Origin of the sequence: Bacillus sp. KS1 (genome assembly GCF_020075515.1) — a bacterium.
Classification (GTDB): Bacteria; Bacillota; Bacilli; order Bacillales; family Bacillaceae; genus Bacillus; species Bacillus velezensis.
This window is the reverse complement of the sequence record NZ_JACAWW010000004.1, coordinates 805,504-920,846: the sequence shown is the minus strand read 5'-3', so window position 1 is coordinate 920,846 and position 115,343 is coordinate 805,504. Positions and strand designations below refer to the sequence as shown.

At 46.4% G+C, this 115,343-nt stretch carries 109 protein-coding genes, 4 tRNA genes and 1 riboswitch (2 of these 114 only partly in view); of the genes, 83 read left to right on the top strand and 30 right to left on the bottom strand.

The genetic code is table 11. From position 1 onward, the window contains the following. Positions 1-57 carry the 5' portion of an ArnT family glycosyltransferase gene (locus HWY38_RS05005; protein WP_224181391.1) on the bottom strand. 1,986 nt of this gene lie to the left of the window's left edge, so 57 of the gene's 2,043 nt are visible here — the first part of the coding sequence; it begins with the start codon at positions 55-57; its stop codon lies beyond the left edge, outside the window. Positions 58-220: 163 nt separating this feature from the next. Further along, a complete protein-coding gene (locus HWY38_RS05000; RefSeq protein ID WP_014306172.1) occupies positions 221-364 on the bottom strand; it encodes a YycC family protein in 144 nt (47 codons plus the stop codon). Positions 365-482: 118 nt separating this feature from the next. On the opposite strand from HWY38_RS05000, the gene HWY38_RS04995 reads away from it, so the two are divergent. After that, on the top strand, positions 483-692 hold the full coding sequence (locus tag HWY38_RS04995) for a hypothetical protein (RefSeq protein WP_015418617.1): 210 nt from the start codon (positions 483-485) through the stop codon (positions 690-692). A 30-nt stretch (positions 693-722) separates the two neighbouring features. Here HWY38_RS04995 and HWY38_RS04990 read toward each other — a convergent pair whose 3' ends face one another. Then, entirely contained in the window at positions 723-920 is a 198-nt protein-coding gene (locus tag HWY38_RS04990; RefSeq protein WP_007407900.1) for a DUF2188 domain-containing protein, read from the bottom strand. A 170-nt stretch (positions 921-1,090) separates the two neighbouring features. Here HWY38_RS04990 and dnaB point away from each other — a divergent pair, with 170 nt between their 5' ends. The 13 genes from dnaB to HWY38_RS04925 all read left to right on the top strand — a co-directional run bounded on the left by dnaB (position 1,091) and on the right by HWY38_RS04925 (position 12,297). Further along, the gene (dnaB, locus tag HWY38_RS04985; RefSeq protein ID WP_004393100.1) at positions 1,091-2,455 is read left to right on the top strand and encodes a replicative DNA helicase; all 1,365 of its coding nucleotides are present in this window, start codon (positions 1,091-1,093) and stop codon (positions 2,453-2,455) included. Between the two features lie 117 nt (positions 2,456-2,572). Then, entirely contained in the window at positions 2,573-2,986 is a 414-nt protein-coding gene (locus tag HWY38_RS04980; protein ID WP_224181390.1) for a VOC family protein, read from the top strand. A gap of 238 nt (positions 2,987-3,224) precedes the next feature. Beyond that, the gene (gene purA / locus HWY38_RS04975) at positions 3,225-4,517 is read left to right on the top strand and encodes an adenylosuccinate synthase (protein ID WP_012118894.1); all 1,293 of its coding nucleotides are present in this window, start codon (positions 3,225-3,227) and stop codon (positions 4,515-4,517) included. A gap of 202 nt (positions 4,518-4,719) precedes the next feature. After that, positions 4,720-4,795, top strand: a tRNA-Lys gene (locus tag HWY38_RS04970). A gap of 8 nt (positions 4,796-4,803) precedes the next feature. Then, positions 4,804-4,875 (top strand) — tRNA-Glu (locus tag HWY38_RS04965). Positions 4,876-4,959: 84 nt separating this feature from the next. Then, positions 4,960-5,036, top strand: a tRNA-Asp gene (locus tag HWY38_RS04960). 36 nt (positions 5,037-5,072) lie between these two features. After that, a tRNA-Phe gene (locus tag HWY38_RS04955) sits at positions 5,073-5,145 on the top strand. A 336-nt stretch (positions 5,146-5,481) separates the two neighbouring features. After that, on the top strand, positions 5,482-6,189 hold the full coding sequence (gene walR / locus HWY38_RS04950) for a cell wall metabolism DNA-binding response regulator WalR (protein WP_004393104.1): 708 nt from the start codon (positions 5,482-5,484) through the stop codon (positions 6,187-6,189). Between the two features lie 6 nt (positions 6,190-6,195). Further along, complete coding sequence (walK, locus tag HWY38_RS04945) at positions 6,196-8,031, top strand: cell wall metabolism sensor histidine kinase WalK (RefSeq protein ID WP_004393106.1); 1,836 nt, start codon at positions 6,196-6,198, stop codon at positions 8,029-8,031. Further along, entirely contained in the window at positions 8,021-9,379 is a 1,359-nt protein-coding gene (gene yycH / locus HWY38_RS04940; RefSeq protein ID WP_015418614.1) for a two-component system activity regulator YycH, read from the top strand. The genes walK and yycH overlap by 11 nt, the downstream gene beginning before the upstream one ends. Beyond that, positions 9,366-10,205: a two-component system regulatory protein YycI gene (locus HWY38_RS04935; protein ID WP_224181389.1), complete on the top strand. Its 840-nt coding sequence runs from the start codon at positions 9,366-9,368 to the stop codon at positions 10,203-10,205. Before yycH ends, HWY38_RS04935 begins: the two co-directional genes overlap by 14 nt. A 14-nt stretch (positions 10,206-10,219) precedes the next feature. Continuing rightward, positions 10,220-11,014: an MBL fold metallo-hydrolase gene (locus HWY38_RS04930; protein WP_007614969.1), complete on the top strand. Its 795-nt coding sequence runs from the start codon at positions 10,220-10,222 to the stop codon at positions 11,012-11,014. Between the two features lie 86 nt (positions 11,015-11,100). Further along, on the top strand, positions 11,101-12,297 hold the full coding sequence (locus HWY38_RS04925) for a S1C family serine protease (protein WP_007407894.1): 1,197 nt from the start codon (positions 11,101-11,103) through the stop codon (positions 12,295-12,297). 386 nt (positions 12,298-12,683) lie between these two features. Here HWY38_RS04925 and HWY38_RS04920 read toward each other — a convergent pair whose 3' ends face one another. Beyond that, positions 12,684-13,595 (bottom strand): PepSY domain-containing protein, encoded by a 912-nt coding sequence (locus HWY38_RS04920; protein WP_224181388.1) that lies wholly within the window; start codon positions 13,593-13,595, stop codon positions 12,684-12,686. A 213-nt stretch (positions 13,596-13,808) separates the two neighbouring features. On the opposite strand from HWY38_RS04920, the gene HWY38_RS04915 reads away from it, so the two are divergent. The 7 genes from HWY38_RS04915 (at position 13,809) to HWY38_RS04885 (ending at position 22,060) form a co-directional block, all read left to right on the top strand. Further along, a complete protein-coding gene (locus HWY38_RS04915; protein WP_224181387.1) occupies positions 13,809-14,492 on the top strand; it encodes a response regulator transcription factor in 684 nt (227 codons plus the stop codon). Next, complete coding sequence (locus tag HWY38_RS04910) at positions 14,489-15,907, top strand: sensor histidine kinase (protein WP_224181386.1); 1,419 nt, start codon at positions 14,489-14,491, stop codon at positions 15,905-15,907. Before HWY38_RS04915 ends, HWY38_RS04910 begins: the two co-directional genes overlap by 4 nt. Before the next feature lie 231 nt (positions 15,908-16,138). Continuing rightward, positions 16,139-17,146 (top strand): ThiF family adenylyltransferase, encoded by a 1,008-nt coding sequence (locus tag HWY38_RS04905; RefSeq protein WP_224181385.1) that lies wholly within the window; start codon positions 16,139-16,141, stop codon positions 17,144-17,146. Continuing rightward, positions 17,143-18,465: an ABC transporter substrate-binding protein gene (locus HWY38_RS04900; protein ID WP_224181384.1), complete on the top strand. Its 1,323-nt coding sequence runs from the start codon at positions 17,143-17,145 to the stop codon at positions 18,463-18,465. Before HWY38_RS04905 ends, HWY38_RS04900 begins: the two co-directional genes overlap by 4 nt. An 18-nt stretch (positions 18,466-18,483) precedes the next feature. Further along, on the top strand, positions 18,484-19,674 hold the full coding sequence (locus HWY38_RS04895; RefSeq protein WP_012118887.1) for an MFS transporter: 1,191 nt from the start codon (positions 18,484-18,486) through the stop codon (positions 19,672-19,674). A 27-nt stretch (positions 19,675-19,701) separates the two neighbouring features. Continuing rightward, the gene (locus tag HWY38_RS04890; RefSeq protein WP_224181383.1) at positions 19,702-21,327 is read left to right on the top strand and encodes an ABC-F family ATP-binding cassette domain-containing protein; all 1,626 of its coding nucleotides are present in this window, start codon (positions 19,702-19,704) and stop codon (positions 21,325-21,327) included. A gap of 13 nt (positions 21,328-21,340) precedes the next feature. Then, positions 21,341-22,060 (top strand): cupin-like domain-containing protein, encoded by a 720-nt coding sequence (locus HWY38_RS04885; RefSeq protein ID WP_007407887.1) that lies wholly within the window; start codon positions 21,341-21,343, stop codon positions 22,058-22,060. Between the two features lie 40 nt (positions 22,061-22,100). On the opposite strand, the gene HWY38_RS04880 is transcribed toward HWY38_RS04885, so the two are convergent. After that, positions 22,101-23,516 carry a sigma-54 interaction domain-containing protein gene (locus tag HWY38_RS04880; RefSeq protein WP_411908463.1) on the bottom strand — a complete coding sequence of 472 codons (1,416 nt, stop codon included), beginning with the start codon at positions 23,514-23,516 and terminating at the stop codon, positions 22,101-22,103. A 174-nt stretch (positions 23,517-23,690) separates the two neighbouring features. Here HWY38_RS04880 and HWY38_RS04875 point away from each other — a divergent pair, with 174 nt between their 5' ends. From HWY38_RS04875 to HWY38_RS04845, 8 genes are all read left to right on the top strand, one after another. Beyond that, positions 23,691-23,978, top strand: a complete 288-nt coding sequence (locus HWY38_RS04875) for an autorepressor SdpR family transcription factor (protein WP_032875437.1) — start codon at positions 23,691-23,693, stop codon at positions 23,976-23,978. Continuing rightward, the gene (locus tag HWY38_RS04870; RefSeq protein WP_224181382.1) at positions 23,975-24,610 is read left to right on the top strand and encodes an SdpI family protein; all 636 of its coding nucleotides are present in this window, start codon (positions 23,975-23,977) and stop codon (positions 24,608-24,610) included. Before HWY38_RS04875 ends, HWY38_RS04870 begins: the two co-directional genes overlap by 4 nt. Positions 24,611-24,839: 229 nt before the next feature. After that, on the top strand, positions 24,840-26,045 hold the full coding sequence (locus HWY38_RS04865; RefSeq protein ID WP_004393130.1) for an ornithine--oxo-acid transaminase: 1,206 nt from the start codon (positions 24,840-24,842) through the stop codon (positions 26,043-26,045). 223 nt (positions 26,046-26,268) lie between these two features. After that, positions 26,269-27,669 (top strand): amino acid permease, encoded by a 1,401-nt coding sequence (locus HWY38_RS04860; protein WP_029325776.1) that lies wholly within the window; start codon positions 26,269-26,271, stop codon positions 27,667-27,669. Positions 27,670-27,742: 73 nt separating this feature from the next. After that, entirely contained in the window at positions 27,743-28,633 is an 891-nt protein-coding gene (gene rocF, locus HWY38_RS04855; protein ID WP_007407883.1) for an arginase, read from the top strand. A 130-nt stretch (positions 28,634-28,763) separates the two neighbouring features. Then, a complete protein-coding gene (locus HWY38_RS04850; protein WP_088461925.1) occupies positions 28,764-29,879 on the top strand; it encodes an aspartate phosphatase in 1,116 nt (371 codons plus the stop codon). Continuing rightward, positions 29,866-30,000, top strand: a complete 135-nt coding sequence (locus HWY38_RS19120; protein ID WP_007407881.1) for a hypothetical protein — start codon at positions 29,866-29,868, stop codon at positions 29,998-30,000. The genes HWY38_RS04850 and HWY38_RS19120 overlap by 14 nt, the downstream gene beginning before the upstream one ends. A gap of 47 nt (positions 30,001-30,047) precedes the next feature. Then, positions 30,048-30,521 carry a GNAT family N-acetyltransferase gene (locus HWY38_RS04845; protein WP_224181381.1) on the top strand — a complete coding sequence of 158 codons (474 nt, stop codon included), beginning with the start codon at positions 30,048-30,050 and terminating at the stop codon, positions 30,519-30,521. 29 nt (positions 30,522-30,550) lie between these two features. Here the strand turns inward: HWY38_RS04845 and HWY38_RS04840 are convergent, their stop codons facing one another. Further along, positions 30,551-31,531, bottom strand: a complete 981-nt coding sequence (locus tag HWY38_RS04840; RefSeq protein ID WP_224181380.1) for an aldo/keto reductase — start codon at positions 31,529-31,531, stop codon at positions 30,551-30,553. A 181-nt stretch (positions 31,532-31,712) separates the two neighbouring features. Between HWY38_RS04840 and HWY38_RS04835 the strand changes: the two genes are divergently transcribed. The 8 genes from HWY38_RS04835 (at position 31,713) to HWY38_RS04805 (ending at position 39,546) form a co-directional block, all read left to right on the top strand. Further along, the gene (locus tag HWY38_RS04835) at positions 31,713-32,462 is read left to right on the top strand and encodes a YiiX/YebB-like N1pC/P60 family cysteine hydrolase (RefSeq protein WP_224181379.1); all 750 of its coding nucleotides are present in this window, start codon (positions 31,713-31,715) and stop codon (positions 32,460-32,462) included. 10 nt (positions 32,463-32,472) lie between these two features. After that, positions 32,473-33,636: a hypothetical protein gene (locus tag HWY38_RS04830; RefSeq protein WP_224181378.1), complete on the top strand. Its 1,164-nt coding sequence runs from the start codon at positions 32,473-32,475 to the stop codon at positions 33,634-33,636. A 289-nt stretch (positions 33,637-33,925) separates the two neighbouring features. Further along, positions 33,926-34,054, top strand: coding sequence for a hypothetical protein (locus HWY38_RS19115; RefSeq protein WP_255247544.1), 129 nt, complete (start codon positions 33,926-33,928; stop codon positions 34,052-34,054). A gap of 153 nt (positions 34,055-34,207) precedes the next feature. After that, positions 34,208-34,378, top strand: a complete 171-nt coding sequence (locus tag HWY38_RS04825) for a CxxH/CxxC protein (RefSeq protein WP_004393147.1) — start codon at positions 34,208-34,210, stop codon at positions 34,376-34,378. 80 nt (positions 34,379-34,458) lie between these two features. Continuing rightward, a complete protein-coding gene (gene rlmH / locus HWY38_RS04820; protein WP_224181377.1) occupies positions 34,459-34,938 on the top strand; it encodes a 23S rRNA (pseudouridine(1915)-N(3))-methyltransferase RlmH in 480 nt (159 codons plus the stop codon). A gap of 150 nt (positions 34,939-35,088) precedes the next feature. After that, positions 35,089-37,032, top strand: a complete 1,944-nt coding sequence (locus HWY38_RS04815) for a hypothetical protein (protein ID WP_224181376.1) — start codon at positions 35,089-35,091, stop codon at positions 37,030-37,032. A 658-nt stretch (positions 37,033-37,690) separates the two neighbouring features. Continuing rightward, positions 37,691-38,683, top strand: a complete 993-nt coding sequence (locus HWY38_RS04810) for a ParA family protein (RefSeq protein WP_020958089.1) — start codon at positions 37,691-37,693, stop codon at positions 38,681-38,683. Next, the gene (locus HWY38_RS04805; RefSeq protein ID WP_061861697.1) at positions 38,680-39,546 is read left to right on the top strand and encodes an SIR2 family protein; all 867 of its coding nucleotides are present in this window, start codon (positions 38,680-38,682) and stop codon (positions 39,544-39,546) included. The genes HWY38_RS04810 and HWY38_RS04805 overlap by 4 nt, the downstream gene beginning before the upstream one ends. Positions 39,547-39,715: 169 nt before the next feature. Here HWY38_RS04805 and HWY38_RS04800 read toward each other — a convergent pair whose 3' ends face one another. Both HWY38_RS04800 and HWY38_RS04795 read right to left on the bottom strand, forming a co-directional pair. Next, the gene (locus tag HWY38_RS04800; RefSeq protein ID WP_004393168.1) at positions 39,716-39,877 is read right to left on the bottom strand and encodes a hypothetical protein; all 162 of its coding nucleotides are present in this window, start codon (positions 39,875-39,877) and stop codon (positions 39,716-39,718) included. A 58-nt stretch (positions 39,878-39,935) separates the two neighbouring features. After that, positions 39,936-40,490 carry a Pathogenicity island protein gene (locus tag HWY38_RS04795; RefSeq protein ID WP_224181375.1) on the bottom strand — a complete coding sequence of 185 codons (555 nt, stop codon included), beginning with the start codon at positions 40,488-40,490 and terminating at the stop codon, positions 39,936-39,938. Between the two features lie 310 nt (positions 40,491-40,800). On the opposite strand from HWY38_RS04795, the gene HWY38_RS04790 reads away from it, so the two are divergent. From HWY38_RS04790 to HWY38_RS04765, 6 genes are all read left to right on the top strand, one after another. Further along, positions 40,801-41,817: an FUSC family protein gene (locus HWY38_RS04790; protein WP_224181374.1), complete on the top strand. Its 1,017-nt coding sequence runs from the start codon at positions 40,801-40,803 to the stop codon at positions 41,815-41,817. A 69-nt stretch (positions 41,818-41,886) separates the two neighbouring features. Next, a complete protein-coding gene (locus HWY38_RS04785) occupies positions 41,887-42,903 on the top strand; it encodes an XdhC family protein (protein ID WP_224181373.1) in 1,017 nt (338 codons plus the stop codon). Continuing rightward, a complete protein-coding gene (locus HWY38_RS04780) occupies positions 42,900-43,520 on the top strand; it encodes an NTP transferase domain-containing protein (protein ID WP_224181372.1) in 621 nt (206 codons plus the stop codon). The genes HWY38_RS04785 and HWY38_RS04780 overlap by 4 nt, the downstream gene beginning before the upstream one ends. 5 nt (positions 43,521-43,525) lie before the next feature. Further along, entirely contained in the window at positions 43,526-45,856 is a 2,331-nt protein-coding gene (locus HWY38_RS04775) for a xanthine dehydrogenase family protein molybdopterin-binding subunit (protein WP_224181371.1), read from the top strand. Next, positions 45,843-46,685: an FAD binding domain-containing protein gene (locus tag HWY38_RS04770; protein WP_224181370.1), complete on the top strand. Its 843-nt coding sequence runs from the start codon at positions 45,843-45,845 to the stop codon at positions 46,683-46,685. Before HWY38_RS04775 ends, HWY38_RS04770 begins: the two co-directional genes overlap by 14 nt. Then, the gene (locus HWY38_RS04765) at positions 46,678-47,142 is read left to right on the top strand and encodes a (2Fe-2S)-binding protein (RefSeq protein WP_014419315.1); all 465 of its coding nucleotides are present in this window, start codon (positions 46,678-46,680) and stop codon (positions 47,140-47,142) included. The genes HWY38_RS04770 and HWY38_RS04765 overlap by 8 nt, the downstream gene beginning before the upstream one ends. A gap of 52 nt (positions 47,143-47,194) precedes the next feature. Here HWY38_RS04765 and fbp read toward each other — a convergent pair whose 3' ends face one another. After that, positions 47,195-49,120 carry a fructose-1,6-bisphosphatase gene (gene fbp, locus HWY38_RS04760; protein ID WP_007614905.1) on the bottom strand — a complete coding sequence of 642 codons (1,926 nt, stop codon included), beginning with the start codon at positions 49,118-49,120 and terminating at the stop codon, positions 47,195-47,197. 298 nt (positions 49,121-49,418) lie between these two features. After that, positions 49,419-49,499, top strand: a riboswitch (glycine riboswitch). A gap of 145 nt (positions 49,500-49,644) precedes the next feature. On the opposite strand from fbp, the gene HWY38_RS04755 reads away from it, so the two are divergent. Together HWY38_RS04755 and HWY38_RS04750 are read left to right on the top strand one after the other, a co-directional pair. Continuing rightward, on the top strand, positions 49,645-50,991 hold the full coding sequence (locus HWY38_RS04755; RefSeq protein WP_224181369.1) for an amino acid permease: 1,347 nt from the start codon (positions 49,645-49,647) through the stop codon (positions 50,989-50,991). A gap of 140 nt (positions 50,992-51,131) precedes the next feature. Beyond that, positions 51,132-52,364, top strand: a complete 1,233-nt coding sequence (locus tag HWY38_RS04750; RefSeq protein ID WP_032875482.1) for a Fic family protein — start codon at positions 51,132-51,134, stop codon at positions 52,362-52,364. A 45-nt stretch (positions 52,365-52,409) separates the two neighbouring features. On the opposite strand, the gene ahpF is transcribed toward HWY38_RS04750, so the two are convergent. Further along, positions 52,410-53,939 (bottom strand): alkyl hydroperoxide reductase subunit F, encoded by a 1,530-nt coding sequence (gene ahpF / locus HWY38_RS04745; protein WP_007614902.1) that lies wholly within the window; start codon positions 53,937-53,939, stop codon positions 52,410-52,412. A 13-nt stretch (positions 53,940-53,952) separates the two neighbouring features. Beyond that, positions 53,953-54,516 carry an alkyl hydroperoxide reductase subunit C gene (gene ahpC / locus HWY38_RS04740; protein ID WP_004393188.1) on the bottom strand — a complete coding sequence of 188 codons (564 nt, stop codon included), beginning with the start codon at positions 54,514-54,516 and terminating at the stop codon, positions 53,953-53,955. Between the two features lie 297 nt (positions 54,517-54,813). Here ahpC and HWY38_RS04735 point away from each other — a divergent pair, with 297 nt between their 5' ends. Continuing rightward, positions 54,814-55,500, top strand: a complete 687-nt coding sequence (locus HWY38_RS04735) for a VOC family protein (RefSeq protein WP_224181368.1) — start codon at positions 54,814-54,816, stop codon at positions 55,498-55,500. 36 nt (positions 55,501-55,536) lie between these two features. Here the strand turns inward: HWY38_RS04735 and HWY38_RS04730 are convergent, their stop codons facing one another. The 3 genes from HWY38_RS04730 to HWY38_RS04720 form a co-directional block, all read right to left on the bottom strand. Beyond that, positions 55,537-55,992: an RDD family protein gene (locus tag HWY38_RS04730; RefSeq protein WP_004393190.1), complete on the bottom strand. Its 456-nt coding sequence runs from the start codon at positions 55,990-55,992 to the stop codon at positions 55,537-55,539. Between the two features lie 69 nt (positions 55,993-56,061). Then, positions 56,062-57,228 carry an MFS transporter gene (locus HWY38_RS04725; protein ID WP_224181367.1) on the bottom strand — a complete coding sequence of 389 codons (1,167 nt, stop codon included), beginning with the start codon at positions 57,226-57,228 and terminating at the stop codon, positions 56,062-56,064. 78 nt (positions 57,229-57,306) lie between these two features. Continuing rightward, a complete protein-coding gene (locus HWY38_RS04720; protein ID WP_007407855.1) occupies positions 57,307-57,618 on the bottom strand; it encodes an ArsR/SmtB family transcription factor in 312 nt (103 codons plus the stop codon). Between the two features lie 142 nt (positions 57,619-57,760). On the opposite strand from HWY38_RS04720, the gene HWY38_RS04715 reads away from it, so the two are divergent. Both HWY38_RS04715 and HWY38_RS04710 read left to right on the top strand, forming a co-directional pair. Continuing rightward, positions 57,761-58,180, top strand: a complete 420-nt coding sequence (locus HWY38_RS04715; RefSeq protein WP_224181366.1) for a DUF5391 family protein — start codon at positions 57,761-57,763, stop codon at positions 58,178-58,180. Positions 58,181-58,283: 103 nt separating this feature from the next. After that, positions 58,284-59,528: a PQQ-binding-like beta-propeller repeat protein gene (locus HWY38_RS04710; RefSeq protein WP_224181365.1), complete on the top strand. Its 1,245-nt coding sequence runs from the start codon at positions 58,284-58,286 to the stop codon at positions 59,526-59,528. Between the two features lie 39 nt (positions 59,529-59,567). Here HWY38_RS04710 and HWY38_RS04705 read toward each other — a convergent pair whose 3' ends face one another. After that, positions 59,568-60,905, bottom strand: coding sequence for an aldehyde dehydrogenase family protein (locus HWY38_RS04705; RefSeq protein WP_224181364.1), 1,338 nt, complete (start codon positions 60,903-60,905; stop codon positions 59,568-59,570). A gap of 141 nt (positions 60,906-61,046) precedes the next feature. Between HWY38_RS04705 and HWY38_RS04700 the strand changes: the two genes are divergently transcribed. From HWY38_RS04700 to HWY38_RS04685, 4 genes are all read left to right on the top strand, one after another. Next, positions 61,047-62,204 (top strand): TetR/AcrR family transcriptional regulator, encoded by a 1,158-nt coding sequence (locus HWY38_RS04700; RefSeq protein WP_224181363.1) that lies wholly within the window; start codon positions 61,047-61,049, stop codon positions 62,202-62,204. Between the two features lie 245 nt (positions 62,205-62,449). Further along, complete coding sequence (locus HWY38_RS04695) at positions 62,450-63,499, top strand: fatty acid desaturase (RefSeq protein ID WP_224181422.1); 1,050 nt, start codon at positions 62,450-62,452, stop codon at positions 63,497-63,499. A 118-nt stretch (positions 63,500-63,617) separates the two neighbouring features. Beyond that, a complete protein-coding gene (locus HWY38_RS04690) occupies positions 63,618-64,754 on the top strand; it encodes a sensor histidine kinase (RefSeq protein ID WP_038460478.1) in 1,137 nt (378 codons plus the stop codon). Further along, a complete protein-coding gene (locus tag HWY38_RS04685; protein ID WP_032875505.1) occupies positions 64,751-65,350 on the top strand; it encodes a response regulator transcription factor in 600 nt (199 codons plus the stop codon). Before HWY38_RS04690 ends, HWY38_RS04685 begins: the two co-directional genes overlap by 4 nt. A gap of 56 nt (positions 65,351-65,406) precedes the next feature. Here the strand turns inward: HWY38_RS04685 and HWY38_RS04680 are convergent, their stop codons facing one another. Beyond that, the gene (locus HWY38_RS04680) at positions 65,407-66,228 is read right to left on the bottom strand and encodes an SDR family oxidoreductase (protein WP_032875507.1); all 822 of its coding nucleotides are present in this window, start codon (positions 66,226-66,228) and stop codon (positions 65,407-65,409) included. Positions 66,229-66,355: 127 nt separating this feature from the next. On the opposite strand from HWY38_RS04680, the gene HWY38_RS04675 reads away from it, so the two are divergent. Beyond that, positions 66,356-66,604, top strand: coding sequence for a hypothetical protein (locus HWY38_RS04675; RefSeq protein WP_021494665.1), 249 nt, complete (start codon positions 66,356-66,358; stop codon positions 66,602-66,604). A gap of 171 nt (positions 66,605-66,775) precedes the next feature. Next, the gene (gene htpG / locus HWY38_RS04670; protein WP_224181362.1) at positions 66,776-68,656 is read left to right on the top strand and encodes a molecular chaperone HtpG; all 1,881 of its coding nucleotides are present in this window, start codon (positions 66,776-66,778) and stop codon (positions 68,654-68,656) included. Positions 68,657-68,698: 42 nt separating this feature from the next. On the opposite strand, the gene HWY38_RS04665 is transcribed toward htpG, so the two are convergent. From HWY38_RS04665 to HWY38_RS04655, 3 genes are all read right to left on the bottom strand, one after another. Further along, the gene (locus HWY38_RS04665) at positions 68,699-70,087 is read right to left on the bottom strand and encodes a sugar porter family MFS transporter (protein ID WP_032869301.1); all 1,389 of its coding nucleotides are present in this window, start codon (positions 70,085-70,087) and stop codon (positions 68,699-68,701) included. 123 nt (positions 70,088-70,210) lie between these two features. Next, positions 70,211-71,143 (bottom strand): aldo/keto reductase, encoded by a 933-nt coding sequence (locus tag HWY38_RS04660; protein WP_044802350.1) that lies wholly within the window; start codon positions 71,141-71,143, stop codon positions 70,211-70,213. A gap of 77 nt (positions 71,144-71,220) precedes the next feature. Continuing rightward, on the bottom strand, positions 71,221-71,976 hold the full coding sequence (locus HWY38_RS04655; RefSeq protein ID WP_038464473.1) for a DeoR/GlpR family DNA-binding transcription regulator: 756 nt from the start codon (positions 71,974-71,976) through the stop codon (positions 71,221-71,223). 445 nt (positions 71,977-72,421) lie between these two features. Between HWY38_RS04655 and iolA the strand changes: the two genes are divergently transcribed. The 15 genes from iolA to HWY38_RS04580 all read left to right on the top strand — a co-directional run bounded on the left by iolA (position 72,422) and on the right by HWY38_RS04580 (position 88,591). After that, positions 72,422-73,885: a methylmalonate-semialdehyde dehydrogenase gene (gene iolA / locus HWY38_RS04650; protein ID WP_045209395.1), complete on the top strand. Its 1,464-nt coding sequence runs from the start codon at positions 72,422-72,424 to the stop codon at positions 73,883-73,885. A 73-nt stretch (positions 73,886-73,958) separates the two neighbouring features. Continuing rightward, positions 73,959-74,774, top strand: coding sequence for a 5-deoxy-glucuronate isomerase (gene iolB, locus HWY38_RS04645; RefSeq protein ID WP_224181361.1), 816 nt, complete (start codon positions 73,959-73,961; stop codon positions 74,772-74,774). A gap of 23 nt (positions 74,775-74,797) precedes the next feature. Beyond that, a complete protein-coding gene (iolC, locus tag HWY38_RS04640) occupies positions 74,798-75,790 on the top strand; it encodes a 5-dehydro-2-deoxygluconokinase (protein WP_132106545.1) in 993 nt (330 codons plus the stop codon). Between the two features lie 24 nt (positions 75,791-75,814). Then, positions 75,815-77,728: a 3D-(3,5/4)-trihydroxycyclohexane-1,2-dione acylhydrolase (decyclizing) gene (gene iolD, locus HWY38_RS04635; RefSeq protein ID WP_224181360.1), complete on the top strand. Its 1,914-nt coding sequence runs from the start codon at positions 75,815-75,817 to the stop codon at positions 77,726-77,728. A 15-nt stretch (positions 77,729-77,743) separates the two neighbouring features. Next, positions 77,744-78,640, top strand: coding sequence for a myo-inosose-2 dehydratase (iolE, locus tag HWY38_RS04630; protein WP_032875530.1), 897 nt, complete (start codon positions 77,744-77,746; stop codon positions 78,638-78,640). Between the two features lie 12 nt (positions 78,641-78,652). After that, positions 78,653-79,948, top strand: coding sequence for an MFS transporter (locus HWY38_RS04625; protein ID WP_224181359.1), 1,296 nt, complete (start codon positions 78,653-78,655; stop codon positions 79,946-79,948). Positions 79,949-79,970: 22 nt separating this feature from the next. After that, positions 79,971-81,005 carry a Gfo/Idh/MocA family protein gene (locus HWY38_RS04620; RefSeq protein ID WP_224181358.1) on the top strand — a complete coding sequence of 345 codons (1,035 nt, stop codon included), beginning with the start codon at positions 79,971-79,973 and terminating at the stop codon, positions 81,003-81,005. Positions 81,006-81,024: 19 nt separating this feature from the next. Continuing rightward, positions 81,025-81,894: a sugar phosphate isomerase/epimerase family protein gene (locus HWY38_RS04615; protein WP_224181357.1), complete on the top strand. Its 870-nt coding sequence runs from the start codon at positions 81,025-81,027 to the stop codon at positions 81,892-81,894. Positions 81,895-81,981: 87 nt separating this feature from the next. Beyond that, on the top strand, positions 81,982-82,824 hold the full coding sequence (gene iolI / locus HWY38_RS04610) for a 2-keto-myo-inositol isomerase (RefSeq protein WP_224181356.1): 843 nt from the start codon (positions 81,982-81,984) through the stop codon (positions 82,822-82,824). A gap of 2 nt (positions 82,825-82,826) precedes the next feature. Then, the gene (gene iolJ, locus HWY38_RS04605; protein ID WP_224181355.1) at positions 82,827-83,699 is read left to right on the top strand and encodes a 6-phospho-5-dehydro-2-deoxy-D-gluconate aldolase; all 873 of its coding nucleotides are present in this window, start codon (positions 82,827-82,829) and stop codon (positions 83,697-83,699) included. A gap of 107 nt (positions 83,700-83,806) precedes the next feature. After that, positions 83,807-84,496 carry a two-component system response regulator YxdJ gene (yxdJ, locus tag HWY38_RS04600; protein ID WP_224181354.1) on the top strand — a complete coding sequence of 230 codons (690 nt, stop codon included), beginning with the start codon at positions 83,807-83,809 and terminating at the stop codon, positions 84,494-84,496. Beyond that, positions 84,493-85,470 (top strand): two-component system sensor histidine kinase YxdK, encoded by a 978-nt coding sequence (gene yxdK, locus HWY38_RS04595; protein WP_044802358.1) that lies wholly within the window; start codon positions 84,493-84,495, stop codon positions 85,468-85,470. Before yxdJ ends, yxdK begins: the two co-directional genes overlap by 4 nt. A gap of 143 nt (positions 85,471-85,613) precedes the next feature. Continuing rightward, positions 85,614-86,387, top strand: coding sequence for an ABC transporter ATP-binding protein YxdL (yxdL, locus tag HWY38_RS04590; protein ID WP_007614823.1), 774 nt, complete (start codon positions 85,614-85,616; stop codon positions 86,385-86,387). Next, complete coding sequence (gene yxdM / locus HWY38_RS04585; RefSeq protein WP_224181353.1) at positions 86,362-88,230, top strand: ABC transporter permease YxdM; 1,869 nt, start codon at positions 86,362-86,364, stop codon at positions 88,228-88,230. The genes yxdL and yxdM overlap by 26 nt, the downstream gene beginning before the upstream one ends. 13 nt (positions 88,231-88,243) lie before the next feature. Further along, positions 88,244-88,591 carry a YxeA family protein gene (locus HWY38_RS04580; protein WP_004393256.1) on the top strand — a complete coding sequence of 116 codons (348 nt, stop codon included), beginning with the start codon at positions 88,244-88,246 and terminating at the stop codon, positions 88,589-88,591. Positions 88,592-88,631: 40 nt separating this feature from the next. Here HWY38_RS04580 and HWY38_RS04575 read toward each other — a convergent pair whose 3' ends face one another. Beyond that, positions 88,632-89,594 (bottom strand): iron-hydroxamate ABC transporter substrate-binding protein, encoded by a 963-nt coding sequence (locus tag HWY38_RS04575; RefSeq protein WP_007407825.1) that lies wholly within the window; start codon positions 89,592-89,594, stop codon positions 88,632-88,634. Between the two features lie 126 nt (positions 89,595-89,720). Here HWY38_RS04575 and HWY38_RS04570 point away from each other — a divergent pair, with 126 nt between their 5' ends. Continuing rightward, complete coding sequence (locus HWY38_RS04570) at positions 89,721-90,113, top strand: hypothetical protein (protein ID WP_038464451.1); 393 nt, start codon at positions 89,721-89,723, stop codon at positions 90,111-90,113. Positions 90,114-90,163: 50 nt separating this feature from the next. Here HWY38_RS04570 and HWY38_RS04565 read toward each other — a convergent pair whose 3' ends face one another. Further along, positions 90,164-90,535 carry a hypothetical protein gene (locus HWY38_RS04565; protein ID WP_224181352.1) on the bottom strand — a complete coding sequence of 124 codons (372 nt, stop codon included), beginning with the start codon at positions 90,533-90,535 and terminating at the stop codon, positions 90,164-90,166. Positions 90,536-90,692: 157 nt separating this feature from the next. Continuing rightward, the gene (locus tag HWY38_RS04560) at positions 90,693-91,079 is read right to left on the bottom strand and encodes a hypothetical protein (RefSeq protein WP_004393267.1); all 387 of its coding nucleotides are present in this window, start codon (positions 91,077-91,079) and stop codon (positions 90,693-90,695) included. A gap of 111 nt (positions 91,080-91,190) precedes the next feature. On the opposite strand from HWY38_RS04560, the gene HWY38_RS04555 reads away from it, so the two are divergent. The 7 genes from HWY38_RS04555 (at position 91,191) to HWY38_RS04525 (ending at position 97,377) form a co-directional block, all read left to right on the top strand. Continuing rightward, positions 91,191-91,601 carry a DUF3255 family protein gene (locus HWY38_RS04555; protein WP_224181351.1) on the top strand — a complete coding sequence of 137 codons (411 nt, stop codon included), beginning with the start codon at positions 91,191-91,193 and terminating at the stop codon, positions 91,599-91,601. After that, positions 91,598-92,122 (top strand): hypothetical protein, encoded by a 525-nt coding sequence (locus tag HWY38_RS04550; RefSeq protein ID WP_038460439.1) that lies wholly within the window; start codon positions 91,598-91,600, stop codon positions 92,120-92,122. Before HWY38_RS04555 ends, HWY38_RS04550 begins: the two co-directional genes overlap by 4 nt. Before the next feature lie 68 nt (positions 92,123-92,190). Beyond that, complete coding sequence (yidA, locus tag HWY38_RS04545) at positions 92,191-93,003, top strand: sugar-phosphatase (protein WP_224181350.1); 813 nt, start codon at positions 92,191-92,193, stop codon at positions 93,001-93,003. Between the two features lie 70 nt (positions 93,004-93,073). Further along, positions 93,074-94,015, top strand: coding sequence for a sugar-binding transcriptional regulator (locus tag HWY38_RS04540; RefSeq protein ID WP_224181349.1), 942 nt, complete (start codon positions 93,074-93,076; stop codon positions 94,013-94,015). Between the two features lie 90 nt (positions 94,016-94,105). Next, entirely contained in the window at positions 94,106-94,774 is a 669-nt protein-coding gene (gene deoC, locus HWY38_RS04535; RefSeq protein WP_038460434.1) for a deoxyribose-phosphate aldolase, read from the top strand. Positions 94,775-94,866: 92 nt separating this feature from the next. After that, positions 94,867-96,048 (top strand): NupC/NupG family nucleoside CNT transporter, encoded by a 1,182-nt coding sequence (locus HWY38_RS04530; RefSeq protein ID WP_004393280.1) that lies wholly within the window; start codon positions 94,867-94,869, stop codon positions 96,046-96,048. Positions 96,049-96,075: 27 nt separating this feature from the next. After that, entirely contained in the window at positions 96,076-97,377 is a 1,302-nt protein-coding gene (locus HWY38_RS04525) for a pyrimidine-nucleoside phosphorylase (RefSeq protein WP_007614811.1), read from the top strand. 39 nt (positions 97,378-97,416) lie between these two features. On the opposite strand, the gene HWY38_RS04520 is transcribed toward HWY38_RS04525, so the two are convergent. The 6 genes from HWY38_RS04520 to hutP all read right to left on the bottom strand — a co-directional run bounded on the left by HWY38_RS04520 (position 97,417) and on the right by hutP (position 104,874). Further along, the gene (locus HWY38_RS04520) at positions 97,417-98,835 is read right to left on the bottom strand and encodes an amino acid permease (protein ID WP_038464440.1); all 1,419 of its coding nucleotides are present in this window, start codon (positions 98,833-98,835) and stop codon (positions 97,417-97,419) included. 70 nt (positions 98,836-98,905) lie between these two features. Further along, entirely contained in the window at positions 98,906-99,856 is a 951-nt protein-coding gene (hutG, locus tag HWY38_RS04515; protein WP_224181348.1) for a formimidoylglutamase, read from the bottom strand. Beyond that, positions 99,849-101,114: an imidazolonepropionase gene (gene hutI, locus HWY38_RS04510; protein ID WP_224181347.1), complete on the bottom strand. Its 1,266-nt coding sequence runs from the start codon at positions 101,112-101,114 to the stop codon at positions 99,849-99,851. Before hutI ends, hutG begins: the two co-directional genes overlap by 8 nt. A gap of 1 nt (position 101,115) precedes the next feature. Beyond that, positions 101,116-102,780, bottom strand: coding sequence for a urocanate hydratase (hutU, locus tag HWY38_RS04505; protein WP_224181346.1), 1,665 nt, complete (start codon positions 102,778-102,780; stop codon positions 101,116-101,118). Next, a complete protein-coding gene (hutH, locus tag HWY38_RS04500; protein ID WP_224181421.1) occupies positions 102,777-104,315 on the bottom strand; it encodes a histidine ammonia-lyase in 1,539 nt (512 codons plus the stop codon). Before hutH ends, hutU begins: the two co-directional genes overlap by 4 nt. A 112-nt stretch (positions 104,316-104,427) precedes the next feature. Further along, entirely contained in the window at positions 104,428-104,874 is a 447-nt protein-coding gene (gene hutP, locus HWY38_RS04495; RefSeq protein ID WP_004393292.1) for a hut operon transcriptional regulator HutP, read from the bottom strand. A 241-nt stretch (positions 104,875-105,115) separates the two neighbouring features. On the opposite strand from hutP, the gene HWY38_RS04490 reads away from it, so the two are divergent. Together HWY38_RS04490 and HWY38_RS04485 are read left to right on the top strand one after the other, a co-directional pair. After that, entirely contained in the window at positions 105,116-106,522 is a 1,407-nt protein-coding gene (locus HWY38_RS04490) for a glycoside hydrolase family 43 protein (protein ID WP_224181345.1), read from the top strand. A gap of 184 nt (positions 106,523-106,706) precedes the next feature. Then, on the top strand, positions 106,707-107,096 hold the full coding sequence (locus HWY38_RS04485) for a (deoxy)nucleoside triphosphate pyrophosphohydrolase (protein WP_224181344.1): 390 nt from the start codon (positions 106,707-106,709) through the stop codon (positions 107,094-107,096). Here HWY38_RS04485 and HWY38_RS04480 read toward each other — a convergent pair. Next, entirely contained in the window at positions 107,085-110,216 is a 3,132-nt protein-coding gene (locus tag HWY38_RS04480; RefSeq protein ID WP_224181420.1) for a DUF3427 domain-containing protein, read from the bottom strand. The two genes, HWY38_RS04485 and HWY38_RS04480, sit on opposite strands and share 12 nt — an antisense overlap. Before the next feature lie 251 nt (positions 110,217-110,467). On the opposite strand from HWY38_RS04480, the gene HWY38_RS04475 reads away from it, so the two are divergent. The 4 genes from HWY38_RS04475 (at position 110,468) to HWY38_RS04460 (ending at position 114,865) form a co-directional block, all read left to right on the top strand. Beyond that, entirely contained in the window at positions 110,468-110,914 is a 447-nt protein-coding gene (locus HWY38_RS04475; RefSeq protein ID WP_007614788.1) for a universal stress protein, read from the top strand. Between the two features lie 147 nt (positions 110,915-111,061). Further along, positions 111,062-111,973 carry a DMT family transporter gene (locus tag HWY38_RS04470; protein WP_224181343.1) on the top strand — a complete coding sequence of 304 codons (912 nt, stop codon included), beginning with the start codon at positions 111,062-111,064 and terminating at the stop codon, positions 111,971-111,973. A gap of 142 nt (positions 111,974-112,115) precedes the next feature. Continuing rightward, a complete protein-coding gene (locus HWY38_RS04465) occupies positions 112,116-113,180 on the top strand; it encodes a polysaccharide lyase family 1 protein (protein WP_224181342.1) in 1,065 nt (354 codons plus the stop codon). A 245-nt stretch (positions 113,181-113,425) separates the two neighbouring features. Next, complete coding sequence (locus HWY38_RS04460) at positions 113,426-114,865, top strand: DEAD/DEAH box helicase (RefSeq protein WP_224181341.1); 1,440 nt, start codon at positions 113,426-113,428, stop codon at positions 114,863-114,865. A 30-nt stretch (positions 114,866-114,895) separates the two neighbouring features. Here HWY38_RS04460 and HWY38_RS04455 read toward each other — a convergent pair whose 3' ends face one another. Next, positions 114,896-115,343, bottom strand: the 3' portion of a protein-coding gene (locus HWY38_RS04455; protein WP_224181340.1) for an MFS transporter. The gene runs 803 nt beyond the window's last position; only the last 448 of its 1,251 coding nucleotides appear in the window; its start codon lies beyond the right edge, outside the window; it ends in the stop codon at positions 114,896-114,898.

Here is a 115,343-nt window from a genome sequence, read left to right as displayed (position 1 = left end):
AGCCGCCGCTGCTGATAAAATACCGATAAGAACGATGTCCAGTCGTTTTGTTTTCAATGGTTTCACCTCTTTTGTGACCCCATTGTAAAAAATAAATATGAAAAAGTTATGAATAAATGATAACGATTCAAAGAATGTTTTACCAAAATTTTCTTCACGAAAAAAAGAGGCGGAAAGCCATCGCTTCCGCCTCCCGCACATATATATGAGAGAGCAGCCTTTATTTGTGATCGTTCTCTTTTTGGATTTCAGCTAATTTGGCAAGCAGAATGTGCTGAGGCATGTGCATGATTCTCTCAAGCGGCATATTCAGTGATTCTGCGAGCTTTTGCGCCGTTTCGGCGGAAATTTGCAGCGGTTTCATGTGATCACTCCTTCCGTTTCTTTATTGTACTAAAATCAGAAATCTATCGTAAGAGGATATGACAAAGGAATGGAGGTTTGAAAAGCGGGGCTTTATAACAGAATGGGGGAGGTTTTTTATGCAATCGCCATTGATGTTATTACAGCTGAAGCTGGCTGATTATCAGAAAAAAGCCGCAGAACTGCGGACAATTGACGAATTTATCATACTGAAACAGACATTGCAGGACATGATGAAAGTATTCGCCGCCTGTGAAGAATGGGAGCTGTATCAAAAAACGGCCGATCTCATGGCGCAGACGGTGCTGCACATCCGTTTCATCGAATAAGAAAAGCCCTCGCTCGGGCGAAGGCTTTTCTTAAAAGGACCGTTCTTCTTCAATGTTTTTATGCTGATCATAAATGACAAGCTTAGACGGGCTGTTCTCTTTAGCCGTCTGCTCCGCTTTCTCGATCGCCGCGTCCTTTGATGTATAAAGAGCCGTCGGCGCCACATTTTCCACCTTCACAAACCATCCGTCCGCATCAACACTGGGTGTTACTGCATATGTTTTCATCCCTCTTACCTCCTGGTTTCGATTTATTTATTTGTTTCCCAGCATTCGGAATGGCGAAACACGCAGCCGCTGTTTGACAAATACAGGGAAAGTGATATTTTTCTATTCTTTTTCATGAGAAATGGTAAAATGGAGTTTGGATATTTTTTAAGGAGAGGACGGTGCTTAGCATGACAGACCTTCTGAATGATCGGCTGCCGCCGCAAAACATAGAAGCTGAGCAGGCCGTGTTAGGTGCTGTTTTTTTACAGCCGTCTGCGTTGACACTGGCTTCTGAAGTGTTGATTCCGGATGATTTCTACAGAATGTCACATCAAAAAATTTACAATGCCATGCTTGTGCTCGGAGACCGCGGTGAACCGGTTGATTTGGTCACGGTAACGTCAGAGCTTGCGAATACCGATTTGTTAGAAGAGGTGGGAGGCGTCTCTTACCTGACGGACATCGCGAATTCCGTTCCGACAGCGGCTAATATAGAATATTACGCGAAAATCGTTGAGGAAAAATCCATTCTCCGCCGTTTAATCAGAACGGCGACCTCGATTGCTCAAGACGGGTATACGCGCGAGGATGAAGTTGAAGATTTATTAAGCGATGCGGAAAAAACGATTATGGAGGTCGCGCAGCGAAAAAATTCGGGCGCCTTCCAAAATATTAAAGACGTGCTTGTGCAAACATACGACAACATTGAGCAGCTTCACAACCGGAAAGGCGATATTACCGGGATTCCGACCGGTTTTATCGAGCTTGACCGGATGACAGCGGGGTTTCAGCGGAATGATTTGATCATTGTCGCGGCCCGTCCGTCTGTGGGGAAAACGGCGTTCGCTTTAAATATTGCGCAAAACGTGGCCACCAAAACGGATGAGAGCGTCGCGATATTCAGTCTTGAGATGGGTGCCGAGCAGCTTGTCATGCGTATGCTCTGCGCTGAAGGGAATATTAACGCCCAAAATCTCAGAACGGGAAATCTGACGGAAGAAGATTGGGGCAAGCTGACGATGGCGATGGGAAGCCTGTCAAACAGCGGTATCTTTATAGATGACACCCCCGGCATCCGCGTCAGCGAAATCCGTTCAAAATGCCGCCGGCTGAAGCAGGAAAACGGATTGGGCATGATTTTAATTGACTACTTGCAGCTCATTCAGGGAAGCGGCCGTTCGAGCGACAACCGCCAGCAAGAGGTATCGGAAATATCACGGGCGCTAAAAGCGCTGGCGCGGGAGCTTGAAGTCCCGGTCATCGCTCTGTCTCAGCTCTCCCGGGGTGTTGAGCAGCGGCAGGATAAACGTCCGATGATGTCAGATATCCGTGAGTCGGGAAGTATTGAGCAGGATGCCGACATCGTCGCCTTCCTGTATCGTGATGATTACTATGATAAAGAATCCGAAAACAAAAACATCATCGAGATCATTATCGCCAAACAGCGTAACGGCCCGGTGGGTACCGTCTCACTGGCTTTTGTGAAAGAATATAATAAGTTCGTAAACCTGGAAAGGCGCTTTGATGACGGCGGTGTTCCGGCAGGTGCGTAAAGCCTCAAGCAATGTCTTGAGGCTTTTTTTCATCCGAAAGAATGAGAGAATGCCGTCCGTTCGGCAGACGAAAAAAAGAAAGCGCTTTTATATAATGGCATGAAGGGAGGGATGATGATGACAATTGAATTTCCGCAATTTCAAGCGGCGCAAATCCGGATTGCCCGGCCGACCGGACAGCTCAAAGAAATCATCAGGTTTTATGAAGAGGGCCTCGGGCTGAAAAGGGTCGGCAGCTTTTCCGGACATGAGGGCTACAGCGGCGTCATGTTCGGCCTGCCCCATACGCAATATCACTTAGAATTCACCGAAGAAACCGGCTCGTCTCAGCCGGCGCCTGTTCCGCACGGCGACAGCCTGCTTGTCTTTTACATCCAGGATCAGCAGGAGATCATTCGCATCAGCACGAAATTAAAGCAGATGGGATATGAGGAGAAAGCACCCGAAAACCCGTACTGGAAAGAAAAAGGCGTGACCATCGAAGATCCTGACGGCTGGGGGGTCGTCCTGATGAATACAAGCGGCATATAAATGATTGTCTGAAGAACCCTGATTACGGGTTCTTTTTCTTGTTAAAGCATGAAAGTTTCAGGAGTAACAGATAGTAAATGAAAGAGAAAACGCTTTTAATCATGTTTAAGGCGAACAAATATAGATTGATAAGATTTTAATGTTCGGATTTACGATTGACTTTCTGTTTCGGCACTGATACACTTAATTTGTTTGAATGAGATATCGTTTTGAAAGGTTAACGGAGGTGCACGGATATATGTCTTCAGTAGTCGTAGTAGGTACGCAGTGGGGCGATGAAGGAAAAGGTAAAATTACAGATTTCCTATCAGAAAATGCAGAAGTGATCGCACGTTATCAAGGCGGAAACAATGCAGGACATACCATCAAGTTTGATGGCGTCACGTACAAGCTTCATTTAATCCCATCAGGAATTTTTTATAAAGAAAAAGCGTGTGTCATCGGGAACGGAATGGTTGTTGATCCGAAAGCGCTCATAACGGAGCTTGCGTATCTTCATGAACGCAATGTGAGCACGGATAACTTGAGAATCAGCAACAGAGCCCACGTCATTCTTCCATACCATCTGAAACTGGATGAAGTAGAGGAAGAACGCAAAGGGGCCAACAAGATCGGCACAACGAAAAAAGGCATCGGACCTGCTTATATGGACAAAGCGGCGCGGATCGGCATCCGGATCGCAGACCTGCTAGATCGTGACGTGTTTGCAGAAAAGCTTGAACGGAACCTTGAAGAGAAAAACCGTCTGCTTGAAAAAATGTATGAAACGGAAGGCTTCAAAATTGAAGATATTCTGGATGAGTATTATGAATACGGCCAGCAGATTAAAAAGTATGTATGCGATACATCCGTCGTCTTAAATGACGCGCTGGATGAAGGCCGCCGCGTTTTATTTGAAGGCGCTCAAGGGGTTATGCTTGATATTGACCAAGGGACATACCCGTTTGTCACTTCATCCAACCCGGTCGCCGGAGGGGTGACGATCGGTTCAGGCGTAGGCCCGACAAAAATCCAGCACGTCGTCGGTGTATCTAAAGCGTACACAACCCGTGTCGGTGACGGTCCTTTCCCGACTGAGCTGAAAGATGAAATCGGGGATCAAATCCGTGAAGTCGGACGCGAATACGGCACAACGACAGGCCGTCCGCGCCGTGTCGGCTGGTTTGACAGCGTTGTTGTCCGCCATGCCCGCCGTGTCAGCGGAATCACAGATCTTTCTCTGAATTCAATCGATGTGCTGACTGGCATTGAAACATTGAAAATCTGTGTCGCTTACCGCTACAAAGGTGAAGTGATTGAAGAATTCCCGGCAAGTCTGAAAGCTCTCGCAGAGTGTGAACCGGTATATGAAGAAATGCCTGGCTGGACGGAAGATATCACAGGCGCAAAAACATTAAGTGATCTTCCTGAAAATGCGCGCCATTATCTGGAACGCGTATCTCAGCTGACGGGTATTCCGCTTTCTATTTTCTCTGTCGGTCCCGACCGTTCACAAACGAACGTCATCCGCAGTGTATACCGCGCTAACTAAGAATTTGCAGCAAACAAGCCTCCGGTCACGGAGGCTTGTTTTTTTATGTAGGAAAAAAATAATAGATTTTTTTCAAAAAAGTAGTTGCCACTTTCGAATGTTCTATGATATTATAAATCTCGTTGTTACGGAACAGCTTCAATAGAGTACTGCAAGAAAGCTTTTGTCTCAATGCTCTATGATACATAATCCGACACATCAAGAGCCATTAGCTCAGTTGGTAGAGCATCTGACTTTTAATCAGAGGGTCGAAGGTTCGAGTCCTTCATGGCTCACCACTTTTTATGGCCCGTTGGTCAAGCGGTTAAGACACCGCCCTTTCACGGCGGTAACACGGGTTCGAATCCCGTACGGGTCATTGATTTACTTTAGCGTTATTGCTAACTCCTTATTTGTCCTCGGAGGGCCGCCACGATACGGTTCTCCGGACAAATTACTGTAAGGTCCGGTAGTTCAGTTGGTTAGAATGCCTGCCTGTCACGCAGGAGGTCGCGGGTTCGAGTCCCGTCCGGACCGCCATTTTACTTTACTTTATAGTATAGAAAAGAAACATCTGGCTCGGTAGCTCAGTTGGTAGAGCAACGGACTGAAAATCCGTGTGTCGGCGGTTCGATTCCGTCCCGAGCCACTTACCCAAACGCATCTGCAATAGTAGGTGCGTTTTTTCTTTTGTTATAAAAAAGGGAGAGCCGGCTTTTCAGCCGGCCCAGAAGAAGACGTCAAACACTAGACGGCGTTTTTTTTCTTGAGGTTTCAAAAAAATATTATTTTTTAAAAGAAAATAAAAAACATGACAAAAGGATGGCAGTTCAATACGTTTTTGCGCTGTTCTCTTTAATTTTTTTATCTTTTGACCTGAAACCGTTATAATAGACGGGGAACGTTTTTCACGATACGAATTGTGATCATCATGAAACATCAATAGATGAAATGAAGTCATTCTGGCAGGAGGAAAATCAAGATGATGGATAAGAAAATCCTTGTAGTCGATGATGAAAAACCGATTGCAGATATATTAGAGTTTAATTTAAGAAAAGAAGGCTATGACGTGCATTGTGCGTACGACGGAAACGAAGCCGTGGAAATGGTGGAAGAGCTTCAGCCTGATTTAATTCTTTTAGATATTATGCTTCCGAATAAAGACGGAGTTGAAGTGTGCCGGGAAGTCCGGAAAAAATATGATATGCCGATTATTATGCTGACGGCAAAAGACTCGGAGATTGACAAAGTCATCGGGCTTGAAATCGGAGCGGATGACTATGTCACGAAGCCTTTCAGCACGCGTGAGCTTCTGGCCCGCGTCAAAGCGAACCTGCGCCGCCAGCTTACGGTTGCGCCGGCTGAGGAAGAATCAGCTTCTAATGACATTCATATCGGTTCTCTCGTCATCTTCCCTGACGCTTATGTCGTATCAAAAAGAGAAGAAACGATCGAGCTGACTCATCGTGAGTTTGAATTGCTTCATTACTTAGCCAAACATATCGGACAGGTCATGACCCGTGAGCATCTGCTGCAGACTGTGTGGGGCTATGACTATTTCGGTGACGTGAGAACGGTGGATGTAACAGTGCGCCGCCTTCGCGAGAAAATCGAGGATAATCCGAGCCATCCGAACTGGATCGTCACAAGACGGGGTGTCGGTTATTACTTGAGAAACCCTGAACAGGACTAACCGGCGATGAATAAGGTTGGTTTTTTTCGGTCGATTCAGTTTAAGATCACGCTGATCTATGTGCTTCTCATTATCATCGCCATGCAGATTATCGGCGTGTACTTTGTGAAACAGGTGGAGAATTCTCTTCTCAAGTCCTATGAATTATCGTTAAATCAGCGGATTGACAATCTATCCTATTATATTGAGCAGGAATATAAAGGAGATAATGACAGCACCGTCATTAAAGATGACGTCAAACGGATTTTGAATGATTTTACGAAGAATAATGAAATACGGGAGATTACATTTGTTGATAAAAGCTATGAGGTCGTCGGTTCTTCGAGGCCTTATGGCGAGGAAATAGCGGGGAAACAGACGACTGACCCGATTTTTAAACGGATTTTCTCAACAAAACAGGCCTATTCAAAAAAATATTATGATCCTAAAAGCAAAAACAGAGTGCTGATTTCAGCAAAACCTGTCGTCACAGAGAATCAGGAAGTTGTCGGCGCGATATATGTCGTGGCCAGTATGGAAGATACCTTTAACCAGATGAAAACCGTCAACTCGATTCTTGCTTCAGGAACAGGCTTAGCCCTTGTTCTGACGGCTCTTCTCGGTATATTTCTCGCCCGCACCATTACCCATCCGCTGTCGGATATGCGTAAGCAGGCGATGGAACTGGCAAAAGGGAATTTCTCCAGAAAAGTGCGGAAATATGGGCATGATGAAATCGGTCAGCTCGCAACGACGTTCAACCATCTGACGAGAGAGCTTGAAGATGCCCAAGCCATGACGGAAGGGGAGAGAAGAAAGCTTTCTTCCGTTATCGCGTATATGACGGACGGTGTCATCGCTACGAATCGCAACGGGGCTATTATTCTTTTAAACAGCCCTGCGCTTGAGCTGCTGAATGTTTCACGTGAAACGGCTTTAGAGATGCCGATTACGTCTTTATTAGGCATAAAAGAGAACTTTACATTTGAGGATTTAGTAGAACAGCAGGATTCAATGCTGCTGGAGATCGAACGTGACGATGAGACGACTGTACTGCGGGTGAATTTTTCCGTTATTCAGAGAGAGCACGGAAAAATCGACGGTTTAATCGCGGTTCTTTATGATGTCACCGAACAGGAAAAACTCGATCGGGAACGCAGAGAGTTCGTTGCCAACGTGTCTCATGAGCTGCGGACACCGCTGACGACCATGCGAAGCTATTTAGAGGCGCTTGCAGAGGGCGCGTGGGAAAACAAAGATATCGCTCCGCGTTTCTTAATGGTGACCCAAAATGAGACTGAGCGCATGATCAGATTGGTGAACGACCTGCTCCAGCTTTCTAAATTCGACAGCAAAGATTATCAGTTTAATCGGGAGTGGATTCATATGATCCGCTTTATGTCACTGATTATCGATCGTTTTGAAATGACGAAAGAACAGCATGTCGAATTTATCCGCGAGCTGCCGGACAGAAATCTGTACGTGGAGATTGATCAGGATAAAGTGACGCAGGTTCTCGATAATATCATTTCTAACGCACTGAAATACTCACCGGAAGGCGGACATGTCACTTTCTCGGTCGATGTGAATGAGAAAGAAGAGCTGCTTTATATCAGCGTAAAAGATGAAGGTATCGGCATTCCGAAAAAAGATGTGGAAAAAGTCTTTGACCGTTTCTACAGAGTGGATAAAGCGCGCACGAGAAAACTCGGCGGCACCGGGCTCGGCCTTGCGATTGCAAAAGAGATGGTTCAGGCTCACGGCGGAGACATTTGGGCCGACAGTGTAGAAGGCAAAGGAACGAAGATTACATTTACTCTTCCATATAAAGAAGAGCAAGAGGATGATTGGGATGAGGCGTGAAAATATAAAAACAGTCATACTGTCAGTGCTGGTCGTCATTAGTCTTGTTTTAACATGGGGAATTTGGACATTCCAGCCCAATTTTTCAGAAGGCACGGCCTCAACCAAATCGACTGTCCGGGAAAAGCATAAAATTGATAAAACGAGCCAAAAAGTGTCGCAAACGGTAAAACCCCGGGATATGTTTATTCATACAAACGGCTCTCATTATAAAGTGGATGATGAGACGCTCTTTAATGACCTGTGGGCGGATTTGCCGCAATGGGAAGTAAAAGGGATGAAGGATATTTCCGATCAATACGACAAGCTCGGTTTTAAAAATTGGCTTTACGGCAGAAACGGCAATTCGGCAAAGCTCGATCTGCAATTCAATGACACCATTCCGATTGATTTCTTCCAAACGATGTTTAAATGGTCGAATCCGTCAATGGAATACAGCTCATTTGACCATATTGTCATTCCATTTAATGAGAATAAGACAAATAAAAAGATTTACATGGTCTCATACAGCAAGCAGCTGATTTTGGAAGTGACTGTGGAATCGGCGAATTACCGCAATCTGATGAATGAGCTGTACAGCAAAAAGTCGAGTATGCCGTTATACCACCTCTATTCGGTCGGAAAAAGCAAAGAATTTCTCATGCCGAATGCGCGGTTTAATATGAAGGAAAAAGAATTTATCACTGAAACCATTAAGACGAACCTGTTTAAGCAGACGCTTTTTAATGATCCGAGCACGGTCAGAGAAGACCCGAATTACAATCGGAATGTGCTGACTGACGGAATCAGCCGTCTGGAAATCAATTCGACACAGCGGCAGATTCAATTCCAGCATCGGAACCTGGCACAAAGCGCTTCTTATCAAACAGGGGAGCTGATTAAGAAAAGCTATAAATATTTAGAGGATACGGGAAGCTGGACGGATCATTATCAATTTTTCAATGTGAGTGATAACCAGCAGCTGAGTTTCTACATGTTTAAAGACCAAATGCCTGTGATCAACAGCACGTCTAAGCCTTTCGGATCCGGACCTGTTTTAACCCTGCAATGGGCCAATGACGAGGTTCTCAGCTACAAGCGGCCGAACTATGTTCTCGGACCGAATCCGATTAAAACAAAAGACGTAAAAATGATGAACGGCAATGAGGTTGTGTCTCTGCTGGAGCAGCAGGATAAATACGACGTGAACAAAATCGACCAGATCTTCCTGTCCTATCAAATGGTCTCTTCATCAACGAATGATCTCGTTGAACTGGAACCCGTCTGGAGTATGAAAATCAACGGGAAGATCGTCCCGATTACGAAAGATCTGCTGGGGAAGGAGGAGGACGATAATGGAGTGGAATAAGACAAAAACGATCTTCATCATTGCCTTCCTCATCCTCGATATTTTTCTCGGCTATCAGTTTTTTGAAAAACGCTCGAGCAGTGAATACGAAGTGATTAAAAATTCAAATGTGGAAAAAGACATGGAGATGGATCATATCACATTCGGAAACCTGTCTTCTGATTCCGCGACGGGCTACCGGCTGACGGCGGGCCAAAAGGTATTTACCGCTGAAGATATTGATGCTTTGAAAGATCAAAAGCCTTTAATGGAGATGCCGGCGGATGATCACAAGGTTACCACACTGAAAATGAAATTTACCGATCCGGTCGGTTTATCGAAGCAAAAACCGCAGGAGGATGCGGAATCGCTCGTCAGCTCTAAAATAACCGGCGGTGAAAAATATAAACTGTGGAAAGTCGACAAGGATAAAAAACAGATCATTTTTTACCAGATGTATGACGGCCAGTTTATTTATCAGGATTTTGACTCGTCCACGGATGCGATCGGACAGGTGATTCTGCACCTGAACGATAAAAACGAGGTCGTATCTTACGAGCAGACCATGCTGGAGTCATTCAAACGAATCCAGACGGAGAGCCTGATTCCTGAGCTTGATGCGGTCGAATTATTGTATTCTCAAAATTACTTAAAAGCGAATTGCGCCGTTAAAAGCGTCAAGTTCGGCTATATTGCCCAATATCCGCTGACAAGTACGCAGGTGCTGGCGCCGGTATGGAGAATTACAATCGAAGATAAGTCAAAAGGGACGAAGAAAAAGACACTGCAAACGTACACTGTGAACGCATTGGAAAGTACAGTCATTGATAACAATCAAAATAAATAATGGAGTGAGACACAATGGGCTTGCAATTTAGCGTGCTTGCGAGCGGGAGTACCGGAAACGCGTTTTATCTGGAGACAGATGAGCACTCTTTTCTGGTAGATGCCGGCCTGAGCGGTAAAGCGATGGACGGGCTGATGGAGAGAATCGGCCGCAAGATAGACGACGTCGACGGCATTTTTGTCACTCACGAGCACAGCGACCATATTAAAGGGCTCGGCGTCATTGCGAGAAAGTACGGACTTCCCGTCTACGCCAATGAAAAGACGTGGAAAGCGATGGAGAATCAGATCGGCAAGCTGGATACCGGACAAAAGTTTCTGTTCCCGATGGAAAGCGTGAAATCCTTCGGCGGGCTTGATGTTGAGTCATTCGGCGTCTCTCATGATGCGGCCGAGCCGATGTTTTATGTTTTCCACTACCAAGGCAGAAAGCTCGCGCTGATGACGGACACCGGGTATGTGAGCGACAGAATGAAAGGCATCATCCGTTCGGCCAATGTGTTTGTGTTTGAAAGCAACCATGATGTCGGCATGCTGCAAATGGGCAGATACCCATGGAGCATTAAGCGGCGGATTTTAAGCGATGTCGGCCACGTCTCGAATGAAGATGCGGCGCTCGCCATGACTGATGTCATCGGCGACGGCACATCGCGCATCTATTTGGCGCATCTGAGCCAAGACAACAATATGAAGGAACTGGCGAGAATGTCCGTGCAGCAGACATTGGCTGCGAAAGGATTTGTCGCCGGGGAAACGTTTCAGTTATTTGATACCGATCCGAAAATCCCGACGCCGCTGTGCGCCGTGTAATTTTTCCAAATGAATCATGATTATTAATCCGCGATCTGACCCACACTATAAGCAAATCGAGTACTCTTGAAAGGATTTGAGATAGGGTGGATTATAATCGCGATGATGAACAGTACGCCTCCGAACAGCCCCGCCGCAGCAAGAGAGGGTACTTTCTATCAAGTCTGATCGGCGTCATCGTCGGGGCCGCGCTCATGGCATTCCTGCTGCCGTACTGGACAGGCGGAGACCATGGGGAAAGCAGCAAAAGCACCAGCCAGCGTCTCGGCAGCGAACAGGTGAAAACAGTCAACGTAAATGTCAATGACGCTGTCACGAATATGGTCAGCCGTGTATCAGATTCGGTAGTCGGTGTTCTCAATATCCAAAAGACCGATATTTGGGGAGAGGGCGGCGAAGCGGGAAGCGGGTCCGGCGTCATTTACAAAAAGAACGGAAACACTTCTTATATCGTAACCAATCACCATGTCATTGAAGGTGCGACTGAGATTGAGATCAGCCTGAAGGATGGCTCGCGCGTGCCTGCTGAGCTGATCGGGAGCGACCGTCTGATGGATCTCGCTGTGCTGAAGGTGAAGTCTGATAAAATCAAATCGGCCGCCCAGTTCGGCAATTCCGATCAGGTCAAAGTCGGAGAACCGGTCATTGCGATCGGAAATCCGCTCGGGCTTGAATTTGCGGGATCAGTGACACAGGGGATCATTTCAGGCACGGAAAGGGCGGTGCCCGTTGACTCAAACGGCGACGGACAGCCGGATTGGAATGCGGAAGTGCTGCAGACCGATGCCGCGATTAATCCCGGCAACAGCGGCGGCGCTTTGATGGATATATCGGGCAAGGTGGTCGGCATCAACTCAATGAAGATCGCTGAATCCGCCGTTGAAGGAATCGGCCTGTCCATCCCGTCAAAGCTTGTCATTCCCGTTATTCAGGATTTAGAAAAATACGGAGAAGTCAGACGGCCTTTCCTCGGTATTGAGATGAAATCCTTAACGGATATTGCGAGCTACCATTGGAGCCAGACGCTGAAACTTCCGAAAGGCATTAAAACCGGGGCAGTCATTATGGGTGTCGACGCGTTTTCACCGGCCGGAAAAGCGGGTTTGAAAAAGCTCGACGTGATTACCGGGTTCGACGGACATAAGGTCAATGACGTTGTGGATCTCCGTGAGCGCCTGTATCGCAAAAAGATCGGCGACCGTGTGAACATCACGTTCTACCGTTCGGGAAAGAAAAAAACAGCGGAAGTCAAACTGACAGAAGCGGATCGATTACAAAAATAAAAAAACAGCCCGGATATCCGGGCTGTTTTTTATTGATTTATTTGTTAATATTATACTATTGTGAGTACGGGAGGTGAAACACATGAAAACGGCTGATGTGATCATCGTATTGAATGAAATTGAAGGTGAATGTGAAGGAAGAATTATTTTAGAATGCAGAATTTAAGAACATGAAACATGTCATATCAAACGTCCTTTTTCAGGGCGCTTTTTTTATGCCTTTTTTCAGAAGCCATAAAAAAGAACTGAACGTGGGTCACAACACGTTCAGTTAAAAATGGGTATATTTAGAAAAAGGCAGACATGAACTTAGAACTTTGTGATTGAAACAGACTGGTGCTGCTGAATTGAAGCGGCAGATGAAACTGCCGGCAGCTTATTTTTTGTTATTTACAGATGGCTCCGTTTTGAGCGTTTACTTTCACCGTTTGTTCCGTATGGTTTTGGGCAGTGATTTTCACGATGTACTTGTAGACGCCGTTTTCTTTCTTCATTTCAGACGATTTCACAGCGCCTTTGCAATGGCTGAGCGCGATGGAATGCGCTTTTTTAGAAGCGATCATCACTTGTTTTTTCTGCACTTCTTCTTTCAGGATTTTTCCGCTTTTGCCTTCCATGTGGAGCGTATGAAGCTTGCCGTCCTGGCCGAATATGCTGACAACATAGACTGATACGCCGTTTTCTTTTTTCATTTGAGCGGATTTCACAGCGCCTTTGCAATGGCTGAGCGCGAACGATTCCGCTTTTGCACGGGTCATGTGTTGCTGGTTATTCTTTATATCATGTTTGACGATTTTGCTGTTTTTACAATTGATATGGAATGTGTGAAGCTTCCCGTCTTGTCCTGACACCTGAACCACGTAAACCATAGCGTTATGTTCGGTCTTCAGCTCAGAAGACTTCACTGTTCCTTTGCAATTCTTCACGGCGATTTTTTCAGCGCCGGATTTTGAGATGAATTGCTGTTTCTTTTCAATTTGGTGTTTCACGACTTTTCCGCTGGAGCTGTTGACATTGACGGTGTGCTGCTTTCCTTTTACGTCAAGGACGTTGACAACATATACGTAAGCGCCGTTGACTTTTTTCATTTGCGCTGATTGAACGGCGCCTTTGCAGCTGCAGTTTTTCAATGCGGTCTCTTTCGCTTTAGAGATAGAAACGGAAGCCTGCTGTTTCGTTTCCACTTTCGTCTGCGCTGCGTCATCCTTATGAATGACAGCCGCATGCGCTGAAGTTAAAGAACTGATTGAAAGTATGGTCCCCAGTGCAGCTCCTGATAAAACTTTTGTAATTCCCATCATATATTCCTCCTTAAACATTTCATTGTTGGCTTCCCAACTAAGGCTTATTGTAAAGACCCAAACTGAAAACAACATGAATCTAAGCTGAAAACTTCCTGAATTCAGCGGATTTTCAGCTTAGATTCAGTTTTGTTTCAGATAAAAGCGAATAATAGAAGGGGAAGCGAAAAAAATAAACACAGGCTGATACATCTAAGGAGAGACTGCATCATGGATAAGTTGAAAGGCATCAAGGTGCTGATTGTAGACGACGAGCCCGCCATCATTGATTTTTTAACGATGGGGCTTGTCAATGAAGGGTTTGAAGTGATGTCCGCGGCAGACGGGATGTCGGCGATGAATCTTGTGAAAACATTTCAGCCTCATATTGCCGTTTTGGACGTGATGATGCCGGGAATGAATGGGCTTGAGCTGTCAAGGATGCTTAAGAAAACAAGCAATACCGCCATCATCATGCTGACCGCGAAGGATGAAGTAGAGTTTCGCGTAAAGGCGCTGATTGAAGGCGCTGATGATTACATGATCAAACCGTTCAGCTTTGAGGAGCTGCTTGCCAGAATTTACGCAAGAATCCGCAACCAGTTTCCGCATCTTTTCGATGAGGTGGTGCTCGGCCCCTTCCGAATCGATGACCGGAGCAGAGAGATTTTTTACAATGAACAGCCTTTGAAGCTGTCCGCCACCGAGTATGAACTGCTGAAATGTTTAGTGCTCCACCACGGAACGGTTCTCAGCAAAACGAGGATTCTCGATCAGGTATGGGGCTATGATTTTTACGGGGAAGACAATATCGTCGAGGTGTACATCCGTTCTTTGCGCGAAAAGCTGAAGGACAAAGAACACAAGGTGATTCGCACGGTTCGGGGCGCCGGGTACAGGGTGGATCTGGCATGAAACGGCTGTACAGAACCCTGCGATTCCAGCTCCTGTTCAGGTCACTGGCGATTTTGGCTTTGCTGTTATGTTTTATCGGCGGCACTCAGTACATGTTTATGACACGGACGATGTATGAAAATCAGGCGATCAGCATTCAGAGTTATATCAATTCAATGGATCAAAGCGTATGGAGGTCAATCAAAACCCTTGCCCGTTCCGAAACACCGGCTCATCCGAATTTGATTTACCCCGGGGTGACGGTTGCTTTTATCAATCCATCATACAAGATGTCTGTTTTATCAGAAGACCCGCACGCGGGGGCCGCTCCTTCTTTTCCGAAAAAAGTGTATCAGGATGCGCTGACAGATACAATGGCGCTTCACTATCAGGTGGCTCACAATAAGGCGGGTGAGGAAATCATCGTCGTGTTTCAGGCGATTTCCGTTGACGGAAGGCAGGCGGGAGTTGTGCAGATGAGCACGCTGACCCAGCCTCTGAATGATTCGCTTTTCCGCCAGATCAGCATTTTCGCGGTGCTTTCCTTTGCGGCTTTGGTCATCGGACTGTTTGTTTTCTTGCCGGTGATCCGGCTCACACTCAAGCCGCTGTTCCGCATTGTGCGTATGATGGGTGACATTCATGCCGGAAGTCTCGATAAACGGCTGCCGATCGATAGGAAGCAGGCCGAAATTGAGTCATTGGGCATCTCCATCAATCAGATGCTGGAACGGATTGAAACCTCTTTTCAGGCGGAAAAAGAAGCGAAGGAACGAATCCGGCAGTTTGTATCAGACGCATCACATGAGCTGAGAACGCCGCTTACCTCCATTCACGGCTTTATCGAAATTTTAATGCGCGGAGCGGCGGAAAAGCCGGAGCAGAAAGAAAAAGCGCTTCAAAGCATGTACGCGGAATCCGCCAGGGCGAATAAGCTGATAGAGGATCTTCTGTTTCTCGCGAAGATTGACCGGGTGCCGAGCTTTGAAATGAAAAAAGGCGCATTGGGAGACGTCATTTTGGAAATGGAGGCTCAGCTGAAGCTGCTCGCGAGAAACCGGAAGCTCGAGTTCTTTGTCGATCAAAAGATAGAAGCCGTTTTTGACAAAGACAAAATGAAGCAGGTCATTCTCAATCTCTTTTACAATGCGGTGCAGCATACGGATGAAGACACGGGTGTCATCACCGTCTCCCTGCAGAAAGACGGAGGAATCATGCTTATGATTGCGGATAACGGAACGGGAATCGCTCCGGAGCATGTGCCTCATTTGTTTGACCGGTTTTACAGGGCGGAAACCTCCCGATCCCGTCAATCCGGCGGCGCGGGGCTGGGTCTTGCCATTACAAAAACCATTATCGACAGCCATAACGGAACAATTGAAGTGAAAAGTGAGCAGGGAAAAGGCTCCGTGTTCATCATCCGGCTGCCGGGATAAACCGGGAAGCAGGAAGAAATATCACAATTTATATATAAATTCTAAATTTTCAAAAAATAACTTGTCCTTTTCCAATATTGATGATAATATCTAGTTATTGGTAAAGGGGGTGTGTACTGATGAAGATTGAAGAACTTGATCTTGATACAGAAACAGCAAGCTTGGTGCATCGCTGCTAGTAAAGCCGTGACTCCCCTCATTGGGGAGTTATTATCTTTCAGGGGGTATGTCATGATGTCAACGGACTGTAAGCGCTGGAAGTTTAAAGACAGCGTGCAGGTGCTGACCTACGCGGCGCATATTATCATTCAATATCGAAAGGCGATTAAGCTTACGCATACGAGTGAGATCAAAGAGGCGGTTGAACGGCTGATCACCGGCTGTGAAAAACAAGAGCTTTCTGATCTTCTGGGAGAGGAAGCGGGAAACCAGTTTTTCGATGCATTAATGAAATTGGATGCTTTAATAGAGCCATGGCAAAACGGCCGTGAAGGCCGCATCACTGAAAAGCAGCTGTACCATTTTGAGAAATACAACCAAAACCCCAATCTGATCCAAAAGAGATTAGACGGCAGCAGGGCAGCGATCGTGGGTCTGGGGGGCGTCGGAACGATCATTCTTCAAAACCTTTTGGCGGCGGGCATGCAGCATTTTATTCTCATTGATTTCGATGCCGTATCAGTACATAACCTGAACAGACAATTCGTCTATAATAAATCTTCTGTAGGCAAATTAAAGATCTCAGAATGCAGAGATTATATTGCGGGTATCAATCCCCGTGCGGACGCAGCACTTTACCATAAGGAAATTACACAGCCGCAGGACCTGCGTGTGTTAGATCCGTACGAAATTGATATCGTCATAAATGCCGCTGACAAACCCCATAACATTTCTGAATGGGTTTACCGGTATTGCAAGGAGCGGAGTATTGCATTTATGACCGGGGGTGTCGGCAGCTTCAGCGGCCAATGGGGGCCTCTGCTCACGCCTGAATCCTATCAATCCGGCATCACCTATGAAAAAAACATGCCGGCCGGACTTCTGAACTGTTACCCCAATGAGCCGATCAAAGGTTCCTTAGGAGCGACAAACGGTATTATATCCTCGTTTATGTCTCATGACATTATCACATACCTTGCAGGCGGAAGCCCGAAATCCCTGAATACCCGTATCGGCCTGGACTTTGACGGCCTTCATATTACAGAAACGAAGCTTTCTCAAAAGGAAAGCGCTTTATGAAGACGATACATCGTACGGCGAGAAAACCGGGCGACCCTCTGAAAATAGAAATCGACACAAGCCCGATACGCTTGAACCCATTAGATACGCAGGATTACACAAGCAAGATGATTTGCAGCATTATGTATGAAAGTCTGCTGGACGGCTATAACTGCCGGATCATCCGCAAAGATCCACGCACCTGTCAGGTGGACATTCACCCGGACTATTTAGGTGACGCCGAGGGTGTGGTTCAAACGATCATCTATCATCTGACGAAAGAAAATCAAAGCCCCCATCTCGGCAGTTTCCTGAACATAAAACAGGCCGTTCCGTATGTAAAAGGCCTCGTCTCATCCGATCAGCTCGGGGTGAACGTAACGGGTGAAAAAAGTTTTGAAGTCACCTTGGACGAGCCGTCTGATGAAATAGAAGCCGTTTTGCAGAGCAGCTTTCTGATTCCTGGGACCGCCGGGGGCGATGTGCCGGAAAACGGCCCGTACCGATTCAAGCGTACGTTTGAGAAGGGGCTGGAATTTGAGCGGAATCCGCAATATAAAATGACGCCCGCGGATCACCGCACGGTTCAGACCATCCAATTTATTTTGAATGATGATCTGGAAAAAAGCATCGGGCTGTACGAAGCGAATCAAACGGACGTGACCTGCCACACCCAGTTTCATCATTCAAACATGAGGTATCGGCAGTATGCTGATTTTAAAGAAAATCATTTGCCGATGTTATTTACCTTCAAGGTAAAGGACGACATGCTGAGAACTTTCATACAGCATTATTTTGATAAACAAAAGCTGGCCGGCGATTTGGGGCATATCATCACACCGACTGATTCACTGATCGGTATATGGGAAAGCGGGAGGACACCGCAGAAAGATCCGCCCCTTTTGACAAAAGAAGAGCCGATCCGAATCGTTTATGCCGATTATTATCCCAACGGAGAGATCATTGAAAGGCTGGCTGATCTGTTTCGGCGGGCCGGAGCGGACGTATCTGTCTCCCGCGTCAGTCATTTCAATGATTATTACCATATGGATAAAAGCGGGTTTGATATTGAGCTCCATTTGTTCCTGCCGGCTTACATGCATGAGCTGAGCTATATCAAATATTTTATCCGCGACATCAGCGATCCAGAGAAGAAAAAAACGATCGTTGATGCCATAGGATCTGAAAAAAAGAAGGAACTTTTTGGGTTATTCGAGAATACAACTCATTATTGCCCAATTTGTTTTGGGAAAAGTCTGTATCTGCAAGATCCATGTATAGAGGGTTTTAGTGTAAAGACTGACGGGCTCCTTTCTGTTCATGATGTTAAATGCAGATAGCTGGAAAGGGGTATTCATTTGCGGAATCGAAATTTGCTTTACTTCTCCGGTTTTTTCGGAAACTTCTTTTTCGAACGGGGAATTTGGATTTTATATTTAACAAGTATGAATTATTCATTGTTTCTAGTGGGCATCCTGCAATCGGTCCTGAATTTGGCGATGTTTCTGGCGGAAGTGCCGAGCGGCGTCATCTCGGACAGAATCGGGAGAAAAAAATCGCTCTTGCTCGGCCATTTTATGGTCATTATCTATTTGGTGATGTTCCTGAGCTTCCATAACTTCATCGCCCTCTTCATCGCCCATATTATATACGGTATCGGGCTGACGTTTATATCAGGAACGGATCACGCCTTTTTGTTTGATTCACTGAAAGAACAAGGGAAAGAAAAGTGGTACGGCAAATCCATCGGAAATTATAACGGACTTGTCATACTCGGTCTTGCGATCGCCATGGGCATCGGCGGCTACTTGCAGGAAATATCATGGTCGTATGTGTTTATCGCCGGGATTGTCACTCAGCTGATTGCGATGGCGGTCATTACACAGCTGACGGAAATCAAATTTGAAAACAGTGAACACGAAACGCAGACGGTCGGTGACATCTTAAAAGAAGTCAAAGATTTCTTCAGGCTGAACAAAGCCTTTAAATATCTGGTGCTGTCACTCTCCGTTTTCTTTGCGATTACATCGGTTTTTTATATGTACGGACAAGATTTGTTAAGTCAGGAAGGGCTGTCCGTGCGCAATATATCCATTATTTTTGCGGGACTGTCCATCTTGCAGGCGCTGTGCTCCATCTTTTCTTCAAAGCCGGCGGAAAAATTCACGCCGAGGCGCGTGCTTCTGCTGACATTCTGCATCATCGGGGCGGCCTATCTGTTTATACCATCGGGCAGTCTGTACGTGACGATTGCAGCTTTTGTCGTCATTAACGCGCTCTATGATGTGATAGAACCCGTATCCAGTCAGGTGGTGAATAATGAGATTCCGTCCAGAACGAGAGCCACGCTGCTGTCCATTATCAGTTTGATGACCTCGCTCTTCATGTTCATTGCCTTTCCGTTTATCGGATTCTTAACGGACTATTTTGATTCAGCTTTGCTGCTGACCGCAATCGGGGTATTATCCATCTTATTGTCGCTGTTTATGATGCTCAGCTTTTACAAACTGAAAGCGAGCGTCGCCATCCAGAATAAAGTCGAGCTTTGAACCAGAATGACAAAGGGATGATGTGAGTTGCTGAATATTCATAATCTTACGGTAAATTTAGCGGGAGATACGATTTTCAAACAAGTTTCTTTTTTCATCAATGAAGGCGAGAAAGTGCTTGTGGCCGGGCCGAACGGTTCCGGCAAAAGCACGCTGTTCAGGGTGCTTTCCGGAGAGCTTGAGGCAGATGAAGGAACGATTGCGATCAACAAAGGGGCGAAGGTCGGTTTGCTGAAGCAGATCGCTGATCCCCATGAGGATCTGACGTTGTATCAATATCTGGAAAAGTCGTTTGAAGCTCTCGCGGCGATCCAGAAGGAAATGAAGGCCATTGAGCTGAAGCTTTCGGAACCGATGAGTGATGACGAGCTGACTGCTTTATTGGAAAAATACAGTCAATATACGGAAACATTTGAGCGGAACAACGGCTACCAGATGCACGCGATGATTGACGAGGTATGCAACGGGCTCAGCCTCAGCGAATTAAAGGACCAGCCGTTCTCAAAGCTGAGCGGCGGCGAAAAAACAAAAGCCGGCCTTGCCGAAATTTTAATCCGCAACGACGACGTTATACTGCTGGACGAACCGACCAACCATTTAGACGTCCATGCGATCGAGTGGCTTGAAGGGTTTATTAAAAAATCGAACAAAACCATTCTGTTTACGACCCACGATAAAACGTTTGCCGACCAAACGGCGATGAAGGTGCTCGAGATTGACGATACCGAGGTGAAGATTTGGCCTTACGGATTCAGCGAATACTTGAAAAAGCGGGAAGAATTCATCATCGCCCAGTTTGAGAAATATGAAGAACAGCAGAGAAAAATACAGAAGATGAAGGAATCCATCGCCCAGCTGAGAGATTGGGCCAACCGCTCAAATCCGCCGTCTGTCGGCCTGCACAGACGCGCGAATAATATGGAAAAGGCGCTGAAAAGGATTGAGCTGATCAATAAGCCGGTCCGGACGGAGCAAAAATTAAAAAACGCATTTCAGGAAGCGGGCGCCGGTTCAAAAGATATTGTGTTCATTGAAAACGGAAAGGTGACCAACGGATCTTCCCTTTTATATCAAAATGTGAATCTGCGCATAAAGCATAAAGACAGAATCGGCATCGTCGGCAGAAACGGCGTCGGCAAAACAACGCTGATCCGCTGCATCATCGGGGAAAGAGAACTGTCGGACGGCACCATTAAAGTGGGGGAAAATCTTAAGATAGGCTACATTGATCAAAAGAGCCAAGTCGGAGATTCGAGTCAGACGATTCTGCAATTCTTTAAAGAAAATCTGCTGACTGAAGAGGGCATGGCCCGGAATATGCTGGCCAAGTACGGATTTTACGGGTCGTCGGTCTTTAAAAAACTTTCCGTCCTGTCGGGCGGTGAGAGAATCAGGCTGAAGCTGTCCATCTTAATGGAAAAAAAGCTGAATGTCCTGATCCTGGATGAGCCGACCAACCACTTGGATATTGAATCTCAGGAAATTCTCGAAAACAGCCTGATGCAGTTTCAAGGCACCATCATCTGCGTTTCTCACGACAGAAACCTGCTGGAGAAGTTCAACAAGATTTTCTGGCTTGAGAATCAAAACGTCACCATCTTTTCAGGTCCATACAGTTACGCCAAACAAAAAAAACGGCAGATTGCCGAATAAAAGGGGAATGGATATGACCATTGACAGACTGACAATCAATGAGTTATCGTACGATCTTTTTGTAAGCGAGTATGCTGATAAGAAACCTTTTATTTTGACGGGGGCAATGGATCACTGGGAATGCAGACCGTGGACGCTTGAATACATTGACGAACACTATGGAGACAGAATGGTCACCATCCGGAAATCAGATATCGAAGGGGTCAAAACGTTTAAACAAGTAAAGCTTTCCAACTATATCGAGTACATTGATCAGAATGATGACAAATGGTACTGTGACTGGAATTTTACGCAGCTGAACCAAAATGACTTAGACCTTGTCTATTCCGCACCCGAGTATTTTACAAAAGACACATTGAGAGCGGATGAAGAAACGGGACGGGACTGGAAATGGTTCTTTCTCGGTTCTAAGCAGACAGGCACGCCGCTGCATCAGGATTTTAACAACACGCACGCGTGGAACGGCGTCATTTTCGGGGAGAAGGAATGGATCTTCTATCATCCGGACGACTCTCCGTATTTGTACGAAGGAAATATCAATGTCTTTGATGAAAAAGACATTGAGCAAAAACCGCTGGTGCAAAAGGCGTCTCCGATCCGCTTCAGACAAAAGGCGGGAGAAATCATTTACGCGCCGCGCCATTGGTGGCATCAAGTCGAGAATACGGAACATACTTTGGCAGTGAGTGAGAACTTTTGGTTTACCGGAGAGCGGCTTGCCAATCAGATATAAACGAAAGGCTGAGGAGCATCTCAGCCTTTTTTGTATGGATTCATTTCATCCGGTCCAGACCGAATTTTTTCAGGCGGTATTGCAGGCTCTGTCTGCTGATTCCGAGCTCGTTTGCCGTTTTGGATATGTTATTGCCGTGTTTTCTCAGGGTTTTTTCGATCATGTATTTTTCGAAGTTTTCCATTTTGTCTTTTAAATCTGTGCCGGGCTGGGTGCTTGCGGCGGCTTTGCTTTCCGTGTCAGCGGGTTTGATTTTCATCCGGTATTGGTAAGGCAGGTGGGCCGCCGTAATCGTCGTTTCATCCGTCATAAAGTTCATGGCGCCTTCAATCATATGTTCAAGCTCGCGAATGTTGCCCGGCCAGTCATATTCCAGGAAGAATCGCTGCACAGCGTCACTGATCGAATCGACATGCATTTGAAACAGGTGATTGTTTTTCTGGATAAAGACTTCGGCCAGAGGCAGAATATCCTCCTTGCGCTCCCGGAGCGGGGGAATGATCAGCGTGACAACGCTTAAGCGGTAGTATAAATCTTTGCGCAGCCGCTCTTCTGAAATGGCGGTGATCGGGTCTTCATTCATCGTGGCGATGATGCGGACGTCAATCGGTTTGTCCTGAGCTGATCCGATGCGCCTGATTTTCTTTTCCTGAAGGGCGCGGAGCAGTTTTGCCTGCAGGCTGAGATTGAGAGAGTTGATCTCATCAAGGAGCAGGGTGCCTCCCTGCGCCTGCTCAAATAAGCCGGGCTGGTCGATGGCTCCGGTAAAGGCGCCTTTTTTCGTGCCGAATAAAATACTTTCGACCAGGCTGTCCGGCAGAGCGGCGCAGTTTTGTGAGATGAACGGGGCGCCTGAGCGCTGGCTGCCGTTGTGAATGCTTTGGGCGAACAGTTCCTTGCCTGTTCCCGTCTCGCCGGCCAAAAGAACGGACGATGACGTACGGGTTGCCCGTTTCGCGTTTTCGATGACTTCCCGAATAACCGAGCTGTTGCCGAGAATACTGTCAAACGTGTAGCTGTTCTGTTCTTTCCTGTGCATGTTCTCCCTGATCAGCCGTTCGAGCTTGGTGACGTCCTTGGCGATTTCCACGGCGCCCTTGATCTCGCCGTTTTGCACAATCGGGAAGGTGTGGTTGATCGTCGTGATTTCCTGGCCTTTGTTATTGAAATAGCTTTGCTTCACATTTTTAATCGTTTTGCCTTCTTGAAGGGCCTGAACGAGCGTGCTGTCCTGCTGATTGGAAAACATAAATACATCAGTCAGGTTTTTATGCAGGACGTCCCGTTCATCCATATCTTCAATCTGCATCATTTTCTTATTGTAAATGACGGTGCTGCCCTTCTCGTCCACCACATGCAGCCCGACATCAATCTCTTCCAGAATGCTTTGTAACACGAGTGTGTAAAATTCGCTGGTTGTGTGCAGGTCAATTCCCCCTCTCAATCGTCTTAACATTCATTATTTTAAAATAAATCGAACGGGAAACGCAAAAGAATTTTGCGCTTGGACGATGTTTAAAAATAAATGGAAATTGAGGTAATAAAACCATTGACTTTTTTAGGGAAATGATTGATATTTAGATATATACTTAAATATCTAAATCATGTACGTATGAGAGGGGGAAAGTTTTTGAATAAAGCTTTTAAAGCACTGGCCGATCCTACAAGGAGAAAAATTTTGGATTTGTTAAAGAAACAAGACATGACAGCTGGCGAAATTGCGGAACACTTCGACATGTCAAAACCCAGTATTTCTCATCACCTTACCATATTGAAAAATACTGATTTGGTTCACGATGAGAGGAAAGGCCAATTTATTATGTATTCATTAAATACCACTGTATTACAGGATCTTATAGGCTGGTTCTTTTCTCTGACTGATTCAGAACATGATAATAAGAAAGGCGGGGAATCATGAAAAAATATCTCTTTTCAGCAGGAATCATAGTTTTAACTGTTTTCACGTGGGTTTTCACATATTCATCTTTACCAGACAATTTGGCGACACACTGGGGATTAAACGGAAGTGCAAATGATTACCAAACGAAAGCTAATGCGATGATGATGCTTATTGGCATCATGATTATTCTATATATTTTAATGGTTCTCATCCCTAAGATTGATCCTAAAAATAACTACAAAACATTTACCCGGCCATATATAGCTATATTTAATACAATGTTTGCGGTTCTGTTTGTCATTAATCTGATGACCATCTTGACCGGCCTGGGATATGATCTCCCTATATCTTATTTAGGAAACTTTATAGTGGGAGTCATTTTCATGGTGTTTGGAAACTTCATTCAGATCGTTAAGCCTAATTTCTTTTTAGGGATAAGAACACCTTGGACGCTGAGCAGTGAAAGAGTTTGGAAGGATACACACAGGGTTAGTTCGAAAATTTTTGTCTTAGCGGGCATACTCATGATGCTTGCAGCTTTTTTGCCGCCGGTATATAGAGTGTCAGTCATTTTCATTGCGGCAATCGGCTGTATCATATTATCTTTACTATATTCTTACATTGTATATCAGAGACAATTGAATAAATAATTGTTGAATAGGAGCAATCTAATTGGATTGCTCCTATTTTGTCAGCGGGAAACGCAAAAAAATTTTGCGCTTGGCTGAAGTTTGCACGCAAACTGCCGGAAAATTTTGCGGGAAAAGAAAGAATGCTGGCGAAACATCCCGTTTTTTCGGATTGGCACGGGACTTGCTTTATAAAAAGGGAAAGCAAGATCTAATGTTGAATGATTACAAAACAAGGGGGAATCAGATTATGTCAGCTTTCACAAAATCTCAAGAAATTATCAGCCAAACTTCACATTACGGCGCGAACAACTATCATCCTCTGCCGATTGTTATTTCCGAAGCGCAGGGTGTTTGGGTAAAAGACCCTGAAGGTAATCAATATATGGATATGCTGAGTGCTTATTCTGCGGTGAATCAGGGGCACAGACATCCGAAGATCATTCAGGCGCTGAAGGATCAGGCGGATAAAATCACTCTGACGTCACGCGCGTTCCACAATGATCAGCTCGGTCCGTTTTATGAGAAAACAGCCAAGCTGACCGGAAAAGATATGATTCTGCCGATGAATACGGGGGCGGAAGCCGTTGAATCCGCTGTCAAAGCGGCGAGACGCTGGGCATATGAGGTCAAAGGAGTAGCGGATAACCAGGCGGAAATCATTGCGTGTATCGGCAACTTCCACGGCAGAACGATGCTTGCGGTATCCCTTTCTTCAGAAGATGAGTATAAACGCGGTTTCGGACCTATGCTTCCGGGTATAAAATTAATTCCATACGGAGACGCAGAAGCGCTGCGCCGGGCGATCACGCCGAACACAGCCGCTTTCTTATTCGAACCGATTCAGGGAGAAGCGGGCATCGTCATTCCGCCGGAAGGATTTTTACAAGAAGCGGCCGCCATTTGTAAGGAAGAAAATGTACTTCTGATCGCTGATGAAATTCAGACGGGACTCGGCCGCACAGGGAAAACATTCGCGGTTGACTGGGAAAATATCGTACCGGATATGTTCATCTTAGGCAAAGCGCTCGGCGGGGGCGTCTTCCCGATTTCGTGCATCGCGGCGAATCGTGACATTCTCGGCGTGTTTAACCCGGGTTCCCACGGCTCGACATTCGGCGGAAACCCGCTCGCTTGCGCGGTATCGCTCGCATCTCTTGAAGTCCTTGAGGAAGAAGGGCTGGCAGAGCGTTCCCTTCAGCTTGGCCGTTATTTTAAAGAAGAGCTTGAGAAAATTGATAACCCGATCATAAAAGACGTGCGCGGTCGCGGCCTGTTTATCGGCGTTGAACTGACAGAAGCGGCCCGCCCGTACTGTGAAAAGCTGAAAGGCGAAGGGCTTTTATGCAAAGAAACACATGATACCGTGATCCGTTTTGCACCGCCGTTAATGATTTCCAAGGAAGACTTGGACTGGGCGATCCAAAAGATCACAAACGTGCTTCAAAACGCGTAAAACCTTGATGCAGCAATGCTTTCCCTCGGCTTGTATGGAATTTACAAATAAAAAATTCAGCACACTCTATTTGCGCGGAGACAGTATTTTAGTATAATGTATCTTTATGTACGAAAATGAATTTCATATAACATTCATATACAAATAGAGGCTCTTTGGACAGCAAATCGGTTTCAAAGCACCGGCTTGGTTCCAATACAAGTTGCTGAAGGGGTGCAGAATAGTGAATACAAATCAAAAAGAGAATCAGCTTCAGCGCACAATGAAATCACGCCATTTGTTTATGATTTCTTTGGGCGGAGTGATCGGCACCGGGTTTTTCCTGAGTACCGGATTTACAATTAACCAGGCGGGACCGCTGGGCGCGGTTCTGTCTTATCTGGTCGGCGGTTTTATTATGTTTTTGACAATGCTCTGCTTAGGCGAGCTTGCGGTTGCCCTTCCTGTATCAGGGTCGTTTCAGACGTACGCAACCAAATTCATCAGCCCCGCTTTCGGTTTCGCATTCGGCTGGCTGTACTGGCTCGGCTGGGCGGTAACATGTGCCATTGAGTTTTTATCTGCAGGACAATTGATGCTCCGCTGGTTTCCGCATGTTCCCGTATGGGTGTGGTGCCTCGTGTTTGTCGGACTGATGTTTCTTTTGAACGCCATTACCACAAAAGCGTTCGCTGAGTCGGAATTTTGGTTTTCCGGCATTAAAATTTTAGTCATTCTGCTGTTTATTATTTTGGGCGGCGCCGCCATGTTCGGCCTGATTGACATGAAACACGGCGAGCAGGCTCCTTTCTTCTCTCATTTTTATGAGGATGGATTGTTTCCGAACGGTATTAAGGCTATGCTTATTACGATGATTACCGTAAACTTCGCGTTCCAGGGAACGGAGCTGATCGGGGTTGCCGCGGGAGAAAGTGAAAATCCCGAGAAAACGATTCCGCGCTCTATCCGGCAGACGGTGTGGAGAACGCTTGTCTTTTTCGTTCTCTCCATCATCGTCATTGCCGGGATGATTCCGTGGAAGCAGGCGGGAGTGGTCGAAAGCCCGTTTGTCGTGGTGTTTGAACAAATCGGTATTCCATATGCGGCCGATATTATGAACTTTGTTATCTTAATTGCGCTGCTCTCAGTGGCCAACTCAGGCCTGTTTGCATCGACGCGTATCCTATATGCCATGGCGAACGAAGGACAAGCCTTTAAATCGCTCGGCAAAATAAATAAACGCGGCGTGCCGATGAACGCTCTGATCGTGACGCTGGCCGTCGCCTGCCTGTCCCTGCTGTCTAAGGTGGCTGCGCCGGAAGTCGTTTATATGTTTCTCTTATCATTAGCCGGACTAAGCGCGCAGGTCGGCTGGATTACGATTTCCCTGTCGCAGCTGATGTTCAGACGGAAATACATCCGCGAAGGCGGCAAAGTGGAAGACCTGAAGTTTAAAACACCGCTGTACCCGGTGCTGCCTATTATCGGGCTGACGTTAAATACGGTTGTTCTGATCAGCCTCGCATTTGATTCAGAACAGCGGCTCGCCCTTTATTGCGGCATCCCGTTCATGGCGGTGTGCGTTATCGTTTATCATCTGTATGTAAAAAAGCGTAAGCAGTCAGAAAAACAGATAGAGCTTTAAATCTTTTCGTGTCCAAGTCATCTTTGAGAAACCCGCACAGGACAACATACAACATGTTGAGGTGGAAAAACGGATGAACAAGAATATCTCAGTTATTGGAATGCCGATGGATTTAGGACAAGCACGACGCGGAGTGGACATGGGCCCGAGCGCCATCCGCTACGCGCATCTCATTGAACGGTTATCTGACATGGGGTATGCGGTGGAAGACTTAGGCGACATCCCCGTCAATCGTGAAAAACTCAAAAATGATGAAGAGCTGAAAAATTTGAACTCTGTGCTCTCGGGGAACGAGCAGCTCGCCCAAAAGGTGGACAGCGTCATTGAGAATGAGCGGTTCCCTCTCGTCTTGGGCGGCGATCACAGCATCGCGATCGGAACGCTGACAGGAACGGCAAAGCACTATAAACAGCTCGGCGTCATCTGGTACGACGCGCACGGCGACTTAAACACCCTGGAAACATCGCCTTCAGGCAATATTCACGGAATGCCGCTGGCCGTCAGCCTCGGCGTCGGGCACGACACATTGGTGAACCTGGGCGGCTATGCCCCGAAAATCAAGCCGGAGAACGTCGTCATCATCGGCGCGAGATCGCTTGATGAAGGCGAGCGTGAATACATTAAGGAAACAGGCATGAAGGTCTATACGATGCATGAGATTGACCGCCTCGGCATGACCAAGGTGATTGAAGAAACCATTGACTACTTGTCAGACTGTGACGGCGTTCACCTCAGCCTTGACCTCGACGGCCTTGATCCGAGCGACGCACCCGGCGTAGGCACGCCTGTCGTCGGCGGCATCAGCTACCGTGAAAGCCACTTGGCAATGGAAATGCTGTATGATGCCGACATCATTACTTCAGCTGAATTTGTTGAAGTCAACCCGATCCTCGATCACAAAAACAAAACCGGCAAAACAGCGGTCGAGCTGGTGGAATCTTTGTTAGGAAAAAAACTATTATAAAATATGCGCCTCCGCACTTGCGGGGGTTTTTTTGTTGCCACGAGGAAACTAGCGGGCTGTCACCCTCTTTTTAGACCTGTAAATATGATATATTTATTACACAAAATGGGAAAGGGAGGTGTCCTGACAGATGGCTGAAGTGATGGCCCACGAAACAGTTGCGAAAAAAATCAGTGACTGGTATGAGGAAATCAAAAAGCACAACACTGAATCGGCTGAGGCGTTAAGAGAACAACTGCTTACGGATCTGCAAAATATGACACAAAATCAAACGGTGCTCCTTTATTTTAATTTAATTGATTCCCGCTATAAGCTTTTAATGGAAGAGTATGAGAAAACAGACGGCATTTTAAAAACGATCCAGCTGAACGCCGATAAAGAAAAAACAGACCAGATGATTCAATACTATTATTATTTCTTTTCCGGAATGCACGAGTTTTACCGTAAACGGTTTATGAACGCCATTAATTTTTACCGGATTGCTGAAAGCAGGCTCCGGCACATACCGAATGAGATTGAAAGAGCCGAGTTTAATTATCAAGTGGCGATTGCCTACTATGAAATCCGCCAAAACTACTTTGCGATGAACCACGCGGAAAAAGCGTTGGAGATCTACAAAGCCAATGAAATGTACGCGGTCAGAGAAGCACAGTGTTTAATGGTGATCGGCTGTAACAGAATGGACTTGTTTCACTATCAGAAAGCCGAAGAGCTCCTGCAGACGGCGGTTCATCAAGCCGCCAAAGCGGGCGATCCGCATATTGAGGCGCTTGCCCACTTTAACGCAGGCATTTGCTATGAAAGACAGGAAAAGCTTGAGGAGGCGCGGATCGAGTTTGAAACGGCTCTCGATCAAAAGGAGCATTTGCAATCAGCATATTCGGTGCGGAGTCTGTACATGCTGGCCAGAGTGTTATTGAAACAGGAACAGATGGATGAGGGCCGGTTTTGGCTGCATAAAGCGCTGAATGCCGCTGAAGAAAAAAACGAGCCCGTATACACCCAAAAGCTGCGCATCTTACAGCATGTCTTTATTGACCAGAGTGAAGAAGCGCTTGAATCAGCTTTCGCCGAGTTAAGAAGGAAAGAGCTGTGGAGTGACGTTTCCGATTTGTCGTATCAGGCCGCGGCGCATTTTAAAAAACAGGAGAATTACAAATTGGCGGCGAAGTATTTTCAAGAATCAATTGATGCCAATGACCAAATTTTGAGATTAACGGAGGGGATTCGTAATGAAAACATGTAAATTCATTGTACTCTCAGCAGCCTTGGCAAGTCTCATTTCGATTGGATTATTTGCGCAAACTGGTTCAACGGCACAAGCCGAACAAATCATAAAACCGGCGGAAAACGGAGCCTTCGGATAATACTTCATGATACCGCTTTCAGTCCGTGTTTTGTAAGGAGTGATTCAATGGCTATCACGCTGCAGCCGATGACAGGACAAGAATTTCAGTCCTATCTCGCCCATTCAGCCAAGCAATACGCTGAAGAAAAGGTAAAAGCGGGAACGTGGCTGCCTGACGAAGCGCCGGAGTTAGCGAAGCTGGCGTTTGAAGACCTGCTTCCTGACGGCTTGGAGACGGCCGATCACTATTTATGGACGCTGACATTGGACGGAAAGGAAAATGCCGGCTGGCTGTGGCTGCACGCCGATCCGGACCACCCGCAGCAGGACGCATTTATTTATGATTTCGGCCTTCATCCGCCTTTCCGCGGCAAAGGCTATGCAAAAGAGGCGCTCGCAAGGCTGGAGGACCAAGCCAAAGACCTGGGTGTCCGCAAGATTTCTCTCCATGTGTTCGCTCATAACGAAACGGCGCGGAAGCTGTATGAGAAGACGGGATTTCTGGAGACGGATGTCATCATGAGCAAAAAGCTGTCATGAAAAGAGGCCCGCACGATGGGCCTCTTTTGTTATTCATCTAACAATGTCATCATTTGTTCCGGATAACGCTCGCCGGCCGCGGTGCCGATCGGAAACATCTCATCCAACCGCGCCTTCACATCCTCGGGAAGCACAATGTCGAGAGCGGCGAGGTTTTCTTCCAAGTAGTGTTTCTTTTTTGTGCCCGGGATCGGAATGAGATCATCGCCGTTTGCGAGAACCCATGCGAGCGCAAGCTGAGGCGCGGTGATATTCATTTCCCGGGCAATGGCGGTAAGTTTTTGGACGAGCCCTATATTCACCGCCAAATTGTCTCCCTGAAATCTCGGCGTTCTTCTTCTGTAATCATCGGCATCCAGATGATCTGTCGACGTCATCTTTCCGGAAAGAAAACCTCTGCCGAGCGGACTGTAAGGCACAAATGAGATGCCGAGCGCACGGCAGGCGGGCAGCACATGCTCCTCCGCTTCCCTGCTCCATAAAGAATATTCCGATTGAAGCACGGAAATCGGGTGAATGCGGACGGCGCGCCTGATCGTTTCTGCGGAAGCCTCTGACAATCCGATAAATCTCACCTTTCCTTCGTCTATCAGCTCCTTCATGGCACCGACAGTTTCTTCAATCGGCACCCGCGGATCAACCCGGTGCAGATAATAAAGGTCGATATAATCCGTCCCAAGGCGTTTCAGACTGGCGTCACACGCTTTTTTCACATAATCGGGCCGTCCGTTAATTTCGATAAACTCACCCTTTTCACTTCGGACATAACCGAATTTCGTCGCGAGGCACAGCTCCTTTCTGAATGGGGCGAGCGCTCTGCCGACAAGTTCTTCATTCGCACCCAATCCGTATTGATCAGCCGTATCAAACAAATTCACGCCGAGATGAACGGCATGATGCAGTGTGGAAATCGACTCTTCCTCACTCTGGCTGCCATAGTATTCCGACATGCCCATGCACCCTAACCCCATTGCGGAAACCCGCATCGAACCGATCGTTCTGTCCTTCATATGTCCTCCCCCTTTCTTGTATGATAACCGGATTTCCTGATATTTGAAAATGATTTATGCATATGATTTACATATTGTTATAAAATTTTTAAAAATCTGTAAATTGTATATTTTTTCATCACAATTTCGTCATATAATGAAAATGTGGAAAAATTATACTCGAAGAAAAGAGGCGAAGTCAATGTGTAAAAAGCTGTTCAAAGCCGTTCTCCCGTTTGCCCTGTCATTCACCATGGTTCTGTCGTTCTCCGGTATGAATGTAAAAGCGAAAGAAACAGAAGCAGCCCGCTACGCAAAAGAAATCGCAGACCTTCAGCAGGGCACGACTCCTCAAGACGTTCTCCAATCCGCCAAAGAGCTTGCCAAACAGAAGCACGTTTCAACAGAAGCAATTCTCAAGCAGTTTCATCAAGAAATCACGGCAGACAAGGTGCAAGGAAATGTAATCGCTTCCAAAGAAGGGCTCTCTACAATGGGCGGATCATCAGGCACAAAAAAACTTCCGAAAAGCACAAAAGGCAATATTTATTACACGAACTCATACACGGCTTATTACAACCACGGGCATGTCGGCATGTATTCATCCGCTGATAAAATTGTTGAATCCGTGCCGGGAGACGGCGTCCGCCAAATTGCTTATAACGGCAGAGAAGTCGAAGACAATTCAATCGTCCAGACCGTGAAAGTCACTGATGCCCAAAAACAAGCCGCCGCTGACTGGGCCGTATCAAGAGTGGGTGATGAGTACTCCTTCAACTTCGTCAATAACAGAAATACGGGCCATGAAGGCGCCAAAAACTGCTCAAAACTGCTGTGGTCGGCATTCCTTTTAAAAGCGGGGATTGATATCGACTCTAACGGCGGCTTAGGCGTATATCCGCGCGACATCACAAGTTCGTCCTACACGGCCACGATTCTGACCATTCACTAAGGAGAACAACGTGAAAAAAATCATCTGGATATCCTTAATGATCATCGCCGCCGCAGCGGTCTTATGCTTCATCTATTTCCGCACGGAAGATCCTGCGGAGGTCGCGAGAAACACATTAAATGACCCTGATTTTCTGAAAGATAAAGAGGCGCTGCTGTATTTCTCCACTGCGGCTGACCAAGACACGTTTGGCGGCGGAAAAAGCTACGCCCTCTTCGCCGATGAAAAAGGGCGGCTCTCTTCTTATCAAATGAATGGGCTTGAGCTCGGATCGGCCAAAGTGCATGACGAAAGCGTGCTGCTGGAGGACAAAAAAGGAATCTACACCGTTCAGGGCGGCCTTCACACGTATAAAAGAGCATACCAGCATACGGGAGACAGCGCGGGATATATCGAACGGACGAAAGGCTTTTACACGCTGTATAATTCGGGTTACGACAAGAGCGGCGGCAGCTATCGTTCAAAGCTGTACCGCCAGATTGACGGCAAGTGGAAGCAAGACGTCATCCCGCACTATATCCGCGCTTCAGGCTTTTTTAAAGATCATCTTTTCGCACTCACGCCGACAGATGACGAAAAAGGCTATCACGTCCAAGACATTCAGGCTGATAAAGAGAAACTCCATACAACATCAATCGCGACATGGACGTATAAAGAAGGCACGTCTGTCGAATCCCAGCTCGCCGCGGACGACAGCGCCATCTGCTTTGTCACCAGAGGGGAAAAAGCCGATCACATCTATCAAATGGTGAAAGTCATGAAACACAGCGGCGCTATCAAAACATATGACATCGCAACTTATAAAAATGACGAACAGACTATTTATGACTCCATGCCGTTCAGCTTCAAAAAAAGCTTTTTCATGGAGCAGCGCAGCTTCTATTTCGTTGACGGCTTCGGAACCGTCTACCGCATCAACCCTGAGACCGGAAAAAGCAAAAAGGCCTTCACCCTCCCCGCATCACGAATGAAAGCCGACTTCAAGGAGCTGACCCATCAAAACGGGAAGCTGTATCTGTTCACGTACAGCTACAAAAAGCCCGCCAAAATCGAATCCTTCGACCTGAAAACGGGCAAAAAGCTGAACGACCGGACTATCTCCAGCCTGAAAGACATTGTCACACCGAAAAGCCATCTCAAGCTGTATGATGTGCAGGTGATGGGTGGGTTTTAAAGAGTATGAACATTTCGGAAGAGCTTGCCGCTTTTGGTAAGCTTTTTATAATGAAACGTTACTGCGGGAAAGAAGGTGTTCATTTGAAATCATTCAGTATCTTCTTATTGTTGTCCGTCATTTGTATAACCATTGTTTTTGTCATAATGAATATGTTGATTGGATACCCTGATGTGAGTAACGGGGCATTGATTATGATTGTATATATCGTTGTGACCCTCATGATAAGGCTATATAACAAGAGAAAAGCCGACCGAACATAGAGATAGAGGAATTTAGAAGGGAGCCGATGAAGAAAAAGCTTCCCGCGTTTTTAAATGACGGAAAGCCGGACGGGATTGATGTATGCTGTACGCTGCTGGCGTGTCTATTAGGAATTCTGTTCGTCCTTCGCTTAGAAAAAAGAGAAAACACGTAAACAGCCGGATGCTGAAAACACCAGCTCTTTTTGCGCGTGATTTGCCGAATTGTGGATAAAACTCAGCCCGAAGCACTACTAACATGTGTATAAATAGGTTATATTGAAAAGAGAACAATTGCCACGTGCAAAAGAAAACCGGAGGACGTAACTATGAAAACCGCTTATTATTCTTGTGAAGAACATATCGAAACCGTGCTGGACATGTACATAGATGATCATGAGCTTCCGCCCGAAATCAGAAAAATCGAACATACTAACAGTTTATCCACAGCCTGTGAATTATGTGGGGACACTGCAACATATCTAGTAGGGAACGAATGATCCTACACAAAATACAGAAAAGATATCCACAATTGTGGACAATATATATGAATAACTTGTTTCTAAAGTGGGGATGACCTGTGAATATCAATATTGTGACAATCGGAAAACTAAAAGAAAAATACCTCAAGCAAGGCATTGAAGAATACAAAAAACGACTCTCAGCCTACGCAAAAATCGACATCATTGAACTCCCGGACGAAAAAGCGCCGGAAAACCTGAGCGACCAAGACATGAAAATTGTTAAAGACAAAGAAGGCGAACGCATCCTGGCCAAAATCAGCCCGGACACCCACGTCATCTCCCTCGCCATCGAAGGAAAAATGAAAACATCCGAAGAACTGGCCGATACAATAGATAAGCTGGCGACATATGGAAAAAGCAAAATCACCTTCGTCATCGGCGGCTCACTCGGATTGAGCGACGCAGTGATGAAGCGCGCAGACGACAAACTGTCATTCTCAAAAATGACATTTCCTCATCAGCTCATGCGGCTGATTTTAGTGGAGCAGGTTTATCGGGCTTTTCGGATTAATCGTGGGGAGCCTTATCATAAGTGAGTGGGGTTTTTAGAGTAAAGAATTTATTTGCTAATAGTAACAGAGTAATGACTTAAAAAGAACCCTCCCAATTCGACTTTGAAAATCAAAAGAGAAGGCAACGTAGGAGTTTGTCAAAGAATATTAATATTAAAGAAAGGAGAGGGGAGTGTGGTAAAGGAAGGATATAGAGGTGTAGAGTACTACAAAGGACCAGATTTGGCAAAAGGATATATGCTAGATAAGGCTAAAGAAGTTTATGAGGAGTTGGTGATAGGTCATACAATAGAGAATATCAATGAAGCTATAGAATTATATAATATAATCAAGTATGTGAAGGACGATACATTTCTATTATATCTTGGTGAAGATAAAGAGGAATGGCTTAAAGAAAAAAACGTTATAGCTAATTCGTTAGTGGGTAAATATATCAATCAGCATTCAGACATATTAGCCGAATATGAAGAAGTAGATTTCGAATATAAGGAATCCTTTTGGGAAATAATAGAAAAAAGAAAGTTGAGTGATATTACAGAAAGCAGATTTAAGATGTTTCTTGATAAACTTGATGTATTTGCATGGCAAATATTTAAGCAATATAAACTTGTGATGAAATATGACGTGGAATTAAGAGAATACATGCTTATTAATCCAGAAGGAAGTACAAATTTACTTTTGGATAAATATTTATTAAAGCATAGGAGCGAACGAGAGGAATCTTATTTGCCACAATCATTAACTACAGAAGATAAAGAGCAGATTATTAGCACCTATATAGATTTAGACAAGCCTAATTTAAATTATACCAGGCTTCTTAGTAATGTACAGAATACAAAAGAGTTTGCTTTAGATACTAGAGTTAAACTGAAAGCAAAAAGAGTAAGCGAAAGACTTGAGAGAGAACTCTTTAAAGATGGTAGTGGGCGGGGAACGGAAATAATAGTTGAGTTAAAAGAAAATGTAGAGGGTACAGTAAAGCAACATTTTACTTTAAGTAAAGTAGGAACAGAAGTTGATAAAGAATGGTTAGAATCAAACCTTGATAATCCAACATTATTGAACAACTTTATATACATATTCGAGTTCGTAAATAATGATATGGTTTCTAAATTCCCATATAATGAAATATATGCAAGTGTTTTTGAAAGATTTGGTTTTGCTCATGAAAAAGAATACAAGACCTGTACAGCTTTCTCAATAAGAGAAACTTTATCCTTAGCACAAATGCATGTATATTATTCATTTCTAAAGAGTAAAAACAAAGATTTAGAAGCAATAATTGAATGGTTCTTCAATGTTTATCTAAAAGAGGAATTCTATATTGAGGACTTCACCATTAAGCTACCACCTATAGATAATCCGAATTTTGAAAAGTGCAAATCTATATTTCCAACTATTGAAAGCATAATCAAGAAGTATAGGTTTTATTTAGAGGATGGTTACATTGATGAAGAGCTTGTACAAATGGAAAGCAAGCCTTTGCCATTTTCTGAATGCCCAAGCATGACAAAAGACAGATACGTGTATATAGCGCCAAATAATGATGAGGCTAGAATATTGAGAAATATTATGTTTTCTGACCAAAGTAATATTACTTATTTCCCGAATTATGGTGATAGTCAATATAATACGCTCATTGAAAGGTTGGATACTGATAAGCTGTATTTACATGACATAGAGGTTTATCAAAAATCGTCTTTAGATTGGCTTGTTGAAAATGATTATGTAACGGTAAACGACGATAATGAAGTAGTGTTGGTCAATAGGAATAGAACACTTATATATTATTATATCCATATAAACGGTGTAGTCGTAACTAGTAAGCTATCTAATGCTCTAAAGAAAGAAGTTGATAAGTTATTAAATGAAAGAGCTTTAGTTTCTGAAAATACACTATTAACAAGGCAAGAATCCGATTATATAGATTACTATCTGAATAAAAGAAATTTTATCAATGGACATGACTTGAGGAACAAGTATTTACATGGTACATCTTCTGGATATGAGAATGAAAATGAGCATTATGTGAATTATCTGCATGCTCTTAGATTATTAATAACGATTATGATAAAGATAAATGATGATCTTTGCACAGCAAAGGTTGTGGGTGATTAATATTAGGAAGAAACGAACCTGGTCCTTGGTGCAGGAGTAAAAATTGTAAGCATAAAGTTAAATTGGGTTCTTTACGAAATTAGTTGATAATTCTTTCTAGGGATGTTCAGAGCTCTATAATCAAGAAAAAGAAGAAGTAGAGACCATGAATGAATTGATACCGCTTTTCGAACCGCATTTGGAATACAATTCTCGTGAAATAACGATCCATGCTGTGGTGATTCATGTATCGTCAAACCTTCATGAAGTTTCCTGACCCTATTGTGGTGTGAGTTCGTCCAGCCTTCACTCCACCTATCCGAAAAAAGCTTTCAAGATTTGCCCATGCAGAGAAACAAGGGCATGATTGGTTTGAATAGTCGGAAATTATTTTATGAGAATCCAACTTGTAGCCACAAAATTTTTTCTCAGAACGTGCATTGTCCGTGCACTGCAGTTCCGTGTCGGTTTCGAAAGTCTTGAGCAGGGGCACGGCCGATATCAGCAAAAGTACCCTAAACAAAAATCAATTATAAAAACCACACTTAGATTAGTCACGGTGAGCCTTATCATAAGTATTTTATTTACATTCAAACTGATTTTTTCAGAAAAAAAATTAAACTCATGATAATATATAATTAGGTCCATTTTAGAAAAAATATGTTACAGGAGGGTATTTATGAAATCTATTGCAATGTTTAACAACAAGGGCGGAGTAGGTAAAACTACATTAGTATGCAATTTAGCAAGTTTTATAGCTGCTGAGTATGATAAAAAGGTACTGCTAATAGATGCGGATCCTCAGTGTAATTCTACGGTGAATTTACTATCTGATAAGCAATTTGAAGAAGTTTATTATAAAAAAGATGGGTTCACAATATATGACATGTTAAAGCCCTTACATAGAGGACAGGGCTATTCACAAGAGTTAAATCTAATAAAAGTAAATAACTTTGATATTAGTTTCTTAGCTGGCGATCCACGGTTGGCATTGATGGAGGATTTACTATCCAATGATTGGAGAGATGCTGTTGCTGGTTTACCCAGGGGTTTGAGGACAACGCTTGTTTTCAGTGAATTGTTAAGTAGATGTAAAGAATTTGACTATGTTTTTTTTGATATGGGTCCATCTTTAGGCTCGTTAAATAGATCTATATTATTAGCATCAGATTATTTTATAACACCTATGTCTTCCGATATCTTTAGTTTATTGGCGGTTGAAAACATTGGTCAAACTTTAGAAGCTTGGAAAACAAGGTTTAATTATGGAGTTATAAATAATGAAGATCCAGAAGCTTTAGATGGATTAAAAACAGAGAGTAACCTGAAGTTTGCTGGGTATGTTACTCAACAATATACTGCAAAAACAAAGGATGGAGTAAAGAGACCAGTCAAAGCATTTGAACGTATACTTGAACCAATTCCAGCTACGATGAAAAGGGAATTAATTGAAGTCTTGAACAAAGAGGTTGGAGAGAATGATTATGATCTGGGAAGTATTCCTAACTTCCATAGTGTGATACCAATGTCACAAGTTGCCCATAAACCAGTATACAGATTAGAAGCAAAAGATGGAGTAGTAGGTGCTCATTTTACTAAAGTAAAAGAGTTTAAATATATTATGGAAGGTATTTCTCGGAAACTGATTGAGAGTTTGGAGGTAATTGGATGATTAGCTGGCCACTTCCTCTCGTGAAAGATATAGCGAGAAGAAAGTCTGTTTTATTTTTAGGTTCAGGAATATCTAGAAATTCCATAAATGCACAAGGTAAAAGACCACCTACTTGGGAAGAATTTTTGAGAATAGCTTCAGATAATATCTCTGAGAATACTGAACATATTAATACTTTTATAGCTGAAAAAGATTATTTAACTGCTTGTGAAATAATTTATTACAAATTAAGTTCCCATGGTTTTAATGAAATAGCTAAAGATTCTTTCATGAGACCTGGATTTGAAAAACATAGAATTCATGAAGCGATTTTTAAATTAGATTCAAGAATAGTAGCCACTCCAAATGTTGATAAAATATATGATACATTTGCCAACCAAGAATCAAATGGAACTATTAGTGTGAAAAACTATTATGATGACGATTTAGCAGATAAGCTTAGATCTGAGGATCGGATAATCATAAAAATTCATGGCACTATAGATTTCCCTAATCAAATGATTTTTACCAGAAAGCAGTATACTGAAGCTAGGTATAATAATTCCACTTTTTACAAGTTGTTAGATGCCTTAGCCTTGACCCACACCTTTATATTTTTAGGGTGCGGTCTAAATGACCCTGATATTAGATTGATTTTAGAAAATTATGCTCATGTATATCCAAATAGCCGCCCACATTATATGGTAACGGCCTCTGATAATGTGACTGAAGATTTAGTTCGGTCTACAAGAGAGAATGCTAACTTGGAAATTATAAGTTATGATTCAACGAACAATCATATAGAACTCTGTCGATCATTAGAATCATTAGTTGTTTTGGTTGAAGAGGAGCGAGATAAAGTTGCTAGTGCAAGAATTTGGTGAGTAACATTCTGTATATTAAGAAATTAACCCTAGTATTTAAATTCACTTTATACGTAAGTGATCGGTAAATTGAATTTTTGTGGAAAACTATTGCTAGTTAGCAGTCAATGAGGTGAAGCAAAAACCAGATTCCACTACAAATCCGGTTTCCACAGCTAAGAGAAGCAATCTACTGTTGCTTCTCTTTCACCATCTTTATAAAGAGAAAGAAGACAATGAATACAATAAAGTAATTCAATGGATTCTTAACGATGCTTATCTCCAGTGAAATCTGTAAGAGTATCCAGAGAATGAAGATGGCTAGTATTGAAGGAATAATGATTTTGTACATGTCGACCACCTTCCATAGTTAGTAAAAGAAAGGGGCGCGGGCCCCTTTTTCTTCAAGATTAAAAGCAAGATGCGGCAGCTCCTGTCATTGCGCCGCCAACAGCGCCGGTAATTGCTCCAACGGCACCCGCTCCTACTGTTCCGATGCCGGGTATTGTAACTGTTCCTACAGCAGCTCCTGCGAGACCCAGTGTGCCGCCTCCAGTTACCGCACCGCCGCCAGTACCTAAAATACATTTCCCGACTGATTGGGTGCTGATTGAACCGCTCGTTTTTCCAGCGTCTTTGTTTACGACTTTGACTAAAACGCCATTTTTGGTTTTTTCATATTTCAGTGTAACGGGGTCACCATTTTTGTCAGTAGAGCTTTTCGGAAGAGCCTGCTCCTCGCCCGTTATGTTGTCTTTTAGGGTTGCATTGCCTTTAGCGTCAATATGAACATCTGCGTGATTGAACGTCATCTTCAGCTCACTGTCGTTGAGGTTTTCAACTTTGTATGTAGCTTGGGATTCTGCGGCAGCCGCAGAATGGGGTAAAACCGGGAGGGCAAAGGCACCTGCTAGGAATACCAGGGCTGCCAGTTTCACTGCGGTTAGCTTCATTTTGCTTTGCATAATTGATCCTCCTCCTTTGGTTGCCATACTAACAAAGGCATTCTGCTTCTTAAACCCTTACCATATAATATGATAAAAAATTCACCCAATTTCATCACATTAACTAACAAGGTTTGTATGTTTCCCTTCGAAAGTCATAGGAGAGCAGGGTTCATATCTGATGCGAAGTTATCAAGGAGGGAAGAAACCAGAAGAGCCAGAGAAGCACCTTTATTGCGACAACAGCTTCTTCTGCATTTTCCATACGACAGTATAAATCCCTTTCCGTCACGGAAACCTAGTGGAAAAGGTTTCTGAAAGGAGGGGGCGTATGATGAAAGGTGAAAAAATTCAAAACAAAACATCTTTGGTTTGGAAGATGGCGATTGCCTCTGCGGTTGCTTGGGAAGCGGCAAAACTGGCGGGCTCTGATCATCCCTATTTAGCGCCTCTATCTGTTATCTTATGTTTGCAGCCAACGATAGATCAGTCGATTCGCTTTTCTTTTCATCGTATTGCGGGAACTGCGATTGGGATCATGTTAACGTCCTATCTTGTCAGTCACTTGCCAATGAATGGCTGGATGCTGGGGCTGTTCCTGTTAGGCGGTACTTACATTGCGAAGTGGTTACGAATAGATGTAACGGTTTTACATCAGGTAGCGCTCACCATTTTGTTGGTCTTTACGTTTGAACGGAACTCTAAAGATTATGCATTCGACCGAATCATCGATACGGTGATCGGCGTCCTCATCGCCATTCTGGTTCACATGTTCCTTTTTCCGCCGGACTACACGAAAAAGGCAGCGGACTCTTTTCAAACATTGGCTCGTCAGCTTTCCGGCACACTTTCAGATCTTTCCAAATGGGTGCAATCAGAGTGGGGACAAGGAAAAGGGAACCTTATGGAGTATAAAATGAACCATCTTCTGCAGGAGCTGCATACGGCAAAAGAGATGATGCAAACAGCCTCTGACAGCTTAAAATTCAACCCCGTCAGAAAAAAACATAAAGTCATCATTTCAAGCTATCAAATAGAGATGCAAAAGTTGAACGCCGGATTTGAGTATCTATCAAATATAGTGAAAACGTTAAAAGAATGGGAAAAAGAAGGAGCTTTATCTTCAAGTGACAAAAGGGAGCTGGGGAATGATTTACAAGTGTTAAGTGAATACTTTGCGGGCTTTAAAGGCATACAGCAGGGTGAAACAGACAATTGGAAACAGAAGGAACAGAGCGTGTTGTTGGAGTCTCTCCGTTCCGACATGCTGTCGCACCCGCCGCCCGGTCATAAGGTCTATAAAGACTCTTTTTTTTTAGAAACGAAGAAATTGCTGAAGCGTTTGTAATGTTTTCCGGAAAAAAAGAATACGGATATACAGATGCAGATATGATCAGGTAAAAGCGGGGGACATGAGATGGATGATATACACCGGATTTTGGATGTCATCGCCAATTCTAAAAACGCTAAGGTACTGGCTACCATCATTAAAACAGAGGGGTCCGCTTATAAGAAAGAAGGGGCCTCCATGCTGATTTTAGGGGATAAAACAAGAGTCGGAATGTTATCCGCCGGTTGTCTGGAAGAAGATCTCGTTGAACGGTCGGAACAGGTCTGGGCTGCGGGAGAGCCGTTGATTGTACGCTTTGATATGAGCTCGGAAGACGATTTATCCTGGGGACAGGGCGTTGGCTGTAATGGTGTTTTGACGGTTTTACTTGAGCCTGTAAAAGGGGAATTGGAACGACATCTGATGACAGTCAAGACATGCTTAGATGAAAAAAAGTCTGTGACCCGAATGAAACGATTCACTAAAACGTTAGAGCCGAAGGAAGATCTGTATATAGCTGAAGACGGCAGCGTGTTTGGAACCGGGGATGTGATGGAACAAGGCCGTATTCAAAAACTGAGACAGACGGAAAAGGGAATCAAAAGGGATGAACATACCTCTGATTTATTTTTTATCCATCAGATGGTGCCAAAACCTTGTTTATATGTCTTCGGAGCAGGGGAAGATGCGAAGCCGTTAGTTTCGTTGGCAGCTCGTGCGGGTTTTCATGTGACGGTGATTGACTGGCGCCCCGCTTTATGTCATCACGGCCATTTTCCTGAAGCCGGACGTTTGATTACGGGAGCACCGGAAGAAGTCATGAAAGGGCTGAGCATGACAAAAAGGGATTTTGTTGTCATTATGACGCACAGCTTTCAAAAAGATCAGATCATTTTACATACATTTAAAAATAAGAATGTATTTTATAAAGGCGTATTAGGCCCCAGAAGGCGTACGGAGCGGCTTTTAGGCGGGGCTGAGATTCCGGAAGATATACATTCCCCTATCGGACTTCCCATCGGGGCACAAGGCACTGAGGAGATTGCTGTAAGTATTGTCGGCGAGATGATTCAAAAAATGCGAAAACAAAGGTCTCGCTTATGAAAACAGCAGCCATTTACCTGGCAGCCGGTACAAGCAGACGCATGGGGACGGATAAGCGAAGTTTGTTTCTCAATGGCGTCTCCCTCGGAAGTATAGCTCTAAAAAATGCCTTGTTATCTGAATTAGATCATATTTTCGTTATTACGAGAAAGGGAGATTCACTGCATTGGCTTTCGGATTTTTTCTTTTTAGATCCCATATCAAATAAGTGGAGTCAGGCAGAATGTGAGCAAGCGGGTAAGGGCCAAAGCCATTCTATACAATGCGGTGTAAAAAAAGCGGCAGCGTACGAGGCTGACGCCGTTATCATTCTCCTTGCAGATCAGCCGTTTGTCACCGCAGATATCATCAATACGTTAATTGATTCCTATCAGAAGGAGCGCCGTTATTCATTTATCGCCGCTGAAAATCAACATCTTCCTATGCCCCCCATTTTATTCTCAAATCAATGTTTTCCAGTATTGCATCAGTTAAAGGGAGATCAGGGCGCCCGGCATGTCATCCGTGAAAGTATGATCAATACGGGAAAAATGATCAGCTTTCAAGACCCTTTGCTTTTTTATGACGTCGATACAGCTGAAGATTATACGCTGCTGCTGAATAAATTCGGGGAGTGAATGAGTTGGAGTATATCGGGAAGAGTGTCATTCGGAAAGAGGCCCTTGAAAAAGTGACGGGTAAGGCGAAATATACGGATGATTTTCAAGAAACAGGCACATTACACGCAAAAATGCTGATCAGTCCATATGCGCATGCCGATATTGTGTCTATGGACTTTTCAGAGGCTTGGAAGATTCCCGGAGTGAGAGCGATATTGGGTGATGAACCTTTTCCGCTTGCAGGTGAGGAAATTAAAGACAGGTCGCCGATTGCTTATAAAAGGGTCAGATACCATGGTGAGCCGGTTGCTGTTGTTGTTGCGGAAAATCCGATTACAGCTAAAAAGGCAGCGGATGCCATCAAAGTATCCTATAAACCACTTCCCGTCGTCAATTCCCCCCGTGAGGCCTTTCAAAAGGATGCGCCACTCGTCCATGAACATGCGGACCGCTATGAGAAGACAAAAGGTGTATTCCCGGTTCCGAAGACAAATATCGCAAACCTGGATAAGGTTAGAAAAGGAAATATTGAAGACGGGTTTAGGGAAAGTGATGTGACAGCAGAATTCCAGATTTCCTTTAACCCTTCTGATCACGCTGCGATGGAGACAAGATGCTCGATCGCTGAAATTCGGGCGGATGAGGAGATTATCATTACCACATCCTCTCAAGCTCCTTTTGCCATTAAAAAATTAATGCAGTGGTATTTTGGAATCGAACCCGGAAAGGTTATCGTCAAAACGCCTTTAGTAGGCGGGGCGTACGGGGGAAAAGCAGCCGTTCAGTTAGAGGTGATTGCCTATTTGGCATCAAAAGCAGTCGGAGGCCGGCCCGTCAAATTGTTTAATACGAGAGAAGAGGATATGATCACATCTCCCGTTCATGTAGGATTGGATGCTATTGTCAAATTAGGGGCCACAAAGGATGGAATTTTAAAGGCGGCAGACATTCAGTTTTTATTTGATGGCGGAGCGTATTCTGATAAAGGAGTGGACATCAGCCGGGCTGCGGTGGTTGATTGTACGGGTCCGTACGCTATCGATCATATACGGTGTGATTCATATTGTATGTATACGAATCACCCATATCCAAGTGCATTCAGGGGCTACAGCCATGCTGAAGTGTTATTCGCCTTTGAGCGGACGATGGATGTATTGGCGGAAAAGCTGAACATGGACCCGTTAGAACTCCGCTATAAAAATGCCATTCGCCCCGGTGACACCACACCGACTCAAGTTCTTCTCAATTCAAGCACGGTCGGAAATGTGCCGAAGTGCATTGAAAGATTGAAGGAATTAATGAATTGGGACGAGGGACAGCGAATTGAAATCGATGGCCGGAAGATACGGGCGAAGGGAATCAGCTGCATTTGGAAAACTTCAACATTTGATACAAATGCAACGTCCGGGGTTCTTTTAACCTTTAATCCCGATGGAAGCATTAATTTGATGTCAGGCGTAGTGGAAATTGGAACAGGGACAAAAACAGTGCTAGCCCAAATCCTGGCGGAACGAATGAAAATGGATATAAGCAAAATTCATGTAAAAATGCTTATAGATACACAAACAACACCCGAGCATTGGAAAACCGTGGGGAGCAGAGGGACGTTAATGGCCGGAAATGCCGTACTGAATGCAGCGGAGGAAGCCATTCGAAAGCTGAAGGACGTGGCATCATGTGTGTTGCGGGTTCCTGTCGAGGAATTGGAAGTGGCCGACGGAAAGGTTTATTTTATAGATCATCCTTCTGTACATGTTGACATAAAAGACATTGCTTACGGATATACGTTTCCAAATGGAAATACCATTGGCGGCCAAATCATTGCGAGCGGCAATTACACATTAACCCGGATGACGAATTTAGACCGGGAAACGGGAAGAGGAAAGCCGGGACCCGAATGGGCTGTCGGTGCTCAGGGGATTGAAGTTGAGTTGGATAAACGGGATTATACGTACCGAATTACAAAAGCCTATTCTGTTGTGGATATAGGAACTGTACTGAATGAAAAAGCTGCAAGGGGTCAAGTGATGGGAGGGATGAGTATGGGAATCGCATTTGGAGGAAGAGAAACCTTTGTCTTTGATTCATATGGCAGAGTATTAAATCCTCAGCTTAGAACATACCGCCCCCTTCACTATGGAGAGCAGCCTGAATATATCATTGAATTTGTTGAAACCCCGCATGTGATTGCGCCTTATGGAGCGCGCGGAGGCGGGGAACATGGACTGTTGGGGATGCCGGCAGCATTGGGAAATTGCCTTTCCGCCGCTTTAGGTGTCCAATTGAATCAACTTCCTCTCATTCCCGAACAACTATGGAGAACGCAAGAGGAGTGGAAAGATGATACCATTTGATTTTGATTATTTTAAACCGAAGACCATTCAAGAAACAATCCATTTATTTCACTCTCTTGCGACCGAAAAGAAAACACCAATGTATTATTCCGGCGGCACGGAAATTATCACGTTAGGAAGGCTGAATATCATCTATACGGATGCGGTGATAGATATGAACGCGCTTCCGGGATTTCAAACCATCCGCTTTTATGAACATGATCTGGTGATCGGAGCAGGCGTATCATTAACGAAACTGGAGGAAGTAAATCCATTTCCGCTATTAAGTAAAACGGTAAGTGAAATTGCGGATCGGACGACTCGAAATAAGATCAGCCTGGGCGGAAACATTTGCGGGGGCATATACTACCGTGAGGCCGTGCTGCCGTTGCTGATTTCTGATAGTTTGCTAGGGATTGCAGGGAGAGCGGGGATTCATTACCATCCTATAAATAAAGTATTTAACAGGGAAATACAATTGCAAAAAGGAGATTTTTTATTTCAGGTCGTTGTCGATCGAGCGTACGTTGACCTGCCATTTGTCAGTATCAAAAGAAGACAGCAGTGGAATGTCGGGTATCCATTGGTGACAGTCTGTGCGCTGAAAAAAGACGATGAGATCAGAATGGCCTTCAGCGGCGTATGTCCATTTCCGTTTCGTTCTGGTGAAATGGAGGCTGTGCTTAACGATAAAAGCCGATCAGCAGAAGAAAGAGTACGCAGGTCTTTACAGTATGTACCCAAACCCGTTCTTGATGACGCAGAAGGCTCAAGTGAATACCGAATATTTGTCTTGCAAAATACAATTTTAGATGCCTTATGGGAATTAGAAGGAGGTCCAAATGTCTGATCCTATTACGTTGAAAGTAAATGGCGAGGAAAGACAGATTACGGTCAGACCGGCTGATACTTTGTTATTTGCTCTTCGTCTTCGTCTCGGATTAACTGGTGCAAAGCCGGGCTGCTTAAATGGGGATTGCGGCGCCTGTACGGTATTAACGGACGGGGTGCCGATGAAATCTTGCTTAATGCTTGCGGCAGAAGGGGAAGGAAAGGACATTACGACAATTGAAGGACTGATCAATACGCCGATTCAAAAGGCTTTTATTGAAAAATTCGCGTTTCAATGCGGTTATTGCACACCGGGGTTTCTCATGAATTGTCATGCTTTAGTGAATACTGAGCCGAATGCAAGTGATGACACGATAAAAAATTGGCTGGAGTCCAATATTTGCAGATGTACCGGTTACAGGGAGATTGAAGAAGCAGTTAAATCCGTTTTACATACAGGGAAAGGGACTTCTTAGTTCGTAACCGTAAAAAAAGAGCCCAGAGAATCATCCCTGAACTCCATATTCTTCACTTCATATACCGATACTCCCGCAGTTTCTCCAAAATCGCCACTTCTTTCATCAGTTCTTCACCGACGTTTGTTTCTTTTACTTTCTTCCGCTCCAGCTCTTTGTCGACTAATCGTTTCACTGTTAAGACGTCGGTTCCGGTGTTCAGCACTTCGGCCTTGGAGTTAAAGTGTTTATGGGCGACGAGCTGCATGCCGTAGGAGTTGTATAAGAGCGTGTAGCCGGCGATGCCTGTTGTGGATTGGTAGGCTTTGGAGAAGCCGCCGTCAATGACGATCATTTTTCCGTTTGCCTTGATCGGATCTTCGCCTTCGATTTCTTTTACCGGTGTATGGCCGTTGATGATATGGCCGTGATCCGGGTTGAGGCCGAATTCCTTCAGGATGTTTCGGCAGGTTGCTTCGTCTTCACGCAAATAGTAATACGGGTTTTTCTTTTCTTTATGCGTTTCCTTCTCTTTAATGAAATACCGCTCAAAGGTGGTCATGGCGCGTTTTCCGAAGAGGGAGGAGTATTCGCCTGTCCATAAGTACCACGTCATATCTGTCGCCAGATCATCGGTTTCTTCCGGATGGGCAAACGCTTCCCGTAAGAACCGTTCAAAAACATCGAGCAGCTCTCGGCCCGCATAAGCTTTATCCTCTATCATCATCGTTTCCATGCTGCCGTTTTCATCGACGGGAATACAGCCGTGAATCAGCAGGTTGCCGTTATATTTTAGATAAAGGCTGCCTTTTTTCATCATAAAATTCATATGGCGGCCCAGCTTTTCGGAGTTCTGAACAGAGAACAGCAGCTTGTCCATGACTTCTGCTTCTTCTTCTAACAGCTCATCAGGCTGTTTAGGATTCACCGTCGCAAAGCAGGTGTTTTCCAGTTGATATGTTTTTCCGTTCAGCGTAATTTCATTGCGGTCATAATCAATCTTTTCCAGTAACAGCCGTTCTTCCATATTAAAGTTCGGCCGTCTCTTAATAATCGGGCTCTCAAGCTTGAATTGGATCATCGCGATCGCCTGATGAATTTTTGTGATTTGTTTAATCTCATCTTCCGGTCTGTTTTCGTCCGCTTTCGGGCGGAAAGACGGGTTATCATCGTAATATTTTTCGGCAAGGTTCAATAGCGGTCTCAGGTTGATGCCGTAAACGTCTTCAATAATATCCAGATTGTCATAGCGGGCACAGATGCGGATAATGTTTGCCAGGCATACTTTTGAGCCGGAATAAGCGCCTATCCAGAGAACATCATGATTCCCCCATTGAATATCCACTGAATGATAGTTGATCAGTTCTTCCATGATCTTATCCGGCTGCGGTCCGCGGTCGTAAATATCGCCGACAACATGCAGATGGTCGACCACCAATCGCTGGGTGCTGTAGGCAAGACCGGTGATCAGCTTATCGGCCTGACCGAGCGCAATGATCTGTTCTATGATTTCGGAATAGTATTGTTCCTTGTTGGCAGCTTGTTCTGTTTTGTACAGCAGCTCTTCAGAAATATAAGCAAATTGGGCGGGCAGTGCTTTGCGCAATTTGGAGCGGGTGTACTTGGAAGAACAATAAGAAACGAGCTTAATCATCCGATGAATCGTTTCTTTATACCACTCGTTTAATGCCTCTTTCGTATCAAAGTCATGTTTGATCAGCTTTAGTTTGTCCTCAGGGTAATAGACCAAAGCTGCCAGTTCATCAATTTCTCTATCGTAAATGACGCCGCTGAAAATATCGCGGATCTTCTCTTTTACCCTTCCTGAACCGTTCCGCAGCACGTGCTGGAATGCCTGATACTCCCCATGCAGATCACTGACGAAATGCTCGGTTCCTTTCGGCAGGTTGAGTATCGCTTTCAGATTAATGATTTCCGTGACCACTTTTTCTTCACAATCGTATTTTTGTGCGAGCAGATCTAAATATTTGGTTTCCAATCTCGTCCATCCCCTTTTTATTTACGAGCCATTGTATGGTAAGGTGAATTTAAAGTATGACATAATGTTTACATCATTAGACCTTATATGATAGTACCGCATAACGCCTTTTTGAGACAATGAAAACGGAAAATACGGCGCTTCAGGCATCGGAAATCGGACCGGGATAACGCCGTGAGCTCATCCCCCTATTGACAATGAATTCAACTTCCATTAAAATAAAAAGTTAGCTGATAGGTATTTCTATCAGAAACTCAATACGTAGCAGGCTATGATTGCTGTGGGTCGCACTACAGCAGGAGCGGCTTCTGGAGAGACCGCGGATTTTCCGCGGCGCCGAAGGGTTCACAATCTCAGGCAAAAGGACAGAAGAGTACCGAATATGTATTTGTCATGCTGTTGATTGTCAGCGGCGCAGATATAATTTGATATTCTTATGACCATGAGATTGGAGGGCATCCAATCTCTTTTTTTATTGGCTTTTTTTGCTCGTCGTTCACTAGAGAGGTAAGGAGGAGTCAGATGTGGAGCAGCGAGAGCTAAAGAGGGACTTATCGAATCGGCACGTGCAGCTGATCGCCATTGGCGGCACGATCGGCACCGGATTGTTTTTAGGGTCCGGTAAGGCGATTCAGCTGGCGGGTCCTTCTATCATCTTTGCGTATTTTATTGTAGGTATTGCGCTTTTTTTCGTCATGCGGGCGCTGGGAGAACTGCTGTTATCTAAAGCGGGCTACCAATCATTAACGGATATTGCCGAGGCGTACTTAGGGCCGCGTGCAGCGTTTGTCACCGGCTGGACCTACTGGTTTTGCTGGATTATGACGGCTATGGCGGATGTGATCGCCGTCGGTGTGTATGTGAAATATTGGTTTGATATTCCGCAGTGGATTCCTGCACTTATCTGTTTGCTCATTTTATTAGGGCTTAATCTGTTAACGGTTAAGATTTTTGGAGAATTGGAGTTTTGGTTCGCCTTGATTAAGGTAGTCACGATTCTCGCGTTAATTGTCATCGGGGTGGTTCTGCTGGTGATTGGGTTCAAAACGCATACCGGAACGGTTTCAGCGGCGAATCTGTGGGAGCACGGCGGCTTGTTTCCGAACGGATTTTCAGGCTTTTTGCTTTCGTTCCAGATGGTGATCTTCGCCTATGTCGGTGTGGAATTAGTGGGTGTGTCGGCGGCGGAAACGTCAAATCCGAAAAAAAATATTCCGTCCGCTATCAATAAAATTCCGTTACGGATTTTATTTTTCTACGTCGGGGCATTGCTCATTCTTTTATGTATTAACCCGTGGATGCAGCTGAATGCAGCGGAAAGTCCTTTTGTGAAGACCTTCAGTCTGGTCGGCATCCCGTTAGCCGCGGGAATCATTAATTTTGTCGTATTAACCTCTGCCGCTTCTGCTTGTAACAGCGGGATGTTTTCAACAAGCCGGATTTTGTATAACTTAAGCAAAACGAAACAGGCGCCTGCAAGTTTTGCGAAGCTGAATAAAAATCATGTGCCGAGCCGCGCATTATGGATATCGGTTATTGTGCTGTCAGCTGGCGCTCTTTTAAGCAAATTGATACCGGAAGCGGCCTTTGGCATCGTGACAACCATCAGTGCGATTTGTTTCATTTGGGTGTGGGGCGTGATTCTTGTCTGTCATATCAGATACAGGAAAACCCGTCCGGACTTACACGCAAGCTCGTCTTTCAAGGCGCCGTTTGCGCCGTTTATCAATCACGCTGTGCTGGCGCTGTTTGCCGTCATTCTGGTGATTATGCTGTTTGCGGATGCGACGCGCCCGGCTTTGCTGCTGACGCCCCTGTGGTTTGTTGGATTATTTCTTATCTATCGGGCGAGAGGGAGAAAGACAGATTGAATGGCTTCAGACGGTGTACTGCCATGCAGTACGCCGTTTTTTGTTTTGATTGGAAAGCGAGAATATTTGTTAGAATTCAGGCTATAATGATTGTATAATTTAAAAAAAGTGTATAATTTTAAATCAAGCGAGGTGATGATATGAAGTATGAGAAGTTATCTAAGCTTTTTTATAAAATGGATGCTGATTCATATGAGAAAGAATGTAAAAAGAGAACAAGCAGCTATGGCAGTTATTCAACATCATTAAACATACGGGGGTTCCGAAAAGGCCGACCCACGGACGATTCATTTGAGCTATTTTATGTGAATACACATAAACTCATGAAGCTGAATAATGAAGTGTTGTTAAACAGTTCCAAAATTTCATCCCTTATCAGTCAGCTCCCCGAATTTGCCGTCAAACCGTATTTTGATAAATTAATTATTAATGAAGCCCAGAGTAATAATGAAATTGAAGGAATCCGCAGTACAAAAAAAGAATTGAAAGAGGCTCTTAAAGCGTTAGAACAATCCGAGCCCTCACATAAGCGGTTTGTCGGATTGATGAAAACTTATCAATTTATAGACCGAATTCCCTCGTTTACAAGCATTCATGACTTTAGGGAATTATATGACGAGCTGGTCGCAGATGAAATCGGAGCAGAAGACGCACCGGATGGTGAGCTATTCAGAAAAGGCTATGTTGAAGTGAACGATGGGAACATGACCACCCATATCGGCGTTAATTCTGAACAGAAGATAACAGAAGCGCTTGAGGCTTTAATTGCTTATCTTCATGATGAAACACATCCCCAGCTGTATCGTTACATGACAGCTCATTACTACTACGAATACATTCATCCTTTTTATGACGGCAATGGAAGAACAGGACGCCTTATCGTTGGGAGTTATTTGTCCCGATACTTAGAAAAATATTCAGCCATCACTTTTTCTTACGCAGTTAATAAGAACAAAGATAAGTATTACAAGGCATTAGAGGAAATTCCCGCACCTTTAAACCGGGGAGAGCTGACTTTTTATTTAATGGATATGCTGGAATTGCTTCTGTCAGGACAAAAAGGAATTATTGAGGATCTTGAATTTAATTTAATGAAACTGAAACGAATTAGGAACTATATTGATAGCGATCAATGGGCTGATTATAAAGATGAACGTGATATTTTTAATATCATTATCACGATTAATGTATTTGTAAATGATCAAGTTACGTTGTCGGTGCAAGATTTAATGGAGCTCTCAAATAAATCGAGACATAAAATTAACAGAGTAATGGATTATTTAGAACAGCAAGGATTTGTTGAGCTGGTAAGCAGAAGGCCAAAATCTTATAAAATCAGCGAGGATTGTTTAGAGGAAATACTGCCTTCTTAATTAGTATATTTAAAAAAGCCGCCATTCATATGGCGGCTTTTTACATTAATTCCGGATCAAATAATCAAATGCGCCTAAAGCGGCAGTTGCACCTGATCCCATAGAGATAATGATTTGGTTGTACGGGCCGTCTGTGCAGTCCCCTGCGGCAAATAGGCCGGGAACGCTTGTCGCGCCGCTCTTATCGACGATGATTTCGCCGATGCGGTTGCGTTCGACAGTTTCGTCTAACCATTCTGTATTAGGCACGAGACCGATTTGGACGAATACCCCTTGGAGTTCAACGTGTTTTTCTTCGCCTGTTTCACGGTCAACGAACGTAATGCCGTTTACATTTTGGTCGCCTGTGATTTCTTTCGTTTGTGCATTTTTGTGCACAGTGACGTTTGGCAGGCTGTAAAGACGTTTTTGCAGGACTTCGTCTGCTTTCAGTTCAGGCGCGAATTCCAGCACAGTCACGTGATTGACGATACCTGCAAGGTCAATCGCCGCTTCGATTCCGGAGTTTCCGCCGCCGATAACCGCTACGTCTTTGCCTTCAAACAATGGTCCGTCACAGTGCGGGCAGTAAGCGACACCTTTGTTTTTGAACTCTTGCTCACCAGGTACGTTGACATTGCGCCAGCGGGCACCTGTTGAAAGGATCACTGTTTTACTTTTCAGTACAGCGCCGTTTTCAAGTTCAAGTTCGAAGAGGTCTTTTTTCTCAAGGCGTTTCGCACGCTGAAGGTTCATGACGTCAATATCATAATCTTTCACGTGCTCTTCAAGGCTTGCGGCGAGCTTCGGTCCTTCAGTCGCTTTGACGCTGATGAAGTTTTCGATGCTCATGGTGTCGAGTACCTGGCCGCCGAAGCGTTCAGCGACGACACCGGTGCGGATGCCTTTACGCGCCGTGTAGATCGCCGCGCTTGCGCCGGCAGGTCCGCCGCCGACAACAAGAACGTCAAACGGCTCTTTGTCGGCAAACTCAGACGCATCTGCGCCGCTGCCCATTTTCGCGAGAATCTCTTCGATGGTCATACGGCCGCTTCCGAAAGATTCACCGTTTAAGAAAACAGTCGGAACAGCCATGATGTTTTTGCTTTCTACTTCTTCTTTGAATGCCGCGCCGTCAATCATTGTATGAGTGATATTCGGGTTGAGCACGCTCATCATGTTTAATGCTTGGACGACATCAGGGCAGTTGTGGCACGTCAGGCTGATATAAGACTCGAAGCGGTATTCTCCGCTGATGTTCTTAATCTGGTCAATGACCTTTTGATCAGCCTTAGGCGCTCTGCCGCTGACTTGAAGCAATGCCAGCACTAATGATGTAAATTCGTGGCCGAGAGGAACACCGGCGAATGTAACGCCTGTGTCTTCTCCGGTACGATTAACGCTGAAGCTCGGTGTTCTGTTTAATTCAGTTTTTTCAACTGAAATTTTAGATGACATGGAAGCCAGCTCGTCAACGAGAGCCAGCATGTCCTTAGAAGTGTCATCGTCACCGGCGCTTACTTTGAGAACAATGTCGTTCTCAATTAGCTGCATGTATTGATTTAATTGTGCTTTGATATTTGCATCAAGTACCAATGGAATGCACTCCTTAGATTTTACCTACCAAATCAAGGCTAGGTGTAAGTGTTTCGCCGCCTTCTTCCCATTTAGCCGGGCAGACTTCACCTGGGTTTTGACGAACATATTGAGCTGCTTTTACTTTGTTTACAAGGTTGCTTGCGTCACGGCCGATACCGCCTGCATTGATTTCAACTGTTTGGATGACGCCATCAGGATCGATGATGAATGTTCCGCGGTCAGCAAGACCAGTTTCTTCGTCAAGAACGTCGAAGTTGCGGGAGATCGTTTGAGATGGGTCACCGATCATTGCATAAGTGATTTTACCGATTTTTTCAGAGCTGTCATGCCAGCCTTTGTGTACGAAGTGAGTATCTGTAGAAACAGAGTATACTTCAACACCTAATTCTTTCAGTGCAGCGTATTGTCCTTGAAGATCTTCAAGTTCAGTCGGGCAAACGAAAGAGAAATCCGCTGGGTAGAAGCAGAAAACGCTCCATTGACCTTTCAAATCTTCGTTTGTTACATCGATGAATTCACCGTTTTTGAAAGCTTTTGCTTCGAATGGCAGTACTTCTTTTCCGATTAAAGACATAATATCTTCCTCCTGAAATGTGATTTGAAATATATTAAAAAGACAAAGCATTCACTTTATCTTTCAATAATAATTCTAATTATATATAGATTATTAAATAACATTTATTTTTTGTCAAGCTATATGGGGTATTATTTTCTGCTTTTTTTGCTTTAGACGTTCAAAAACACCTGGTAAAGCGGTTTGGCGCTGTTTGTCCTGTTTAGCGCCGGGCGAAAGGGGGATTCTCAATTGGTGAATTGAAACAGTAGGAATCAACCCTTCTATATGGCAGTATAAACCAAAGGGGGTATGATCATGCAAATAAATAACATTACTTTGTACAGTTGTGCGTTGGAGGAGGTGAAACACTTCTATGAACGGGTGTTAGGTTTTCCTTTAATTGATGAGTCCGGTGATTCGTTTACCATCAAGGCGGGAGAAAGTGAGTTGGAATTCAGGCGCGCCGATTCTCACTCTCATCCCACGTATCATTTCGCGTTTAACATTCCGAATAATCGTTTTGATGAGGCGAAGGCGTGGATAAAGGATAAAGTCGTTTTTCAAACGGAAGATGGGGAGGATGAGGTGTATTTCTCTCATATACAGGCGCGTTCTTTTTATTTCAAAGATCCGTCCAACAATCTGGCGGAATTCATCGCGAGAGAAACATCGCCGGCAAGCGCGGAACGTTTTTCGATTGAGTCTGTTCTGAATATCGGTGAGGTGAATCTGACGGCTGCCGAGGTCGTATCAACCGGGAGGGAGCTGCAGCGTTTCGGCATTCCGGTGAGAAAGCATGCGCCCCTTAGGGAAGACGGGTTTCATTTTATGGGTGATTACAATGATGGGGCGTTTTTGCTTTTAGGGCCGAGCTGCCGCCGCTGGATTTTTTCTGATCAGCATGCGGAGTTCCATCCGCTGTCTGTCATTGTGAACGGGACGATCCGTATTGAGGCTGACGGAAAGGGCGGCATTGACATCAGGCGGGCACAGCCGTCATAAAAAAGCCCGGGCTCAAAAGGCCCGGACTTGAGGTCATTATTTATAGACAACACGGGTGCTGCACATGATGTCGTGCAGCGTTTTTTTCTCTCCGAAGGCGCCCATGATGAATCCGATATAAAGAATGAGCTTAGATATGATATATGCGAAAGCGCGTCCGAAGGCCTGGCCGATGGAAATCCGTCCGCCATCTTCATTGACGACCTTAAGGCCGAGCAATGCTTTTCCCAGGGTCCCCTGCATCTTTGAGGCCGTGAGTAGGCTGAAATATAAGATACTGATCACAAAAGAGCTCACAAGAATCGGGATGACGCCGAACACCAGAAAAGAGATGTTAAACTGATTTTCGGTCATGAAGGGGTCAGCCGCAGCAACGCCTGCCGCAAATAAAAAAGAGACCATAAATTGAATGATAAAAATCGGAATTCCTATGATGATTTGATCAATGACGTAAGCCAGAAACCGAATCCAAAATCCTGCCGGTCTTTCCATGTATCTTTTTCTCTCCCTTGCTTTAATCTGGAATATTATACGTAATCATTCCGGATTTTGCAACGGAGCTTAAGCTTCTGCGAGCAGCCTCTTTCCCCATGCCAAGCGTCCCATGATCAGTCCGAAAGCCAGAAGGGCAAACATGATGCCGCACCACATCAGCTGATGGATTCCCAAATGTGAAATAAACCAGCCGCCCGCCGCCGTTCCGATGGTGATGCCGAGGTTGGAAAAAGAGACAAACAGGCTGTTGCCGAATTCGGGGGCCTCCTTTGCTTCCGCAGTAAGCCATGTCTGGCTGACAATGAGACCGCCGGAATGAACGGCGCCCCATATAAAGACGAGGACGGCCATCGGCGCGAAAGACGTCCCAAACCCGTATATGAGCAAGTAGGCGGCTGTATAAAGAAGCGGAAACAGGATGACGGTCTTTTTCATATTTTTATATAACAAAGCACCGAAGACGAAATTCCCGGCTATCATAATCACCCCGAAACTCATCAGCATGAAGCTGACCCATGTGCCGTTCATATGGGACATCCGCCCGAGGTACTCCGCAAAATAGCTGTAGACAGAAAACATGGCCGCAAAGAGACAGGTGACGGCAGCGATATTGAGCCACAAAGCCGGTTTGCGAAGGATGCCGAGCTGGCTTCTGAAAGACATTTTTTCTGTGACCGGCATGGATGGCAAAAAGAGAAGAATGCCCGTGAACGCGATGATACTGATGATAGCGCCGAATAAGAAGGCGGCTTCAAGGGAGAGACGATCCGCCAGATAAGACGTGAAAGGCACGCCGAACGCAAAGCCGGCGGTGATGCCTGAAAAGACTTTCGTTACGGCTTTTCCGGATTGGCCGGCGGGGACAAGCCGGGCCGCGGCCGCAAGCGCTACAGAAAAGAACACCGGGTGGCATAAAGCCGGAATGATCCGAAACGCCAGCATGAGACTGAAATGCGTCGTATACGCGTAAACCGCATTTGAAACGGCAAACATCAGCACCGCCAAAAGCAGAATGTATTTCCGGTTTATACCTGAAGCAAGCAAGGTCAAAAACGGTCCCGACACAGCAACGATGAACGCGAAAATACTGACAAGCCACCCCGCTTTTGAAGCAGAAATATGAAATCTGTCCGCCACTTGCGGAAGAACGCCGATAATGCCCATTTCGGTCGTGATAATTCCGAAAACCCCTAATGCCAAAAACAGAATGAAGATGGAACTGCTTTTTTTCATTGTTATGTATGCCTCCTTTTATAACTACATATACAGAAAAATAGATATGTTATAGCAAAAAAAGCCCTCCTTTCATGGTTATAGCTGGTGCTGAACATAGTCAGCAAAGGCTTTAATTTGTTTTTCATTCCTTCTGTAATAGGTCCATTTTCCGATTCGTTCGGATTCCAGCAGGCCGGCTTTTTGCATGGTCAGCAGGTAGCTGGAGATGACGGACTGCGCAAGCCCCGACTTTGCCTGAATATCACCGACGCAAATTCCGGTGCGGAAACTGAGTCCCTGATCAAGATAAGGTCTTTCATCAAAATGGTCCTCCGGGTGTTTAAGCCACGTCATAATATCACTTCGTGTTTTGTTAGATAGCGCTTTATGAATCAATATTGGTTCCATAACGTTTATTATATCTATTTTTCTGGATTTGTAAATTCGTTTTTAACAAAACATTCTCAAATTAAGTAAAAATCGTGCTAAAATATAACATATTATCAGATTACCGGTAAAAAAGCCGGGTTATTGTCAGGAGGATATTCACATGAACCAAAAGAAAAAAGGTGCGGTTGCGGTGACCTTGCTTTCCGCTCTGCTGTTTTGTTTATTGCCGGTCCTCGTCTCGCTTTCTCCGCTTGCGGAAACGGGGCCGAACGCGAATCGTTTTAATTCCGCGGGCATGTGGGCCGCCGTCGGCCAGATCCTTGTGATATATGCGGTCCCGCTCATTTTGTATATTCTCGGTATTCGTGTCATGAAAATCATCATGGCCGTTTTTTGCGGAATCGGACTTATCATTTGCGCGGCTGTCTTGTTGGTGGCGTTATTGACCGCAATTTCCTTAGGGCAGGAGCTGTCTCTTTATTACGGCCTTTTCATTTGGTCAGGCGCGGCTTTTATCGTCAATGTGGTGTGGTATATTGCCGCGTTTCGACCATCCCCGAAGCATCAGCAGGCTATGTGACATTTGTTCTATAAATCTACCGAAAATACAAATATTTCATAGGTTAATTATGGTATGATCAAAGTGGTATAGCAGCTTTTAATAGAAACGGGAGGAACTGACATTGAAAAAAAAGACAGCTTCATTGCGAGTGAAAACATTGGCGGCCGGCGCTGCGGTTGCTGCGGCTTTATCTGTGGGAGCGGTTACTGATCTGCCGGGGGCAAAATGGCTGCATCCGGCGGCTGCTCAAGCCGCGGAAACGGTATTTAAACAAAATCATGCGGCATCCGGTTTCTTGGCGGGACGGTATGACGCGCAGGCGATGTCTCCGACGATGTTCAACTGGTCAAGAGAAAGCCGGTTTACAAGCACTGCCGATGGCGCATTAAAATGGGAAAAGAATGTTCCGGCCAATCCTCAAAACGGTGCGGGAGCCGCGGTTGACGGAGACGGCACCGTATTTATTCAATCAAAAGACGGGAAGCTGACGGCGTATCATCCGGACGGTACTGTGAAATGGGTGTCGGAAAACCTCGGGACGACCTATACGCTGACTCCGGTGCTCGGAACAAACGGTGTCATTTATCTTCCTTCTCACGATAAAAAACTATATTTCATCGACAAAGAAACCGGAAACATTTTAACATCGGTTCCGCTGAGCGGAGCGCCTAGTTCCGATGCGGCTATCGGCTCTGACGGCACGCTGTATGTGTCGACGCTGGATAACTATATCTATGCGATTAAACCGACGTCGCCTTCGACATGGACGCAAAAGTGGAAGTTTAAAACAAACGGCGTGGTCGGCTCCGCTCCCGTGTTAGCGTCAAACGGCACGCTGTATACGGCAACGTACAATAATATCTTTTACGCGATCAATTCCGGAACGGGCCAAGTGAAATGGTCAAAAACGACGTCCAACGGGTTTAAAGGATATCCGGTTATTGATAGAGACGGCACCGTTTACGCCGGAAACCAGGACGGCAACTTATACGCCTATACATCAACGGGTGCTGTAAAGTGGACGTTCCCGTTAAACGGTTTCTCCAGCTCTTCATTAGCGATCGACCATAACGGCAATGTGTATATCGGTTCCGGAAGCGGCGAGCTGTTTTCCATCAGCAAAACCGGCAATATGAACTGGTCTTTCTATACGGACGGGCCTGTGAGAACGGCGCCGCTGATTGATGCGGACGGCAATGTGTACTTCGGTTCTGACGATAAAAATGTTTATGCGGTTGACGCTGACGGTAATGAAAAATGGCGCTATCAAACAGACAGCAATGTCATTTCCTCCCCGGTTCTGGCTGAAGACGGCACGCTTTATGTCGGCACTTATACGAAACTGCTCGCATTCGGGGCAAAATAATATAAAAAAAGAATCCGCGTCATCTGCGCGGATTCTTTTTTATTTAGAGGCTTGAATAAATACCCCTTTTTCATGAGAGAATTCTTTAAAGCCGTACACACCGTGATATGAACCGATCCCGCTCGTATTGACACCGCCGAACGGAAGGTTGACGTCAGTGAAATGAACGACGACATCATTGACAGAAGCATTGCCGGACGTCGTATGCTGCAGCACATAATCGATCAGCTCCTGATTATGGCTGAATACATACAAGGCAAGCGGCTTGTCCCGTTCAGTGATGTAATCAACGGCTTCACTGATATCTTCGTAATTCATAATCGGCAGAATCGGTGCGAAGATTTCTTCCTGCATGATCTTCATATCAGGCGTGACGTTTGTCAGCACGGTCGGAGAAATCGTGCGGTCATGCGCATCGAATACGCCGCCGAACGCCGTTTTTGCCCCTTTTTCAATGGCATCATCATACAGGGCTTTGACACGGTTAAAGTTGCGGTCGTTGACAATCTGCGTGAATTTGTTGCGGTCAACCGTATGATCATCCTCCATAAAACCTGCATTGACAATGGTTTGCAGGAGATCTGTAAAGGTGCTCTGCACTTCTTTCTTCATAAGGAGATAGTCAGGTGCGATACATGTTTGCCCCGCATTGACAAATTTGCCGACGGCGATTTTTTTCGCCGCGTCCATCAAATCATAGCCGCTGTCGATGATCGTAGGGCTTTTTCCGCCAAGCTCAAGCGTGACGGACGACAAGTGCTTCGCGGCTGCCGTCATGACGATTTTACCGACATTCGTGCTTCCGGTGAAGAAAATGTGGTCAAACGGCTGGTCGAGCAGTTCTGTGGCGACATCGACCTCACCTTCAAAAATGGCGACTTCTTCTTCGTGAAATGCCTCGCGAATAACTGTCGCGGCGATATGGCTCGTCTCCATCGTAAAATCAGACAGCTTCACAATCGCGCTGTTGCCGGCCGCAATGGCAGCCGCAAGCGGGGCCATCGTCAGCATAAACGGATAATTCCATGGGCCGAGAATTAAGGTGACGCCTTTTGGCTCGTACATTAATACGCCGTCAGCGTCCGGGCTGACGGATGAGCCGACGCGTTTCGGCGCCATCCAGGTGTCGAGATTGTTCATATTATCTTTAATCGCCTTGATCGTTCCCTGCGTTTCCGCTCTTTTCACCTCATGATAAGGCTTGCGGACGTCCCGTCTGATCGTCTCGATGATTTCTTCTTCATGTGCGGTGACGGCATCTAAAAAGCGCTGAAGCTTTTCTCTGCGCTGCCCGGCTGTTGAAGCACGCAGCGTTTTTTGATTTTTTTTCTGAAGCTCAAAGACGCGTTTGATGTCTGCTTTTATATGCTGATCCATCGGTCTTCCTCCTCTGGTTGCTTTTTTGTTTCTTCAGGGCCTATTATAATGTGATGTGTTTTTGCGGCAAAGACAGCGTAAACACATCTATACGTTACCGTACAAATTGCGGTGATCTGTCTAATGAAAGGAGTGTCTCTTATGCCGGATTCTGTGACAACTGACATCAAACAAGCGCTTTTGGCCATGCTTGGAGAGCGGGATATCCGCCGTGTGACCATGAAGGACATCGCCGAACGGTCGCATGTGAGCCGGGGGACACTGTACCTTTATTACGAGGATAAATATGCGATTTTAGAGGATATAGAGGAAGAAATGAAAGACGGACTGAGCGAAGCGCTGTATGATTCGCTGAAGAATAAAGATGTGCTTCATTTACATGGCGGATGGCAAAAAGTGCATCCGACCCTGTCTTTTGTTGACCGGCATCGGGATTTTTTTCAAACGATGATGGACCGTCATAAAATGCCGTATTTTCACTTTCATGCTTTTTTAAAAGATGTGTTCCGGCATGATGTGCTGCTGTCACCGGTCAATGCGGATTTCTCACCGACTGAACAGGATATGTACATTCATTACCGCGCGTTATATACGTATGCCATTGTGTTGTACTGGCTGAATGAGGAGCCCGGGGCATCCCCGGAAGAAATCAGCGGACAGGTGTGGGATTTGATTTCTCAAAAACGGTTTTACTGGCTGTTTGGCCGCCGGGTGCCGGAACAAGAAGAAAAAAAGCCCGCCGACCGCCGGGTGACCCGAACGAGGCAGGCCTTGCAAGAAGCCATGATCAGCTTAATGGCGGAAAAAAAAGAGTACGCGGCGATTACGATTTCCGATATTGCCCGTCAAAGCAACCTCCGCCGTGCCACTTTTTATGACCATTACGCCAACAAAGAAGCATTGCTGAAAACGATCATCCATCAATCATGCCGGGATCTGATCAATTTATTGACGGTAAAAGGAGAGCCTGCCGATTGCTCCATGGAAGAAGCGGAATCCGCGCTCGTCCGTCTCTTTTCGGCACTGTCGGACGGCATGCCGCTCGTTCATTTTCTGAGAGAGGGTTCGGGAGTGCCTGACGTCATCCCGGAAATGTTCAGAGCGCTGCAATCGTTTTATCTTCATCAGCCCCTGCACATTCAGGCGGGCAAAAAGCTCTATGCATACTATGTCGCGTCCATGCTCGTCGGTTTGATTCAATATCGTCTTCATGAAGGAAAAGACCACGCGCCGGACATGCTGGCCCGGGAGTTTCTGCAGTTTTTGGATGTAAAGAAGTATCGTGTGATTTTGCTGTGAGGATGATGAAAAAGAACTCAGCCGAAAACAGGCGGGGTTCTTTTTTGCTGTTTTCTTCGAGAAGTGCCGCTATGAAGTGCCCGGCTTTGTCCCTTAAAAAAGATACCTTCCATATGCCGCCTGATCAGCATTCTGCCGCCAAACATGACAAATGTCATATTCGGGGCGTGATGGCTGCTACTACAAAAGCGTCTGGCGCCCCGTTATACTTGGGATCATAATGAAAAAGAAGGGACATGACATTTATGATCAATCATGCCGCAACTCAAAAACAAGCGTCTTTAAAAAAGCAGGTTGCCGCATTTTCCGGCGCCGATACAAAGCATAGTGTCATTCAGCTTTTCAACACGTTTGTGCCGTTCTTTGCCCTTTGGTTTCTTGCTTACTTCAGCCTTGATGTCTCCTATCTTCTGACCCTCGCCTTTACTGTTATAGCAGCGGGATTTTTGACAAGAATCTTTATTATTTTCCACGACTGCTGCCACCAATCCTTTTTCAAACAAAAGAAGCTGAACCGGCTGTTCGGGTTTATTTCAGGTGTGCTGACACTGTTTCCGTTCCTTCAATGGCAGCGCAGCCACTCCATTCATCATGCGACAAGCAGCAACTTAGATAAACGGGGCACCGGCGATATTTGGATGATGACCGTCAAGGAATACAACGAAGCCTCAGCCTGGACAAAAGTACGCTACAGACTTTATCGCAATCCGTTTATTATGTTTATTCTCGGCCCGATTTACGTATTTCTGATTAAAAACCGTTTCAATGTAAAAGGCGCCCGCCGCAAGGAGCGCTGGAACACCTATTTCACGAACGCGGCGATTGTCTTATTAGCTGCTGCGACGTGCCTGCTTTTCGGCTGGGAAAACTTTTTGCTTGTTCAGGGTCCGATTTTCCTTATTTCGGGGTCAATCGGCGTCTGGCTCTTTTATGTTCAGCACACGTTTGAGGATTCTTATTTTGAAGCAGATGAGCATTGGGATTATGTGCAGGCCGCAGTAGAAGGAAGCTCCTTTTACAAGCTTCCGAAGCTTTTGCAATGGCTGACGGGCAATATCGGCTACCATCATGTCCACCACTTAAGCCCGAAAGTGCCGAACTACAAGCTGGAAGCCGCTCATGAGGGGCACGAGCCTTTAAAAAACGTACCGACCATTACGCTTAAAACAAGTCTTGAATCCATGAAATTCCGTTTGTGGGATGAGGACGAAAAGCAATTTGTCACCTTTCGGGAGGCGCGGAAAAAACCGGCGTCCCATCCGGTGTCGAAGGAACCTTTAAAGAAAAATGCCTGATATGGCGCGCGGCTCTTTCTCTTATCAGAAAGAGCCTTCTCTTCATGCGTGAGGATGCAATGAAGGCGGTGTTTTGATAAAGTGATGGTAGACACAAGCAGCAGAAGGTGGAACAAAGATGAAGAAGTATTTTAAATTTCAAAAACTGAACGGGATTTCTCCTTATATATGGATGATTTTTTTCATCTTGCCTTTTTATTTTATTTTTAAAAGCTCTTCTACCTTTGTCATCGTGGCCGGCATCATCTTCACACTTGTTTTCTTTGGCGCATACCGCTTCGCGTTTGTTGCAAAAGGCTGGCCGCTTTACTTATGGGCGCTTCTTCTGATCGGCATTTCGACCGGCTCAGCCATGCTGTTCAGTTATATTTATTTCGCCTTCTTTATCGCCTACTTCATCGGCCATATCCGAGACAAAGTTCCATTTTACATCTTGTATTACATTCATATCATCAGTGCGGCGGTTGCCGTCAACTTCAGCCTTGTTCTGAAAAAAGAGTGGTTTTTGACACAAATACCGTTTATCGTCATTACACTGATCAGTGCCATCCTGCTCCCGCTCAGCATTCGAAGCAGAAAGGCACGGGAGCGCCTTGAAGAGAAATTAGAATATGCAAATGAGCGAATCGCTGATCTTGTGAAGCTGGAAGAAAGGCAGCGCATCGCCCGGGACCTTCACGATACACTTGGACAAAAGCTCTCCTTAATCGGACTGAAAAGCGACCTCGCCCGAAAGCTGATTTACAAGGACCCCGAACAGGCCCGCACTGAGCTGAAAAGCGTGCAGCAGACGGCCCGCACCTCCTTAAATGAGGTCAGAAAAATCGTCTCATCGATGAAAGGCATCCGATTGAAGGATGAGCTCGGCAATGTTCGGCAAATTCTTGAAGCGGCAGGAATTGAATTTGTGTATGAAGAAAAAGAAGCGCCAAAACATATCTCTCTGCTGAACGAAAACATCGTCAGCATGTGCATAAAAGAAGCCGTCACCAATGTCGTGAAACACAGCGGCGCCAAAGTATGCCGCATCACCATTCAGCAGCTTTGGAAAGAGGTTGTCATTACGGTGGAAGATGACGGCAGCTTTCAATGCAAAGAAGACCGCTTTTTTTCAAAGGGGCACGGCCTGCTTGGAATGAGGGAACGTCTTGAATTCGCAAACGGCAGTTTAGCCATCGATACAGCCGCCGGAACAAAGCTGACCATGAGAATCCCGAATGATTCAAAATCAAAAGAAAAGGATGGTAGCAGATGATCAACATCTTCATTGCCGAGGATCAGCAAATGCTGCTCGGCGCACTCGGTTCACTGTTGAATTTAGAAGAGGATATGACGGTTGTCGGCCAAGGCACAAGCGGCCAGGATGCCATCGATTTCGTGGGAAAACATGCGCCCGACATCTGTCTGATGGATATCGAAATGCCCGGGAAATCAGGTCTTGAAGCGGCAGAAGAGCTCAAGGACAGCGGTGTGAAAATCATCATTTTGACGACCTTTGCCCGCTCCGGCTATTTTCAGCGGGCGCTAAAAGCAGGCGTCAGCGGGTACATGCTCAAGGACAGCCCGAGCGATGAGCTCGTCAGCGCCATCCGCAGCGTCATGAAAGGAAGACGCGTCTACGCACCTGAATTAATGGAGGACATCTATAGTGAAGAAAACCCGCTGACCGAACGGGAAAAAGAGGTGCTCGAGCTTGTGGCAGACGGAAAAAACACGAAAGAAATCGCAAACGCTCTCAGCATCAAAAGCGGCACAGTCCGCAATTACGTTTCGATGATCCTGGATAAATTAGAAGTGAAAAATCGAATTGAAGCCATTACCCGATCAAAGGAAAAGGGCTGGTTTAAGTAACCCGCCCTCAGCTTGTTCAGCCAGTGTTTTTGCACTGGCTTGTTTCTTTTTCACCGTCACTCCGTCTCTTCCTTCCACTTCTTATCAATCAGCATTTTTCCCGGCCAAGTGTATGCCATGATGCCGCCGTCTGCGGTGATGTCTTCTCCCGTGACGTAAGAGCTGTCGTCTGAAGCGAGGAAGAGCGCGACGGCTGCCATTTCTTCCGGTTTTCCGAGCCGGCCGAGCGGCGTGATCCATTTGTTGGCTTCACGGAACGCTTCGCCCATTTCGTCTTCTGTCGTGCCTGCCAATTTATCAATGAGCGGCGTTTCAATCGTCCCCGGCGATAAGGAATTGACGCGGATTCCGCTTCTGGCGTAATCAATGGCCATCGCTCTCGTCAGGTTCGTGATTCCGCCTTTTGCGGCGTTATAGCCGGAGCGGTCAAGGTCTGCGGCCCGGCCGGACATGGAGGAGGTGTTGATGATGGAGCCTCCTTTTTCGAGCATGAGCGGAATCAGGTATTTGCTGCACAGAAATGTGCCGCGCAGATCGACGGCGATGATCCGGTCAAACAGGTCGACCGGGTATTCATGGACTTTTCCGCCCTCTTGGTCAACACCGGCATTGTTAAACAGAATATCAATTGCTCCGTACTTTTGCTGAATGCTGTCCGCAAAAGACTTTACGTTTTCTTCGTCTGATACATCAAGGTGAAAGGCTTCTGCTTCTCCGCCGTTTTTTCTGATGGCGCTGACGGTTTCGTTCAGTTCGCTTTCATTGATGTCACCGCAGATCACGCGGGCGCCTTCATCGGCGAAAACCCGTGCCGTCGCTTGTCCGATGCCTGTCGCGGCCCCTGTGATGATTGCGGTTTTGTCTGTTAATCTTCCCATATTGCGATTCCTCCTTTTTTATATCTGTTCCCGCTGAATAGGGGGATAAACATATGGAGGTCTATTTCTAAATACCTATTAAATATGTTAATATTATGTATATATATCATTGGGAGGTTTACATATTTTGAAGATACAGCATAAGAAGGAGATAGCGTTTTATTGTTATGCCATTGTTCCTATGGGATTTGTGATTTACACCGTTATCTCTATTCTATTTCAGGACATCACATTTCCTCTCACTGTAAGAAATGTTCTGCATGAGTCTTTGCGAAATTTAGGTTCTCTTATCTTATTTAGTTTGTTTTTCTACCCGTCATACATATGGATGAAGAAGGAATTCGGCCGCCGGAAAGAAGCAGAGGGGAGAGGATGATCAACATTCTCTCTTTTTTATTAATAAAATGGGTGAAATGAATCCATTAACATGTTAAATTTACAATATATGCATCTGCTAATCCTAGTTGACAATTGTCACTGTATATGATAAATAGATGCTGAAAAGATTTTACATAACATCAAAGCATAATTAAAGGAGAGATCTGAAGTGCGGAAAAAAAAGTTTAAAGCAGAATCCAAGCGATTGCTGGACATGATGATTAACTCCATTTACACGCAGAAGGAAATTTTTCTCCGCGAGTTAATTTCCAACGCGAGCGATGCGATTGACAAAATCTATTACAAGGCGTTAACCGATGATTCATTAACGTTTGATCAAGACAATTACTACATAAAAGTGACGGCGGACAAAGAAGCGAGAACGCTCACCGTCACAGATACCGGTATCGGGATGACAAAAGACGAGCTTGAACAGCATCTCGGCACGATTGCGAAAAGCGGTTCACTCGCTTTCAAGCAAGAAAATGACTCGAAAGACGGCCATGACATTATCGGCCAGTTCGGCGTCGGATTTTATGCGGCGTTTATGGTGGCTGATAAAGTCACGGTGAAAAGTAAGGCGCTCGGCAGTGACGAGGCGTATGTATGGGAGTCGGAAGGGGCTGCCGGCTACACGATTGCGCCGTGTGACAAGGAAACCGTCGGTACGGAAATCACCTTGAAAATAAAAGAAAACACAGAAGATGAAAGCTATGATGAGTTTTTAGAAAACTACCGCATCAAAGCGATCGTGAAAAAGTACTCTGATTTTATCCGCTACCCGATCAAAATGGAAGAGACGGTCAACAAGCCGAAAGAGGGCAGCGAGAACGAATTTGAAGAAGTTCAGGAAGAACAGACGGTCAACAGCATGGTGCCGATCTGGAGAAAAAACAAAAGCGAGCTGACGGATGAGGATTACGAGGCTTTTTACGCCGAGAAGCATTACGGTTTTGATAAACCGCTGACCCATGTGCATATCAGCGTCGATGGAGCGGTGCGCTACAATTCGATTTTGTTTATTCCGGAAAACATGCCGTTTGACTATTATACGAAGGAATTCGAAAAAGGTTTGGAGCTGTATTCCAACGGCGTGCTGATCATGAACAAATGCGCCGACCTGCTTCCGGACCATTTCAGCTTTGTAAAAGGCATGGTGGATTCTGAGGATCTGTCGCTGAACATTTCCAGAGAGATGCTGCAGCACGACCGCCAGCTGAAGCTGATTGCGAAAAACATCAATAAAAAAATCAAAGCCGAGCTGAAGAGCCTGCTGAAGAACAAAAGGGAAAAATACGAATCTTTCTATGAATCTTTCGGCAGACAGCTGAAATTCGGCGTCTATAATGATTTCGGCGCGAATAAAGACGTATTAAAAGATCTGCTTCTCTTCTATTCATCTAAGGAGAAAAAGCTCGTCACTCTGGACGAATATGTGTCCAGAATGCCTGAGGATCAAAAATATATCTATTACGCGTCCGGCGATTCATATGAGCGGATTGAAAAGCTGCCGCAAACTGAAATGGTGGCGGACAAAGGCTACGAGATTTTATATTTTACGGAAGATATTGATGAATTCGCGATCAAAATGCTGACAAGCTATGAGGAAAAAGAGTTCAAATCCGTATCCAGCGCCGACTTAGGCATCGACAGTGACGAAGATGAAAAGCAGACTGAAGCCGAAGAGAACGAATATAAAAACCTGTTCGAAAGCATGAAAGAGATTCTTGCGGATAAAGTAAAGAACGTCAGAGCATCGAAACGTTTAAAATCCCATCCGGTATGCTTTGCGACAGACGGCGAAGTGACGATCGAAATGGAGAAAGTGTTAAACGCCATGCCTGACAGCCAGCAGGTCAAAGCGGAAAAAGTGCTTGAAATCAACCCGAATCACGAAGTGTTTGAGACGTTAAAGAACGCGCACGGACAAGATCGGGAAAAGCTGGAATTATACACAAACCTGCTGTACAATCAGGCGCTTCTGATTGAAGGGCTGCCGATCCATGATCCGGTCGAGTTTACGAATGACATCTGCAAAGTTATGGTATGACGCCAAAAAGGAATCGCCCGGCGGGGGCGATTCCTTTTTTTATTACAATGTGCGCTGTTTAAGAATTTGATTTTGTTTGCTGCGCTTCTTTAAGGAGAACCGTTTTTTCAAGTGCGTTTCGATTTCTTCTAAACTTCTGCCCTTCGTTTCAGGAACGATGTAAGCGGCGAAGAAGAAGGATGAGAGGCAAATGACTGAGAATATTCCGAATACCCAGCCGATGCCCATGGCGCTCAGCATAAGCGGGAATACCAGTGAAACGATCAGGTTGGTTGCCGACAGAATCAATGTCGTAAATCCGGTTGCGGCTCCGCGTGCGTTTGACGGGAACAGCTCCGGCATCAGAACCCATACGACGGGACCCCATGTCGCCTGGTAGAAAACGATATAGATGCCGAGAAACAGCACGGTCAGCCAAGCCGTTGAAGCTGACAGGCCGGCCAGAAGGAGAATGGCTGATAGTGACGCCAGGCTCAAGGTAATGCCGACACTTCCCCACATCAGCAGTTTTTTCCGGCCGATCCGGTCAATTAAGATCATGGCGGTGATACACATGATGACGTTTAAGACACCGATGCCCATCGTGCCGAGAACGGACGCCGAAGTGCCGAGTCCGGCCTTTGTAAAGATGGTCGGCGCATAGTAAATCACCGTGTTGATACCGACCGCCTGCTGGAAGATGGCGAGGCCGATCCCGATCAGCAGCATAGGGCGTATCCATTTGGCTTTCAGCAAGCCGAGTGTAGATTCTTTTTTCTCGGCTTCACCTTGTTTCATTTCCGCCAATTCAACGGCGATATCCTCTTTGTCGTGAGTCATTTCCATGACTTGTCTGGCTTCCTTCTCACGGCCGCGTTTGACGAGCCATCTCGGAGATTCCGGCATAAACGCGATTCCGATTAATAAAAGCGCCGCCGGTACTGCGGCGAGACCGACCATCCAGCGCCAAGCTTCAAACGGGGTGAATATGTAATTCACAATATATGCGAGTAAAATTCCGGTTACAATCATTAAGTTATTCAATGTGCCGAGCGTTCCGCGTATTTTTGTCGGCGCCATCTCAGATAGATAAACGGGAACCAGCGCCGTTGAGCCGCCGACGGCTAACCCGAGTATGACACGGGAGATAATCAGCATAGTGACGGTTTGCGAAGCCGCACAGGCAAGCGCGCCGATAATAAAAATGAGTGAAAGGACGAAAACCACTTTTCTCCGGCCCCATCGGTCAGAGCATGTCCCGCTTAAGGCGGACCCGAAAATCGCACCGAGCAGCAGCATGCTGACGACCAATCCTTCGGTCAGCGTGTTTAAAGGAATATCATTGTTAATAAATAACAAAGCCCCTGAAATCACACCGGTGTCATAGCCGTAAAGCAGCCCGCCTAATGCTCCGAAAAAGTAAATCAGGTATTTTTTGGTGTTTTTCTTCACAGATGATCCTCCTCATCTTTTGGAACGCATAATAGTTTATTTAGATAACTATTTCATTCCCCGAAGAGAAAAAAATAAACATAAAAAACACGCCCCTTTTAAAAGGCGTGTTTTTTTTCTTTCTTAGGAAAACAGCTTGTCGATAAATGCGATTTCTTCAGCAGATAGCGTAATGGAGGCTGCTTTCATGTTGTCTTTTAATTGATCCGCGCGTTTGGCGCCCGGAATCAGGATATCGATTTCAGGTCTCGCCAAGTACCAGGCCAGCACGATATGCGCCGTATCGGCATTGTGCTTTTCGGCAATCGGTTTGAGTTGGTTGACTTTTTTGATGTTTTCTTTAAACTGCTCCCCTTGGAAATGCGCCTGGTCATTGCGCAGGTCGCCTTCAGGGAAGGTTGTGTTCTCGTCGTATTTGCCGGCCAGCAGTCCGGATACGAGCGGGAAGTACGGAATGAATGAGATGCCGTGTTCTGTCGTATAAGGGAAGAAAGTCTTTTCCGCCTCACGGTTCAGCAGGTTGTATTCTCCTTGAATCACGTCGACTAAGCCGTCTTTATTGGCTTCTTTCAGCTGCTCCAAAGAGAAATTGGATACGCCGATTGAACGGATTTTTCCTTCTTTTTTCAGCTCATTCAACGCTTGAACGGCTTCGTCCTTCGGCGTGTGCTCATCCGGGAAATGGATGTAGAATAAATCGATGTAATCAGTCTGCAGGCGTTTCAGGCTGTCTTCGACCGATTGTTTCAAAAAGGCCGGTGAGTTGTCGAAAACAAAGTCATCGCCTTCTTTTCTGTGAGCGGCTTTTGTGGCGATGAAGACATCCTCGCGGTTAAAGTCTTTCAGCACCTCGCCGATTAATTCTTCAGAACGGCCCACACCGTAAATATAGGCGGTATCTAACATGGTAACGCCGCTTTTAATCGCTTCCCGGACCAATTCTTTTCCTGTTTCTTCATTCAGATTCGGATAGAGATTGTGTCCGCCGACCGCATTTGTTCCCAAACCGATCGGAAATACCTTTAGGTCAGTTTTGCCGATTGTTACTTTGCTCATATTTTCGCCCCCTGAAAAAATTGGATATCATAGCGACTGCCGGAAAAATACGGCAGCGTTCTCTATTAACTATAACGCTATGCCAAGTGAATGTCGATTTGATGCTCTTGGCAATACTTCGTATATTCCTCATCGAGCTGCTGAGAAGTGACAATGCTGTGAAGCCGGTCGAAAGGCGCGTATGTCAAAAGCGTGGATTTGCCGAATTTGGAATGATCCGCGAGCAGATACACTTCGTTCGCCTTTTCGGAAATTCTCTTTTTCACCTCGTATTCCAGTAAGTCGGAATTCGTCAGGCCGTGGGTGATCGTTGTCCCGGTAGCTGACATGAACGCCTTGTTAATGTTGTATTTATTGAGTGTGCTCGGATCATCAATGCCGACAAACGACCTTGTCTTCCGTTTGTAGTTATTGCCGATGGTGATCAGGTCGATATTTTTCATGGATGAAGCCGCGTTAATAATATCAAGGCTGTTCGTCAAAACCGTTACATTCTTATCGGGATCAAGCGTCTCCAGCATCGATTTGGTCGTCGTGCCGGAATCAATAAACACAAGATCGTGATCCTCGATAAATCGTGACGCATAGCGGGCGATTTTGATTTTTTCATCCTGATGTTGAATGGTGCGATTTTCAAAAGGGACGAGCACAGATTTTTCGGCTGACGTCACGCCGCCGTACACCTTTTTGATAACCCCTTTTTCCGCAAGCTTATTAATATCGCGTCTGACCGTGTTTTTAGAGACGTTGAATACCTCGCACAGCTCATCCAGCGAAGTGGCTCCGTGTTTGAGAATGTATTCTTCCATCTCCTGAATCCGCATCAGTTTCATAAAAAAACTCCTTCTAGAATTCTTAAAGTAATTAAAATATATAATAAACACCAGAAGTTAATCAATAGTTACTTAACAAATGATAAAAAAGAGGGTTCACACCGTACGATTCGACACGGTTCTCCAAGTTCCTGTTTTCCCGATCAAAAAAAGTATGATAAAAATAATGAAAAAATTTTGATTTTTTAGATTGACTTGAAGATGTGTTGGGCTTACAATGTAACCAATAAATGACCAAAATATAACCTGTAAAATCAAAAGTTAAAGATGTAATCGTTTGCTTTTATCCGGCACATGACCAACTTTTATATGGAAATATTGGGAGTCACCATCATTTTAGCATTTGTAAGCGTTTAATTCATGTCTTTTATATGTAAAAGATGAATATATTCATCCGTTATTATCCGGCTGAACAGGATGTTTACTATTTAAGGAGGCAATGAGAATGGCAGAGATCAGAAAACTGAAAAACTACATCAATGGTGAATGGGTTGAAAGTAAGACAGATCAATATGAAGACGTTGTCAATCCGGCTACAAAAGAAGTGATGTGCCAGGTTCCGATTTCTACGCGGGAGGATGTGGAATACGCCGTCCGCTCAGCGTCAGAGGCGTTTCAAACATGGTCAAAGACGGCAGTGCCGCGCCGTGCGAGAATTCTATTTAACTATCAGCAGCTTCTCCAGCAGAACAAAGAAGAGCTTGCCCGTCTGATCACTTTGGAAAACGGTAAAAACACGACGGAAGCACTCGGTGAAGTGGGACGCGGAATTGAAAACGTCGAATTCGCAGCGGGCGCGCCGTCACTCATGATGGGCGATTCACTCGCCTCCATCGCGACGGATGTAGAGGCGGCGAACTACCGCTATCCGATCGGGGTGGTCGGCGGTATCGCACCGTTCAACTTCCCGATGATGGTTCCGTGCTGGATGTTCCCGATGGCGATTTCATTAGGAAACACTTTTATTCTGAAGCCGTCTGAGCGCACGCCGCTGTTAACGGAAAAACTGGCAGAGCTGTTTGAACAGGCCGGTCTGCCGAAGGGCGTCTTCAATGTCGTGCACGGCGCGCATGACGTCGTAAACGGCGTTCTTGAACATCCGGAGATTAAAGCCATCTCATTCGTCGGTTCAAAACCTGTCGGCGAGTATGTTTTCAAAAAAGGCAGCGAACATTTGAAACGCGTGCAGGCGTTAACGGGCGCGAAAAACCATACGATCGTGTTAAATGACGCCCACCTTGAAGATACGGTGACAAACATTATCGGTGCGGCATTCGGTTCGGCAGGAGAGCGCTGCATGGCATGCGCGGTTGTGACGGTTGAAGAGGGAATCGCCGATGAGTTTATGGCGAAATTACAGGAAAAAGCAGCGGACATCAAGATCGGAAACGGACTGGATGACGGCGTGTTCTTAGGCCCGGTCATCCGCGAGGACAACAAAAAACGCACGCACAGCTATATTGAAAAAGGCATCGAAGAAGGAGCGAGACTTCTTTGTGACGGGCGTGAAAACGCAACGGAAGACGGCTATTTCGTCGGACCGACAATTTTTGACAACGTGACGACGGATATGACGATCTGGAAAGATGAAATCTTTGCGCCCGTTCTGTCGGTCATCCGCGTGAAAAACTTAAAAGAAGCGGTGGACATCGCCAACCAGTCTGAATTTGCGAACGGCGCGTGTCTGTTCACTTCAAATGCGAACGCGATCCGCTACTTCCGTGAGAATATTGACGCGGGAATGCTCGGAATCAACCTTGGCGTGCCGGCGCCGATGGCATTCTTCCCGTTCTCTGGCTGGAAGTCTTCTTTCTTCGGCACATTGCACGCAAACGGAAAAGACAGCGTCGACTTCTATACACGTAAAAAAGTCGTGACGGCACGATACCCGTCTCCTGACTTCAATTGATCTGACAGCCGGCCCGGACGGCTTTGTGATTCCGTCCGGGTTTTCTTTTACCATCAATTAAGGAGGAATATACATGAGTCATTTGCTGCGCAAACCGCAGGCCGATGAGATTTCTCAAGGCGTGAACATCATACATGACGTCACTTCAGCCAATTCAGACCTCAAATACGTCGGATTTAAAGTCGTTGACCTCACTCCCGGTTCCACATATACAGAAGATTTGAAAAAGACGGAGTGCTGCATCGTTGCGGTAACGGGAAAAATCACCGTCACTGATTATGATCAGACATTTGAAAGCATCGGCACCCGTGAAAGCGTATTTGAAAGAAAACCGACGGACAGCGTTTATGTGTCCAATGGCCGCTCTTTTGGAATCACAGCTGTCAGCGGGGCGAGGGTCGCGCTGTGCTATTCTCCGTCCGAACGCCAGCTTCCGACAAAGCTGATTAAAGCGGAAGACAACGGTGTGGAGCATCGCGGCAAGCTGGCAAACAAACGAACCGTTCATAATATTCTCCCCGATTCAGATCCATCGGCAAACAGCCTTCTCGTTGTTGAAGTTTACACGGACAGCGGCAACTGGTCGAGCTACCCGCCTCATAAACATGACCAAGACAATCTGCCGGCTGAATCCTTTTTAGAAGAAACCTATTACCATGAAACGGACCCGCCGCAGGGGTTTGTCTTCCAGCGTGTGTACACGGACGACCGCTCGATTGACGAGACGATGACCGCAGAAAATGAAAACGTTGTCATCGTCCCGGCGGGCTATCACCCGGTTGGTGTTCCGGACGGGTATACCTCTTACTACCTGAATGTAATGGCGGGACCGACACGAAAATGGAAGTTTCATAATGATCCGGCCCATGAATGGATCCTGAAACGCTAACAAGTGAGGAGTGGCAGATAACGATGAAATATACGTTTAATGAAGAAAAAGAGTTTGATATTGTCGCGATCGGACGCGCGTGTATTGATTTGAACGCGGCGGAATACAACCGGCCGATGGAAGAAACGATGACGTTTTCTAAATATGTCGGCGGCTCCCCGGCAAATATTGCGATCGGCAGCGCCAAGCTCGGATTAAAAGCCGGTTTTATCGGCAAAATTCCGGATGACCAGCACGGCAGATTCATCGTTTCCTATATGCAGGAAAAGGGCGTTGATACGTCACAAATGACCGTTGACAGAGAAGGGCGCAAAGCCGGGCTCGCTTTTACGGAAATTCTCAGTCCCGAAGAGTGCAGCATTCTGATGTACCGGGATGACGTGGCGGATTTGTATCTTGAGCCGTCCGAAGTCAATGAAGGCTACATCGCAAACGCGAAAATGCTGCTCGTATCAGGTACGGCGCTTGCGAAAAGCCCTTCGCGTGAAGCCGTCTTAAAAGCGGTGCATATCGCAAAAAAACATGACGTAAAAGTCGTGTTTGAGCTCGACTACCGTCCGTATACATGGCAATCGGCAGAAGAAACAGCCGTGTACTACACGCTGGTGGCGGAACAATCCGATATCGTCATCGGTACGCGTGACGAATTTGACGTAATGGAAAACCGCAGCGGCGGAAATAACGATGAAACCGTCCGCCATTTGTTTGCGCACTCCGCTGATCTTGTCGTCATTAAGCACGGCGTTGACGGATCATACGCATACAGCAGATCGGGAGAAGTTTTCCGGGCGCATGCCTATAAAACAAAGGTGCTGAAGACCTTCGGAGCGGGTGATTCCTATGCGTCAGCCTTCATCTACGGACTTGTCAGCGGCCGGGATATTGAAACGGCTTTAAAATACGGGAGCGCTTCCGCTTCCATCGTCGTCAGCAAACACAGCTCCTCAGAAGCAATGCCGGCTGCCGGTGAAATCATCGAACTGATTGAAGCGCAGCACAGTCTTAACGGTAAATAGAACGTATAAAAGGTGGGATCGTTTGTGGGTAATACAATTCGCTTAACGACAGCACAAGCGCTGATTAAATTCTTGAACCGGCAGTACATTCATGTTGACGGAAAAGAAGAGCCGTTCGTTGAGGGCATCTTCACGATTTTCGGCCATGGAAATGTGTTGGGGATCGGGCAGGCGCTTGAGCAGGACGCCGGGCACCTGAAAGTCTATCAAGGCAAAAACGAACAAGGCATGGCGCATGCCGCGATGGCATACAGCAAGCAGATGCTGAGAAGAAAAATTTACGCGGTATCGACTTCGGTCGGTCCGGGTGCCGCTAACTTGACGGCTGCCGCGGGTACGGCGCTGGCCAATCATATCCCGGTGCTGCTGCTTCCGGCCGATACCTTTGCGACGAGGCAGCCTGACCCGGTGCTTCAGCAGGTGGAGCAGGAATACAGTGCCGCCGTCACGACAAACGATGCGTTAAAGCCCGTGTCCCGCTATTGGGACCGCATTACCCGCCCCGAGCAGCTGATGAGCAGCTTAATCCGGGCATTTGAAGTGATGACAGATCCGGCAAAAGCGGGTCCGGCGACCATCTGCATATCTCAGGATGTAGAGGGAGAAGCATTTGATTTTGATGAAAGCTTCTTTGAAAAACGCGTTCATTACATTGATCGGATGCAGCCGAGCGAGCGTGAGCTGAAAGGCGCCGCGGAAAGAATTAAGGAGAGCAGCCGTCCCGTCATTTTAGTGGGCGGAGGCGCGAAGTACTCCGGCGCGCGTGAGGAATTAATCGCGCTTTCTGAAACATACGGCATTCCCCTTGTCGAAACGCAGGCCGGCAAGTCAACGGTTGAAGCTGATTTCGCCAACAATCTGGGCGGCATGGGCATCACGGGCACACTCGCCGCAAACAAAGCCGCCCGCCAGGCTGATCTGATCATCGGTGTCGGCACACGGTACACGGACTTTGCGACATCCTCGAAAACGGCGTTTGATTTTGACAAAGCAAAATTTTTGAATATCAATGTCAGCCGCATGCAGGCTTACAAGCTTGACGCGTTTCAGGTCGTAGCCGATGCGAAAGTGACGCTCGGCAGGCTGCACGGCTTATTAGACGGATATAAAAGTGCATTCGGCACGGCGATTAAAGATTGGAAAGATGAATGGCTGGCTGAACGGGACCGGCTCGGCAAGGTCACTTTTACACGTGACGCGTTCAAACCGGAAATTAAAAACCATTTCTCACAGGACGTGTTAAACGAGTATGCCGACGCGCTCGAGACTGAGCTGCCGCAGACAACGGCGCTGTTGACCATCAATGACACGATTCCTGAAGACAGCGTCGTCATCAGCTCGGCGGGGTCTCTTCCGGGAGATTTGCAGCGGCTGTGGCATTCCAACGTCCCGAATACGTACCACCTCGAGTACGGCTATTCCTGCATGGGGTATGAAGTATCAGGCACGCTCGGCCTCAAGCTGGCCCATCCCGACAAAGAAGTCTATTCACTCGTCGGCGACGGAAGCTTTCTGATGCTGCACTCAGAGCTGATTACCGCGCTTCAATATAACAAAAAAATCAATGTCCTGCTCTTTGACAACTCGGGATTCGGCTGTATCAACAACCTGCAGATGGATCACGGGAGCGGCAGTTATTTCTGTGAGTTCCGCACCGAGGACAATCAGATTTTAAACGTTGATTACGCGAAGGTGGCAGAGGGCTACGGCGCTAAAACATACAGAGCCAATACGGTTGAAGAACTGAAAGCGGCGCTTGAAGATGCGAAAACGCAAGATGTATCCACTTTAATTGAAATGAAGGTTCTGCCGAAAACGATGACGGACGGCTATGACAGCTGGTGGCATGTCGGCGTGGCGGAAGTCTCGGAGCAGGAAAGCGTTCAGCGGGCATACGAAGCGAAAGAGGCGAAGCTGAAGTCTGCGAAGCAGTACTAGAGGGGAGGCATCACGATGGGCAAACAAGATATTCTGTGGGGCATCGCTCCCATTGGGTGGCGCAATGACGATATGCCGGAAATCGGAGCCGGGAATACGCTGCAGCATTTGTTAAGCGATATTGTTGTCGCCGGCTTTCAAGGTACGGAAGTGGGAGGGTTTTTCCCTGAACCCTCCGTCCTCAATAAGGAGCTGGCTCTCCGGAACTTGCGGATTGCGGGGAAATGGTTCAGCAGCTTTATCATACAAGACGGTATTGAAAAAACGGCTGAACAATTTACAGAACACTGTGATTATTTGCAGAAAGTCGGAGCGGATGTCGCCACCGTTTCTGAACAGACGTACAGTGTTCAAGGCTTGGACATTGATGTATTTAAGAAAAAACCGCACTTCTCAGATGAAGAATGGGATACGCTGTGCCAAGGCTTGAACCGTCTCGGGAAAATCGCTGACGAATACGGGCTGGATCTCACGTTTCATCATCATCTCGGCACAGGCGTCCAGACGGCGGAAGAAGTTGACCGGCTGATGGATGGAACGGACCCGCGGTATGTCCATTTACTATATGATACCGGCCATGCCTATATCTCGGACGGAGACTATATGACGATTCTCAACAAGCATATGGATCGGATCAGACACGTTCATTTCAAGGACGCGCGGTTTGACATTATGGAGCGGTGCAGACAGGAAGGCAAGTCATTCAGGCAGTCGTTTTTACAAGGCATTTTTACGGTTCCCGGAGACGGATGCATCGATTTTACCGAAGTGTACCGAGCGCTCGTCCGTCATGATTATTCAGGCTGGATCGTCATCGAAGCCGAACAAGACCCGGCAGTCGCCAATCCGCTTGAGTACGCACTGATTGCGAGAAAGTACATCGACAGTGAACTGCTTGATCCTGCAAATTAGAGGGGGACTTATATGAATAGTGCCAAGGCGGAATCAGCTTTCAGCAAAAGGACCATCGCCGCAGCATTAGCCAATTACATTGATGCAGGTTCCATCGTGGCAGGATCAGCGGGTTTATCTATGTGGGTCAGCTACTTGAAGCTGTCCGACAGTCAGATCGGATTGCTCGGCGCCTTCAGCGCAAATGCGATATCAGCGGCCGTCGGAGCGCTGCTCGGCGGGTATTTGGCTGATAAAGTCGGCCGAAAAGCTGTATACACAAACAGTATGCTCGTCTACGCCTTAGGAATTTGTTTGGTTTTGTTTGGATTCAACTTTCCCATGCTGTTATGCGGATACATGATTATCGGGATTTCTGTAGGCGCGGATATTACGGCTTCATGGACCATTATCGCGGAAAACGCCCCTGAGAAAAACCGGGCGAGGCATTGCGGAGTGGCGCAGGTGGCGTGGGCCGCCGGAGCCGTTGTGGTTCTGCTGTTATCCGTTTTGGTTGGTGACCTCGGGCTTTTAGGAAATAAAATTGTCTTTGCGCATCTATTGGTGATCGCCCTGATCACATATGTGATAAGAAAGCGTTTACCTGAGTCGGATGCCTGGAAAAACAGTGAAGAGCGGCCTGCCGCCGTAAAAAAAACATCTTACTTTGACCTGCTTCAGCCGAAATTTTTCAAGAACATTTTGTTTTTAATGGGTGTGTTTCTCGTATGGAATCTCGCAGCGGGCGTCATGGGATTCTTTATGCCGTACATCTACCAGCAGGTCGGCGGCGTATCCGCAAATACGGCCAACATTCTGCAGATGGCCCTGTTTATCTTCACCGGGCTCGGCGTCGTCTGTATCTTCATGCCTTTTGCAGATAAATATCGGAAAACGGTGTTCGGAATCTGCGCATGTATGGCCGTTGTCGGCTGGTCGCTGTTTTTACTGCCCTTTCAGGGACTCCCGATGCTGCTTTTGTTTGTTTTAGCGATCGGCATCAATAACGGAGCCGGCCAGCAGGCGAACTACCAGCTGTGGGCAAGCGAGCTGTTCCCGACAGAACACAGAGCGTCAGCACAAGGGCTCATGTTCTTTCTCGTCCGTATTTCAATCGGCATTTGGAGTTTATTTGTGCCGGTCATCATGTCACAATTCGGCATCGGTTTTATGGCCGGTATTCTGCTCATATGTGTGACGGCCAGTATGATCATCGGGCTTGTCTTCGCGCCGAATACGTCCGGCAAGTCGCTTGAACAGATACAGGAGGAACTGTACGGCGCTCCTCAGGACGGCAGCGAGAAAAGAAGGACGAGAACCATTATTTGATTATCAGAAGGAGTGGCGATCAATGAATTTACGTATAGGTGTTATCGGAACCGGTGCTATCGGAAAAGAGCACATCAACCGCATCACAAATAAGCTGTCAGGTGCGGAAATTACCGCTGTCACAGATGTGAATCAGGAGGCCGCGCAGCAGACCGTTCAGGATTTCAAATTGAACGCCTCCGTTTATCCTGATGACGACAGCCTCCTCGCTGCTGAAAATGTGGATGCCGTCTTAGTGACAAGCTGGGGCCCGGCTCATGAGTCCAGCGTTTTGAAAGCGATTCAGCACGGCAAGCACGTGTTTTGTGAAAAGCCGCTTGCGACAACGGCAGAAGGCTGTATGCGCATTGTCGAGGAAGAAATGAAGACGGGAAAACGATTGGTGCAGGTAGGTTTCATGCGCAGGTATGACAGCGGTTACGTTCAGCTGAAAGAAGCGATTGACAACCGCGTGGTCGGCGAGCCGCTGATGATTCACTGTGCGCACCGCAACCCGACAGTCGCATCGAATTATTCAACGGACATGGCCGTCGTCGATACGCTCGTTCATGAAATTGATGTCCTCCACTGGCTCGTCAATGACGACTATGAATCCGTACAGGTCATCTATCCGAAGAAATCAAAAAATGCGCTGCCGCATCTGAAAGATCCGCAGATGGTCATCATCGAAACAAAAGGCGGCATCGTCATCAATGCCGAAATCTACGTGAACTGTAAATACGGCTATGACATTCAATGTGAGATCGTCGGGGAAGACGGCGTTATCAAGCTTCCGGAACCGTCAAGTATCAGCTTGAGAAAAGAAGGGACATTCAGCACCGATATCCTGATGGACTGGCAGCGCCGATTTGTGGCTGCGTATGATGTGGAAATTCAAGACTTCATTGATTCGATCCGGAATAAAGGCGAAGTCAGCGGTCCGACGGCATGGGACGGTTATATTGCCGCGGTGACAACTGACGCGTGCGTAAAAGCTCAGGAATCCGGGCAGAAAGAGCCTGTGGCGCTTCAAGAAAAACCGGCATTCTACCAATCATTTACGACTGTGAACAAATAATAGATCGGGAGTGAAAGAAATGAAACTGGCCTTAGATCCATCCATGTACCGCGATGATTTAACGTTAGAAGAAATGGTCTATAAAACGGCGGAGCTCGGATACGAATATATCGAACTGTCCCCGCGCGAGGATTTTTGTCCTTTCTACAAATATCCGAAAGTCGATTCAGCAAAAATCAAACAATTGAAGCGCCTTTTAAACGATACAGGTGTGAAGCTGTCCTCTCTTCTTCCGCTTTACCACTGGGCGGGTCCTGATGAAGACCGTCGTCAGGCCGCCGTGCGCAACTGGAAACGGGCGATCGAAATTGCGGTTGAACTTGAAGTGGATTTGATGAACAGTGAATTCAGCGGTTCAAAATATGATCCTTTGACAAGTGAAGAAAAATTCATCAAATCCATGGATGAACTGCTGCCCGTTTTTGAAAAAGAAGGCGTTAAACTCAATCTTCAAGCTCACCCATACGATTTTATCGAAACGCACAAAGGTGCGATGGATATGATCCGCGCGCTTGATAAGGATTGGATCAATCTTGTCTACTCGACTGCGCATACGTTCTTCTATGATGACGGAAAAGGCGATATTGCGACCATGTTTGATGAAGCCGGCGACCGCCTCACACATGTTTTATTTGCAGATACTTTTAATCATAAAGCGGCGCACGGCCTGCGCTACATCGTCAACCCGCCTGACGCGAAAGTAACGGTTCACCAGCATTTGGACATCGGGCAAGGCGAGGTCGATTTTGAGACGATTTTCAGAAAGATGAGAGAGATGAAATTCGACGGAATCGCGACGAACGCCGTTTTTGCTTGGGTCGGCGAAAGAGCGGATGAATCAAGCCGGACCATGCTTAAGAAATTAAAGGAAGAACTGGGTATGGCATAAGCTGAGTATGGAGTTCGGCGGAACGGGGAAAAAAAGCCCTCCAGCCGGACTCCCTTCATATCGAAAACGCGGATGGGAGAGGCTGACATGAAACTTTGCTTTAATGAAGCGACTACGCTGGAGAATTCAAACCTGAAACAGGATTTAGAGCTGTGCGAAAAGCACGGCTATGATTATATTGAAATCCGCACAATGGATAAGCTGCCTGAATACTTAAAAGACCATTCACTGGCCGATCTGGTGGAATATTTTCAAACACACCACATTAAACCGCTTGCCCTGAACGCACTGGTTTTCTTCAACAACCGTGATGAGAAGGATTATAGGGAGATCATTTCGGAATTCAAAAGCATGCTGGAAACCTGCAGGACGCTCGGCGTGAAATATGTGGTGGCCGTGCCGCTTGTGACAGAGCGGAAAATCTTGAAAGAAGAGATCAAAAAGAGCAGCGCAGAGGTGCTGACTGAGCTTTCGGATATCGCGGAGCCGTACGGCGTAAACATTGCCCTTGAATTTGTCGGCCATCCGCAATGTACGGTCAATACATTTGAACAGGCGTATGACATCGTGAACGCTGTCGGTCGCGATAATGTCGGACTGGTGTTTGACAGCTTCCATTTCCACGCGATGGGCTCCAATATTGAGAGCTTGAAGCAGGCGGACGGAAAGAAAATTTTCATCTATCATATCGACGATACAGAAGACTTCCCGATCGGCTTTTTAACGGATGAAGACCGCGTCTGGCCTGGAGAGGGTGCGATTGACTTAGACGCCCATCTGTCAGCGTTAAAAGAAATCGGATTCAATGATGTTGTCTCCGTAGAGCTGTTCAGACCTGAATATTATAAGCTGACTGCGGAGGAAACGATCAAAACGGCAAAGGAAACAACGGAAGCCGTCGTATCAAAATACTTCATGAAGGAGGCGTGAACATGGCTTTTGTCACCATGAAACATCTTCTTGCAGAAGCGAAACGGGAGCATTATGCAGTCGGCCAATTTAATATCAACGGCCTCCAATGGACGAAGGCGATTCTGCAAGCGGCGCAAAAGGAGCAATCGCCGGTCATCGCCGCGGCTTCCGATCGTCTGGTCGACTATTTAGGCGGATTTAAAACGATTTCCGCCATGGTCGGCGCGTTAATGGAAGAAATGGCGATTACCGTTCCCGTCGTGCTCCATCTTGATCACGGAAGCAGTGCGGAACGCTGCAGACAGGCCATTGACGCCGGATTCAGCTCAGTGATGATTGACGGCTCCCATCATCCGATTGGTGAGAACATCGCGATGACAAAAGAAGTTACCGCTTATGCCGCTAAGCACGGCGTCTCAGTAGAAGCAGAAGTCGGCACGGTCGGCGGCATGGAAGACGGGCTGGTCGGCGGTGTCCGCTATGCCGATATCACGGAATGTGAGCGGATCGTCAAAGAAACCAATATCGACGCGCTGGCCGCCGCCCTCGGCTCCGTCCACGGCAAATATCAAGGTGAACCGAATCTCGGATTTAAAGAAATGGAGGCTATCTCCCGCATGACTGATATTCCTCTCGTTCTTCACGGAGCATCCGGGATTCCGCAGGATCAGATCAAAAAAGCCATCACGCTCGGCCACGCGAAGATCAATATCAATACGGAATGTATGGTAGCCTGGACAGACGAAACACGCCGCATGTTTCAGGAAAACGGCGATCTGTACGAACCGCGCGGCTACATGACACCCGGCATTGAAGCCGTGGAAGAGACGGTGCGAAGCAAAATGAGAGAGTTCGGATCAGCCGGTAAAGCCGTAAAGGAGCAGGTCGGCTGATGAGAACGGAAACCGCCAAGATGGCGGTTTTTTTGTGCGGTGTTGCGCCCGTACGCCCGAAACGATTATGATGATGGCAGCAGTGTAAGAAACGGGAGTGGTTCAGTTTGAATAAAATCATGATTGTGGAAGATAGTGAAGACATTCGCGGACTATTGCAGAATTACCTTGAAAAATACGGATATCAAACCGTGGCCGCCGCGGATTTCACGGCTGTTCTTGATGTTTTTTTGCGGGAAAAGCCTGATGTGGTGCTGCTTGATATCAATCTGCCGTCTTATGACGGCTATTATTGGTGCCGCCAGATCCGCCAGCATTCTACAAGCCCGATCATTTTCATCTCAGCCAGAAGCGGGGAAATGGATCAGGTGATGGCGATTGAAAACGGCGGAGATGATTATATCGAAAAACCGTTTTCTTATGATATTGTGCTGGCGAAAATCAAAAGCCAGATCCGCAGGGCATACGGAGAGTACGCCGCCAAGCAGGGAGAGAAAGTGGTTGAATATGCCGGTGTGCAGCTCTTTGTGGAACGGTTTGAACTGCGCTTTCAGGACGAAAAAAGCGAGCTTTCTAAAAAAGAAAGTAAGCTCTTGGAAGTGCTGCTTGAGCGGGGAGAAAAGGTGACGAGTCGGGACCGTCTCATGGAAAAGACGTGGGACACCGACATATTCATCGATGATAATACACTTAACGTGTATATCACGCGGCTCAGAAAAAAACTGCGGGAGCTGAATGCGCCTGTTTCTATTGAAGCGGTGCGGGGCGAAGGCTACCAGCTGAGGGCGCTGTCATGAAGCTGTTTCTCCGGTCTCATGCCGTTCTGATTCTGCTTTTTCTCCTTCAAGGGCTGTTTGTCTTCTTTTATTACTGGTTTGCGGGTCTTCATTCTTTTTCTCACCTGTTTTACATATTGGGCGTGCAGCTTCTTATTTTAGCGGGGTATCTTGCCTATCGCTGGTACAAAGACCGCGGCGTGTATCATTGGCTCAGCTCGGAGCAGGAAGGGACGGACATCCCGTATCTCGGTTCTTCAGTGTTTTGTTCAGAGCTGTATGAAAAGCAGATGGAGCTGATCCGGCTGCAGCACCAGAAGCTCCATGAGACCGAAGCCAAGCTTGACGCGCGGGTGACGTATATGAATCAATGGGTGCACCAAGTAAAAACGCCGCTGTCAGTCATTAATTTAATCATTCAGGAAGAAGATGAGCCCGTCTTTGAACAAATCAAAAAAGAAGTCCGGCAGATTGAATTCGGGCTGGAGACGCTCCTTTATTCATCCAGGCTTGACCTGTTTGAGCGGGATTTTAAAGTCGAAGCGGTTTCCTTATCAGAGCTTCTCCAATCAGTCATTCAAAGCTATAAACGATTTTTTATTCAATACCGCGTCTATCCGAAAATGGACATTCGCGATGATCATCAGATTTATACTGATGCAAAATGGCTCAAATTTGCGATCGGCCAAGTGGTTACAAATGCGGTCAAGTATTCGGCAGGCAAGAGTGACAGACTTGAGCTGAATGTCTTCCGCGATGAAGACAGGACGGTGCTTGAAGTCAAAGATTACGGTGTCGGCATTCCCTCGCAGGACATCAAGCGGGTGTTTGACCCTTATTACACCGGTGAAAACGGACGGCGTTTCCAAGAATCTACGGGAATCGGCCTCCATCTCGTCAAAGAAATTACGGGCAAGCTCAATCATACGGTGGACATCACTTCGTCCGCCGGTGAAGGGACATCGGTCCGATTTTCATTTCTTACAAAAATGTAAGACTGCGTTAAGAAAACAACATAGCTCGTTTTGTTCCCCCTTGATAACATGGATTTACGTCAAGGGGATTTTTATGTTAAATGCCCCGGCACTACATGAAAGCAGCCCAGACCAACAAGAATAAAACCTTAAGGAGGATTTTCATGGCGAATATGCTTGAAGTCAAACATATAAATAAAACCTATAAAGGACAAGTGTCTTATCAAGCTTTAAAACAAATTTCGTTTTCAATAGAAGAAGGCGGGTTCACGGCGGTGATGGGACCGTCCGGCTCCGGAAAAACAACGCTTTTGAATATCATTTCAACGATTGACCGTCCGGATTCAGGCGATATCCTGATTCACGGAGAAAACCCGCACCGCCTGAAGCGGACAAAGCTCGCTCATTTCCGCCGCAAGCAGCTCGGATTTGTGTTTCAGGATTTCAACCTTCTGGACACACTGACAATCGGTGAAAATATCATGCTGCCGTTAACGCTTGAAAAAGAAGCGCCGTCTGTCATGGAAGAAAAACTGCACGGCATCGCGGCAAAGCTCGGAATCGAAGACCTGCTCAACAAACGGACGTTTGAAGTATCCGGCGGACAGCGCCAGCGGGCCGCCATCGCAAGGGCGGTCATTCATAAGCCGTCACTCATTCTGGCCGATGAACCGACGGGAAACCTTGATTCCAAAGCGTCAAAAGACGTCATGGAAACGATGCAGAGCCTGAACCAGGATGATCATATCACGGCTTTAATGGTGACCCACGATCCGGTTGCGGCAAGCTACTGCCGCCGCGTCATCTTTATAAAAGACGGCGAACTGTTTAATGAGATTTACCGCGGGGAAAACCGCCAAGTCTTTTATGAGCAGATTCTCGATGTGCTGTCTATGCTGGGGGGAAACGCAAATGACCTTTCTTCAGTTCGCTTATAAAAACGTCACGAGAAACAAAAGGGCCTATCTTGCTTTCTTTTTAAGCAGTGCTTTTTCCGTTTTGATTTTCTTTACCTTTGCGATGTTCCTGTTTCATCCGGCACTAAAGGAAGGCTACCTGAATAATATCGCCAAAAAAGGCTTAACCGCCGCGGAATGGATGATCTTTGTTTTTTCTTTCTTATTTGTTCTGTATTCGGTTAACGCATTTTTGAAATCGAGAAATAAAGAATTCGGTATCCTGCTGATGCAGGGCATTACGCCGGTGCAGCTGAGAAAGCTCATTACGGCGGAAAACATGATCATCGGCGTCATGTCGATCGCAGCCGGGATTATCGGAGGCTTCATTTTTTCGAAAACGTTCTTTACGGTCGGCGCTTATATTTTAGAAATGGACGCGCTGCCTCTGTACATGCCTTGGAAAGCGCTCGGTATTACGGCCGGCGGATTTCTGCTCTTATTTTTCCTTTTATCGCAGTTCACGATCCTTTTTGTCAGATCAAATACGGTGATCAAATTAATAAAGGGCACTGACAAGATCAAGCCGGAGCCGAAGCCGTCCGTGCTTCTGTCCTTATTCGGCATCGCCTGCCTGTGCGGCGGGTACGGCATGGTTCTGAAAGGCAATGTCCACGGGACCGAGCCGTTCATCATTTTACTGCTTACCGTCATCGGCACGTATTTCTTTTTCAGCCAAAGCAGCATCTGGATTCTGCGCGCGCTGAAGAAGTGGAAAACCTTTTATCTGCGCGGGAAAAATGTCATTTGGGTTTCTGATCTTGTTTATCGTTTAAAAGACAACGCCCGCCTGTTCTTTATCGTCAGCATTATTTCCGCGGTTGCGTTTACGGCGACAGGCGTGCTCGCGATGTACAAATCGACCGTCGGGGCGGAAGAGTCCGCCTATGAGATGGAGTATGTATCTTTCAGCAATAATCCAAAAGAACAGACTCATTTGAAAGATATTGACCATGAACTGAAAACACACGGATTTACGTATAAGAAAGACAAAATAAATGTTTCCTATGTCCGCTATCAGGAAGGAGATACTGTTCCGCCTGTTTACATGATCACCGAATCGGAGGCGGCGAAGTACTTCCATGTTAATCTAAACGGCCTGAAACATGGTGAGGCCGTCTATTTCCCGGGCACGTATGACCGCAATTTCAAAAACGAAGCGCCGGATCAGCTGAAGCTGCTGAACCAAAAAGGCAAGCCGTCTGACCAAAAACTGACGGTAAAAGAAGTCAAAAAACCGCTGATCTCATTGAATGCCATCATCGCGGTGAACGATCAAACCTTTGATCAGCTGAAATCACTCGGTGAGAAAGCGTCATTATACGGCTACAGCTATGATCATTGGAAAGACAGTCTTGGGATCAGCCAATCCTTGAAAAATGAGATTTACGGCAACTATATCGACGTCCATTCTGATTTTATGGCAAAAGCCGGTACTTACTATGATACGGTGCAGCTGCCGAGCTTGAGTTTATTCATCGGGCTGTTTATCGCGATCGTCTTCTTTGTCGCGGCAGCAAGTTTCTTATATTTCAGGCTGTTTACCGATTTAGATGAAGATCGGGAGCGTTACCGTTCACTGGCCAAAATCGGTCTGAGTGAGCGCGAAATGGCACAAAGCGTAACGATACAATTGGCGATTTTGTTCTTCTTTCCATTTGTCATTGCTGTCATGCATACGCTGTTTGCTTTGAGAACATTGGCCGTGGAGGGCTATTCCGATGTAGCGGGGCCGCTCAGTCTGACCATCGGAGGATTTTTCATCTTTCAGCTTCTGTTCTTCCTCGCGGTGCGGACAAGCTATTTGAAAAAAATGAACAAGTAAGGGGAGTGCACAGATGAAAAAAGCATTGGCAATCCTGGCCGTCTTGGCGGCCGCTGCCGTCATATACGGACTTCTCTTTTTTCATAATGATGTTACAGACAGATTTAATCCGTTTATTCACCAGCAAGATGTCTATGTGCAGATTGATCGAGATGGCAAACATCTTAGCCCGGGCGGTACTGAGTATACATTAGACGGATACAACGCATCCGGGAAAAAAGAAGAAGTGACCTTTTTCGCCGGGAAAGACCTTCGGAAGAACGCGTATTTGAAGGTGAAGGCGAAAGGAAAGTATGTCGAGACCTGGGAAGAAGTCAGATTTGAAGATATGCCGGGCTCCGTACAGTCAAAATTAAAGTGAACATGAAAAACGGCACAGTGTCATGACTGTGCCGCTTTTTTTATTTTTTATTTTCTTCAGCCCGTTTGATCAGCATGTCGGTGATGATATCCATCTGTTTGCTGACGGCAATCGGGTCATACGGATAGAAGGTGTTGAAATCGTTGATAAAGACACGATTGTGTTTTACGGCATCGAGATTTTTCCAAACGGATGAATCTTTCAGACGCTCAAATGTTTTGCTTTCTCCATTCGGATTGTAATCGGTAATGAACATATAATCAGCCGCATATTGAGGGATGACCTCTTGGGAAACCTGTTTCATGGCGCCCGTTTTCATGATGTTTTTTTCAATTTTGGCCGGCGCTTTCAATCCGAGCGCGTTATAAACGGCTTGGCCGCCGCGGCCGGAATTGTCATTGAAAACCCAGATCTCGCCTTTATCCGTCGTTTCATATAGGCCGACTGTCTCGTCTTTGCCGATCACGTTTTTGAGGCGCTTTTGATTCGCTTCGGCTTTTTTGTTGAAGTCTGCCATAAAGCTTTTGGCTTTATCCTTCGCCCCGGCAATGTCGCCGAATAGGCTGACCGTATCTTTCGTATTCTTTGCGGTGTTAAAAGGAATGACAATCGTCGGCGCGATTTTTGATAGTTTCTCGTATTGGTCTTCCTTCATCAGCACGATTAAATCAGGCTTCAGCTGCATCACTTTCTCCACATTGACGGGATTGCCGATGTCCGTGATGTTTTTCAGCTGTTTTTTGATAAACGGATTTTTGAAAGTCCATGAGCCCGCCCCGACGACATTTGCGTCAACGGACAGCAGCTCACCCGCATAAAAGTCAGTGACGATCCGTTTCGGATGTGCAGGTATGTCAATATTTCCTTTTGTTGATTCATATGTACGCATGTCTGTCTTTCCTTTGCCTGATGCCGATCCGTTGTTTTCCTTCGCGCCGCTGCAAGCGCTTAATGCGAAAACAAGCAGAAGTGCCAGGCCGATCAGCCATGATTGTTTCTTCATAATGATCCCCCTATTTAAGTGATAATGATTATCATTATTAATATAGCAGGAAGACGTCATTCCGTCTATGTTTTTTATAGAAAACCTTCCTTGATTATCCATGTTATAGTAGTAAAGGAGGAATGAATGTTGATTACGAAAAGAGGGACTTGGTGGGAAGTGCTGCACAGCTGGTGGCTGCTGCTGACTTTTGCGCCGTTTGCGCTGACCGCTTTCTTGGCCTTTTTCTATATCGGCTACCGGGCCAAGAACAAAAAATGGCTGAAATACGGACTTATCTATTTTATTATTTTAGCAATTGCTTTTGTGCTGCCGAGCACGCCGGGCGTGTATATCGTGCTGCCTTTATGGATCATCTCCATTATCCACGGGCTGAAAGTGCGGGCGGCTTATTTAATACAGCTTGATGTGTTTAAACAAAACGTCGAAGCAAGAGCGTTTGAAGCGGTAAGGCATGAGGCTGAAGCAAAATTCGGCGGAAAACCCGCTCATCGCATTGATCTGACAAAACAGAGATAAAAACAAATGACAAAGCCGGTATCTCGCGCTTTGTCATTTGCATGACCGGCCTATTGCTGGTATGAATGCTGCTGAAACGGTGTGTGATGCTGTGTTTGCGGGAATGAAGAAACATTAGCGTTTGCCATCGGTGCAGGCATGTGTCCGCTTACTTCCTGCTGAAGCTGATTGCACACATTCACGATTTGCTGGCATTTCTGAATGGCCGCTTCATGCCCCTGCAGCGCTTGCTGAATGGTATGAACGGCATGCTGTTCATGGTTAAGCATCTGCTGAAGCATTTGAATGTTTTGCTGTTCCTGCTGGAGCATTTGCTTGTACTGCTGACTGCTTTGCTGTGTCTGCTGAATGAGCTGCTGTGCTGTTTGGCGGCATTGCTGCAGCTGATTTCCGCTGTATTGGTTTTGGTTTTGGTACATCATGAAGACCTCCTGAAGTGATTGATTTTACACATTTATCATGTGAAAGAATAGGAGAGGCATTCATGCAAGAAAAGGATTCAAATATTTACCTGTTATGTACAGAGCGGAATACAAGGCTCGGGATGGCCTGTCGAGCTTTGTATTCCGGCCCTTTTTCTCAGAAGCCGCCTTCTGTAGCGTGAAAAGGAATATTGAGTCTGTTTTCGACTGCGCGCAGGCGCTGATTCAAACGGTTTAAGCGGCGGGTATGGATTTCAATGGACTGGCTCAGCCGTCTGATCTGCTCATTCATACGCGTGATTTCCCGGTTTTGGCGCTGGTCTTCTTGTGAGAGGCGGGTGAGCTCTCTCGTTTGCTGGGCGTTTTGTCTTTCAAGCTGGGCGACTCTCCGTTCTAAAGCCGTCGGCTGCCGCTCTTCAGACTGAGGGGGCGCATAATAATAGCTTTCCTGCTGCTGATACGGCTCATACTCAACGGGGCTCACTTCGTATTCCTGCTGCTGAGGGAAATAGGCAGATGGGGTGTAGTACTGATATGGGTTCATTCATCATTCTCCTTATCTAGTGAAGTCTTTATACACTATGTAGTCAATTGCACAGTGCCACGGCATCCGCCTAACTTACAGGCGTAAAAAGAGCTTCAAAGGAAGGTGATCATGTTGCGGAACATACGGATTTTCATCATGACGGTTCTTGTTTTCGGATGCGTCATGATAACAGGCTGCTCGCAAAAGAAAGCAGACGAACCTCCTTTTTATTACGGGACATGGGATGCGGGGCTGAAACCGGGCCCGATGGACGGGGTCAGATCTGAAACCGTCACGTTTACGAAAGACAGCGTGCTGACTAAGCAGGTCATTAAAGGCCGCGGCGAGGTTGCCATGCCCTCGGATGTGTACAAGGTGATCTCACAAAACACGGACGGAACGATCGAGATTGAATACCTCGGCCATCCGCACCCCGTCAAAAGCACGTTGAAAAGAGGAAAAAACGGTACGCTCATTTGGAAGATATACGGAGAAACAAAAACAATGACAAGAATAAACCGGCGGGGAGGATGCACATGAGAAATAAGGCTGCCGACAGACTCGTTTTGACGGGTGTCATCGTACATATCATTCAATGGTTTTCACTGTTATGGTTATTTTTTATGCTTTTTGATCAGTTCGGGCGTTTTACCATTTACAATCCCAATGTCGTCAACGGCAGCATGCAGTCTTTTTCATTCTTTGATATGATGCGCGCTCTTCTGTTTTCCGGTACGCTGCGGAATACGCTCCTGCTGTTTTTGTTTGCGGCAATGCTCATTTACTTGTGGGTGAACGCTCTGTTTATCCTGCTGGAAATCGTTTCTTATATCATGATCAGGCGGAACAGCCGTTCATTATGGGCATACTTTCCCGCAGCGATGGGAATAAAGCTTGCCCTTCTGGACATAGCGGCCGTCCCATTCTTTGCGGCGGGGCTGATGCTCTTGAAGCAGAAAACAGATGACGGCGGCGAACAAGCTGACAAGAGGAAAAGACGGCCCCGCATCCGGAGGCAGGCCCGGTATACGAAGAGAAGGCGGAGAAACTTGTCCGTTTGATTTTTCATTGAAACGAAAAAACGATATGATGAAAGCATAAGAAGAAAAGGATACAAAGGAGATGCAGGATGTACAAGTTAATCGCAATCGATATGGACGGAACACTACTAAACGATCATCATGAAGTGACGGCTGAAGTCCGCGGGGCGCTTGATGCCGCCAAAGCGGAAGGGGTCAATATCGTCCTGTGCACAGGACGGCCGATCGGCGGCGTGCGTCGGTATTTGGAAGAGTTGAACTTACAGGAAGAAGGCGACTTTGTGATTGCCTATAACGGCGCACTCGTCCAAAATACGTATACAAACGGTGTCGTGGCCGAGCAGTCATTAGGTTATGAGGATTTGAAGTCGCTTTACGAGCTGAGCTTACAGCTGGATACTCCGATGCATTACTTTGACACAGCCAATCTGTACACGCCGAACCGGGATATCAGTGAATACACGGTATACGAATCATACATTACGAAAGTGCCGCTTCATTTCCGCACGATCGATGAAGTGCCGAAGGATATTCTGATTCCGAAAGTCATGTTCATTGACGATCCGGACAAGCTGGAGAAAGCGATCGCTTCCATTCCGGAATCATTCAGGGAAACATACACAATGGTCAAAAGCGCGCCATTCTTCCATGAAATTCTTCACCCGAAAGTCAGTAAAGGAAACGCGGTCAAGCTGCTGGCCGAAAAACTCGGCATTGAACAGAAAGACGTCATGGCAATCGGCGATAACGGCAACGACATGTCCATGATTCAGTGGGCCGGCTGCGGTGTGGCAATGGCCAATGCCATCCCGGAAGTAAGGGAGATTGCTGATTTTGAAACGAAATCAAATAACGAACACGGCGTGGCGCATGCGATTCAGGAGCTTGTGCTGAAAAAATAGGCACCCCATCAGAGGGTGCTTTTTTACCGCGTGTTTTGGTGATATGATAAGCGGAGAGGGGAGGCGCGACATGGATCGTGAAAAACAGCAGCTCAGCATAGAAGCGGCAAAACTATATTATCAATCAGATTACAGCCAGCAGCAGATCGCCGAACGGCTTGATCTGTCACGCCCCACCGTTTCAAGGCTGCTTCAGTACGCAAAGGAAAAAGGGTATGTTCAAATTCGCGTCATGGACCCGTTTGAGGATCTGGACGAACTCGGCGCGAAGCTGGAAGAAAAATACGGGCTGCTTGAGGCGCACGTCATCTTTTCTCCAAGCGACGATTACCAGGCCATTACACATTACTTAAGCCGCTATGGCGCAGACTATATGCATAAAACCGTAAAGGACGGCGATATACTCGGCGTAAGCTGGGGGACGACGATGTACCAGATTGCAAGCCGCATGGAGCCGAAGCAGGTAAAGAGCGTTGAAGTCGTGCAGCTGAAAGGCGGCATCAGTCATTCCAATGTCAATACGTATTCGTCAGAAACGATTCAGCTGTTCGCCGAAGCATTTCAGACGATGCCGAGGTATTTGCCGCTGCCGGTTATATTTGACAGCGCCGATGTGAAACAGATGGTCGAGCGGGACAGACATATTAAGCGGATCATTGAAATGGGCAGACAAGCCAATATCGCCCTGTTTACGGTCGGAACCGTCCGGGATGAGGCACTGCTTTTCAGACTCGGTTATTTCCGGGAAGAAGAGAAACAATTGCTGAAAGCACGCGGAGTCGGCGATATTTGTTCGCGCTTTTTTGACGAGGAAGGCAGGATTTGCAGCAGCAGCATTAACGGCAGGACGATCGGAGTTGAGCTCAGCGACTTGAAAATGAAAGAGCGTTCGATTCTGGTGGCAGGCGGCAGCAGAAAATGCAAGGCCATTCACGGCGCCCTGAAAGGAAAGTACGCCAACGTTTTGATTACCGACCAGCATACGGCCAAAAAACTCATTCAAGAATTGTGACAATTCATGAACATAATTTCAATTACCAATTTACATATGTTCAAAATTCGGTTATTCTAAACGTATCCTAGGAAAAAGGAAGTGCATACAATGTCAATTGCAAGTCAAATAGACCATACTGCTTTGAAACCGCATACACAAAAAGCGGATATTTTACAACTGATAAATGAAGCAAAAGAATATAAATTCGCTTCCGTTTGTGTAAACCCGACTTGGGTCAAACTCGCAGCGGAGGAACTGAAGGGTACGGGAGTTGACGTTTGCACCGTTATCGGATTTCCTCTCGGCGCAACGACATCGGAAACAAAAGCATTTGAAACGAAGGATGCCATCTCAAAAGGAGCCACTGAGGTTGATATGGTCATCAATATCGGCGCATTAAAAGACGGCGATGATGAAGCGGTTGAAGCTGATATCCGCGCGGTAGTTGAAGCAGCTGATAAAAAAGCGCTCGTCAAAGTGATCATCGAAACATGCCTTTTGACAGATGAAGAAAAAGAGCGCGCGTGCCGCTTAGCGGTATCGGCAGGCGCCGATTTCGTCAAAACGTCTACCGGTTTTTCTACAGGCGGGGCAACGGCTGAAGACATCGCTCTTATGAGAAAAACAGTCGGACCGGACATCGGGGTCAAAGCATCAGGCGGCATCAGAACAAAAGCTGATGTTGACAGCATGATCGCTGCGGGCGCGAGCCGGATCGGCGCAAGTGCGGGCGTCTCTATCGTGAGCGGCGGAGACAGCGGCAGCAGCGACTATTAATCAGCAGTGCGGAAGCCGAAAGCTTCCGCCATCCTCTTTCTTTGTTGATGCATAAAAAATTGTAAGCGAATACAAATAAAAGGAGAACACATATGAAGTATCTCATCGGAATTATCGGAATCATTGTGTTTTTAGGTCTTGCCTGGCTTGCCAGCAACGGCAAAAAAAGAATCAGAATCCGGCCGATCGCCGTCATGCTCGTGCTGCAGCTGATTCTCGGTTATATTCTCCTCAACACCGGTATCGGGAATTTTCTTGTCGGCGGTTTTGCAAAAGGATTTAACTACTTGCTGGAATATGCATCAGAAGGGATTAACTTTGTATTCGGCGGGCTTGTGAATGCGAAACAGACGACGTTCTTCATGAGCGTGCTTCTGCCGATCGTCTTTATATCCGCTTTAATCGGAATTCTGCAGCACTGGAAGGTCCTCCCCTTCATCACGAAGTATATCGGTCTTGCGTTAAGCAAGGTGAACGGAATGGGGAAAATCGAATCTTACAACGCTGTCGCATCCGCGATTTTAGGGCAATCAGAAGTCTTTATCAGTTTGAAAAAACAGCTCGGTTATCTTACTGAACAGCGCTTATATACGCTTTGCGCGTCCGCAATGTCGACGGTCTCAATGTCGATCGTCGGTTCTTACATGATGATGCTGAAGCCTGAATACGTCGTGACGGCGCTTGTGCTGAACTTATTCGGCGGATTTATCATCGCTTCTATCATCAATCCGTACACCGTCAGCAAAGAAGAGGATTTGATCGTCGTTCCTGAAGAAGAAAAGCAATCCTTTTTTGAAGTGCTCGGTGAGTATATAATGGATGGATTCAGAGTCGCTGTCGTCGTAGCGGCGATGCTGATCGGATTTGTTGCACTCATTGCCCTGGTCAACGGCGTTTTTAACGCGGTCTTCGGCATTACATTCCAGGCGCTGCTCGGATATGTATTCGCGCCGTTTGCGTTTTTAACCGGTATTCCGTGGAATGAAGCGGTGAGCGCCGGAAGCATTATGGCGACGAAAATGGTATCGAATGAATTTGTGGCGATGCAGACACTCTCATCCGGCGATTTCCATTTCAGTGCGCATACACAGGCAGTGGTATCTGTATTCCTTGTCTCATTCGCGAATTTCTCCTCTATCGGGATCATTACCGGTGCGGTGAAAGGGCTGCATGAAAAACAAGGAAACGTCGTCGCGCGGTTCGGGCTGAAGCTGCTGTACGGCGCAACGCTCGTCAGCTTCCTGACAGCGGCGATCGTCGGATTGATTCACTGAACATAAATGAAGGACAGGTGATAGATCATGAGAATGGTAGATCTTATTGTAAAAAAACAAAATGGAAAAGAACTGACAACAGAAGAAATTCAATTTTTCGTAAAAGGATACACGGATGGAAGCATCCCTGATTATCAGGCAAGCGCGCTGGCTATGGCGATTTACTTTCAGGATATGACGGATCAGGAGCGCGCCGATCTGACAATGGCGATGGTGAATTCAGGGGAAACGATTGATCTTTCCGCCATTGAAGGCATTAAGGTCGACAAGCACTCTACGGGCGGGGTCGGCGACACGACAACTCTCGTACTCGCACCGCTCGTCGCGGCGCTCGGCGTTCCCGTTGCTAAAATGTCCGGCCGCGGTCTTGGCCATACGGGGGGAACCATTGATAAGCTGGAAGCGATCGAAGGCTTCCACGTGGAATTGTCAAAAGATGAATTCATCAAGCTTGTGAACCGCGACAAGGTAGCGGTCATCGGACAAAGCGGCAATTTGACGCCTGCCGATAAAAAGCTGTATGCGCTGCGTGATGTAACGGGTACGGTGAACTCCATCCCGCTGATCGCAAGCTCAATTATGAGTAAAAAAATCGCAGCCGGAGCAGATGCCATCGTGCTTGACGTCAAAACGGGAGCCGGCGCGTTTATGAAAACGGATGAAGACGCCGTGAACCTCGCCAAAGCAATGGTCCGCATCGGAAACAACGTCGGCCGCCAGACGATGGCCGTGATTTCTGACATGTCGCAGCCGCTCGGTTTTGCGATCGGGAATGCTCTGGAAGTACAAGAAGCCATTGATACGTTAAGAGGGGAAGGGCCTGAAGACTTAAACGAACTCGTCCTCACACTCGGCAGCCAAATGGTCGTATTGGCGAAAAAAGCCGAGACATTGGAAGAAGCGAGAACGAAGCTTCAGGAAGTCATGAAAAACGGCAAAGCGCTTGAAAAGTTCAAAGAGTTCCTGAGCAATCAGGGAGGAGACGCTTCTGTCGTTGACGATCCGTCCAAACTTCCGCAGGCGGCGTACAAAATTGACGTTCCGGCGAAAGAAGCGGGTGTCGTTTCAGAAATCGTCGCCGACGAAATCGGCGTCGCAGCGATGCTGTTAGGCGCGGGACGTGCGACAAAAGAGGACGAAATCGACCTTGCCGTCGGCATTATGCTCCGCAAAAAAGTCGGTGACAACGTCGAAAAAGGCGAGCCGCTCGTCACCCTTTACGCCAACCGCGAAAACGTTGATGACGTGACCGCCAAAGTCTATGACAACATCCGCATCTCAGAAAAAGCGGAAGCGCCGAAACTGATTCATACGCTGATTACGGAATAAGAGAAGAAAGGCACATACCTCATCAGTATGTGCCTTTTTTTATGGCATGGTTTTATCCAAATGAATGTCACGGACGGATTGTTTCGGCTGTTTCTTTCTCAAAAAACGAATGAGATAGCACAGGATCATACAAGGAATTCCGCAGAAGAGGGCGATTCTTTGATTGGGATCAAATGCAAGGCCTACGCATGAAGCGAAACATAAGATCACAGCGGCGATCGGAACGAGAGGGTATAACGGTGTGCGGAAGGTCAGATCCGAGACGCGTCCGCCGTTTTTCACATAATGTTTTCGAAATAACAGCTGAGACAGGGCGATACTCATCCACACCACGACGCCGGCAAATCCGGCTATTGCCACAAGCACCACGTAGACCGTGCCCGGGGCGGCGATGCTTGAGATCAAGGATATGCAGGAAACGGCCATGCTGGCGAGCAGAGCATTCAGCGGAATGCCTTTCGGCGTGATTTTTTTGAACCGGGCGCTGATCATGTTTTCATTCGCCAGAGACCACAGCATCCGGGTGGAAGCATACAGTCCGGAGTTGGCGACAGAAAGCAAAGCCGTTAAAATCACGAAATTCATGATATCTGCGGCGTATGGGATACCGATTTGGGAAAAGACCGCGACAAACGGACTTTCAATCACACCGGCTTCCTTCCAGGAGATCAGTCCGGACAGGACAAAAATGGCGCCGATAAAAAAGATGACCGTTCTCCAGGCGACATTTCGGATCGAACGCGGAATATCTTTTGCCGGATTGGCGGTTTCACCGGCGGTAATTCCGATCAGCTCCGTTCCTGAAAAGGCGAAGCTTACGGAAATCATTGCGATGAAAACCGCAAGAAAGCCGTTCGGAAACAGTCCGCCGTGTGAGGTGAAATTCGACAGCATCGGAGCTTCACCCGAACCGTGCAATGAAATCAAACCGAACATCGCGGCTCCGCCTAAGATGATAAATAAAAGGATGGTAACGATTTTGACGCTGGAAAACCAAAACTCTGTTTCTGCAAACAATTTAACGGAGAATGCATTGGCGGCAAAAAGGAGAGCCGCGAAAATCGCGCTCCACATCCAGACGCTGCTGTGGGGAAACCAGCGCTGCATAAGGATACCGGAAGCTGTAAACTCCGATCCTACCGTCACCACCCAATTCACCCAATACATGATACCGACCATAAAACCTGTGGACGGTCCGATAAACGTTGTCGCATACGTTTGAAATGAACCGGTCACAGGCATGGCTACTGACAATTCTCCGAGACACTGCATGACAAGATACATCATCAAGCCGCCGATCAGGTAAGCGGCGATCGTCCCGCCCGGCCCGGCCTGGCTCAATGTATACCCTGTGCTCAAAAACAGCCCCGTGCCGATGACTCCTCCCAATGAAATCATAAATAAGTGCCTGCTTTTCATCGTGCGCTTTAGTTGATTGCCGCCTTGATCAACATCCATCGTGATCTCCCCCTTTTTGCGTGGCGTGAGAATCTTCCGGCAGCAGAGAGCACGCGTGCCGGATTTGACTTTAACGTGACAATTTAAATCCCTTTAATGCATGTAAAATGACGTGTGCGGCTGCCCGGCTTGTCATATCGCGAAAATCAAGTGTCGGATCAACCTCAACGATCTCAATACCCGAGATGTCAGCCTCCTGGGCTAAAAACCTGACCGCCTGAAGCAGTTCCTCAGTATACAGACCTCCGGGGCCGATCGCAGGACAGCCGGGCGCATGAGCTTGATCCAGCACATCCATATCAACCGAAATAAAAATGGCGTCGGCTCTTTTTTGAACGGCCGGCAAGACCTCTTGTATCGTTCGGAGGAGCCCTTTCTCCCGGATCATCTCCATTGTATGCACGTCTGCCTGCCGCTCTTTTACATATTGTTCATATGCCAAGCTGTTGCTGAACTCCCTGATTCCAAGCTGAATCAGGTTTTGTCCGCTTATGATATTTTCATCTAACAGACGGCGGAATGGCGTGCCGTTTGTCGGCCCTCCGTCTTCTGTGTTGCGGACGTCGTGGTGGGCGTCGAATTGAAAGACGGCCGTTGTTCCTTTCGTTTCCGCAATGGCTTTAATGGTGGAATAACTGATGGAGTTGTCGCCGCCGAGAATGACGGGCACCCAGTCAGGCTGGTCCGTCAGAATGTCATGAATGGTCCGATAAATGTGTTCGTGAGATTTAACGACATCCGTGACGTGAATCTGAATATCACCGATATCGTACAGATGGTCAATGACATGCTCCCGCAGCTCCGCGGAATATGCGGAAATCCCGCCTAGCGCCCGGCGGATCGCACCGGGGGCAAAGCAGGCGCCGGAATGGCTGATTGACGACTTAGAAAGCGGAACGCCGATCAAAGCCGGCCCTTTGATCGTTTGTCCCGCCCACGCTTCCGTCACATCGCCGACCCTTGTCACATGGCGGTCGTTGAAGAGGGAGCCGGCTTTTTGCAGAAACGGATACTTATCCAAGAGCGGCTCCCTCCCTTGAAACGACCGTCTTTCCGTTCTTGATGACACGGCGGACATGATTGACGCCGTAATGATACGGGATATACATGTAATTCGGCGCTTCCCAAATGACAATGTCAGCCGCCCGTCCGGCTTTAATTTGTCCGGCCTCTTCGCCTTTTCCGATCGCATACGCGGCATTAACGGTGACAGCGTGCCAGATTTCTTCTGCGGTCATTTTTAAATGAAGCGCGGCAATCGACATGATGAGCTGGAGATTTTCCGTCGGTGAGCTGCCCGGGTTGAAGTCAGTCGCCAAACTGACCCGTACGCCCGCATCAATCATCTCCCGGGCTCTCGCATAAGTGTGTTTGCCGAGATAGAAAGTCGTGCCCGGCAGCAGGACGGCGATCGTTCCGGACGCCGCTAGCTTTTCGATGCCTTCGTCAGACGCCCCCACCAAATGATCGGCAGAAACAGCATGCAGCTCTGCCGCCAATTCCGCGCCGCCGAGCGGGTCAATCTCATCAGCATGGATTTTCAGGCCGAAACCAGCTTCAGACGCCTTTTTCAGGTAGTCCCGTGACTGGCTGACGGTAAAGACGCCTGTTTCTGTGAAAATATCGGCAAATTGCGCGAGGCCTTTTTCTTTTATTTCAGGCAAAAGCTGCAGCATGCGATTCAGAAATTCGTCAGGGCTGTTCCGGTACTCAGGCGGAATGGCGTGTGCCCCCATAAAGGTCGTGACAAGGTCGACCGGCTGGCGCCCGCCCAGTTTTTTCGCTGCGGTCAGCTGTTTCAGCTCCGTGTCTTTGTCGAGTCCGTACCCGCTTTTTACTTCCGCGGTCGTGATGCCGTATGACAGCATGCGTCCGAGGTGAAAAAGCCCTTTTTCAATCAGTTCTTCTTCGGAGGCGGCTTTCGTGTCTTTGACCGTTGACAAAATACCGCCGCCTTGCGCCAGAATATCCAAATAGGACATGCCCTGAATTTTTAAATTCAGTTCTTTTTCCCGGGACCCTCCGAATACAAGATGGGTATGGGGATCGACGAGGCCGGGGGTGACGAGCCGTCCCCCGCAGTCGATGATGTCTCGTGCCTCGTATCCTTCCTCTGCTCCTTGATGTCCGGCAAAAACAATGCGCCCGTCGTGAATGCCGATGACGGCATCTTCCGTGACATGAAGATCCTGCATGCTTCCGCCTGATCGGGGGCCGCCGGATTCCATCGTCAGCAGCTGGCCGATGTTGGTGAGTAAGGTATCTATTTGTTTCGGCATGTTACCGCTCCTTTTTCATCGGTATCATAATGTCTTGTTCCTCGGCGACTTGAGCCGCTTTTTCATAACCTGCGTCCGCATGGCGGATGATGCCCATTCCCGGATCGCTTGTCAGAACGCGGGAAAGCCGCTGTTCCGCAAGGATGCTGCCGTCAGCGACCGCGACCATTCCCGCGTGAAGGGAATATCCCATGCCGACGCCCCCGCCGTGGTGAAAAGAAACCCAGCTTGCGCCTGAGGCGGTGTTGATCAGCGCGTTCAGCACCGCCCAATCGCCGACCGCGTCGCTTCCGTCTATCATCGCTTCTGTTTCCCGATTCGGAGAGGCGACAGATCCGCAGTCTAAATGGTCTCTTCCGATGACGATCGGGGCTTTCAGCTCGCCGTTTCTGACCAATTCATTGATGGCGAGTCCCATCTTTTCCCGTTCACCGTAGCCGAGCCAGCAAATACGGGACGGCAGGCCTTGAAATGTGACTTTTTTCTGTGCCATGTCAATCCAGCGGTGAAGGGCTTGATTTTCTGGAAACAGCTCTTTTAATAAAGCGTCCGTGCGGTATATATCTTCAGGATCGCCGGATAGCGCAGCCCAGCGGAACGGCCCTTTTCCTTCACAAAATAAAGGCCGGATGTAGGCGGGAACGAATCCCGGAAAATCAAAAGCATCGGCGAGACCCTCATCTTTGGCAACTTGACGGATATTGTTGCCGTAATCAAAGACGATAGCCCCTTTTTTCTTGAAGGCAAGCATGGCTTCCACATGCTTTTTCATACTTTGCTTGGATAGCCTTACGTATAAATCGGGCTGGTCCCGGCGCAGACGCCCGGCCTCTTCAAGTGAGTATCCTGCCGGAATATAGCCGATCAGCGGGTCGTGAGCGGAAGTCTGATCGGTCACGATGTCAATATGGACGCCGCGGTTCAAAAGCTCATGATGCACCTCAGCCGCATTGCCGAGAAGACCGATCGATAAAGGTTCTCCGGCTTGTCTGGCTGCTTCGGCCCAGCGCAGCGCTTCGTCAATTGATGCGGTTTTACGGTCGCAATAGTTTGTTTCCATCCGTTTATCAATCCGTGTTTCATCCGCTTCAACGGCGATGACGACGCCATCGTTCATCGTGACGGACAGCGGCTGGGCGCCTCCCATTCCGCCAAGACCGGCCGTCAGCGTAAGGGTTCCTTTCAGACTGCCGCCGAAATGCTGTCTCGCAAGCTCCGCAAAGGTTTCATAGGTGCCTTGCAAAATGCCTTGTGAGCCGATATAAATCCAGCTGCCGGCCGTCATCTGCCCGTACATCATCAGCCCTTTTTTCTCAAGGTCATGGAAATGCTCCCAATCCGCCCATTTCGGCACGAGAACCGAATTAGCCAGCAGGACGCGGGGCGCGCGGCTGTGCGTGCGGAACAGTCCGACCGGTTTTCCGGATTGGATCAGCAGTGTTTCATCATCTTTTAACGTTTTGAGGGAACGCTCAATCGCGTGAAAAGCATCCCAGTTTCGCGCGGCCTTGCCTATGCCGCCGTATACGATCAGATCCTCCGGCTTTTCGGCAACCTCCGGGTCAAGGTTGTTTCGAAGCATGCGGAGCACGGCTTCCTGCTCCCATCCTAAGCATTCAATTTCGGTGCCGCGGCCGGCGCGGATTGATTTCTTTACATCAGTCATCTTGTCATTCCCCCTTCTTTGGTCATCAGTTTTTGGTGATGTTCATTCGGCAGAAAAGACTCCTTCTTCAGCCAGTCACTCAGATGCTCGATGTCATAAGAAAACACGCGGTCTTCTTGTATGGACGGCACGATGTTTCTCATTTCGTGATAGAGCTGTTTTGTGTACGGGGCGCAATGTTCCGCACCCCGGTATTCCACGGCCTGCAGCGCGCAAATGGCTTCAACGGCAAGCACCCGTCTCGTATTCGCAATGATCTGGTAGGCGTGTCTTGAGGCGATGGTTCCCATGCTGACGTGATCCTCCTGGTTTGCCGATGAAGGAATGGAATCGACACTGGCGGGATGGGCCAGGGTTTTATTTTCTGACACGAGGGAGGCCGCCGCATATTGCATGATCATCGCGCCGGATTGTAAGCCGGGCTGAGGGCTCAGAAAGGGCGGCAGGTCATTCAGCTGCGGATTCACAAGCCGTTCGATCCGGCGTTCAGAAATATTCGCAAGCTCGGCCGCCGCCACTTTGAGAAAATCCATGGCAAAGGCGATCGGCTGTCCGTGAAAGTTTCCGCCTGAGATGATTTTGGCGCCGTCTTCGAAAATGAGCGGGTTATCTGTCGCGGCATTCATCTCAATTTCTAGTTTTTCTTTTACATACGCTAATGTCTGCCATGATGCGCCGTGGACTTGAGGAATACAGCGGATCGAATAGGCGTCCTGGACACGCAGCTCCCCTTGGACGGTCGTCAGTTTGCTGTCTGACAAGTAATAGCGGATTCGCTCTGCGACATCCATCTGTTCCTGATAACCGCGGGCGGCATGAATGTCCTCGTCAAACGCATCGATAATGCCCTGAAGGCCTTCGATCGTTAAGCTCGCGATCCGTTCCGACTGATAGGCCAGCTTTTCGGCTTCGAGGTAAGCGATCAGCCCCATCGCGGTCATGGCCTGCGTTCCGTTAATCAGCGCGAGCCCTTCCTTAGAGGTCAGGACGGACGGCTGAAGGTTTGTCTTTTCTAAAGCATGGGCTGTCGGCATCCGGGCCCCTTCGTAAAAGACTTCGCCTTGCCCGATAAGCGCCAGTGCGAGATGAGAAAGCGGCGCCAAATCTCCGCTCGCCCCCAGTGACCCTTGCTGCGGGATGACCGGGTGAATGCGATGATTGAGATACGCGAGCAGTTGATCAATCAGCTCAGTCCGCACGCCGGAAAAGCCTTTCAGCAAGGCATTGGCTCGCAAAAGCAGCATGGCCCGCGATACAGACTCCGGAAACGGATCACCGACGCCGCACGCGTGAGAAAGAATCAGATTCAGCTGCAGATCCGCGGCGTCTTCTTTTTGAATCAGCACATCGCTGAACTTGCCGAATCCCGTCGTAATCCCGTAAATGGTCTTCTCTTCCTGAACGATCCGTTCAACCGCCGCCCTGCTTTTTTTCACACGTTCCATGCTTTCGGCAGATGCCTGAACCTCTTCAAAATCAAACAGCACACGTTGGGCATCTGCGGTTGTCAGTGAGGAACCGTCTAACGTCACCATCATTTCAACCCCTTTTCCTTTACTTTGGTAAAGCGCCCATACAAAAAGGAGCTATGCCATGAAAATGATATTTCACGCATAGCCCCCTATCATCTGAAATCTATGGGCTGATTCATATGTGATTAATTCCGACCCCGAATGTTTCGTGCTCAAGCCCCTTAATCGGAGCCCCGATCGTGCCGTAAAGTGAAACGGCGATCCAATCGCCTTCCGCCTCGCTTTCATACGGATTTCCCCGCAAGACGGCAAACTTCAGGCCCACGGTACGAAGCAGCGAGCCAAGCAGCATTTCGCCCCGCGTCACTCCGTGCAAAGCTTCCATTGTGGCATGATACAGCGCATGTGATTCGCGATAACCCTCAGATTGAATGACGCCGCTCTTTTTGGAAGCGGTTTCAATTGCGGCTACCACCTTATGCGCATCCATTGAACCCACCCTGCCGAGACAGACTTTCCAGCCGTCCCGTTCCAGCCGGCTGATCTGCTGGTTTTCTTCAGTCTCATGAAGCAGAAGAAGGACGGACAATCGCCCGATGCGGCGGTCTTTGTGTAAGGTCATATATGCTTCACTCAATTCTTAAATATTCTGATAACTAGTAACTGTTTTTTATATTAAGTGTTTGCGAATCAGAAGTCAAAACTTTTTTTCCAGTCTTTCACAAATCAGATTGCTATCGAAGTAAAGCGGTACATCGTGAAGCCGGCGCTGTTGATCACATATTTTCGCCATCCGCATCATAAAATGGAGCGTTGTCTTGAAAGCGTTTTAAGAAAAGAAGAGAGCGAGGCGATTTCAGAAAATGAAAACCAGTTTCTTTCGTGTGTGCCTGGTCTCAGCAGCGGTCATCGGGTTCACTCTGCCGCAGGCAAAAGCCCAGCATCCGGTTTTTTCAGAGGTCAGCGTGCATGATCCGTCCGTCATCAAAACAGGCGATACATATTATGTATTCGGCTCGCATTTGGCTTCCGCCAAGTCGAAAAACCTGATGCAGTGGCAGCAGATATCTTCAAGCGTCAATCCCAATAATCCCCTGATTCCGAACGTCTACACCGAATTAAAAGAGACATTCGACTGGGCCCAGTCTGATACGCTGTGGGCGCCGGACGTCGCCAAGCTGTCTGACGGGAAATATTACATGTACTATAACGCCTGTAAAGGAGACTCGCCGAGGTCCGCTCTCGGTGTCGCCGTGAGTGACAAAATTGCAGGGCCCTACAAAAACAAAGGCATCTTTTTGAAATCGGGCATGGAAGGAAAAAGCAAAGACGGCACGACGTATCATGCAAACGTTCATCCGAACGTCGTAGATCCGCAAACGTTTTTTGACCATAAAGGCAAGCTCTGGATGGTGTACGGCTCTTACTCCGGAGGGATTTTTATACTGGAAATGAATCCGAAAACCGGTTTCCCGCTCCCGAACCAAGGCTACGGAAAAAAACTGCTCGGCGGAAATCACAGCAGAATCGAAGGCCCGTACATCAGCTACAATCCGGAAACGAAATATTACTATCTGTATCTGTCATTCGGCGGACTTGACACAGCCGGCGGTTATCATATGCGTGTGGCGCGCTCTAAAAATCCGGACGGTCCGTACTATGACGCCGCAGGCCATAACATGCTTGATGCCAAAGGAAAAGACGGCAGCTTCTTCGACGACAAAGCAATTGAACCGTACGGGGTCAAACTCATGGGCGGCTACAGCTTCGCCTCACAATCTGAAAAAGGCACAGGCTACATATCACCGGGACACAACTCCGTGTTTTACGACGGGAAAACGAAACGATCATACCTCATTTTCCACACCCGTTTCCCGAACAGAGGCGAAGAGCACGAAGTCAGAGTGCATCGGCTGTACATGAACAAAGACGGATGGCCCGTTGCAGCGCCATACCGCTATGCGGGAGAACCGGATTCACACATATCGGCGGCCGCTGCATCCGGAACCTACAAACTCATCCAGCACGGAAAAGACATCACAGCTACGATTAAAACCCCAAAAAACATCCGGCTTAACAACGACGGCATCATTTCCGGGGAAATGACCGGAACCTGGACAATAACGGACAGCAGCAAAGCCCGAATCAACCTGAACGGCACAAATTATGACGGTGTCTTCCTGAAAGAATGGGACTCAGCGAGAGAGAAAGAAGTTGTGACGTTTAGTGTGCTGAGCGGTGATGGGGAGGCTGTTTGGGGAGTGGAGTGAAAAAGCACCTACTCCAGTTTGGAGGGTGCTTTTTTCTTGCTAATTAGGAGAATGACCTTCTATTGCTTTTAATAAACTAATTGAATTATGATGGACTCAACCTCTATCATTTGTAGTGAATAGTATAAAATTGAAAACAAAAATTTGAATACATACCTATGAAAAAACGAAAGGAAGTTTAATTTTGAAAAAAACAATAAAAGTAGCCGCCGCAGTTATACAAAATGAAAACAATGAAATTCTATGTGCTCTACGTTCTCCAACAATGTCTCTTCCTAATCTGTGGGAGTTTCCTGGTGGAAAGCTTGAAGAAGGAGAGAATGCTCGGGAAGCACTTGTAAGAGAAATTGAAGAGGAACTTGATTGTAAAATCGTTGCGGACGATGTGATAGCCGATATTCATCATGAATATGAGAAGGTCATCGTCAATTTAATTTCAATAAAAGCGAAGATTGTATCAGGGAAGCCGGTAGCAAAAGAGCATGCGGAATTCAGATGGGTGCCTATACGTGAGCTAGAATCACTAGAGTGGGCACCCGCTGATCTTCCGACCGTATCTGCCTTAATTCGTTAAATCCACATACAAGTTTTCTGGGACAGGCTGATGGAGCTTCCATTTGACATTCATTGGCTTGTCTCCGTGGCTTGATACGTAATCCGCTTCTCCTACATAAATAAATGGTAAAGTGATGTTGTGCATTTCGGTGAATTTCCTCACAAATAAATGAATATGGTATCCTTTTTCCTTATGGTGAATAAAGTTTTGCCCTACGCTTGAAGCATGTGAGGTTTGGTTTTGACTTTGCCAGTGAAAATGGCTAGGATCAATAAAATAATCTTTATATAGCAAATGATCTTCTACTTTTTCTGACTTATTCAAATTGATAAAGATTAAATAGTGATTTTTAACTCTACGTACACCCTCTCGCCAAGTCCCTTCCTGATCAGTTGACTGAAAAAGATAAATGAGCTCATTTCTTGTATAGGTCTGATACAATGTTAGCTTAATCTCTTTTGAAGCAAGGGCTTCTATATTGTTCATACGTCTAAATTCAATCAGTCCATAGTGGACGCGCTCCTTAATATACGGTCCGAATAATGGATCGTTTAATATCTCGCTCACTTCTGGATCTAACTTGAATGTATCACCTTGTAATGTACCAAAGCGCCAATTCTGTTTTTGATCTGATTTCGTTAAACGCTCCATTGCTCGCTGAATGAGGTCATCATGTGTATCTGTTGTGATTTGAATATGAAACTGTTTTTCTAACGATTCTTTTACATCTTCTATTGTGATGATATTTTTGTGAAAACCGCTCTGTAAAATTAACCATTCATAAGGCCATTTAATAGGTAATTGCTGTTCTAATTTTGCTACTATCCCTACAACCAAGGGGTTATTGAGAATTCCTTCATCTGTAACATTCAAATCGTCCATTTTCTTTTTGGTCTGTACCCACGATTTGTATTTCTTTATAAAAAAAGTAAGCCCAGGTGCCTGTTCAGAGTATAGAAAATCAATTAATTCTGGAGAGCGTCCTAGATCTTGTTTAAATTGCTTGTATAACGTTTTCAGCATGGCATCTGAATTTAGTTTAATATGATCGATCTTATTCAAAATTTCTTTTTTTGTTACGGCTGAAAGGTCAACATATGATCCTCCAGGTAAATCCGCAAATTCATGCGTAACGGCCACTCGGAGGGAATCTTTATCAAACGATTTTTGGCTTGTTTGTCCAGATAGTGCGAGTGGAATAACGAATGACTTTTGATAGTTTCCGATAAAATCCAGTATCGTTACAAACTCTTTGTCGTCAGTTTTTCTAAGTCCCCGTCCTAATTGCTGAATGAAAATCGTTGGTGATTCTGTTGGTCTAAGAAACAATAGTAGATTGAGCTTTGGAATATCTATTCCTTCGTTGAAAATATCTACTGTAAATATAATTTCTAAACTGTGGTGAGGGTCCTCTAGTTGACGAATGACCTCTTGTCTTTTTGCAGGAGAATCATTTCCTGTTAAGTAAGTTGTATAAAATCCCAATTTGTTAAATTCATCACTCATGTATATTGCGTGTTCGACGTTTGTACAGAAACCTAAGCCAACCATTTTCTCGCCGTGGAATCCATACATGTTGATCATCTTAATGATATATTCTACTCGTTTATGAGTTTTTAAATGATCTACTAGCGATTTCTCTTCGTACATTCCATTTTTCACTTTTACTTTTTCGTAATCTACAGTATGATCTGAAATTCCAAAATAGTGAAATGGTGCAAGTAGCTCTGCCTTTAGAGCATCGCGGAGTCTAATTTCGTAAACAACATTATGATCACAAATCTGAAGGACGTCTTTACCGTCAAGGCGCTCTGGAGTGGCAGTTAACCCTAATAAAAACTTTGGTGTAAAGTAGTTTAATATAGCTTGATAGGTAGATGCTTCTGCATGATGGAATTCATCAATCACAATGTAGTCAAATTCATCTGTTGAAAAGGATTCCAATGTTTCTTTTTTATGTAACGTTTGTACTGTGCTAAATAGAAAACGTTTATCTCTTTCTTTTTTGGTTCCAGTCAATAAACCAAAATCTTCATGATTATTGGTGACTTTCTGGAATGTTTCGATTGCTTTTGAAAGTAACTCTTCCCGGTGAGCAAGAAAAAGATATTTATTTGGTTTAAATTGCTCAAAATCAAATGCTGCTAAAAATGTTTTTCCGGTTCCAGTGGCGGCGATGATGACTGCTTTTGTTTCCCCTTCATTTCTTGTTTTTTTAAGCTTTTGCAACGCTTCTTTTTGCATAGAATTCGGGGACATTTTCGTTTTGTAAAGAGAGTTTTGAGCAGCAAAAGAAGCACTTACCTTTTGGCTTCCTGCTTGGAATTCCTCATAGGCTTGTAAAAATTGTTCGTCAACAGGCTGTGTCTTTTCATTCCAAACAGTGTCAAACAAATCTTTTGTTTGTTGATAAACAGGAAGATATCTGGTTTCGGGCAGTCTAACATTTAACTCATACCCGGTCGTAAGTGCAGCTTGTGATAGATTTGAAGATCCTACAATGACACTATGCTGTCCAGAACAGCGTTCAAATAAGTATGCTTTCGTATGGAAAGATTTTTTATATTCATTTACAATTCTCAACTCAACATTTTCAAATTGAAGAAGATGTCTTAACGCCTTCGGTTCTGTAATACCCATATAGGTAGATGTAATGATGCGTACAGGGACATGTCTTTTCGCAAGCTCCTGAAGCGGAGGGATCAAAAGTTGAACACCAGACCACCTTGTAAAACTAACCATAAAGTCTACCCGATCCGCCGTTAACATCTCGTGTTTTAATGCTTTGAAAAAGTTATCATGAGTTTGATGATTTCCTAGCAGTTTCAGACGATGTAGAGAAAATTCCTCTGAAATAGGAAGTTCCATTTCGTTTAAACTATAAAGCACTGTGGAAAGTGGTAATGAAAAATTCGTATGTTTTCCAAGCTGAGAGGCAACCTTCTCGCTCAGCTGAATCGCTTGTTCATATTGATCTTGATCCACAAGTGTTTGAAATGTCTCGCTCAGTTGTTTTGCCGTATGTAAAGTCAAAACCTCTGCATATTCTTTTGGGCTGACCGGTTGAATGCGATGTGATGTTGGATAAAGTTTTTGTTGTTGCTGAATTTCCTCATGGAAGCCTCTATGATTTCTCATCATAATCTCCTTTTTTATATCAATAATTCCATTTTATCACTACTCTTACCAATAGGTAATGCTAAAAAAGAAGAGAATAAAGTCCTATTTATTAAGCGCTTAAAAAATAAAGCTGAGGTAGTTTGGTTTGGTATAAAGACGTCATCGCCACAAACGGAGAAAGTCTGTAAGCGCAATGTTCCAAAGCAAGCCGGCAAAATTGACATTCAGCAAAGAGAGGAGGACAATAAAAGCAGAAAGGCGGGATTCATATGTTTAAAAAAATTCTTGCAGCAGTAGACGGTTCAGACATGAGCGGCAAAGCTTTGGACGCAGCGATCCATCTGGCGAAAGAACAGGAGGCTGAACTCACCATTCTCTATGCGGGACGTGAAGCCGTTGTCTCCACATCAGCCTTAACAGGGATTGTCTATGTTCCGGAAAACTTCATTGAAGACATTAAACATGAAGTCGAGCAAAAAGGAGCGGCCATTCTGGAAGAGGCCAAGCAGAAAGCGGCTGAAAGCGGGGTAAACGCGGAAAGCCTGTACGTCCAAGGCGAACCTGCGCATCAAATTTTAAACATAGCGAAAGAACAGCATTTCAATCTGATTGTCGTCGGAAGCCGCGGAATCAGCGGATTTAAAGAAATGATGCTCGGAAGCGTGAGCCATAAGGTCTCACAATTGTCTCCTTGTCCTGTACTGATCGTTCATTAAACAGAAGGCCCTGCTGATGCGGGGTTTTTTTAATGAGAAAAGACCGCCGTCTTTCGAAAAATAGGATGAAATCTTCCTCTGAATCAAGTAAAATGGCTGTTAGTATTTGTCTGAATAAACAGTCAATGATATGGAGGAAGCAAATCAATGCAAGCTGAACAAACATCAAATGCCGTCATCAAAATGGTCATTTCCATGGTCATTTTCGGATCAATCGGCTTTTTCTCGGAACATACGAATGTGCCTTCAATTGAACTGGTCTTTGTGAGATGTCTGTGCGCCTCATTGTTTCTGGGCGTTTGCTGGTTTGGTTCCGGACGGTACCGCACCGAACAATGGAACCGGCGTGAGGTGCTGCAGACACTGGCCTGCGGATTTTTTCTCGTGCTGAACTGGGTGTTTTTATTTGAATCATTTGAGGAGACATCAGTGACGATAGCGATTTCCGTTTATCATCTGGCTCCCGTTCTCGTCCTTCTTCTAGGGAGCCTTATATATCGGGAGAAACTGCATATTGTGTCTGTCACTTCCATTGTGATTTGTTTTCTGGGCACCGCCCTGATTTCCGGCATCAACGGAAGTACATCATTTTCTCAGCTGATGGGATCGGGTATTATTTGGGCCGTGCTGGCCGCCCTTTTTTACGCCTTTACGACACTGGCCGGGAAAGGCATCAACAGTCTCAGCCCATACGCCGTCACCTGTTTGCAGACCGGATTGGGCGTTATCATTCTTCTTCCGTTCGTCCGTTTCGGCGCTTTTTCTGATTTGTCGCATGTGAACTGGATCATGATTGTGTCAACCGGTATCATTCATACGGGAATTGTGTATTTGCTCTTTTTTGACAGCTTGCGGTTTTTATCCACCCGGTTTATTTCAATCATCGTATTTCTTGATCCGGCGGTGGCGATTGTGCTTGACACCGTATTTACGGGATTTCGCCCCGACCTTTATCAATCTTTGGGGATTGTATTGATTTTTGCGGGAATGGCGCTGTCCCTGATTCGAAAGCAAAAAGCTGTGCCGGCGGAAACTCAGGCAGACAGCACCCGTGTATAGGCGGCCGTATCGGCTGCTTTTTTTTGTTTTGGGGCTTTTCAGCCATAACGGAAAAGCAGACAAACAGATCATGGAAAAAGAGGATAGTAATTGTATAATACTTCTTGTGTTTACAATTTAAGAAATTAAAGGAGTGAAGGGTATGATAAAGAAATCACGTCATCTCGCTTTCTTGGGTGCACTCGGCTTTGCGCTTTGTCTGGCCATCGTATGTTCCGTATCAAAACAGGCAGAAGCGGCAGCAGCTTATCCGGATGTGATGCAGGGACTTACCGGATTCGCGGGAAATGCGAAGGATCATAACGGAAAAGCAAAATCCGCCGTATCGGGAGGCCAGGGCGGCCCCGTCGTCTACGTCAGCAATCTTAATGATCTGAAAAACAATGCGGGCGGAACGGACCGCAAAACCATCGTCATCACAAGTGATATTTCCTCCCCGGGTAAAGCCGTTGTGACAGTCGGCGCCAATAAAACCATCGTCGGCTCTTATACCAGCCACAGGCTGACCAACATCTATCTGACCACCGGCTCCGGCTCAAACAATGTGATTTTCAAAAATCTCATTATCAGCCATAGTGCCGCCATTACGGGCAACAACGACATTCCGATGTACATAGCGAACGGACAGAATTACTGGATTGACCACGTGTGGTTTGAAGGACACAGCTACAATCCGAACAGCCACAGTGATTTGGGAAAGCTTCTGTATGTCGGCGCCAAAGCGGATTTTGTGACGCTGTCTAACTCTAAATTCACAGACCATCTGTACGGCCTGATTCTCGGTTATCCGAATGATGATAACGAAGGACGCAATTATATCGGCTATCCGCATATGACGATCACCAACAACTATTTTAATAAAGTCTATGTGCGTTCACCGGGCCTGATGAGATACGGCTATTTTCACGCGAAAAACAACTATGTGACCAATTTCAATTTAGGATTCACCATTCATACAAACGCGACTGTCTTCTCAGAAGCCAACTATTTCGGTAACGGAAATGAAAAAGGCGGAATGATAGACGACTACGGGACGGCCCAATTCACCGACATCGGTTCATTCCCGTCGCTCAAAGCCCCGAAATCACCGCGCACCGGCTGGAATCCGAGATCAAATTACAGCTACGGCACGCTTTCAGCCCAGGACGCCAAAAACTTCGCCCAATCCTATGCAGGAGCGCAAAATACAAATCTTCGCTATCCATAATACGAAAAACCGCCGGCAGCCGGCGGTTTTTTCATATGAATAAAAGGTTAGAATTTCCATTTATATCTAAAATAACCTTTAATGTCTACTTGTATTATGGATTTGTATTACAAGTGGGGTATCTGTGAAATTTTAAAAAAGAACAAGTGAAAAAGCACTCCCCCGAATGGCCCGGCAAAACGTCAGGGTAAAGCGGCGGCATTTCGCGTATAATGAGGGGAGCCGGACAGAGAAGGAGTTTAGTCATGAATGAGTTTAATGAATATGCGATCAGCCCCGAGATCCGACGGGCGCTGAATGGCTTGCAATACACCGAGCCGACTGAAGTGCAGCGGCGCGTCATCCCCGCCGCGCTGCAAAAAAAAGACCTCGTCGTCAAATCACAGACGGGCAGCGGCAAAACCGCGGCTTTCGGCATTCCGATCTGTGAGCTTGCGGAATGGGAGGAAAACAAACCGCAGGCGCTGATTTTAACGCCGACCCGCGAGCTTGCGGCACAGATTAAAGAAGATATCACGAATATCGGCCGTTTCAAACGGATAAAAGCCACAGCGGTTTTCGGAAAAGCTTCTTTTGACAAACAGAAAACCGAACTGAAGCAAAAAAGCCACGTCGTTGCCGGAACGCCGGGGCGTGTGCTTGATCATATAGAGAAAGGGACGCTGCCGCTTGAGCGGCTGGCGTATGTGGTGATTGACGAAGCGGATGAAATGCTGAATATGGGATTTATTGAACAGGTGGAAGCCATCATTCAGCATCTGCCGAAAAACAGAGTCACCATGCTGTTTTCAGCGACGCTGCCGGATGACGTCGAGAAGTTGAGCCGCACATATATGAAAGACCCTGAATTGATTGAAGTAACAGCGGAAGGCCTGACGACAAAAGACATTGAGCATTTTGTCACCAGAACAGAAGAACAGGACAAAACATCTTTGCTGCGTGATGTTCTGATCACCGAAAACCCGGACAGCTGCATCATATTCTGCCGGACAAAAGAAAGGGTCATCCAGTTAACCGATGAGCTGGACAGGCTGGGCTACCCTTGTGATAAAATTCACGGCGGCATGGTGCAGGAAGACCGCTTTGACGTCATGAATGAATTCAAGCGCGGCGAGTTCCGCTATCTCATTGCGACCGACGTTGCCGCCAGAGGAATTGATATCGAAAACATCAGCCTCGTCATCAATTATGATATTCCGCTTGAAAAAGAAAGCTATGTGCACCGCACAGGCAGAACGGGCCGCGCCGGACACCGCGGACGGGCCGTTACGTTTGTGACGCCGTCTGAATCGCGGTTTCTGAATGATATTGAGACATATATCGGTTTCCGCATCCAAAAGCGGGAGGCGCCGTCTGAGAAAGAAACAGCGGAACGGAAAGCGGCTTTTGCGGAAAAATTGAACGCCCGCCCCGATGTCAAAACAGACAAAAGCGAACAGTTAAACAAAGACATCATGAAGCTGTACTTTAACGGCGGGAAAAAGAAAAAACTCAGAGCGGTCGATTTTGTCGGAACGATTGCGAAAATCGACGGCGTTTCAGCCGATGATATCGGGATTATCACGATTCTGGACAACGCATCGTACGTCGAGATTCTGAACGGCAAAGGCCCGCACGTTCTTGACATCATGAAAAATACGACGGTCAAAGGCAAAAAACTGAAAGTCCATAAAGCCAAGAAATAAAAAAGAAAGCCTGCCGCGCGCAGGCTTTTTTTACATCGTCTCCTCAGGCACGAACGCAAGGATGGCAATGCCGATCACAAATAACAAAATCAGGCTGAACACGGCGGCTGACGAATTTCCGGTCAGCTGGGCGGTCACGGCAATCAAAAGAGGGCCGATAATCGAAGCGAACTTGCCGAAGATATTATAAAAGCCGAAAAACTCATTGGCGTTCTGTTTGGGGACAAGCTTGGCAAAGTAAGAGCGGCTCAGCGCCTGAATACCTCCTTGGGAAGTGGCGACAAGCATAGCCAAAACCCAGAAATCAAAAGCGGAATCCATAAAATAAGCATACGTGCAGACAATCATATACACGCCGATTCCGGCATAAAGCATCGTTTTTCCTTTAAACCGTTCGGCCAGCCGTCCGTACAAAATCGAAAAAGGCGCGGCGACGACCTGTGTGACAAATAAAACAATCAGCAGATTGGCCGCGCTG

Bases quoted from the DNA above. Each gene is read 5' to 3' on its own strand.
- iolE (WP_032875530.1), top strand. From the start codon at position 77,744: ATGGGCAAACAAGATATTCTGTGGGGCATCGCTCCCATTGGGTGGCGC.
- HWY38_RS04565 (WP_224181352.1), bottom strand. From the start codon at position 90,535: ATGATGTACCAAAACCAAAACCAATACAGCGGAAATCAGCTGCAGCAA.
- yxdL (WP_007614823.1), top strand. From the start codon at position 85,614: ATGGCGAATATGCTTGAAGTCAAACATATAAATAAAACCTATAAAGGA.
- HWY38_RS04785 (WP_224181373.1), top strand. From the start codon at position 41,887: ATGGATGATATACACCGGATTTTGGATGTCATCGCCAATTCTAAAAAC.
- HWY38_RS04920 (WP_224181388.1), bottom strand. From the start codon at position 13,595: ATGGGAATTACAAAAGTTTTATCAGGAGCTGCACTGGGGACCATACTT.
- HWY38_RS04540 (WP_224181349.1), top strand. From the start codon at position 93,074: ATGGATCGTGAAAAACAGCAGCTCAGCATAGAAGCGGCAAAACTATAT.
- HWY38_RS04530 (WP_004393280.1), top strand. From the start codon at position 94,867: ATGAAGTATCTCATCGGAATTATCGGAATCATTGTGTTTTTAGGTCTT.
- HWY38_RS04725 (WP_224181367.1), bottom strand. From the start codon at position 57,228: ATGAAAAAAAGCAGTTCCATCTTCATTCTGTTTTTGGCATTAGGGGTT.
- walR (WP_004393104.1), top strand. From the start codon at position 5,482: ATGGATAAGAAAATCCTTGTAGTCGATGATGAAAAACCGATTGCAGAT.
- HWY38_RS04615 (WP_224181357.1), top strand. From the start codon at position 81,025: ATGAAACTGGCCTTAGATCCATCCATGTACCGCGATGATTTAACGTTA.
- HWY38_RS04730 (WP_004393190.1), bottom strand. From the start codon at position 55,992: ATGGAAAGACCGGCAGGATTTTGGATTCGGTTTCTGGCTTACGTCATT.
- iolB (WP_224181361.1), top strand. From the start codon at position 73,959: ATGAGTCATTTGCTGCGCAAACCGCAGGCCGATGAGATTTCTCAAGGC.
- HWY38_RS04865 (WP_004393130.1), top strand. From the start codon at position 24,840: ATGTCAGCTTTCACAAAATCTCAAGAAATTATCAGCCAAACTTCACAT.
- HWY38_RS19120 (WP_007407881.1), top strand. From the start codon at position 29,866: ATGAAAACATGTAAATTCATTGTACTCTCAGCAGCCTTGGCAAGTCTC.
- yxdM (WP_224181353.1), top strand. From the start codon at position 86,362: ATGACCTTTCTTCAGTTCGCTTATAAAAACGTCACGAGAAACAAAAGG.
- HWY38_RS04700 (WP_224181363.1), top strand. From the start codon at position 61,047: ATGCCGGATTCTGTGACAACTGACATCAAACAAGCGCTTTTGGCCATG.
- HWY38_RS04885 (WP_007407887.1), top strand. From the start codon at position 21,341: ATGACCATTGACAGACTGACAATCAATGAGTTATCGTACGATCTTTTT.
- HWY38_RS04570 (WP_038464451.1), top strand. From the start codon at position 89,721: ATGTTGATTACGAAAAGAGGGACTTGGTGGGAAGTGCTGCACAGCTGG.
- HWY38_RS04935 (WP_224181389.1), top strand. From the start codon at position 9,366: ATGGAGTGGAATAAGACAAAAACGATCTTCATCATTGCCTTCCTCATC.
- HWY38_RS04525 (WP_007614811.1), top strand. From the start codon at position 96,076: ATGAGAATGGTAGATCTTATTGTAAAAAAACAAAATGGAAAAGAACTG.
- hutH (WP_224181421.1), bottom strand. From the start codon at position 104,315: ATGGTGACGTTAGACGGTTCCTCACTGACAACCGCAGATGCCCAACGT.
- HWY38_RS04900 (WP_224181384.1), top strand. From the start codon at position 17,143: ATGAAGACGATACATCGTACGGCGAGAAAACCGGGCGACCCTCTGAAA.
- HWY38_RS04795 (WP_224181375.1), bottom strand. From the start codon at position 40,490: ATGCAAAGCAAAATGAAGCTAACCGCAGTGAAACTGGCAGCCCTGGTA.
- yidA (WP_224181350.1), top strand. From the start codon at position 92,191: ATGTACAAGTTAATCGCAATCGATATGGACGGAACACTACTAAACGAT.
- HWY38_RS04825 (WP_004393147.1), top strand. From the start codon at position 34,208: ATGAAAACCGCTTATTATTCTTGTGAAGAACATATCGAAACCGTGCTG.
- rocF (WP_007407883.1), top strand. From the start codon at position 27,743: ATGAACAAGAATATCTCAGTTATTGGAATGCCGATGGATTTAGGACAA.
- hutP (WP_004393292.1), bottom strand. From the start codon at position 104,874: ATGACCTTACACAAAGACCGCCGCATCGGGCGATTGTCCGTCCTTCTT.
- HWY38_RS04880 (WP_411908463.1), bottom strand. From the start codon at position 23,516: ATGTTAAGACGATTGAGAGGGGGAATTGACCTGCACACAACCAGCGAA.
- HWY38_RS04790 (WP_224181374.1), top strand. From the start codon at position 40,801: ATGATGAAAGGTGAAAAAATTCAAAACAAAACATCTTTGGTTTGGAAG.
- HWY38_RS04840 (WP_224181380.1), bottom strand. From the start codon at position 31,531: ATGAAGGACAGAACGATCGGTTCGATGCGGGTTTCCGCAATGGGGTTA.
- HWY38_RS04625 (WP_224181359.1), top strand. From the start codon at position 78,653: ATGAATAGTGCCAAGGCGGAATCAGCTTTCAGCAAAAGGACCATCGCC.
- HWY38_RS04690 (WP_038460478.1), top strand. From the start codon at position 63,618: ATGAAGAAGTATTTTAAATTTCAAAAACTGAACGGGATTTCTCCTTAT.
- HWY38_RS04460 (WP_224181341.1), top strand. From the start codon at position 113,426: ATGAATGAGTTTAATGAATATGCGATCAGCCCCGAGATCCGACGGGCG.
- HWY38_RS04555 (WP_224181351.1), top strand. From the start codon at position 91,191: ATGTTGCGGAACATACGGATTTTCATCATGACGGTTCTTGTTTTCGGA.
- dnaB (WP_004393100.1), top strand. From the start codon at position 1,091: ATGACAGACCTTCTGAATGATCGGCTGCCGCCGCAAAACATAGAAGCT.
- HWY38_RS04695 (WP_224181422.1), top strand. From the start codon at position 62,450: ATGATCAATCATGCCGCAACTCAAAAACAAGCGTCTTTAAAAAAGCAG.
- HWY38_RS04750 (WP_032875482.1), top strand. From the start codon at position 51,132: ATGAAGTATGAGAAGTTATCTAAGCTTTTTTATAAAATGGATGCTGAT.
- purA (WP_012118894.1), top strand. From the start codon at position 3,225: ATGTCTTCAGTAGTCGTAGTAGGTACGCAGTGGGGCGATGAAGGAAAA.
- HWY38_RS04680 (WP_032875507.1), bottom strand. From the start codon at position 66,228: ATGGGAAGATTAACAGACAAAACCGCAATCATCACAGGGGCCGCGACA.
- HWY38_RS04835 (WP_224181379.1), top strand. From the start codon at position 31,713: ATGTGTAAAAAGCTGTTCAAAGCCGTTCTCCCGTTTGCCCTGTCATTC.
- iolI (WP_224181356.1), top strand. From the start codon at position 81,982: ATGAAACTTTGCTTTAATGAAGCGACTACGCTGGAGAATTCAAACCTG.
- yycH (WP_015418614.1), top strand. From the start codon at position 8,021: ATGAGGCGTGAAAATATAAAAACAGTCATACTGTCAGTGCTGGTCGTC.
- HWY38_RS04930 (WP_007614969.1), top strand. From the start codon at position 10,220: ATGGGCTTGCAATTTAGCGTGCTTGCGAGCGGGAGTACCGGAAACGCG.
- yxdK (WP_044802358.1), top strand. From the start codon at position 84,493: ATGAAGCTGTTTCTCCGGTCTCATGCCGTTCTGATTCTGCTTTTTCTC.
- HWY38_RS04995 (WP_015418617.1), top strand. From the start codon at position 483: ATGCAATCGCCATTGATGTTATTACAGCTGAAGCTGGCTGATTATCAG.
- walK (WP_004393106.1), top strand. From the start codon at position 6,196: ATGAATAAGGTTGGTTTTTTTCGGTCGATTCAGTTTAAGATCACGCTG.
- HWY38_RS04810 (WP_020958089.1), top strand. From the start codon at position 37,691: ATGAAATCTATTGCAATGTTTAACAACAAGGGCGGAGTAGGTAAAACT.
- HWY38_RS04480 (WP_224181420.1), bottom strand. From the start codon at position 110,216: ATGAGAAATCATAGAGGCTTCCATGAGGAAATTCAGCAACAACAAAAA.
- deoC (WP_038460434.1), top strand. From the start codon at position 94,106: ATGTCAATTGCAAGTCAAATAGACCATACTGCTTTGAAACCGCATACA.
- HWY38_RS04560 (WP_004393267.1), bottom strand. From the start codon at position 91,079: ATGAACCCATATCAGTACTACACCCCATCTGCCTATTTCCCTCAGCAG.
- HWY38_RS04465 (WP_224181342.1), top strand. From the start codon at position 112,116: ATGATAAAGAAATCACGTCATCTCGCTTTCTTGGGTGCACTCGGCTTT.
- HWY38_RS04805 (WP_061861697.1), top strand. From the start codon at position 38,680: ATGATTAGCTGGCCACTTCCTCTCGTGAAAGATATAGCGAGAAGAAAG.
- hutU (WP_224181346.1), bottom strand. From the start codon at position 102,780: ATGACTGATGTAAAGAAATCAATCCGCGCCGGCCGCGGCACCGAAATT.
- iolA (WP_045209395.1), top strand. From the start codon at position 72,422: ATGGCAGAGATCAGAAAACTGAAAAACTACATCAATGGTGAATGGGTT.
- HWY38_RS04870 (WP_224181382.1), top strand. From the start codon at position 23,975: ATGAAAAAATATCTCTTTTCAGCAGGAATCATAGTTTTAACTGTTTTC.
- HWY38_RS19115 (WP_255247544.1), top strand. From the start codon at position 33,926: ATGAAGAAAAAGCTTCCCGCGTTTTTAAATGACGGAAAGCCGGACGGG.
- ahpC (WP_004393188.1), bottom strand. From the start codon at position 54,516: ATGTCTTTAATCGGAAAAGAAGTACTGCCATTCGAAGCAAAAGCTTTC.
- HWY38_RS04580 (WP_004393256.1), top strand. From the start codon at position 88,244: ATGAAAAAAGCATTGGCAATCCTGGCCGTCTTGGCGGCCGCTGCCGTC.
- HWY38_RS04475 (WP_007614788.1), top strand. From the start codon at position 110,468: ATGTTTAAAAAAATTCTTGCAGCAGTAGACGGTTCAGACATGAGCGGC.
- HWY38_RS04850 (WP_088461925.1), top strand. From the start codon at position 28,764: ATGGCTGAAGTGATGGCCCACGAAACAGTTGCGAAAAAAATCAGTGAC.
- HWY38_RS04655 (WP_038464473.1), bottom strand. From the start codon at position 71,976: ATGAAACTGATGCGGATTCAGGAGATGGAAGAATACATTCTCAAACAC.
- HWY38_RS04620 (WP_224181358.1), top strand. From the start codon at position 79,971: ATGAATTTACGTATAGGTGTTATCGGAACCGGTGCTATCGGAAAAGAG.
- HWY38_RS04800 (WP_004393168.1), bottom strand. From the start codon at position 39,877: ATGTACAAAATCATTATTCCTTCAATACTAGCCATCTTCATTCTCTGG.
- HWY38_RS04770 (WP_224181370.1), top strand. From the start codon at position 45,843: ATGATACCATTTGATTTTGATTATTTTAAACCGAAGACCATTCAAGAA.
- iolJ (WP_224181355.1), top strand. From the start codon at position 82,827: ATGGCTTTTGTCACCATGAAACATCTTCTTGCAGAAGCGAAACGGGAG.
- HWY38_RS04915 (WP_224181387.1), top strand. From the start codon at position 13,809: ATGGATAAGTTGAAAGGCATCAAGGTGCTGATTGTAGACGACGAGCCC.
- HWY38_RS04715 (WP_224181366.1), top strand. From the start codon at position 57,761: ATGAACCAAAAGAAAAAAGGTGCGGTTGCGGTGACCTTGCTTTCCGCT.
- HWY38_RS04490 (WP_224181345.1), top strand. From the start codon at position 105,116: ATGAAAACCAGTTTCTTTCGTGTGTGCCTGGTCTCAGCAGCGGTCATC.
- HWY38_RS04845 (WP_224181381.1), top strand. From the start codon at position 30,048: ATGGCTATCACGCTGCAGCCGATGACAGGACAAGAATTTCAGTCCTAT.
- HWY38_RS04765 (WP_014419315.1), top strand. From the start codon at position 46,678: ATGTCTGATCCTATTACGTTGAAAGTAAATGGCGAGGAAAGACAGATT.
- HWY38_RS04735 (WP_224181368.1), top strand. From the start codon at position 54,814: ATGCAAATAAATAACATTACTTTGTACAGTTGTGCGTTGGAGGAGGTG.
- HWY38_RS04905 (WP_224181385.1), top strand. From the start codon at position 16,139: ATGATGTCAACGGACTGTAAGCGCTGGAAGTTTAAAGACAGCGTGCAG.
- hutI (WP_224181347.1), bottom strand. From the start codon at position 101,114: ATGCCGAAACAAATAGATACCTTACTCACCAACATCGGCCAGCTGCTG.
- HWY38_RS04550 (WP_038460439.1), top strand. From the start codon at position 91,598: ATGAGAAATAAGGCTGCCGACAGACTCGTTTTGACGGGTGTCATCGTA.
- HWY38_RS04980 (WP_224181390.1), top strand. From the start codon at position 2,573: ATGACAATTGAATTTCCGCAATTTCAAGCGGCGCAAATCCGGATTGCC.
- HWY38_RS04910 (WP_224181386.1), top strand. From the start codon at position 14,489: ATGAAACGGCTGTACAGAACCCTGCGATTCCAGCTCCTGTTCAGGTCA.
- HWY38_RS04780 (WP_224181372.1), top strand. From the start codon at position 42,900: ATGAAAACAGCAGCCATTTACCTGGCAGCCGGTACAAGCAGACGCATG.
- HWY38_RS04470 (WP_224181343.1), top strand. From the start codon at position 111,062: ATGCAAGCTGAACAAACATCAAATGCCGTCATCAAAATGGTCATTTCC.
- HWY38_RS04685 (WP_032875505.1), top strand. From the start codon at position 64,751: ATGATCAACATCTTCATTGCCGAGGATCAGCAAATGCTGCTCGGCGCA.
- HWY38_RS04720 (WP_007407855.1), bottom strand. From the start codon at position 57,618: ATGGAACCAATATTGATTCATAAAGCGCTATCTAACAAAACACGAAGT.
- iolC (WP_132106545.1), top strand. From the start codon at position 74,798: ATGAAATATACGTTTAATGAAGAAAAAGAGTTTGATATTGTCGCGATC.
- HWY38_RS04990 (WP_007407900.1), bottom strand. From the start codon at position 920: ATGAAAACATATGCAGTAACACCCAGTGTTGATGCGGACGGATGGTTT.
- HWY38_RS04575 (WP_007407825.1), bottom strand. From the start codon at position 89,594: ATGAAGAAACAATCATGGCTGATCGGCCTGGCACTTCTGCTTGTTTTC.
- HWY38_RS04520 (WP_038464440.1), bottom strand. From the start codon at position 98,835: ATGGATGTTGATCAAGGCGGCAATCAACTAAAGCGCACGATGAAAAGC.
- HWY38_RS04705 (WP_224181364.1), bottom strand. From the start codon at position 60,905: ATGGATCAGCATATAAAAGCAGACATCAAACGCGTCTTTGAGCTTCAG.
- HWY38_RS04660 (WP_044802350.1), bottom strand. From the start codon at position 71,143: ATGAGCAAAGTAACAATCGGCAAAACTGACCTAAAGGTATTTCCGATC.
- HWY38_RS05000 (WP_014306172.1), bottom strand. From the start codon at position 364: ATGAAACCGCTGCAAATTTCCGCCGAAACGGCGCAAAAGCTCGCAGAA.